103 protein-coding genes (2 of these 103 cut by a window edge) are annotated in these 115,343 nt (G+C 68.3%); 39 read left to right on the forward strand and 64 right to left on the reverse strand.

Annotated elements, in window-relative coordinates; translation table 11 throughout:
• The 3 genes from HII28_RS16370 to HII28_RS16380 form a co-directional block, all read right to left on the reverse strand.
• On the reverse strand, positions 1-636 hold the 5' portion of the coding sequence (locus HII28_RS16370; protein ID WP_170026934.1) for an AMP-binding protein. 588 nt of this gene lie to the left of the window's left edge; only the first 636 of its 1,224 coding nucleotides appear in the window; it begins with the start codon at positions 634-636; its stop codon lies off the left edge, out of view.
• A gap of 294 nt (positions 637-930) precedes the next feature.
• Positions 931-1,872: a 1,4-dihydroxy-2-naphthoyl-CoA synthase gene (locus HII28_RS16375; RefSeq protein ID WP_170026935.1), complete on the reverse strand. Its 942-nt coding sequence runs from the start codon at positions 1,870-1,872 to the stop codon at positions 931-933.
• A 19-nt stretch (positions 1,873-1,891) separates the two neighbouring features.
• On the reverse strand, positions 1,892-3,109 hold the full coding sequence (locus HII28_RS16380) for an amidohydrolase (RefSeq protein WP_170026936.1): 1,218 nt from the start codon (positions 3,107-3,109) through the stop codon (positions 1,892-1,894).
• Between the two features lie 91 nt (positions 3,110-3,200).
• Here HII28_RS16380 and HII28_RS16385 point away from each other — a divergent pair, with 91 nt between their 5' ends.
• Positions 3,201-4,226 carry an o-succinylbenzoate synthase gene (locus HII28_RS16385; RefSeq protein WP_170026937.1) on the forward strand — a complete coding sequence of 342 codons (1,026 nt, stop codon included), beginning with the start codon at positions 3,201-3,203 and terminating at the stop codon, positions 4,224-4,226.
• 209 nt (positions 4,227-4,435) lie between these two features.
• Positions 4,436-5,743 carry an MFS transporter gene (locus HII28_RS16390; RefSeq protein WP_170026938.1) on the forward strand — a complete coding sequence of 436 codons (1,308 nt, stop codon included), beginning with the start codon at positions 4,436-4,438 and terminating at the stop codon, positions 5,741-5,743.
• Positions 5,744-5,819: 76 nt separating this feature from the next.
• Here the strand turns inward: HII28_RS16390 and ccsB are convergent, their stop codons facing one another.
• From ccsB to HII28_RS19930, 5 genes are read right to left on the reverse strand one after another with little or no spacing between them, the layout of a single operon-like run.
• A complete protein-coding gene (gene ccsB, locus HII28_RS16395; RefSeq protein WP_170027222.1) occupies positions 5,820-6,911 on the reverse strand; it encodes a c-type cytochrome biogenesis protein CcsB in 1,092 nt (363 codons plus the stop codon).
• A gap of 52 nt (positions 6,912-6,963) precedes the next feature.
• The gene (locus tag HII28_RS16400) at positions 6,964-8,763 is read right to left on the reverse strand and encodes a cytochrome c biogenesis protein ResB (RefSeq protein WP_346769370.1); all 1,800 of its coding nucleotides are present in this window, start codon (positions 8,761-8,763) and stop codon (positions 6,964-6,966) included.
• Positions 8,747-9,550 (reverse strand): cytochrome c biogenesis protein CcdA, encoded by an 804-nt coding sequence (locus tag HII28_RS16405; protein ID WP_170026939.1) that lies wholly within the window; start codon positions 9,548-9,550, stop codon positions 8,747-8,749. Before HII28_RS16405 ends, HII28_RS16400 begins: the two co-directional genes overlap by 17 nt.
• Before the next feature lie 16 nt (positions 9,551-9,566).
• Complete coding sequence (locus HII28_RS19925) at positions 9,567-10,187, reverse strand: TlpA disulfide reductase family protein (RefSeq protein ID WP_346769371.1); 621 nt, start codon at positions 10,185-10,187, stop codon at positions 9,567-9,569.
• The gene (locus HII28_RS19930) at positions 10,184-10,864 is read right to left on the reverse strand and encodes a histidine phosphatase family protein (protein WP_346769372.1); all 681 of its coding nucleotides are present in this window, start codon (positions 10,862-10,864) and stop codon (positions 10,184-10,186) included. Before HII28_RS19930 ends, HII28_RS19925 begins: the two co-directional genes overlap by 4 nt.
• A gap of 368 nt (positions 10,865-11,232) precedes the next feature.
• Between HII28_RS19930 and aspS the strand changes: the two genes are divergently transcribed.
• The gene (aspS, locus tag HII28_RS16415; RefSeq protein ID WP_170026940.1) at positions 11,233-12,597 is read left to right on the forward strand and encodes an aspartate--tRNA(Asn) ligase; all 1,365 of its coding nucleotides are present in this window, start codon (positions 11,233-11,235) and stop codon (positions 12,595-12,597) included.
• A 15-nt stretch (positions 12,598-12,612) separates the two neighbouring features.
• Here the strand turns inward: aspS and HII28_RS16420 are convergent, their stop codons facing one another.
• Positions 12,613-14,697 carry a hypothetical protein gene (locus HII28_RS16420; RefSeq protein ID WP_170026941.1) on the reverse strand — a complete coding sequence of 695 codons (2,085 nt, stop codon included), beginning with the start codon at positions 14,695-14,697 and terminating at the stop codon, positions 12,613-12,615.
• Between the two features lie 196 nt (positions 14,698-14,893).
• On the opposite strand from HII28_RS16420, the gene HII28_RS20355 reads away from it, so the two are divergent.
• Positions 14,894-16,048, forward strand: a complete 1,155-nt coding sequence (locus tag HII28_RS20355) for a formylglycine-generating enzyme family protein (RefSeq protein WP_240978327.1) — start codon at positions 14,894-14,896, stop codon at positions 16,046-16,048.
• 40 nt (positions 16,049-16,088) lie between these two features.
• Here HII28_RS20355 and HII28_RS16435 read toward each other — a convergent pair whose 3' ends face one another.
• From HII28_RS16435 to HII28_RS16450, 4 genes are all read right to left on the reverse strand, one after another.
• Positions 16,089-16,391, reverse strand: coding sequence for a Dabb family protein (locus tag HII28_RS16435; RefSeq protein ID WP_170026942.1), 303 nt, complete (start codon positions 16,389-16,391; stop codon positions 16,089-16,091).
• Positions 16,388-16,657, reverse strand: a complete 270-nt coding sequence (locus HII28_RS16440; protein WP_346769373.1) for a glutaredoxin family protein — start codon at positions 16,655-16,657, stop codon at positions 16,388-16,390. The genes HII28_RS16435 and HII28_RS16440 overlap by 4 nt, the downstream gene beginning before the upstream one ends.
• A 221-nt stretch (positions 16,658-16,878) precedes the next feature.
• Entirely contained in the window at positions 16,879-16,977 is a 99-nt protein-coding gene (locus HII28_RS16445; protein ID WP_003792170.1) for an AURKAIP1/COX24 domain-containing protein, read from the reverse strand.
• A 117-nt stretch (positions 16,978-17,094) separates the two neighbouring features.
• Positions 17,095-17,526: a metalloregulator ArsR/SmtB family transcription factor gene (locus tag HII28_RS16450; RefSeq protein WP_170026944.1), complete on the reverse strand. Its 432-nt coding sequence runs from the start codon at positions 17,524-17,526 to the stop codon at positions 17,095-17,097.
• A 156-nt stretch (positions 17,527-17,682) separates the two neighbouring features.
• On the opposite strand from HII28_RS16450, the gene HII28_RS16455 reads away from it, so the two are divergent.
• Both HII28_RS16455 and HII28_RS16460 read left to right on the forward strand, forming a co-directional pair.
• A complete protein-coding gene (locus tag HII28_RS16455) occupies positions 17,683-19,131 on the forward strand; it encodes a potassium transporter TrkG (RefSeq protein WP_170026945.1) in 1,449 nt (482 codons plus the stop codon).
• A complete protein-coding gene (locus tag HII28_RS16460) occupies positions 19,124-19,792 on the forward strand; it encodes a TrkA family potassium uptake protein (protein WP_170026946.1) in 669 nt (222 codons plus the stop codon). Before HII28_RS16455 ends, HII28_RS16460 begins: the two co-directional genes overlap by 8 nt.
• Positions 19,793-19,909: 117 nt before the next feature.
• Here the strand turns inward: HII28_RS16460 and HII28_RS16465 are convergent, their stop codons facing one another.
• Entirely contained in the window at positions 19,910-20,857 is a 948-nt protein-coding gene (locus tag HII28_RS16465; protein WP_170026947.1) for a hypothetical protein, read from the reverse strand.
• Between the two features lie 172 nt (positions 20,858-21,029).
• On the reverse strand, positions 21,030-21,872 hold the full coding sequence (gene proC, locus HII28_RS16470; protein ID WP_170026948.1) for a pyrroline-5-carboxylate reductase: 843 nt from the start codon (positions 21,870-21,872) through the stop codon (positions 21,030-21,032).
• Positions 21,873-22,057: 185 nt separating this feature from the next.
• On the opposite strand from proC, the gene HII28_RS16475 reads away from it, so the two are divergent.
• Positions 22,058-23,044, forward strand: a complete 987-nt coding sequence (locus HII28_RS16475) for a cation diffusion facilitator family transporter (RefSeq protein WP_170026949.1) — start codon at positions 22,058-22,060, stop codon at positions 23,042-23,044.
• Between the two features lie 16 nt (positions 23,045-23,060).
• On the opposite strand, the gene HII28_RS16480 is transcribed toward HII28_RS16475, so the two are convergent.
• A complete protein-coding gene (locus HII28_RS16480) occupies positions 23,061-23,657 on the reverse strand; it encodes a TetR/AcrR family transcriptional regulator (protein ID WP_170026950.1) in 597 nt (198 codons plus the stop codon).
• A 188-nt stretch (positions 23,658-23,845) separates the two neighbouring features.
• Here HII28_RS16480 and HII28_RS16485 point away from each other — a divergent pair, with 188 nt between their 5' ends.
• Positions 23,846-24,511, forward strand: a complete 666-nt coding sequence (locus HII28_RS16485; protein WP_170026951.1) for an NAD(P)H-binding protein — start codon at positions 23,846-23,848, stop codon at positions 24,509-24,511.
• Between the two features lie 86 nt (positions 24,512-24,597).
• On the opposite strand, the gene tadA is transcribed toward HII28_RS16485, so the two are convergent.
• Positions 24,598-25,056: a tRNA adenosine(34) deaminase TadA gene (gene tadA / locus HII28_RS16490; protein WP_346769374.1), complete on the reverse strand. Its 459-nt coding sequence runs from the start codon at positions 25,054-25,056 to the stop codon at positions 24,598-24,600.
• Between the two features lie 95 nt (positions 25,057-25,151).
• Between tadA and upp the strand changes: the two genes are divergently transcribed.
• Positions 25,152-25,784: a uracil phosphoribosyltransferase gene (upp, locus tag HII28_RS16495; protein WP_170026952.1), complete on the forward strand. Its 633-nt coding sequence runs from the start codon at positions 25,152-25,154 to the stop codon at positions 25,782-25,784.
• 64 nt (positions 25,785-25,848) lie between these two features.
• Here the strand turns inward: upp and HII28_RS16500 are convergent, their stop codons facing one another.
• Complete coding sequence (locus HII28_RS16500) at positions 25,849-27,840, reverse strand: hypothetical protein (RefSeq protein ID WP_170026953.1); 1,992 nt, start codon at positions 27,838-27,840, stop codon at positions 25,849-25,851.
• Positions 27,841-28,681: 841 nt separating this feature from the next.
• Here HII28_RS16500 and HII28_RS16505 point away from each other — a divergent pair.
• Positions 28,682-29,539, forward strand: coding sequence for a winged helix-turn-helix domain-containing protein (locus HII28_RS16505; RefSeq protein WP_240978328.1), 858 nt, complete (start codon positions 28,682-28,684; stop codon positions 29,537-29,539).
• 366 nt (positions 29,540-29,905) lie between these two features.
• Here HII28_RS16505 and HII28_RS16510 read toward each other — a convergent pair whose 3' ends face one another.
• Both HII28_RS16510 and HII28_RS16515 read right to left on the reverse strand, forming a co-directional pair.
• Complete coding sequence (locus HII28_RS16510) at positions 29,906-30,268, reverse strand: SHOCT domain-containing protein (RefSeq protein WP_240978329.1); 363 nt, start codon at positions 30,266-30,268, stop codon at positions 29,906-29,908.
• 31 nt (positions 30,269-30,299) lie between these two features.
• Entirely contained in the window at positions 30,300-30,728 is a 429-nt protein-coding gene (locus HII28_RS16515; protein ID WP_170026954.1) for a DUF6325 family protein, read from the reverse strand.
• 223 nt (positions 30,729-30,951) lie between these two features.
• Here HII28_RS16515 and HII28_RS16520 point away from each other — a divergent pair, with 223 nt between their 5' ends.
• Entirely contained in the window at positions 30,952-32,049 is a 1,098-nt protein-coding gene (locus HII28_RS16520) for a hypothetical protein (protein WP_170026955.1), read from the forward strand.
• A gap of 54 nt (positions 32,050-32,103) precedes the next feature.
• Complete coding sequence (locus HII28_RS16525; RefSeq protein ID WP_170026956.1) at positions 32,104-32,664, forward strand: phospholipase D-like domain-containing protein; 561 nt, start codon at positions 32,104-32,106, stop codon at positions 32,662-32,664.
• A 109-nt stretch (positions 32,665-32,773) separates the two neighbouring features.
• Here the strand turns inward: HII28_RS16525 and HII28_RS16530 are convergent, their stop codons facing one another.
• From HII28_RS16530 to HII28_RS16550, 5 genes are all read right to left on the reverse strand, one after another.
• Positions 32,774-33,718, reverse strand: a complete 945-nt coding sequence (locus HII28_RS16530) for an NADP-dependent oxidoreductase (protein ID WP_170026957.1) — start codon at positions 33,716-33,718, stop codon at positions 32,774-32,776.
• 77 nt (positions 33,719-33,795) lie between these two features.
• Positions 33,796-34,398 (reverse strand): TetR family transcriptional regulator, encoded by a 603-nt coding sequence (locus HII28_RS16535; RefSeq protein WP_170026958.1) that lies wholly within the window; start codon positions 34,396-34,398, stop codon positions 33,796-33,798.
• Positions 34,395-36,338 carry an ATP-binding cassette domain-containing protein gene (locus tag HII28_RS20360; protein ID WP_170026959.1) on the reverse strand — a complete coding sequence of 648 codons (1,944 nt, stop codon included), beginning with the start codon at positions 36,336-36,338 and terminating at the stop codon, positions 34,395-34,397. The genes HII28_RS16535 and HII28_RS20360 overlap by 4 nt, the downstream gene beginning before the upstream one ends.
• Positions 36,338-37,612: an ABC transporter permease gene (locus tag HII28_RS16545; RefSeq protein ID WP_170026960.1), complete on the reverse strand. Its 1,275-nt coding sequence runs from the start codon at positions 37,610-37,612 to the stop codon at positions 36,338-36,340. Before HII28_RS16545 ends, HII28_RS20360 begins: the two co-directional genes overlap by 1 nt.
• A 105-nt stretch (positions 37,613-37,717) precedes the next feature.
• The gene (locus HII28_RS16550; protein WP_170026961.1) at positions 37,718-39,901 is read right to left on the reverse strand and encodes an alpha/beta fold hydrolase; all 2,184 of its coding nucleotides are present in this window, start codon (positions 39,899-39,901) and stop codon (positions 37,718-37,720) included.
• Positions 39,902-39,931: 30 nt separating this feature from the next.
• On the opposite strand from HII28_RS16550, the gene HII28_RS16555 reads away from it, so the two are divergent.
• Complete coding sequence (locus tag HII28_RS16555; RefSeq protein ID WP_170026962.1) at positions 39,932-40,237, forward strand: hypothetical protein; 306 nt, start codon at positions 39,932-39,934, stop codon at positions 40,235-40,237.
• Between the two features lie 252 nt (positions 40,238-40,489).
• Here the strand turns inward: HII28_RS16555 and HII28_RS20365 are convergent, their stop codons facing one another.
• Complete coding sequence (locus HII28_RS20365; protein ID WP_170026963.1) at positions 40,490-40,954, reverse strand: helix-turn-helix domain-containing protein; 465 nt, start codon at positions 40,952-40,954, stop codon at positions 40,490-40,492.
• 178 nt (positions 40,955-41,132) lie between these two features.
• Between HII28_RS20365 and HII28_RS16565 the strand changes: the two genes are divergently transcribed.
• Positions 41,133-41,492 carry a DoxX family protein gene (locus tag HII28_RS16565; protein WP_170026964.1) on the forward strand — a complete coding sequence of 120 codons (360 nt, stop codon included), beginning with the start codon at positions 41,133-41,135 and terminating at the stop codon, positions 41,490-41,492.
• A 547-nt stretch (positions 41,493-42,039) separates the two neighbouring features.
• Here HII28_RS16565 and HII28_RS20515 read toward each other — a convergent pair.
• Positions 42,040-42,168, reverse strand: coding sequence for a hypothetical protein (locus HII28_RS20515; protein ID WP_277348498.1), 129 nt, complete (start codon positions 42,166-42,168; stop codon positions 42,040-42,042).
• 189 nt (positions 42,169-42,357) lie between these two features.
• Between HII28_RS20515 and HII28_RS16570 the strand changes: the two genes are divergently transcribed.
• The 4 genes from HII28_RS16570 to HII28_RS16585 all read left to right on the forward strand — a co-directional run bounded on the left by HII28_RS16570 (position 42,358) and on the right by HII28_RS16585 (position 47,545).
• Positions 42,358-42,825: a MarR family winged helix-turn-helix transcriptional regulator gene (locus HII28_RS16570; protein WP_346769375.1), complete on the forward strand. Its 468-nt coding sequence runs from the start codon at positions 42,358-42,360 to the stop codon at positions 42,823-42,825.
• 80 nt (positions 42,826-42,905) lie between these two features.
• Positions 42,906-43,757 (forward strand): aldo/keto reductase, encoded by an 852-nt coding sequence (locus HII28_RS16575; protein ID WP_170026965.1) that lies wholly within the window; start codon positions 42,906-42,908, stop codon positions 43,755-43,757.
• Positions 43,758-43,930: 173 nt separating this feature from the next.
• Positions 43,931-45,112 (forward strand): AI-2E family transporter, encoded by a 1,182-nt coding sequence (locus HII28_RS16580; protein WP_170026966.1) that lies wholly within the window; start codon positions 43,931-43,933, stop codon positions 45,110-45,112.
• A gap of 75 nt (positions 45,113-45,187) precedes the next feature.
• Positions 45,188-47,545, forward strand: coding sequence for an FUSC family protein (locus HII28_RS16585; RefSeq protein WP_346769376.1), 2,358 nt, complete (start codon positions 45,188-45,190; stop codon positions 47,543-47,545).
• A gap of 85 nt (positions 47,546-47,630) precedes the next feature.
• Here HII28_RS16585 and HII28_RS16590 read toward each other — a convergent pair whose 3' ends face one another.
• Both HII28_RS16590 and HII28_RS16595 read right to left on the reverse strand, forming a co-directional pair.
• Complete coding sequence (locus HII28_RS16590) at positions 47,631-51,476, reverse strand: ABC transporter ATP-binding protein (protein ID WP_170026967.1); 3,846 nt, start codon at positions 51,474-51,476, stop codon at positions 47,631-47,633.
• Positions 51,473-52,015 carry a MarR family winged helix-turn-helix transcriptional regulator gene (locus HII28_RS16595; protein WP_205865023.1) on the reverse strand — a complete coding sequence of 181 codons (543 nt, stop codon included), beginning with the start codon at positions 52,013-52,015 and terminating at the stop codon, positions 51,473-51,475. The genes HII28_RS16590 and HII28_RS16595 overlap by 4 nt, the downstream gene beginning before the upstream one ends.
• Before the next feature lie 74 nt (positions 52,016-52,089).
• Here HII28_RS16595 and HII28_RS16600 point away from each other — a divergent pair, with 74 nt between their 5' ends.
• Entirely contained in the window at positions 52,090-52,665 is a 576-nt protein-coding gene (locus HII28_RS16600) for a hypothetical protein (RefSeq protein ID WP_170026968.1), read from the forward strand.
• Positions 52,666-52,847: 182 nt separating this feature from the next.
• Here the strand turns inward: HII28_RS16600 and HII28_RS16605 are convergent, their stop codons facing one another.
• From HII28_RS16605 to HII28_RS16625, 5 genes are all read right to left on the reverse strand, one after another.
• Complete coding sequence (locus HII28_RS16605) at positions 52,848-53,774, reverse strand: aldo/keto reductase (protein WP_170026969.1); 927 nt, start codon at positions 53,772-53,774, stop codon at positions 52,848-52,850.
• A gap of 120 nt (positions 53,775-53,894) precedes the next feature.
• On the reverse strand, positions 53,895-55,214 hold the full coding sequence (locus HII28_RS16610) for an alpha-L-fucosidase (RefSeq protein ID WP_170026970.1): 1,320 nt from the start codon (positions 55,212-55,214) through the stop codon (positions 53,895-53,897).
• Positions 55,211-55,588: a VOC family protein gene (locus HII28_RS16615; protein ID WP_170026971.1), complete on the reverse strand. Its 378-nt coding sequence runs from the start codon at positions 55,586-55,588 to the stop codon at positions 55,211-55,213. The genes HII28_RS16610 and HII28_RS16615 overlap by 4 nt, the downstream gene beginning before the upstream one ends.
• 104 nt (positions 55,589-55,692) lie before the next feature.
• A complete protein-coding gene (locus HII28_RS16620; protein WP_170026972.1) occupies positions 55,693-56,727 on the reverse strand; it encodes a Gfo/Idh/MocA family oxidoreductase in 1,035 nt (344 codons plus the stop codon).
• Positions 56,724-57,524: a ThuA domain-containing protein gene (locus tag HII28_RS16625; protein ID WP_170026973.1), complete on the reverse strand. Its 801-nt coding sequence runs from the start codon at positions 57,522-57,524 to the stop codon at positions 56,724-56,726. The genes HII28_RS16620 and HII28_RS16625 overlap by 4 nt, the downstream gene beginning before the upstream one ends.
• A gap of 667 nt (positions 57,525-58,191) precedes the next feature.
• Between HII28_RS16625 and lepB the strand changes: the two genes are divergently transcribed.
• A complete protein-coding gene (gene lepB, locus HII28_RS16630) occupies positions 58,192-58,863 on the forward strand; it encodes a signal peptidase I (protein WP_240978360.1) in 672 nt (223 codons plus the stop codon).
• Positions 58,864-59,256: 393 nt separating this feature from the next.
• Here lepB and HII28_RS16635 read toward each other — a convergent pair whose 3' ends face one another.
• The 5 genes from HII28_RS16635 to HII28_RS16655 form a co-directional block, all read right to left on the reverse strand.
• Complete coding sequence (locus HII28_RS16635; protein WP_240978330.1) at positions 59,257-61,128, reverse strand: alkaline phosphatase family protein; 1,872 nt, start codon at positions 61,126-61,128, stop codon at positions 59,257-59,259.
• A 12-nt stretch (positions 61,129-61,140) separates the two neighbouring features.
• Positions 61,141-62,394 carry an iron uptake transporter deferrochelatase/peroxidase subunit gene (gene efeB / locus HII28_RS16640; RefSeq protein WP_170026974.1) on the reverse strand — a complete coding sequence of 418 codons (1,254 nt, stop codon included), beginning with the start codon at positions 62,392-62,394 and terminating at the stop codon, positions 61,141-61,143.
• Positions 62,395-62,459: 65 nt separating this feature from the next.
• Positions 62,460-63,671 carry an EfeM/EfeO family lipoprotein gene (locus HII28_RS16645; protein ID WP_170026975.1) on the reverse strand — a complete coding sequence of 404 codons (1,212 nt, stop codon included), beginning with the start codon at positions 63,669-63,671 and terminating at the stop codon, positions 62,460-62,462.
• Positions 63,672-63,981: 310 nt separating this feature from the next.
• The gene (locus HII28_RS16650) at positions 63,982-64,761 is read right to left on the reverse strand and encodes a CPBP family intramembrane glutamic endopeptidase (protein WP_170026976.1); all 780 of its coding nucleotides are present in this window, start codon (positions 64,759-64,761) and stop codon (positions 63,982-63,984) included.
• 109 nt (positions 64,762-64,870) lie between these two features.
• Positions 64,871-65,557: a TetR/AcrR family transcriptional regulator gene (locus tag HII28_RS16655; protein ID WP_346769377.1), complete on the reverse strand. Its 687-nt coding sequence runs from the start codon at positions 65,555-65,557 to the stop codon at positions 64,871-64,873.
• 239 nt (positions 65,558-65,796) lie between these two features.
• On the opposite strand from HII28_RS16655, the gene HII28_RS16660 reads away from it, so the two are divergent.
• Positions 65,797-66,903, forward strand: a complete 1,107-nt coding sequence (locus tag HII28_RS16660) for a hypothetical protein (RefSeq protein ID WP_170026978.1) — start codon at positions 65,797-65,799, stop codon at positions 66,901-66,903.
• A gap of 14 nt (positions 66,904-66,917) precedes the next feature.
• On the opposite strand, the gene HII28_RS16665 is transcribed toward HII28_RS16660, so the two are convergent.
• Entirely contained in the window at positions 66,918-68,105 is a 1,188-nt protein-coding gene (locus HII28_RS16665) for a MarP family serine protease (RefSeq protein ID WP_170026979.1), read from the reverse strand.
• Positions 68,106-68,310: 205 nt separating this feature from the next.
• Here HII28_RS16665 and HII28_RS16670 point away from each other — a divergent pair, with 205 nt between their 5' ends.
• Positions 68,311-69,354, forward strand: coding sequence for a ribokinase (locus HII28_RS16670; RefSeq protein ID WP_346769378.1), 1,044 nt, complete (start codon positions 68,311-68,313; stop codon positions 69,352-69,354).
• A 179-nt stretch (positions 69,355-69,533) separates the two neighbouring features.
• Here HII28_RS16670 and HII28_RS16675 read toward each other — a convergent pair whose 3' ends face one another.
• From HII28_RS16675 to HII28_RS16685, 3 genes are all read right to left on the reverse strand, one after another.
• Positions 69,534-71,033: a glycosyltransferase family 39 protein gene (locus HII28_RS16675; protein ID WP_170026980.1), complete on the reverse strand. Its 1,500-nt coding sequence runs from the start codon at positions 71,031-71,033 to the stop codon at positions 69,534-69,536.
• Positions 71,034-71,141: 108 nt separating this feature from the next.
• Complete coding sequence (locus tag HII28_RS16680) at positions 71,142-71,831, reverse strand: hypothetical protein (RefSeq protein WP_170026981.1); 690 nt, start codon at positions 71,829-71,831, stop codon at positions 71,142-71,144.
• The gene (locus HII28_RS16685) at positions 71,828-72,526 is read right to left on the reverse strand and encodes a TetR family transcriptional regulator (RefSeq protein ID WP_346769379.1); all 699 of its coding nucleotides are present in this window, start codon (positions 72,524-72,526) and stop codon (positions 71,828-71,830) included. Before HII28_RS16685 ends, HII28_RS16680 begins: the two co-directional genes overlap by 4 nt.
• A 61-nt stretch (positions 72,527-72,587) precedes the next feature.
• On the opposite strand from HII28_RS16685, the gene HII28_RS16690 reads away from it, so the two are divergent.
• From HII28_RS16690 to HII28_RS16705, 4 genes are all read left to right on the forward strand, one after another.
• The gene (locus tag HII28_RS16690; RefSeq protein ID WP_346769380.1) at positions 72,588-73,661 is read left to right on the forward strand and encodes a DMT family transporter; all 1,074 of its coding nucleotides are present in this window, start codon (positions 72,588-72,590) and stop codon (positions 73,659-73,661) included.
• Between the two features lie 66 nt (positions 73,662-73,727).
• Complete coding sequence (locus HII28_RS16695; RefSeq protein WP_170026983.1) at positions 73,728-75,149, forward strand: aspartate aminotransferase family protein; 1,422 nt, start codon at positions 73,728-73,730, stop codon at positions 75,147-75,149.
• Between the two features lie 103 nt (positions 75,150-75,252).
• Positions 75,253-75,552, forward strand: a complete 300-nt coding sequence (locus HII28_RS16700; protein WP_170026984.1) for a DUF1905 domain-containing protein — start codon at positions 75,253-75,255, stop codon at positions 75,550-75,552.
• Between the two features lie 173 nt (positions 75,553-75,725).
• Positions 75,726-76,115 (forward strand): VOC family protein, encoded by a 390-nt coding sequence (locus tag HII28_RS16705; RefSeq protein WP_170026985.1) that lies wholly within the window; start codon positions 75,726-75,728, stop codon positions 76,113-76,115.
• Between the two features lie 148 nt (positions 76,116-76,263).
• Here HII28_RS16705 and HII28_RS16710 read toward each other — a convergent pair whose 3' ends face one another.
• Positions 76,264-76,632: a VOC family protein gene (locus tag HII28_RS16710; RefSeq protein WP_170026986.1), complete on the reverse strand. Its 369-nt coding sequence runs from the start codon at positions 76,630-76,632 to the stop codon at positions 76,264-76,266.
• Between the two features lie 91 nt (positions 76,633-76,723).
• On the reverse strand, positions 76,724-78,652 hold the full coding sequence (locus HII28_RS16715; RefSeq protein WP_170026987.1) for an ABC transporter ATP-binding protein: 1,929 nt from the start codon (positions 78,650-78,652) through the stop codon (positions 76,724-76,726).
• Positions 78,653-78,932: 280 nt separating this feature from the next.
• Here HII28_RS16715 and HII28_RS16720 point away from each other — a divergent pair, with 280 nt between their 5' ends.
• Positions 78,933-80,513, forward strand: coding sequence for an MFS transporter (locus HII28_RS16720; protein ID WP_346769381.1), 1,581 nt, complete (start codon positions 78,933-78,935; stop codon positions 80,511-80,513).
• Positions 80,514-80,606: 93 nt separating this feature from the next.
• Here HII28_RS16720 and HII28_RS16725 read toward each other — a convergent pair whose 3' ends face one another.
• The gene (locus tag HII28_RS16725; protein ID WP_170026988.1) at positions 80,607-81,827 is read right to left on the reverse strand and encodes an MFS transporter; all 1,221 of its coding nucleotides are present in this window, start codon (positions 81,825-81,827) and stop codon (positions 80,607-80,609) included.
• An 82-nt stretch (positions 81,828-81,909) separates the two neighbouring features.
• Here HII28_RS16725 and HII28_RS20370 point away from each other — a divergent pair, with 82 nt between their 5' ends.
• A complete protein-coding gene (locus tag HII28_RS20370; protein ID WP_346769382.1) occupies positions 81,910-82,284 on the forward strand; it encodes an ArsR family transcriptional regulator in 375 nt (124 codons plus the stop codon).
• A gap of 58 nt (positions 82,285-82,342) precedes the next feature.
• Here the strand turns inward: HII28_RS20370 and HII28_RS16735 are convergent, their stop codons facing one another.
• The 3 genes from HII28_RS16735 to HII28_RS16745 all read right to left on the reverse strand — a co-directional run bounded on the left by HII28_RS16735 (position 82,343) and on the right by HII28_RS16745 (position 86,487).
• Entirely contained in the window at positions 82,343-83,350 is a 1,008-nt protein-coding gene (locus HII28_RS16735) for an acetylxylan esterase (protein WP_170026989.1), read from the reverse strand.
• A gap of 73 nt (positions 83,351-83,423) precedes the next feature.
• Complete coding sequence (locus HII28_RS16740) at positions 83,424-84,368, reverse strand: amidohydrolase family protein (protein WP_170026990.1); 945 nt, start codon at positions 84,366-84,368, stop codon at positions 83,424-83,426.
• A gap of 64 nt (positions 84,369-84,432) precedes the next feature.
• The gene (locus HII28_RS16745; protein ID WP_240978332.1) at positions 84,433-86,487 is read right to left on the reverse strand and encodes a right-handed parallel beta-helix repeat-containing protein; all 2,055 of its coding nucleotides are present in this window, start codon (positions 86,485-86,487) and stop codon (positions 84,433-84,435) included.
• 100 nt (positions 86,488-86,587) lie between these two features.
• Between HII28_RS16745 and HII28_RS16750 the strand changes: the two genes are divergently transcribed.
• Entirely contained in the window at positions 86,588-87,337 is a 750-nt protein-coding gene (locus HII28_RS16750; protein WP_170026991.1) for a GntR family transcriptional regulator, read from the forward strand.
• Positions 87,338-87,869: 532 nt separating this feature from the next.
• Here the strand turns inward: HII28_RS16750 and HII28_RS16755 are convergent.
• On the reverse strand, positions 87,870-89,393 hold the full coding sequence (locus HII28_RS16755; RefSeq protein WP_346769383.1) for an alpha-L-arabinofuranosidase C-terminal domain-containing protein: 1,524 nt from the start codon (positions 89,391-89,393) through the stop codon (positions 87,870-87,872).
• Between the two features lie 442 nt (positions 89,394-89,835).
• Between HII28_RS16755 and HII28_RS16760 the strand changes: the two genes are divergently transcribed.
• From HII28_RS16760 to HII28_RS16770, 3 genes are read left to right on the forward strand one after another with little or no spacing between them, the layout of a single operon-like run.
• Positions 89,836-90,507: a dihydrofolate reductase family protein gene (locus HII28_RS16760; RefSeq protein ID WP_170026993.1), complete on the forward strand. Its 672-nt coding sequence runs from the start codon at positions 89,836-89,838 to the stop codon at positions 90,505-90,507.
• A gap of 23 nt (positions 90,508-90,530) precedes the next feature.
• Positions 90,531-90,860 carry a YciI family protein gene (locus HII28_RS16765; protein WP_170026994.1) on the forward strand — a complete coding sequence of 110 codons (330 nt, stop codon included), beginning with the start codon at positions 90,531-90,533 and terminating at the stop codon, positions 90,858-90,860.
• Positions 90,857-92,122: a DUF6596 domain-containing protein gene (locus HII28_RS16770; RefSeq protein ID WP_170026995.1), complete on the forward strand. Its 1,266-nt coding sequence runs from the start codon at positions 90,857-90,859 to the stop codon at positions 92,120-92,122. The genes HII28_RS16765 and HII28_RS16770 overlap by 4 nt, the downstream gene beginning before the upstream one ends.
• A 47-nt stretch (positions 92,123-92,169) precedes the next feature.
• Here HII28_RS16770 and HII28_RS16775 read toward each other — a convergent pair whose 3' ends face one another.
• The 5 genes from HII28_RS16775 to HII28_RS16795 all read right to left on the reverse strand — a co-directional run bounded on the left by HII28_RS16775 (position 92,170) and on the right by HII28_RS16795 (position 98,169).
• Positions 92,170-94,056: a hypothetical protein gene (locus tag HII28_RS16775; RefSeq protein ID WP_170026996.1), complete on the reverse strand. Its 1,887-nt coding sequence runs from the start codon at positions 94,054-94,056 to the stop codon at positions 92,170-92,172.
• A 3-nt stretch (positions 94,057-94,059) separates the two neighbouring features.
• Positions 94,060-94,986 carry a carbohydrate ABC transporter permease gene (locus HII28_RS16780; protein ID WP_170026997.1) on the reverse strand — a complete coding sequence of 309 codons (927 nt, stop codon included), beginning with the start codon at positions 94,984-94,986 and terminating at the stop codon, positions 94,060-94,062.
• Complete coding sequence (locus HII28_RS16785) at positions 94,983-95,924, reverse strand: sugar ABC transporter permease (protein ID WP_205865026.1); 942 nt, start codon at positions 95,922-95,924, stop codon at positions 94,983-94,985. Before HII28_RS16785 ends, HII28_RS16780 begins: the two co-directional genes overlap by 4 nt.
• On the reverse strand, positions 95,924-97,204 hold the full coding sequence (locus tag HII28_RS16790) for an extracellular solute-binding protein (RefSeq protein ID WP_170026998.1): 1,281 nt from the start codon (positions 97,202-97,204) through the stop codon (positions 95,924-95,926). The genes HII28_RS16785 and HII28_RS16790 overlap by 1 nt, the downstream gene beginning before the upstream one ends.
• Before the next feature lie 224 nt (positions 97,205-97,428).
• Positions 97,429-98,169, reverse strand: a complete 741-nt coding sequence (locus HII28_RS16795; protein ID WP_170026999.1) for an SDR family NAD(P)-dependent oxidoreductase — start codon at positions 98,167-98,169, stop codon at positions 97,429-97,431.
• 189 nt (positions 98,170-98,358) lie between these two features.
• On the opposite strand from HII28_RS16795, the gene HII28_RS16800 reads away from it, so the two are divergent.
• The 4 genes from HII28_RS16800 (at position 98,359) to HII28_RS16815 (ending at position 103,094) form a co-directional block, all read left to right on the forward strand.
• Complete coding sequence (locus tag HII28_RS16800) at positions 98,359-99,372, forward strand: acetylxylan esterase (RefSeq protein WP_170027000.1); 1,014 nt, start codon at positions 98,359-98,361, stop codon at positions 99,370-99,372.
• A 64-nt stretch (positions 99,373-99,436) separates the two neighbouring features.
• Positions 99,437-100,039 (forward strand): GNAT family N-acetyltransferase, encoded by a 603-nt coding sequence (locus tag HII28_RS16805; protein WP_170027001.1) that lies wholly within the window; start codon positions 99,437-99,439, stop codon positions 100,037-100,039.
• Positions 100,040-100,191: 152 nt separating this feature from the next.
• Positions 100,192-101,730 carry a basic amino acid/polyamine antiporter gene (locus HII28_RS16810; RefSeq protein WP_170027002.1) on the forward strand — a complete coding sequence of 513 codons (1,539 nt, stop codon included), beginning with the start codon at positions 100,192-100,194 and terminating at the stop codon, positions 101,728-101,730.
• 125 nt (positions 101,731-101,855) lie between these two features.
• The gene (locus HII28_RS16815) at positions 101,856-103,094 is read left to right on the forward strand and encodes an arginine deiminase (protein ID WP_170027003.1); all 1,239 of its coding nucleotides are present in this window, start codon (positions 101,856-101,858) and stop codon (positions 103,092-103,094) included.
• A 148-nt stretch (positions 103,095-103,242) separates the two neighbouring features.
• On the opposite strand, the gene HII28_RS16820 is transcribed toward HII28_RS16815, so the two are convergent.
• Together HII28_RS16820 and HII28_RS16825 are read right to left on the reverse strand one after the other, a co-directional pair.
• A complete protein-coding gene (locus HII28_RS16820; protein WP_170027004.1) occupies positions 103,243-104,205 on the reverse strand; it encodes a magnesium transporter CorA family protein in 963 nt (320 codons plus the stop codon).
• 122 nt (positions 104,206-104,327) lie between these two features.
• The gene (locus tag HII28_RS16825) at positions 104,328-105,452 is read right to left on the reverse strand and encodes an FAD-dependent oxidoreductase (protein ID WP_170027005.1); all 1,125 of its coding nucleotides are present in this window, start codon (positions 105,450-105,452) and stop codon (positions 104,328-104,330) included.
• A 92-nt stretch (positions 105,453-105,544) separates the two neighbouring features.
• Here HII28_RS16825 and HII28_RS16830 point away from each other — a divergent pair, with 92 nt between their 5' ends.
• Positions 105,545-106,165 carry a TetR/AcrR family transcriptional regulator gene (locus HII28_RS16830; protein WP_170027006.1) on the forward strand — a complete coding sequence of 207 codons (621 nt, stop codon included), beginning with the start codon at positions 105,545-105,547 and terminating at the stop codon, positions 106,163-106,165.
• Between the two features lie 5 nt (positions 106,166-106,170).
• Positions 106,171-107,328, forward strand: coding sequence for a dipeptide epimerase (locus HII28_RS16835; protein ID WP_170027007.1), 1,158 nt, complete (start codon positions 106,171-106,173; stop codon positions 107,326-107,328).
• Between the two features lie 143 nt (positions 107,329-107,471).
• Here HII28_RS16835 and HII28_RS16840 read toward each other — a convergent pair whose 3' ends face one another.
• The 5 genes from HII28_RS16840 to HII28_RS16860 form a co-directional block, all read right to left on the reverse strand.
• Positions 107,472-110,054 carry a PKD domain-containing protein gene (locus tag HII28_RS16840; protein WP_170027008.1) on the reverse strand — a complete coding sequence of 861 codons (2,583 nt, stop codon included), beginning with the start codon at positions 110,052-110,054 and terminating at the stop codon, positions 107,472-107,474.
• 137 nt (positions 110,055-110,191) lie between these two features.
• Positions 110,192-111,025, reverse strand: a complete 834-nt coding sequence (locus HII28_RS16845) for a serine hydrolase (RefSeq protein WP_170027009.1) — start codon at positions 111,023-111,025, stop codon at positions 110,192-110,194.
• Complete coding sequence (locus tag HII28_RS16850; protein WP_170027010.1) at positions 111,022-111,885, reverse strand: MurR/RpiR family transcriptional regulator; 864 nt, start codon at positions 111,883-111,885, stop codon at positions 111,022-111,024. The genes HII28_RS16845 and HII28_RS16850 overlap by 4 nt, the downstream gene beginning before the upstream one ends.
• A gap of 201 nt (positions 111,886-112,086) precedes the next feature.
• Entirely contained in the window at positions 112,087-112,518 is a 432-nt protein-coding gene (locus tag HII28_RS16855) for an SRPBCC domain-containing protein (protein WP_170027011.1), read from the reverse strand.
• Entirely contained in the window at positions 112,511-112,900 is a 390-nt protein-coding gene (locus tag HII28_RS16860) for a metalloregulator ArsR/SmtB family transcription factor (protein ID WP_346769384.1), read from the reverse strand. The genes HII28_RS16855 and HII28_RS16860 overlap by 8 nt, the downstream gene beginning before the upstream one ends.
• 82 nt (positions 112,901-112,982) lie before the next feature.
• On the opposite strand from HII28_RS16860, the gene HII28_RS16865 reads away from it, so the two are divergent.
• Positions 112,983-113,369 carry a nuclear transport factor 2 family protein gene (locus HII28_RS16865; RefSeq protein ID WP_170027013.1) on the forward strand — a complete coding sequence of 129 codons (387 nt, stop codon included), beginning with the start codon at positions 112,983-112,985 and terminating at the stop codon, positions 113,367-113,369.
• A 102-nt stretch (positions 113,370-113,471) separates the two neighbouring features.
• On the opposite strand, the gene HII28_RS16870 is transcribed toward HII28_RS16865, so the two are convergent.
• Both HII28_RS16870 and gabT read right to left on the reverse strand, forming a co-directional pair.
• Complete coding sequence (locus tag HII28_RS16870) at positions 113,472-114,953, reverse strand: NAD-dependent succinate-semialdehyde dehydrogenase (RefSeq protein ID WP_170027014.1); 1,482 nt, start codon at positions 114,951-114,953, stop codon at positions 113,472-113,474.
• A protein-coding gene (gene gabT, locus HII28_RS16875; protein WP_170027237.1) for a 4-aminobutyrate--2-oxoglutarate transaminase crosses the window boundary here: on the reverse strand, positions 114,946-115,343 show its 3' end. It continues 988 nt past the right edge of the window; 398 of the gene's 1,386 nt are visible here — the last part of the coding sequence; its start codon lies beyond the right edge, outside the window; the stop codon is at positions 114,946-114,948. The genes HII28_RS16870 and gabT overlap by 8 nt, the downstream gene beginning before the upstream one ends.

Raw genomic sequence — 115,343 nt, forward strand, 5'->3', positions numbered from 1 at the left:
TGCGCGCTCGCGAAGCGCCGGCTGCAGCGCCTGGCCGCCGATGAGGAGGGCGTCGAAGCGACGCAGAGTCGTGAACATGCTGTGGTCGCCGCGGGAGGCGGCATCCGTCGCGGCGTCGAGAAGACGTGCCAGTTGAACGGGAACCAGGGAGGTGAAGCGGTGGTCTGCGTCGAGAGCGGACGCCGCCGCGCAGAACGCGACGGGATCGAAGTGGCCAGGCGGCAGGATGATCGGCTCGGTGCCCGCGGCGATCGACCGAACCAGCACGTTCGCGCCGGCGATGTAGTGCGCAGGCAGGGCGAGCAGCCAGCGGGCGGTGCCCGGCTGCTGCCCGCCGATGGCGCCCGCGGATGCTGCTGCGCTCGCGAGCAGCGCGTCCGCGGACAGTGCGACGCGCTTCGGCGCCCCCGTGGAACCGGACGTCTCGACGACGAGCGCGACGTTGCGCGGCACGGATGCCGGGGCGCCGGTGGTGCCTTCGCCGGCAGAAGCACCATCGGTTGGGAAAACTGAGGCTCTACCATCCGCGTGCTGCCGAGGCAGCACGGCCGGGCCGTCGCCGCTCAGCGCATCGCGGAGCGCCAAGTACACCGCGTGCGCGTCGTCGGCATCGATCACGGAGAGGGCACGGGTCACGCTTCAACGGTAGTCCGGCTGTCGCTCGGCTCGCGCCGCGCCTGAGCCCGACGCCACCCCGGCACCGTCTGTGCCTGACGCCACTCCGGCACCGTCTGTGCCGAGAACAGCAGGTGTCGTCGGAAACAGCGGGAATCCTGCTGTTTCCGACGCGAGAGCGCGATCACTGCTGTTGCGAGGACGGCCTGGGGCCGTCGGCACGGTCCGGCTTCAGAACGGACCGGGAAAGAGCGCCCGGTCAGTACCGCGAGGGAAACGGCGCCCCGGTCAGTACTGCGAGGGAAGCAGCGCGGGTCAGTACTGCCAGGGAAACGGCGCCCAGTCGGGGTCGCGCTTCTGAAGGAAGGCGTCCCGGCCCTCGACTGCCTCGTCAGTGCCGTACGCCAGCCGGGTCGCCTCGCCAGCGAACACCTGCTGCCCGACCATGCCGTCGTCGACGGCATTGAACGCGAACTTGAGCATGCGGATGGCCGTCGGCGACTTGCCGAGGATGGTCCTGGCCCAGGCCAGCGCCGTGGACTCCAGCTCGTCGTGCGGCACGACGGCGTTGACCGCGCCCATCTCGTACGCCCGCTGCGCCGAGTACTCCTGCGCGAGGAAGAACACCTCGCGTGCGAACTTCTGCCCGATCTGCCGCGCGAAGTAGGCGCTGCCGTAACCGGCGTCGAAGGACCCGACGTCGGCATCCGTCTGCTTGAACTTGCCGTGCTCGGCGCTCGCGATCGTGAGGTCGCAGACCACGTGCAGCGAGTGGCCGCCACCCGCCGCCCAGCCCGGAACGACGGCGATGACGACCTTCGGCATGAACCGGATGAGCCGCTGCACTTCGAGGATGTGCAGGCGTCCGACCGCCGCATGACTTCCTGGCCGATCGGCCGTGCCGCCTGCACCGTCCACGATCGCGGTCTCCGAATCGGAGTACTTGTAGCCGTCACGGCCGCGGATGCGCTGGTCGCCTCCCGAGCAGAACGCCCACCCTCCGTCCTTCGGGCTCGGCCCGTTGCCCGTGAGCAGCACGACCCCGATCTGCGGATTCTGCCTCGCGTCGTCCAGCGCCGTGTACAGCTCGTCCACGGTGTGCGGACGGAACGCGTTGCGCACCTCGGGACGGTTGAAGGCGATGCGCGCGATGCGCCCGTCGTTGGACAGGTGGTACGTGACGTCGGTGAACGCGGATCCGACGGGCGCCTGCACCCATTCGTCCGCATCGAAGAGGTCGGAAACCTGCTGGGTCATGGGTTCAAGCCTAGAAGGGCTACGCCCCCAGCCACTCCCTCGCCGCCACGACCAGTGCCTGCACCCCGACCTCGAGCGTCGGATGCATCAGCGGGGCGAAGAACGGCGAGTGGTTCGACGGGATCTCGGCATCCGTCGTGCCATTGGCGAGCGCCTTCGTGAACAGCTGCGGATCCAGGCCGCCGAGCAGCCAGTAGACGATGGGCGCGCCTGCGGCCGTCGCCAGCGCGCCGACATCCTCGCTGCCGGTGACCGGCCCTGGAGCGATGACGCGCTCGGAGCCGAATGCCGCGCGGAACGCCCCGAGAACGCGCTCCGTCGCCGCCTCGTCGTTGTCCACGACGGGGAACGAGTCGAACGTCTCGATGTCGGGGTCCCTCCGGGCCCCGGACGCGGCGGCTTCGGCGCTCGCAATGCGCGTGATCGCCGAGATCACGCGGTCGCGCACGTCACTGTCGTACGTGCGGATGTTGATACCGAGCGTCGCATGCGGCGGGATGATGGTCGATTTCGTGCCTGCCCTCATGGTGCCGACCGTCACGACCGCCGTCTCGCCGCCCGCCACCTCGCGCGACACGATCGTCTGCAGCCGCATCACGGTGGCCGCCGCCATGACCACCGGATCCACCGTCGCCTCCGGCCGCGACCCGTGGCCGCCTTCTCCGTGCAGCGTGATCCTCACGTCGTCCGTCGCCGCGAAAGCGGGGCCGGCGTGCACGCCGACGACGCCGGCCGGCGCGGGAGCGACGTGCTGGCCGAGCACGATGTCGGGCTTCGGCACGCGATCGTAGAGACCATCCGCGATCATTTCGTTCGCACCCGTGCCGAACTCCTCCGCCGGCTGGAAAACGAAGACGACGGTGCCGCTCCACTCGGAACGCGAGCCGGCGAGCGCCTCCGCGGCGCCGAGCAGACAGGTGACGTGCACGTCGTGCCCGCACGCGTGCATCACCGGCACGTCGTGTCCGTCGCCGTCGGTTCCGCGTTCGGCGCTCGCGTACGGCAGCCCGGTCTCCTCGGCGACCGGCAGGGCATCCATGTCGGCGCGAAGCAGTACGACAGGACCGTCGCCGTTGACGAGCACGCCGGCGACACCGGTGCGCCCGATGCCCTCGATCGCGTCGATGCCGAGCGAGCGCAGGCCGTTGGCGACGATCTTCGCCGTTCGGTGCTCCTGATACGACAGCTCAGGATGCCTGTGCAGATCGGTGTAGAGCGATTCGAGATCCAGGGCCATCGGCTTCCTCCTCATCCGGCGACCGCCACACCCCGTGGCGCAGGTCTCCAGTCTCTCCCTGGTGGAGGCCACGCGGTGCAACACTGAGTGGATGCCAGCGCAACTCCCCGCAGCCGACCTCCCGCCGCTCGCCGATCTGCTCGCGGACGCGAGCGTCGTCGCGCTTCCGATGGTCACGAAGTTCCGGGGCATCACCGTACGCGAGGCGCTGCTGACCCGCGGGCCCCGCGGCTGGACGGAGTTCTCACCGTTCGTCGAGTACGACGACGAAGAGGCCGCGGCCTGGTTGGCCGCCGCGATCGACTTCGGCTGGGGCGAGGATCCGGAGGTGCTGCGCGAGAGCATCCCGGTCAACGCGACCGTTCCTTCCGTCGCGGCAGCGGATGTCGCATCCGTGCTGGCGCGCTACCCGGGCTGCCGGACCGCGAAGGTCAAGGTGGCCGAGCCGGGCCAGCAACTCGCGGATGACATCGCCCGCGTCGCCGCGGCGCGCGACGTGCTCGGACCCGAGGGGCGCATCCGGGTCGACGCGAACACCCTCTGGAATGTGGACGAGGCCGAGCACGCCATCCACGCGCTGGCACCGTACGACCTCGAATACGTCGAGCAGCCGTGCCCGACCGTTGAGGATCTCGCCGAGGTCCGCCGTCGCGTGAAGTACATGGGCATCCCGATCGCTGCCGACGAAAGCGTGCGCAAGGCGTCGGATCCGCTAGCCGTTGCGCGAGCCGGCGCCGCGGACGTGCTGATCGTGAAGGCGCAGCCGTTGGGCGGCATCCGGTCCGCTCTCGAGATCACCGCATTGGCCGGGTTGCCCGTTGTGGTGTCGAGCGCCATCGACACCTCGGTGGGGCTCGCCATGGGCGCCATGCTCGCGGCCTCCGTTCCGCGTCTCGACTACGACTGCGGGCTCGGCACCGCCGCACTCCTCGCTGCCGATGTCACGCGCGAGCCCCTGACACCGGTCGACGGCGCCATCCCGGTGCGCCGTGTCGAGGTGGACGCGAGCCTGCTCGCCGACCACGCGGCGGATGCCGACCGCCGCGACTGGTGGCTGGCCCGCGTGGAGCGCGCCTACCGCGTGCTCGAACAGCGAGGCGCCGCCGAGCGTCCTTGAGCCGCGCCCGCTTCGCCGCGGACGCGACCCGGATTCACGCGACCGCACCTGTGCATCCGCGGCGCTCTCGCACGTTCTGCAGAGGGATCGCATGGCGCAATCGCCGATCGCGGGAATGTCGGTGGTGCGAGGCAAGTTGTTGTGATCACGCGGCAACGGCGCCGGTCGATCACGACGGGGCGGGTCCCCGTCTTCGAAGGGACCAGCGCATGGCTGACGTCGACGCACCACCCCGCACCACCGGGCTCATTGTCGTGGAGAACCGCGGCAGGACCACCTTCGCCTTCTGGACGGCGGCCGCCGTCATCGTGACCGCTCTCTGGGCCAGCGGATCCCCCGCGATGGTCTATCCGCTGTACGAACGCGCGTGGCAGCTGTCCCCTGCGGTGACGACGTCGGTCTTCGCCGTGTATCCCATCGTGCTCATCGTCGTGCTGCTGCTCCTCGGCGATCTGTCTGACCACATCGGCCGCCGCACGTCGATCCTCATCGGACTCGCATCCATTGCGACGGGGGTTCTGGTGTTCGCGCTCGCGCCCAGCGTGGAGTGGCTGTTCGTCGGCCGCGTGTTCCAGGGGCTCGGCGTCGGGCTCTCGCTGAGCCCGGCGGGCGCCGCACTCGTGGAACTCGACCGCACGGGCAAGCGGGCCAGCAGCGTCAACACGGCAGCCATCGCGGTCGGCCTGACGCTGGCCACGGTCGTCGGCGGCCTGCTCGTGCAGTACGGCCCCGCTCCCCGCGCACTGACCTTCTGGGTGCTGCTCGGATTCATTGTGGTCGTCGCTGCGGCCGCCGTACTCCTCCCCCGTCACGTGCGGGACGAATCGCTGGCACCGTGGCGGCCTCGGCCCATCCACGTGCCCAAGGCGATCAGGGGCATCCTCGCCATCGCTGCCCTCGCGATCACGCTGAGCTTCGCAGTCGGTTCGGTCTTCATCTCGCTTGGCGCCCAGATCGTGAAGGACGTGCTGCACACCGACAACGCGTTCATCGCCGGTGCGGTACTCGCGATCGGTGCGGCGATCAGCGGCGTGGTGTCGATCGCGCTGCGCCGGATGCCGCCCCGCGCCGCCGCCGTCCTCGGCGGTGTCCTCGGGGCCCTGGCCGTCATCGCCCTGGTGGCGAGCGCCTACGAATCCTCGCTCCCGCTCTTCATCGCCGCGTCGCTGCTCTTCGGCGGCTCGAGCGGTGTGCTGTTCCTCGGCGGACTCGGACTCATCGCCGCGAATGCCGCACCTCGGCACCGCGCAGGCACGCTTTCGATGGTCTACCTGGTCGCGTACGTCGGTCAGGTGCTGACCTCGGTCGGACTCGGCGTTTTGGCAACGGGGCTCGGACTGCGCACCGGACTCGACATCGTCGGGCCGCTGCTCCTCCTGCTCGCTGTGGCGACGATCGTCGTCGCTGCCCTCGCCGGCCGGCGGACCTCGACCGATGCGGCCTCGAACGGGGGCGCGCCACGCCGTGACGGCGCGGAGAACCGACCGTGCCCAACGGCCGGCATCACGGTCGACTGAGGATCAGCGCTCCGCAGGGACGCACTCCGGGGCAGCGCCCGGTGAGGCCCGTCTCAGTGCCCGGGCGACCCGACGCCTACGACGTCAGGCCGCTGTACGAGTGCAGGCCGTGGAAGAAGACGTTCACCACGCCGAAGTTGAACATGACGGCGCTGAAGCCGATGAGCGCCAGCCACGCCGACCGGGTACCGCGCCAACCGCGGGTGGCGCGAGCGTGGATGTATCCGGCGTAGATGACCCAGATGATGAACGTCCAGACCTCTTTGGTGTCCCAGCCCCAGTAGCGGCCCCACGCCTTCTCCGCCCAGATGGCTCCGGCGATGAGCGTGAAGGTCCAGAAGATGAATCCGACGATGTTGATGCGGTATGCCAGGTTCTCCAGCGTGTCCGACTTGGGCAGCGTCGCCAGGAAGCGGAGCTGCGTCGGCTTGTCCTGGGCGACCTGGTGCTCGCGCCGCACCTGGAGAAGCTGCGCGGCCGAGAGCGCGAATCCGAGCGCGAAGAAGGCCGTCGCCAGCAGCGCCACCATGATGTGGATGACGAGCCAGTACGACTGCAGCGCCGGCGGCAGCGGCACGACGGGTACGTAGTACTTGGTCGTGGCGATCATCAGCAGGATGCAGACGAGGAAGAGCACGAACGTGCCGAGGTAGCGCACGTCGAACCGCAGGTTGGCGAGCAGGAAGATGCCGACGATGATGAGCGTGCCCGTCATCGAGAATTCCCACATGTTGGCCCATGGCACGCGCCCGGCCGCAAGCCCACGGAAGAGGTCCGCGAGGAGGTGGGTCGAGAATCCGACGATGGTGACGACCATCGCCACCCGCAGGCTCGTCGAAGTGACGCGGTCGCCGTGCACGTCGTCTTCGATCCGCGACGTCAGGCGGGCGATGGCGGCAGAGCCGGAACGGCCGCCCGAGCCGCCGGAGGCCGCGGCGCGGGTCGCGGTGACCGTCGCGGTCGCGGTGGTAGCGGCATCCGCTGCACCGGTTCGGCCGGATGCGGCACCCGCAGCACCGGCATCGCCCGCTTCGACGAAGAGCACGTCTTCGGTCGCAGCAGAACGACGTGAAACGGCGCTGGGCACGGATGCAGGGATCGTTGCTCGCGCACTTCGGCGCGCGAGGTCGAGTGCGAAGAAGACGAACGCCACGGCATAGAGGCCCATGGCCGCATAGATGAAGATCTGCGAGAGAGTGTCGAGCACGATGTCAAGAATCCTACGTCGTCTGATGCGTCCGCTGACCGGCCGGTTTGCCGGTCAACTGCGCGATGTGCTTGTCCGCGATGGATGTCACGGCGTCGTCGAGCCGCGGATCCTCACCGCGGGCGAGCCCCGCGTACTCCAGCCGCAGCGATCCGTCGCTCTGGCTGATGGCCTTCACCCACAGCCGTCGCCGCGGCACGAACAGCGAGGTGAGCAGGCCGCCGAGCACGAGCACGGCGAACAGCAGTACCCAGAGCTGCGTGGGGTCGTGATGGATGTCGAGGCTCGCGAACCGCTTCACGCCGTCGAAGGTGACGGAGCCGAGGCCGTTCGGGAGCTGCTGGGTCTCGCCAGGCTTGAGGTCCAGCGCCTTGGACGCAGTACCGGGACCGGCGATCTGCTTCATCTTGTCGATGTCGAGTGTGTAGACGGAGACCGGGACGCCCGTGTCGAGGCCGAGGTCGCCCTGGTAGATCGTGAGGCCGAGCATCGGATTCCTCGTATCGGGGAAGCTCGACGCGTACGCGCCCGTCGACAGCTTCGTCGCAGTCGGATAGAAGAATCCGATCATGCCGAGCTGCTGCTTGAGGCCGTCCGGCACCTTGATGACACCCTGCGATGTCATGTTCGCGTCCTGCGACGGGAACGGGATCGCGTCGTGGAAGACCTCTTTGCCGCTCGGGTCGCGCACGGTGATGACGGGGGCGTATCCGTTGCCGAGCAGGTACACGTTCGTGCCGCCGATGCCGAGAGGCTCGTTCACCTTGATCGTGCGGGTGCTGGCCGTGCCGTTCTCGGTCGTCGTGACGTGCGCCGTGTAATCGAGCGGTGAGCCGAGGGCGTTCTGGTTCGTCGTGTCGTACTTCACGTCGAGCCCGTCGAGCTTCAGCGAGTAGGGCGCGAGCGAGCTCGTGTCGACGAAACGACCGGGGTTGAAGGAGTCGTAGTTGACGAGCGTGTTGACGAAGCTCTGGCCGTCGACGACGATCCGCTGACCGGTGAATCCGAATCCACCGCCGACGCCGACCGCGAGCAGGATGCCGACGAGCGCCGCGTGGAACACGATGTTGCCGGTCTCGCGCAGGTATCCGCGCTCGGCCGACACCGAGGCGTCCTTCCCCGTCTCGACCACGACGGTGCGGTATCCGGATGCCTTGAGCAACTTCTGCGCCGAACTCACGGCGGCCTGCCGCGCGGCGAGCGCGTCCACAGGGCTCCCGTCGGATGCCACAGCGCCTCTGAGCACCCGCACCCGGTATCCGGCCATGCGCTGCAGCCGAGCTGGAGTGCGCGGCGGCTTCGCCTTGAGTGCCTCGAAGTGGTGCTTGATGCGCGGCACCACGCAGCCGACGAGGGAGATGAACAGCAGGAGGTAGATCGCCGAGAACCATACCGACGTGTACGTGTCGAAGACCTGGAGCTTGTCCATGATCGGATACAGCGTCGGGTGCTTCTGCTGCCACTCCACGACACCGTTCGGATCGGAAAGGTGCTGCGGCACGAGGGATCCCGGCACGGCTGCGACGGCCAGCAGAAGCAGCAGGAAGAGGGCCGTCCGCATACTGGTGAGCTGTCGCCAGAACCAGCGCATCCAGCCGACGAAGCCGAGCTTCGGCTGGGTCAGATCGTCGGCATCCGGGGTGTCGACATGGCCGGAGGGCCGGCTGTCTCTGCGGGCCTGGGCCCGCTTGGCCTTGGCGCGCTCCGCGCGGGCGGCGTTCTTGGCGGTTGCGGTGCCGGCGTTCGCCGCGTCGTCGGCGATTCCGTCGCGACCCGTGTCAGGCAGCGTCTCGGTGTCAGAGTGCTGTTCCAAAGCTCGGGATCACCCCCGCGAGCGCGATGATCCACTGGTTCCAGACTCCGGAGACCATCAGGATGCCGATGGCGATGAGCAGCGCACCGCCGACCACGTTGATGACGCGGATGTGCCGCCGCATGAAGGCGACCGCCCCGGACGCCCAGCCGAGGCCGAGCGCGATGAGCACGAACGGCACGCCGAGGCCGAGCGCGTAGAAGAGGGCAAGGACGGCGCCCTGCCACGCTGATCCGCTCGAATAGCTCATCGACTCGATCGCCACGAGGGTGGGCCCCGTGCACGGACTCCAGCCGATCGCGAAGATGATGCCGAGCAGCGGCGCCCCGGCCAGACCGGTGAGCGGACGCCACTGCGGCTTGAACGTGCGCTGCAGGAACGTGAACTGGCCGACGAACACGAGTCCGAGCAGGATCAGTACGACGCCGGCGATGCGGGTCAGCAGATCGCGCCACTCGATCATCCAGAAGCCGAGCGCCCCGAACACGAAACCGGTGAGCACGAAGACGGCCGCGAATCCGAGCACGAACAGGGCGACTCCGAGCACCAGCCGGTTGCGGCCCGTCCGGTCGACGGCCGTCTTGGTCGCCGTTCCCGTCGCGCCGCCCGAGACGCCGGCGACCGCTGCAGCGGATGCCGTCTCCCCGGTGAAACCGCCGATGTAGGCGAGGTAGCCGGGCACGAGCGGCAGGATGCACGGCGACGCGAACGAGATCAACCCGGCCAACAGCGCGACCGGCACGGTCAGCAGCAGGGGTGCGGACGCTACGAAGTTCCCGATGTCCATCAGGCGACCGCGCCCACTAGTTGCCCTCGGCGAGTGTTGAGTTGATCAGCGTCGTGAGCGTCGAGGGCTGCGCCGCGATGTCGCCAGCGATGCGAGCAGCGATCCGGCCCTCTTTGTCGATGACGAAGGTCGTCGGCGTGGCGTTGGGGCGCATCGATCCGCTGAACGCGAGCTGCACGGCACCGCCGTCCACATCGAGTATCGACGGGTAGTCCATCTTGAACTCGGCGTCGAACGACTGCGCGGTCGTCGCGGAGTCGCGAGTGTTGACCCCGATGAACTGCACGCCCTTCGCCTTGTACTGGGCCGCGATCTTCGTCAGGTCGGATGCCTCGGCGCGGCACGGCGGGCATCCCGCGTACCAGAAGTTGACGACCACGACGTCGCCGAGCGCCGACTTCGAGGAGAACGTGTCTCCGCTCTCGGTCTCGCCCGAGAAGTGCACGGGAGCAGCGCGGTCTGCGGGCTTCAGCTCTGTGACCCCGCTGCCTGCGATGTAGTTCTTGTCGTCTCCCGACGTGTACTGCTTGGCCAGGGCATCGTTGGTGCATCCGGTGAGCACCGCACCGACGGCGAGGAGCGCGGCGGCCACGGCGAGGATGCGGCGCCCCCTGGCACCGTTGGTTGCGACGCTCACACGGCCCCCACATCGGTCGACGCATCCGAAAGGGCGAACGCCGGATCGGCGTAGCCGACCTCGACGAGTTGTCCGCCGCGGCGCTCGAACGTGGTGATGCTGGAGAGCGAACACCGCCTGGTGCGTGGATCGTGCGCGAAACGCTCGCCCGCGACGGAGAGGTGGGCGATCCAGATGGGCAGTTGGTGGCTGACCAGCACGGCGTCCGCGCCGAGATCGGCGGCTGCACCAGACTCGCCGGACGAAACCGGGATGCGCTCGACGCGATCGAACGCGGCATGGATGGCCGCGAGCATCCGCTCCTCGATGGACCGATAGGCCTCGCCCCAGCTCGGCCGCAGCGGATTGACCAGCCACGGCCAGTTGAGCGGGTTGCGCAGGGCGTCGGACATGACCTTGCCCTCGAAGTGGTTCGCCGGCTCGATGAGACGCGCGTCCGTCTCGATTGGGCGGCCGTAGACCGTCGCGATCGGCGACGCGGACTCCTGCGTGCGCTGCAGCGGAGAAGCGATCACGGCCGCGACCGGACGGCGCCGAGCAACGAGATCGTCGGCCGCGGTCTGCGCCATGCTGCGTCCGAGCTCGGAGAGGTGGAAGCCGGGCATCCTGCCATAGAGGATGCCGTCGGGATTGTGCACCTCGCCGTGTCGGACGAGATGCACTTGGGAAGCTGCCACGGAACCCAAGTTTACGGATCCGGCGTCGGTGAATTCGCTGAAGGTGCGAGCAGAGCCACCGAGGAGCCGATGGGTTTCCGCCGGGGACGGTGATGCGGCGCTCCCCCTACACGCCTCTTTACGCGCATCCGATGCCACCGCGACGCGGATGCGACGAGCTGACGTACGCGGAGCCTCCCCCCTGGGCTCCGCGCCGTGATCGCGAATCTAGCGCGTCGGAGCATCGTCTGGGGATGGGGAGGTCTCCCCATTCCGGGTGATGAGGTGGGAGGCGCCGATCGCGGCGTTCGCCGCTCAGGTGCTCAATCGGCTCGGACGGACGAGCGAGCTCGCCCGTCCCTCACCTCAATCGCACCTAGAATCTTGTGGTGACTTCCCGCGTACTCGTCAAGAACCTCGCCGCCCTGCCGGACGGCCCCGTCACCGTCTCCGGATGGGTCGAGACCGTTCGGGATCAGAAGAAGGTGCAGTTCGTCATCCTGCGCGATGAGTCGGGCGATGTGCAGCTCGTGCACCCGCGAGCGGCGGCGCCCGCCGTCGAGGTGGTGGAGACGTCCGCAGACGAGCCCATCGGTGTGAGCGTGACGGATGACGTCGCCGAGACGATCTCGTCGCTGACACTCGGCTCGTTCGTCACCGTGACCGGCGAGCTGAAGCACGACGAGCGCGTGAAGCTCGGCGGCATCGAGGTGAAGATCCAGTCGCTCACCGTCGAGACCTCCGCGCACCCTGAGCTGCCGATCGCTGCCGACTCCGCGCTCGACAAGCGCCTGGACTACCGGTTCATCGACCTTCGTCAGCCGAAGAACAATCTCATCTTCCGCATTCAGACCACCCTCGAGCACGCCTGGCGCACCTGGTGGATCGACAACGGATTCGTCGAGGTGCACACTCCGACCTTCATGGCGACGCCATCGGAGTCCCGCGCCGAGCTGTTCCAGCTCGACTACTTCGACATGGGCACCGCCTACCTGGCGCAGAGCCCGCAGCACTTCAAGCAGATGGCGCAGGCCGCCGGTCTCGGCAAGGTGTTCGCGATCACGCCGGTGTTCCGCGCCGACCCGTCGTTCACCTCGCGCCACGCAACGGAGTTCACGAGCGTGGACGCCGAGATGAGCTGGATCGACTCGCACGAAGACGTCATGGCCATGCAGGAAGGGCTGCTTGTCGCCGGCTTGAGCGCGGTCAAGGAGAAGCACGGCGAGGAGATCCTCGCCGCGTTCGGCGTCGACGTCGTGGTGCCTGCGACGCCGTTCCCGCGCATCCCGCTCGCCGAGGCGCTCGAGATCGTCAAGCAGCGCGGCTACACGGTTCCCCGCGAAGACGGCGACATGGACCCGGAAGGCGAGCGCCAGATCTCCGCATACGTCAAGGAGACCTACGGCCACGACTTCGTGTTCCTCACGGACTACCCACTGTCGATCCGGCCCTTCTACCACATGGTCGACGAGGAGACCGGGCTCACGAAGAGCTACGACCTCATCTACAACGGCGTCGAGATCACGACCGGTGCCCAGCGCGAGCACCGCATCGACGTGCTCGAGAAGCAGGCCGTGAAGAAGGGCCTCGAGCTGGAAGGGCTGGAGTCCTACCTCGACTTCTTCCGTTACGGGATCCCGCCGCACGGCGGCTTCGGCATGGGCCTCGCCCGTGTGCTGATGCTGCTGCTCGGCGAGCAGTCGATCCGCGAAGTCACGTTCCTCTTCCGCGGACCGACGCGCCTCAAGCCGTAGGCACGGCGGGCGCGTTCAGGCGAAGGCGTCGGCGTCGTAGTACGTCACCTTCGACGCCCATCCGCCGGGGAGCAGCAGCGGTCCCCACTCGTCGCGCGCCTCATCCGAATCGAAGCTCACGTCGACGCGCTCGCGCCAGCGGCCGTCCGCCATCCGCTGCAGCGTGCCCTCCCACGTGACCCCGGGCGTGCGCTTGGCCTGCAGGCGCAGGTGCAGCCCGATCCCCCGCTCGCGTGCCAGCAGCGTGAGCAGCCCGCGATAGACGGATGCCCGCCCCACGTCCTGGAACCACGGCCGCAGGCTGCGCACGAGCACGTCGGCGCTCCACAGGATGGCGGTCGGAAATCCGGTGCGCGACTGGTAGATGTCCACGGCGATCACGCCCGGCACACGCCGCAGCGTGACGCGCAGCTCGTCCCGCGTCACGCCGTCGTCCACAGTCGAGTGGAAGTAGATGGGGACCGCGGGGCGTGGCACGTCGATTCCGACGCGGCGCGCTGCGAAGTCCGAGATCCGCTGGGCTCCGGCGAAGAACGGGCGGATGCCGTCCACATAGTCTGCGACGACCTGCGCTGGCGGCTCGGTCTCGATGGATCCCGCGGTCTCGGCGTAGCTCGGCGAATGGTGCGTCGCCGCGATGCGATAGCCCCGCGGCAGTGGCGGGCCGGCTTTCACGGTGATCCATTCACCGGCATCCGGTCCCGATCGGTGCACGACGACCCCGTCGTGCGGCACGACGATCGGATTCTCCCGCGCCTCGAGCCGCGGTACCGTATCGAGGATGTGCTCCAGCGACAGCACCCTGATGGTGCGCGGCAGCCGGTAGCGGCCGATCGGGGATCCGGCGGTCACCAGGTGGGTCACCGTGAAGTGCTCGCGCTCGGCCAGATCCGCGATCTGCGTGGCGACCATGCCACCGAGGCTGAATCCCGCGACGAGCACTGGCTCCCCTGAACGGATGCCGGCCTGCCGCATCGCCTGCACCGCAGCACGCGTGAGCGTGGTCTCGTGCATCGACAGCGCGACGAAGTCGGCCGTGAGGTCGTTCGGGGCTCGGCCGGCTCGCGGATGCCACGTCTGGGTGCTCGGCAACTGCACGATCCAGCGCACGCCGGCGCGCGTATCCGCTGCTCCCGGCGTCGGCGGAGCGCCGCCGGGCACGTCGGACGGCACCGCCTGGTCCTCACCGGCCGCGGGCTCACCGGGGGACGGGCTCTGCGAAGCATCCCCGCCGTCGGCGACGTCATCCACCCGCACGACGCGGATCACCGCGACGTCCGCGCGGTCGTCGAGGTCGGGATCGCCGAGGTCGTCGATCTCGCGCTGCGAGATGAACAGCTCGCGCAGCCCGCCGATCCGCGTGCGACGCATGGCCGTCAGCGCCAGACCCGGCAGTCCCAGAACATCCGGGAACGGACCGAGCGTGAGTCCGGAGAAGTGGCGAGGCGTGTTCCACTTGGCCTCCGCGGGACGGAACGGACCGGAATCGCTCTCGTCGCGCCACCACGTCAGGAAGTCGGCACGCTGAGGGAACGTGACGTGCAGGAACTCGTCGTACGGCATCACCGAGACGGCCCGGCCGTCGTCGAAGTACCCGAGGTTGCGGCCGAGGCCGATGAGCTTGGTCTCCAGCGACGGCACGTTGAACACCGCCACGTAGGGACGTGCACGCAGCCGAGGCAGCACGATCCCGACAAGGGAGGCCAGCAGGGCCAGCGGTGCGAAGAGGAAGCCGGCAGTCCGCGCGGCAAGCCCGATGAGCCTCGGAAGAGTGGACACCCACGCGTCGTTCACGGCTGTGGCACGCGCCGCACGGCCGAAGGGCGGACGCAATGCGAACGGATAGGGTCGCGCACGCAACCCGCGCAGCAGATACCACGCGAAGTCCGCGACCGTCATCACGATCCAGATGAGCCCGCGCACCGCCCACGCCACGACCGCCACGACCGCAGCCACCAGGCCCAGTGCGAGCATCACGATGGATGCCACGGCCACCATCACCGACAGCCCGACCCATCCGAGCGGTCTGCGCGGTCGCCGCAACCACGGCGGCAGCTGCGGTGCGGGAGTCTGTTCGACGTCAGGCTCTGGCGCGCTCATGCGGTGGTGCGCGTCGTGCGGACAGTCCCGGATCCGACGGCACGCGGCCTGCGGAAGGAACAACGGACGCCGCCGCTCGGCAGGCTGGGCGCAGCATCCGGGACCATGGCACCAGCATAGGGACGACCCTCGACCCGTCGAGGATGAGCGGATGCCGCGTCGCACCCCTTCGCGCAACACGGCCTAGCATCGACGCATGCCGACGCTGACCGACCTCGTGCTCATCCCCGCTGGCGACTACCTGATGGGCTCCGACCGCTTCTATGCGGACGAGGGTCCGGTGCACCAGGTGCACGTCGAGGAATTCGAGCTGGATCGTCATCCCGTGACCAACGCTCAGTTCGCTCAGTTCGTTGCGGACACCGGCTACGTCACCGTGGCCGAGCGTCCGCTGGATCCGGCCGACTTCCCCGGCGCGGATCCCGCAGACCTCATCCCTGGTGGCCTCGTCTTCACGCCGACCCGCGGTCCGGTGAACCTCGGCGACTGGCGGCAATGGTGGGCATGGGGTGCAGGAGCGAGTTGGCGGCATCCGTTCGGTGCGTCGTCGTCGATCGAGAGCCGGGAGGAACATCCTGTCGTGCAGGTCGCGTACGAGGACGCCCTCGCCTACGCCGCCTGGGCCGGCAAGCGTCTGCCGACGGAACAGGAGTGGGAGTTCGCCGCCCGCGGCGGCGCCCCCGACGGCCTGACCTACGCGTGGGGCGACGAGCCGCGGCTCGACGGGCGCCTCATGGCCAACAGCTGGCAGGGTCGCTTCCCGTACCTCAACACCGGGGCTGACGGTTGGGTCGGCACGTCGCCGGTCGGCACCTTCCCGGCCAACGGCTACGGACTCGTCGACATGATCGGGAACGTCTGGGAGTGGACCTCCACGTACTACTCGCCGCGGCACGACGTCGCGGCGTCACGATCCTTGGGACTCACGGACGTGAGTGTCGATCACGCCCACGGCGATGCCGGTCACGAAGCGCACCACGAGCACGGGCACGATGGCGTTGGTCACCCCGGTCATGGGCCCCACGACGGTCACGACCACAGCGGGCATGGCCACGACCATCCGGAGACGGGTACCGCACACGACGCCGAATGCGCGTGCGGGCCGAGCGGCTCGATGCGGCCGCAGGCAGCCGCGCAGCCGGAATCGACACGGCGACCGGTCGCATCCGCCGAGGAGGATGCCCGCAAGTCCGCCAGCGCCGAACCCGGGTCCGGCATCCCGCGCCGCACCCTCAAGGGTGGATCGCACCTCTGTGCGCCGGAGTACTGCCTGCGTTACCGGCCAGCCGCCCGCTCCCCCGAGACCGAGGACTCCTCGACGACGCACATCGGATTCCGCTGCGCCAGCTGATCCGGTGTCTCGCCGGCCAAGGCCGAGTGGACGCGACCGTTCAGAGGATGTAGTCGACTCCGGCGCGGCCGACTGTGTTCGCACGCACGAACGCGACCACTTCCTGGTGCACCGGATGCACGATGTACTGCTGCAACGCATCCTCGTCATCGAACTCGGAGACCAGCACGACGTCGAAGTTGTCGGCCGCGCCGGCATCGTTGAGCCCGACCTCGAACGACCGGATCACGTCGATCTGAGGCGGCAGCGACAGCAGCCGGTCTCGGAACTCGGATTTGATGGCGTCCCGTTCCTGCTCGGTGTCGCCTGCGACCTTCCAGGTCACCACGTGACGAAGGGTCATCGTTCCTCCAGGTTCTTCGTGAGGGCGGCGGTCAGCCGCTCCTTGTCCACACGCCAATAGGTGTGCTGGCGGCCGTCGATGAGTACGACCGGGATCTCGTCTGCGTAGCGATCGAACAGCTCGGGCTCGTCGAGGATTGATCGTTCCTCGATGCCGACGCGGGACGGATCCGGAAGCGTCTCGGTCACCTGACGGATCGCCTCCCGTGCGTCGTCGCAGAGGTGGCATCCTGGCTTGCCGATGAGGGTGAGTTGCACGTCGGGCACGGCGTCCAGCCTAGGGCGTGTGCCACTACGGTTCCGCGCCGCACCCGTGCACCGCACGGGAGGGCGTTCGAACGACGGAGAATGCGCATCGCGACGCCAGGCGTTGGACATTTCTGCCAGCGAGACGGAACCCGAAAGGCGCCGGCGCACGCAAAAGCGCCGGGTCGAAACCCGGCGCTGAGACGCGAAGAAACGTCGGGCGAACCCGACGCTCGTTCGTGCTACTTCTTGTTGCGACGCTGGTGGCGCGTCTTGCGAAGCAGCTTGCGGTGCTTCTTCTTCGCCATGCGCTTGCGACGCTTCTTGATAACCGAACCCACAAAGACCTCACAAAGTATTTCGGGATGCTGCGCGGCACACGGCAGCACGATCGCCCAGTCTACCATCCGCCGGGGCGCCGACGGGCCAGCGTGCGTCGGCTGTGGTATCGCGGCGGGCTAACGCTTGCGCTTCGGGCGCACGCGGTCGACGACATTGGAGACGCGATGGCTGGTGTCGGCGAACACCTTGCCCATCTGTTCCGCGAACTCCTTGGTCTCGTCCTTCAGCCCAGCCACGACAGCGCTCACGTCGATGTCGGAGATATCGAACTCACCGCTCACGAACGGCATGAGCCAGTCCTCGATCTCCTCGAGGGGCGTGACGTCGATGCGGTAATAGCGGTGCTGTCCCTCTTCACGCACGGCGACGAGCCCCGCCTCGCGCAGCACCTTGAGGTGCTTCGACACGGTGGGCTGACTGAGCTCCAGTTCCCCGACGATCTGGGAGACGCTGATCTCCCCGTCGTCCGTGTCCTCTGAGGCATCGAGGAGCACGCGCAGGATGTCGCGCCGTGTGGCATCCGCGACGATGTCAAAGATGTCCGGCATCTCCCCAGGCTACTGGTCGGATGCCGGTGGCACCATGCCCGTAGCGGCATCCGTCGCGCACATCCATGCCGCGAGCGGCACGCGGCGCGCAGCCCAGGCCGCCGCAATGGGGCGCGCTACCATCGACCGCGACGAGTTCGCGACGAGAGGCGGCCGATGCGCGCTACGGCACAGGCGTCGCGGCACCTCATGCCCGCCACCTGGTGGGGACGCGTGCAGCTGCGGGTGAACGAATTCTCCGGATCGAGTCCGTCCCGGTTCGCATTGATCGTGTTCACGACGTTGATCCTGCTGTTCACCCTGCTGCTCTCGCTGCCGTTCTCCGCCGCCGGGAGCACCGGCACGCCGCTCGCCGACGCGTTCTTCACAGCGGTGTCCGTCATCTGCGTGACGGGGCTGTCGACGGTCGACATGGCGGAGCACTGGTCTGCCTTCGGGCACGTGGTCGTCTACGTCGGCGTGCAGATCGGGGGCGTCGGCGTGCTGACCCTGGCATCCATCCTCGGCATGGTCATCTCGCGCAAGCTCGGGCTGCGCGCCAAGCTCATCGCCGCCAGCGACAGCAACCCGCTGCGCGCGCACGCCGGCCCGGTCGCCGAGGGTCAGGCGATCCGTCTCGGCGAGATAGGCAGCCTGCTGCGCACCGTGGCACTCAGTGCGGTCTTCATCGAGCTGGTGGTCGCCCTCGTCCTCTTCCCGCGGATGCTCGCCCACGGCTTCAGCCTGTACGACAGCTCGCTGAACTCCCTCTACTACTCGGCGATGGCGTTCACGAACACCGGATTCACGCCGAACGAATCAGGACTGACCCCATTCGCCACGGACTACGTGTTCCTCACCGCGCTGATGGTCGGCGTCATCGCCGGCGCCATCGGATTCCCGGTCATCTACGCGATCGCACAGAACCTGAGGCGCAACGTGCGGCGTCGCTTCTGGACCCTGCACGTGAAGCTGACGCTCGTCACCTTCGCCCTGCTCCTGGTGGCCGGCTGGGTGCTCTACTTCGCACTCGAAGTGGGGAATCCGCGAACGCTCAGCCCCGGCGGCGCCGGTGACGCCGCGTTCCAGTCCCTCTTCATGTCGGCGATGGCGCGGTCTGGCGGGTTCTCCGTGGTCGACATCGACCACCTCCACACCTCGTCTCTGATGGTCACCGACATGCTCATGTTCGTGGGCGGCGGATCCGCGTCGACCGCGGGCGGCATCAAGGTGACGACACTCGCCGTGCTGTTCCTCGCTGCCCTCGCCGAGGCGCGCGGCGTCGACTCGATGGAGGCGTTCCGGCGTCGCATCCCGACGGATGTGCTTCGCGTCGCCGTCAGCGTCGTGCTCTGGGGCGCGACGATCGTCGCCGTCTCGACCGTGACGGTCCTTGCGATCACGCGGGATTCGCTCGACCACGTGTTGTTCGACGTGATCAGCGCCTTCGCGACGTGCGGGCTGTCGACAGGGCTGACGCAGCATGCGCCTACGGCCGCCGTCTACGTACTCGCCATCACGATGTTCCTCGGTCGCGTGGGTACAGTGACCCTCGCCGCGGCGCTCGCGCAATCGCAGCGCGGGCAGTACTACCAGCATCCGGAAGAGAGGCCGATCGTTGGCTGATCGCATCAGACACGACGCACCCGTGCTCGTCATCGGCCTCGGTCGGTTCGGAGCCGCGACCGCCGGGCAACTCGACCGGCTCGACCGCGAGGTGCTCGCCGTCGACACCGACCAGAACCTCGTGCAGAAATGGTCGGAGCGCATCACGCACACGGTGCAGGCGGATGCTCGTTCCGTCGACGCCCTGCGCCAGATCGGGGCGCAGGACTTCTCGATAGCCGTTGTCGCCGTCGGGTCGTCGGTTGAGGCATCCGTGCTGATCACCGCGAACCTCGTGGATCTCGGCATCCCGCAGATCTGGACGAAGGCGATCTCCAAGTCGCACGGCACGATCCTTCAGCGCATCGGGGCGAACCACGTGATCTATCCGGAGGCCGAGGCGGGCGAGCGGATCGCGCACCTGCTCGCCGGACGGATGCTCGACTTCATCGAGTTCGACGACGACTTCGTGCTGGTGAAGATGTATCCGCCGAAGGTGATCAGGGGCATCTCGCTGACGGAATCCGAGGTGCGGCGCAAGTACGACATCACGGTCGTCGGCGTGAAGTCGCCGGGCAAACCCTTCACCTACGCCACGCCGGACACCGTGGTCAGCGACCACGATCTGATCATCGTGTCCGGTGCCAGCTCGGACGTGGAGCGATTCGCGGCATTGGACTGAGGCGGGCGAGCGGCCCGCCGGTAGAGCCGCGCCCCCGTCTCTTGAGCCACTGCCGCTGCTCGAGCCACTGCCCGCTGTCGAGCGTGCAGAAACCACCTCGTCCGGGTTCGGACGAGCTCAACCGTCGCTGGCCGTTTCACTCGCCGACTTCGCGGTCGAGGTTGCCGTGGACATCAGCGTGATCCGCTGCGCGAGTCGGACACCACCGGATGGGGCGCTCCCGACGACCACGATCCGCGTCCCTGGCACGAGCTGTGCCGCATCGAGCGGCGCCTTCGTCGTGCCCAACTGCGTCTGCGGCGTGATGCGCACGGTGACGGATCCGCCAGACTCGCGACGGATCCGGAGTGTGTCCGTCGTGCGGGACAGGATGACGCCGCGCATGACATGGTGGGCGGCCACCGCACCGCGGACCGCGGTGGCGACGGGCGTGTGCCCCACGACAGGAACGCCGCCTTCGGCGATCGGACTCGTGGTGGACATGGCGCCGCGGAGCATCCCGATACCGACGAACGACGCGACGACCACGATGGCGACCACGACGACGCCGACGATCGTCCACCAGAACCGTCGGCGCGTGAGCCCCCGGTACCTGCGCGCGATCGGATCGTCGGACACCGGCGCCGGTGCGCTGCCGACGACGTCCGCGAAGCCGACGCCACTGGCCAGCGGGCCGAACGACGCGGTCGGCGCCTCGCGCACCGACGCCTCGAGAACGGCCGTCGGAGCATCACCGAGCGCGGTCGTGCCGACGGCTTCCACCGACGAGCCGTAGGACGCCGAGCGGGTCGCCGAAATGGGGGCGAACGGGACGGTCGGGTCCATGCCTTGGGCATCCGCTTCGGGGGACGCGTCGAACGGGCTCGTCGGCCCTGTGCCGCCTCCGTGCGCCGCGACCGGTGTCGGGCCGCCATCGGCGGAGATCTCTGTGCGACGTCGTCCGAACGCCCACCATGCACGCGGTGATGGCGCGGTCGGCTCGTTGTCATCGAACAGCCAGGGAAGCGCCTGGTCGTCATCGTCGAACGGGAGGGTGGGCAACGGGCGGGTCTCGTCGTCGGTCACGTGTCGATCCCAGCAACCACCGGGCAACGTGCGGTCAGCGCCGTGTACGAGGAGTGTTCGAGAATGCTGTGTGCCGCCAGAGCCCGGGGCCGGGTCAGCAGGCGGCGAACTCCTTGGCCTTACCGACCGTCGAGACGGCCGCCGCCGGGGTCGCGGCGGGGCCGGACACGGCTTACGCTCCCAGTTCCACCGCGCGGGCGAGAGCTGCGTCCGTCGCGCGGTCGAAGACCGCCTTCAGGTCGGCGTCTTGCAGCACCGCGACAGCACGCTCCGTCGTGCCCTTCGGGCTGGTCACCTGGATGCGCAGCTCGGTAGGAGTCGCATCCGATGCCTCGAGCAGGTGGGCGGCACCGATGAACGTGCCGTTCACGAGTTCCGCCGCCTGCTCGGGCGAGAAGCCCTTGTCGATGGCCGTCGCGGTCAGCTGCTCGATCAGGAGGTACACGTAAGCCGGACCCGATCCGGAGATCGTGCTGAGCGCGTCGAGCTGAGACTCCGGCACCTCAACGACGGTGCCGACGGTCTCGAACAACGTGCGAACCAGGGCGAGCTGCTCGTCCGTCGCTCGGGTGCCCGCGCTCACACCCGTCACCGCCCTGCCGACGATGGCCGGTGTGTTGGGCATCGATCGCACCACTGCGACGGATGCCGGCAGGAGCGCCTCGAAGCGGGCGACGGTCACCCCGGCGGCCACGCTCACGACGATGGCCCCTGGTTCGACGGAGTCCGCGACCTCGGCGAGCAGATCGGGCACCATGGCGGGCTTGACCGCGACGAGCACGATCCCGGCACCGGCGACGGCGGTGCGGTTCGCCTCCGGATGCTCCTCGGTGGACAGCGCGACGACTCCGTCCGTGTGCTCGAGGGATGCGGCGCGTGTCGCGCTCCTGTTGGTCACCACGATCCCGCCGTCGACGTGAACACCCGGCTGCAGGAGGCCGCTCAGAATGGCGCGACCCATGGATCCGGCGCCGAGCACGGCGATCTTGGGCAGTTCGACGACCTTTTCGCTCATGGTCTCAAGCCTATGGTTCGCATACCGAACCGCTAGTCGCGCACCCCACCGGAACGGGGTTCGACACGCTCGACCGGCGGCCTGATCCGGCCATTCTCGGCAGCACACCTGCCTCGGCGCCGGCGTCGCGGTGGAGGCCCACCGGGCCTCCGCTCCCAGCTCGAGCCCGCCCTAGGATTGAGCGCATGACCGAGGCGGACCACCAGACGGCGGATCACGCCGAGGGCAGCACGAAGGCGATCCTCGCGGCCTTCGCGGCGAACCTCGGAATCGCACTGACGAAGTTCATCGCGTGGGCGTTCTCCGGGTCATCGTCCATGCTCGCGGAGGGCGTCCACTCCCTCGCCGACTCCTGCAACCAGGTGCTGCTGATGATCGGGGGACGGCGGGCGAAGCGGCGGCCGGACACCGAACATCCGTTCGGGTACGGCCGCGAGCGGTTCGTGTACGCGTTCGTGGTGTCGATCATCCTGTTCTCGGTCGGTGGCGTGTTCTCCATCTACGAGGGCATCGAGAAGATCGCGAACCCGCATCCGATCGAGGTCTGGTGGCTGCCGCTGCTGGTGCTGGTCATCTCGATCGGGCTGGAGAGCTTCTCGCTGCGCACGGCCATCCGCGAGTCGCGTCCGCACAAGACCACGCGGTCGTGGGTCGCATTCGTGCGCCGCGCCAAGGCACCCGAGTTGCCGATCGTGCTGCTCGAGGACGTCGCAGCGCTCACCGGCCTCACGTTCGCCTTCATCGGCGTCGGCCTGGCCATCTTGACCGGCAACGGCGTCTGGGACGGCATCGGCACCGTGTGCATCGGCGCCCTGCTCGTCGTCGTGGCCATCGTGCTCGGCATGGAGACCAAGAGCCTCCTGGTCGGCGAGGGTGCGAGCGACGCGGATGTCGCGGCCATCCAGAACGCGATCCTCTCGGGCGGTGAGACCGACCGGGTGATCCATCTGAAGACCCTCTACCTCGGGCCGGACGAGCTCATGGTCGCGGCCAAGATCGCACAGCCGGCGTCGCGTGCGCTCCGGGACGTCGCCACCTCGATCGACGCGATCGAAGCACGCATCCGCGACGCGGTACCGGTGGCCGGAGTGATCTACCTCGAGCCGGATGTCTTCCACGACGACCAGCCGGCTCCGCCGACGGAGACGATCGTCATCAAGGGCGAGGACTGAGGCCGGCGCTCCCCGGTCAGGCCACGTCGGCGGGCAGCACTGCCGCGACGAGTGCGCGCGCCGTCGCGCGAGGACGCACGACGGCATCACGTCCGTCGAACACGGTGAGGAACGCCGCGTGGAGGGCAGCACCTGTGAGGAGGGTGGCGACGGCATCGGCATCGAGGTCGGCCGGCAGACGTCCTGCGGTGCGCTGCCGTTCCAGGTAGGCCCGCACGGATCGTTGGGGCGCAGCCGGTCCGGTGCCGTTCGCGCTTGCCATCCGGCGTTGGGCGGCGAGCAGGTCGGGGGAGCTGAAGATGGAGACCGAGATCGGGAACGACGCGACGTAGAAGCGCATCAGGGTCTCGACCAGACGTTCCAGTGCACGACGCACGTTCGTCTCGTCGTCCTCGATCACCGCCCGGAACGACGGCAGCCGCTCCTCGAGCACCGCGACGAACAGCCGCGACTTGTCGTCGAAGTACTTGTAGAGCATTGCCTCCGAGTAGCCGGCAGCACGGGCGATCTCCTTCGTCGTGGCGGCGCCGATACCCTTCTCCGTGAGAACCGCAGTCGCTGCGTCGAGGATCCGCTCCCGCGGACCACGCGGCTTCGGCTCGCCCTCGGCCATATCCGCCCCTTTCCACCATGAAACCCTTGACAGGTGAGTGTTCACTCACCTTACACTCAGTACAGGTGAGTAAGCATTTACTCACCCGCGGTCGAATCGCGTGTCGCGGGAATCGAGACCAGCCCCATCGGCCGTAAGGATTTCGAACCAACTCGATCCGACCCCCATGAACTCGAAGGAGACCGCAGATGCGCATCGCCGTCATCGGAGCCAACGGCCGCACCGGCCGCCTCGTCGCCGAATCCGTACTGGCCAGAGGCCACGACGTGACAGCCATCGTGCGCTCCCCGGACAAACTGGGCGAGCTCGCCAGACGCGTCCGCGTTGTGACCGCATCCGCAGGTGACGTCGACGGCATCGCGACCGGGATCGCAGACGCGGGTGCCGTGATCAGCACCCTCGGCCACAGTCCGTCGAGCGGGGATGAGGTGCTCGCCGACGGCATCCGCACCGATCTCGCCGCGATGCAGCGCGCAGGGCACCGGCGCCTCGTGATGACCTCAGCCGCGGGGATCACCACGGATGGCGACGGCTGGTTCACACGCTCGATCCTGAAGCCGCTGCTCGGCCTGGTCCTGCGCAAGCCGTTCACGGACACCAGGAACGCCGAGGCCCTGCTGCGCGCATCCGACCTCGACTGGGTCATCGTGCGACCGCCCATGCTGCGCGACGGCGAGGCCAACGGATACGTGTCTCAGGAGCGGCTCAACGTGCGCGGCCTGTTCACGATGAACCGCGCCGATCTGGCGGAAGCGCTTGTCGACCTCACCCTCGACGCTTCGCCGCGAACCGTGTTCGCCGTCGCCAGCAAGAAGCCGGTACGGGCGGCGCAGCGGCAGAAGATCGACGCCTGAGGGGATCGGAGACGGGAGCTGCACATCGCCCGGTCGTCCGCGCTCAGCGACCTCGACAGACCGGCCGGCGAGGGAGTCGACTCGCCTCAGCGGCGCGACTCGAAGAATTCCTCGAGGAGGGCGGCGCAGGCATCCGCTTCCACCCCGCCGTACACCTCGACGCGATGGTTCAGCCTGCGGTCGCGCAGCACGTCGTAGACGCTGCCGGCTGCACCGGCCTTCTCGTCCCAGGCGCCGAAGACGACCGTGGGGACGCGTGCCGACAGGATCGCGCCTGCGCACATCACGCACGGCTCAAGCGTGACGACGAGCGTGACATCCGTCAGATGCCAGTCGCCGGTCGACTCGGATGCCGCCCGCAGCGCCAATATCTCGGCGTGAGCCGTCGGATCCTGCCGTGCCTCACGCTCGTTGCGGCCGGCGCCCACAACTCTTCCGTCGCGGTCGAGCACGATCGCAGCCACCGGCACATCGCCCGTGGCGAGGGCGAGACGTGCGTCGGCGATGGCGCGATGCATCCATCCCGACTGGTCGATGGTGGGCACGACTCCCCTTCGGTCCTGGCGCTGAGTCAACGCGCCGAGCGATCGGATCGCGACGGCCGTCGGCGATCCGCCCGGCACAGCCTAGGGTTGAGCCTATGCGAGTGCACGTTGCCGACCACCCCCTCGTCACCCACAAGCTGACGGTGCTCCGCAACCGCGAGACGCCGGCCGTCACCTTTCGCGCGCTGGTCGAGGAGCTCGTGACGCTGCTCGCCTACGAGGCGACCCGCTCGGTGCGCGTCGCACCCATTGACATCCAGACTCCGGTGGCGCCGACGACGGGCGTGACGCTGGCCGATCCGAAGCCCCTCGTCGTGCCCATCCTGCGGGCCGGACTCGGCATGCTCGAGGGCATGGTCAAGCTCGTCCCGTCGGCCGAGGTCGGCTTCCTCGGGATGGTCCGCAATGAGGAAACGCTGCAGCCGACGACCTACGCCGAACGTCTCCCTGAGGACCTCTCCAACCGTCAGTGCTTCGTGCTCGACCCGATGCTCGCCACCGGCGGATCGTTGAGCGCAGCGATCGAGTTCCTGTTCAAGCGCGGCGCCGTGGATGTCACGGCCATCTGCATCCTGGCCGCCCCCGAAGGCCTCGAGGCCGTCGAGCGTCTCACCGAGGGCCGCAATGTGACGCTCGTCGTCGGCGCAGTCGACGAACGACTCAACGAGCACGGATACATCATTCCCGGACTCGGCGACGCCGGCGATCGGCTCTACGGCCTGGTCTGAATCCACCGCGCGAAGGAGGGGCCCCGTCCACACGGACGGGGCCCTTCCTTGATCGCCGACGTGGCTACTGCTCGCCTGCCGAGCGGCGACGGCGGATCATCACGAAGGCGATCGCCGCACCGCCGAGCAGGATGATCGCACCTCCGGCCGCCAGCGGGAACACGAGGTTCGATCCGGTGTCGGCGAGTCCGCCCGACGCGTCAGTCGCAACAGCCGTGACGGCTGTCGGCTTGGAGTCGAACGTGAAGGTCTGGCACCCGACGGTGATCGAGACGATCTCGGCCGAACCCTTTTCTCCGGCGCCGAGCTGGAATCCGACGCTCACGATCGTCGCCTCGGGATTCTTCGCCAGGTAGTCCTGCAGCGTGCCGAGGCTTGCGAAACCGGAGCCCGCCGCGACGCCGAAGCCGTGGGCATCAGTCGCCCACTGACCGGCTCCCTGATAGACGAGGTCGCCATCGGAGCTGCCCTCGCCGTTCAAGTGGATGCCGAGCCTGAGACCGGGCGCTGCGCCGCTCGCATTCGTGAGGTCGATTGCCGGGGAACCGGCGTCCTGCAATGGGATGTCCACCGCGTGGACGCCCGCTACGAGGGCGTTGCCGGAGGCGTCATCCGTCCACACCTTCACGGTCGCCGGGGTGTAGTCGTAGTGGCCGGCGGAACGGACCGTGTAGTTCCAGCCGGCGTTGTCCAGATTCGATGCCAGGATCACCGGGAGCTGGGCGTCGCACGCCGTGATCGTCGGCGGAACGTAGCAGTCGGCCTGCGGATTCGTGCTCTGGTTCGTCTTGACCGGGCCGAACGTCACATCCTGCTCGAACGGCTGCGCCAACGAATATCCGGCCGCAGCAGAAGCGGTGATCACGTTGGGACCGCCGACGTTCATCGGATACGTGCCAGGAGCCTGGTCGGTCGCCGGGTTGTTCACGTGCCACACGACGCCTTCGACTGCGGGAAGGGTGAGCGTTGCATTCGACGTGCCGTTGCCGCAGACGTTGTCGGTCGACGTGACGTGCGGAACCACCACCTGCTTGCAGTCGGGGTTGATCACGAACTTCCATGCCGTATTGAGGCCGCCAGGGGCCAGGGACTCCGCCGGGTTGCCCGGCGACGTGAGGTTCGTGCCGTTCTTCACCGCAGCAAGCAGGGCCTGCGTCGTCGCGTTGTCGACATAGCTGTCCACCTGGTAGTACGTGCCGCAGGTGTCGGGCACGGCTACGTCGAGGGTCTCGGTCGTCTCGGGCGTGACGCTCACGAATGTCTGCGGCCAGGTCGCAGAATTGCTGTCCGCCGGCTTCGTCGGCATCTGCCAGACCACCGTCTGATAGCTGGTCGGCGTGCAGTCGCCACCCGTCAGCTCGTCCTGCACCTCGTACGTCACTGTCGTCGTGCTCTTCCCGTTCGAGAACAGGTGGCCACCGGCAGCGGTCGCGGAACGTGAGTGCTTTCCGACCTCCGTGGAATACGAGCTGGAGTCCCACGAAGCGTTCTCGATGGCGAACTGCACGGTCGAGGCGCTGGCGCACGTCGGCGGATTGACCGTTGCCTGGGCGATGGCATCGTGCGCGGGCGCTACAGCGCAATCGCCGCCGAGCTGCACCGTGCCGCCGCTGTCGGCACTCTTCCAGCCGCGCCAGTCCGTCTGCACTGCGACTTCTGCCGCCTTCGCGCTTCCCTTGATTTCCGACTGCGTGAACGATGCGGTCCAATTGCCCGTACGCGCTGGAATGCCGGACTGCCCGCCCGAATTCTGGTGCGATCGCCAGGCGTTCAGCCACAGTTGCCCGTCGACGGGGTGAGAAACGCCCACTGCCGAGGCGTACAGGGTGCTCGGCTCGGGTGAATGCGTAATCACCTTGACGTCGGCCTCGTCACCGTTCGGCGTCTGCGTCTGCGTGTACGTCCAGGTGACCGTGTATGTGCCATCCGTCTGGCACTGGGCGGTCCCTTTCACTGCGCCGGTGTGCGCGCTCGCGGGAGCGGCGATACCGACCACCGCTCCCGTCGCCAGTAATGCGGCCGCGCCGATCACCGCCCCGATTCTCTTCAGGTTCATTCGCTGTGACTCTCCAGATACAAGGGGGTACTCGCGCCTAAAGATGAGCTATACTCGACTTCTGCGACACAACCACATTGAAACCTCAACCGCCGGTCGAAAAACGGCGCGCAAAACCCTGAGGGTGCAGGGAGCGACGCGCGCCGAGGATGAGTCTCGACGAGCCGTTGGGGGTGTGAATCGAGTGGTGCGGGTCAAGCTCGGGTAGTGCAGGGGCGCTTCGCGCGACTAACGACAAGCCGCGCGGTTGCGCCAGTTTAGCGGCAGACGAACCCTGAAAATCAACAAATCTGCAGTGATGAACGGATCCCGTTGTCGCCATGCGCCGACGAGCAATTCGGACGCTCGTCACACCACCTCCGAGGTTCGATCTCCGGGTCTCCCGTCGAGCCGATGCGCGTCGCATCGCAAGGCTCACGTTGACAGAGCCCGGAGCATCCGCTTTACTGGCACACATGACTGCACCCTCGCGCACCCTGACCTCCTTCGAGGCCCTTGGGCACGCCGGCATGATGATGCCCGGCCGCGCTGCTGTCATGTGCTGTCGAATGTGTCGCTGACCTGACGACCATCCGCCGAGCCGTCATCAACTGAACCGCACGCAGATCGCGGAGACCACTTCGTGGATCGCGAAACTACCGGCCCAGTACGGACGGGATCTGCTTCGAGCAGATCCGATCCGACCGATGACACTCCCCTGAAGCCTCGCTCGCGATCCTCGCAGGCTTCTGCACCGGCCGACTCAACGGCCCGAAACAGTACCGAACCCGCTCAGCCGGATCCGCTCTCCCCGGCAGCAACGGCAGGTTCCCCGCATCATCATCTCGAGGACTCGACTCCCATGTCTCTTGCCACCGTCACCCCGCTGACCGACACAACCGCCATCGCCGCCCGCCCCGCAGCGGTGCGCACCACAGCTTCCGCCGTCGCACCCGTCGTGCACACGACCGTGGCGCCCACCCGCACGGCGCATCCGCGTCGCGTCGACCCCGCGAACCCGCAGCCCGTGCAGCCCCTGCCCGTGCAGCAGCGAGCCGCGCGCCCGGCGGAAGCCCCCGCGCAGGATGCACCGGCACCCGTGCGCATCCGCGCCGTTCCGAACGGCACCCGCGCCCGCGGATTCGCGCTCTACGTCGGCTTCGACGAGGACAAGGCCGGAGCGGCCGGAACGGATCTCGGACACGTGGTCGAAGCACTGAAGCGCCTCGCCGCCGAGATCGCTCCCGGATCCGAGACGTACGCCGCGGTCGCCCTCGCCCCGGAGGCCGCCGGAGGACGCGACATCGACGTGGTGCGTCTTGCGCTCCAGGATCCCGCCGCCATCGCCAAGAACCGCCAGACCACCGAGCCGTCCCCGGATCGTGCAACCGGCGTGGTCGTGGACATCTCGCGCAAGCGCCTCCTGCTCGACAACGAGAACATCGCGCTCACCTACAAGGAGTTCGAGCTGCTGCAGTACCTCGTGCTCCGCGAAGGGCGCACCATCGACCGCAGCGAGCTCATCGCCTCGCTGTGGGAGGCCGGCGACGACGAGGTGCCGAACGAGCGCACCATCGACGTGCACGTGCGCCGCCTGCGTTCCAAGCTCGGAACCTACGAAGACATCGTGCGAACGGTGCGCGGCGTCGGCTACCGGTTCGACCGCCACGCAGACGTCACCATCCGCCACGCTGGAGCACCGAGCCCGGACCTGTTCTGAGCTTCAGCGGCTACCGGCGTCCAACACGGCCGCCAGCACTGGGCCCCGCTCTCAGCTCCAGCTTCCGAGCGAGCCGACTCCTACGACGTCCGACAGCGCCCCGACGGCGAACACCGGACATCGGAGGCCTTGGGGACCCCCGGCGCCAACCTCACGAACGCGACCCGCTCCTCATTGCGGCGGTGTGCACGCCGCAGCAATCCCAGCCATTCGCACAACCCGACCGCGGCGCGACGGGCAGGGACCGGCGCCCATCTCAAGAACGCGACCCGCTCCGCGTTGCGGCGGCGTGTACGCCGCAACAACCCCAGCCATCCGCGCACGCCGACCGCGGCGCGACGGGCAGGGACCGGCGCGCAAATAAACTCAAATGCCGAGGAGCTTCTGTTTCGCTGCTGCGAACTCGTCGTCGGTGAGCACGCCCTGTTGGTGCAGGGTCGCGAGGCGCTGAATCTGGCTGGTGACATCTTCGCCTCCGGCCGGCGCGGCCGGCGCGGCGGGTGCCGCGGGCGCCGCCGCCTGCTGCTGCGCCACGGCCTGCTGGGCGGCCGCCTCCATCTGAGCCTGCTGCTGCTGGGCTTCGTACTGCTGCTGCTCGTACTCCGACTGAGCCCTGGCCTGCTGGTGCGCCCTCATGCCGCCGCTGACCGCTGTGGCGGTTCCTGCGACGACGGCCGTGCGGGCGGCGAGGCCGACAAGGCCTGGACGTCCCATTCTGCGTAGTGGCATTGCTACTCCGATCCTTCTGAGTGGGTCGTGATCACTCGGCCCGAGCCAGTGACACGACCTCGTTCACGATGGGCGCCGGGATGCGCTCGCTGGCCAGAACCGCACCGCCGGAGGCGGCGAGACGCGACGCGAGCTTCCTCGCCCAGAGGTGTTCGACAACCAGCAGTTCGGCGCTCGCCCCCGCTTCCAGCGCCTCGGCGAAGTACGCGACGTCCTCGTCAGCGGCCAGGCCGGAAAGGTCGAGATCCACATCCTCCAGGCCGTACGTATCCGATGCGTCCTCCACCTCGATCGTCTCGACGTCGCCCTCGACTGTCTTTGTCACGAGGATCGCGTCGATGACACGAACGGCGCCGTCCTTCGCGAGCTCGCGAACAGCTTCGACGACGCCCGGGTCGGGCGCCTCACCGGGGAATCCGACGAGCACGAACTCGACGGGTCCGTATTCCAAATCGCTCATGTCGATCCTTTCGCCTCTGCGATGACCTACCCAGCATGCGCTCTGCACCCCCGGATGCCGTCACCCCGGCCGGGTGAAGGCGCGGCCTCCGAGTCCCGCGCAGGCGGCTCGCCGTTCACCCGGATGACACAGGCCGGCGATACCGTGATGGCCACGTCGGCGGCTTCGGGCATTCAGCGGCAGAGGCTGATGCTCGACGACGCTGTCGACGACGGATGCCACAGTGGACGCGACGGAGGGCGTGATGGCGACGCAGCAGGACATTCAGCGGATCATCGACGAACGACTGAACACGTTCGCGGCACTGGGTGTGCTCAGCGTGCGCCCCGGGTTCGTGCTGCGCGACGGATGGATCACCGACGAGCGCGCGATCGTCGTCACGGTCGCCGCCGGGTCGGACACGGTCCTCCCGGCGGAGGTCGACGGCGTGGCAGTGGACGTGCGCGTCGCCTCGCCGGCCAAGGCCGCCCAACTGGCACAGCTCGCACGCCCGGACGGGATCCGCGCCTTGCTCGGCGCAGCGCCCGATTCCGGCGCCGTTCCCGTGTTCGCGGATGAGCGGATGATCACGCCAGAGCTGCGGGTCGCGGCGGGGACGTCATCCGGATCCGCGACGGATCACGCGCTGGTGCTGGGAGCGGCCATGCCGACCGGTGCCGGAGCGGCCACGGTGGCGACCCATCCGGATCAGGCAGCGGCGAAGCCGACCAAGCCGCAGGTGGCCTACACGTCACCTGCAGGCGTGAAGCTCGAGCCTGTCGCAGGAGTGATCGAGCTCGAGCTCAGCGCCAGCCCCGACGCCGGATGGCCCGTGTTGAAGAAGTTCCTGCACAGCACGACGAAGTCGCTCACGGTCGGCCTGTACGACTTCACGTCCGCCCACGTGCTGAGCGACTTCGAGAGTGCGGCCCGCGGCAAGACCGTGACGTTCGTGCTCGATCATCCCGCCAAGAACCCGACGGCGGACCAGACCGACGACCAGACGGTTTCGGCGCTGCAGAGCGCGCTCGGCGCGCGGTTCGACCAGGCATGGGCGCTCGAGCGCGCGGATCCGCACGCGGCGGCCTGGATCTTCCCTTCGGCGTACCACATCAAGGTCGCGGTGCGGGATTCGAGCGCCGTCTGGCTCTCCAGCGGCAACTGGAACAACTCGAACCAGCCCGACATCGACCCGGTGAACGATCCGTCGGATGCTGCTCAGGCCAGGTCGCGCGACCGCGACTGGCACGTGGTGATCCACCATGCCGGCCTCGCGAAGGTGTTCGAGGCCTACTTGAAGAACGACCACGATGTGGCGGAACAGCACCAGGCCGTCCCGTAAGGCAGCAGCGCAGCCACCGGCGGTGGTTCCGACGGGCTCGGTGCTGCCGACACGATGCTCCTGCTTCAGCCGCTCGCCGAGACACCTCCGTTCCTCACGTTCACGGCATCCGAGACTGTGCGCGAGCAGGTGTCCATCACGCCGGTGCTCACACCAGATCCCGGCGTGTACCCCGACGCCGTGCGCGAGCTCATCGCCTCGGCCACGACATCCCTCCACATGCAGTTTCAGTACATCGAGCCGCCCAGCACGGCCACGGATGCGAACGCGGCCTTCCGCGACCTCATCGCCGCCGTCGTCGATCGGCAGAAGGCGGGCGTCGACGTGCGGGTCATCATGAGCCAGTTCGAGACGGCGGGCTACCTCGAGCAGCTGCAGGAGCTCGGACTCGACGTGGTCGACAACGTGAAGCTGCAGAACAACGTGCACAACAAGGGGATCGTCGTCGACGCCGCCCGCACGCTCGTCAGCAGTCAGAACTGGTCGACGGCGGGCACGCTCCAGAACCGCGACGCCGGCGTGATCATCGACAGCACGCGCGTGGCAGCGTATTTCGACGCCATCTTCCAGCACGACTGGGAGAACCTCGCGGAACAGAAGGCGCACACGGACTAACACCCATCGCGCACGCTCATCCAGTCGCCACGAGTCGTACAACGACCCCGACGGCCGGTACGACGGCCCACGATCCCGACCGCCCTCGGGTGCGTCGGACCCGTGCTTTCTACGGCACCAGGATGATCTTGCCGCGCACGCTGCCGGCCTCGCCCACGCGATGCGCCTCGGCCGCCTGCGTCAGCGGATAGGTCGCGCCGATCTCGACCTGGAACGTGCCGTCTGCGAGGCCGGCGAGCGCCGCCTCGAGACCCTCGGCCCTCAGCGCTTCCTCCTCGGGCGTGAGGGGCACGGGACTTCCACCCGACCACGCCTTGATGCCCAGCTCCGCCGCCTTGAATCCGACGACGATGGTGCCGATGTGGGAGCGATCGGCGACCAGGTCGAAGGAGGCCTGCAGCGCGGCATCCGTTCCGGCCATGTCGAGCACGTAGTCGACTCCCTGCGGAACGGCCGCGCGAACACGATCGACGAGACCGTCGCCGTACTCGAGCGCTATCGCCCCGAGATCGCGCAGACGGTCCAGGTTGTTGGCACTCGCCGTGCCGACGACCGTGACGCCGCGGGCGCGGGCGAACTGCACGGCGGCTTGTCCGACGGCGCCTGACGCGCCGTGGATGAGCAGCACGTCGCCTTCGCCGGGTCCGAGCGACACCACCACCTGATACGCCGTGCCGGCGGGGACGCCGAGGGCAGCGGCATCCTCGAACGACACGTCGGCCGGCTTGCGCACGAGCTTGCCCTCGGATGCCACGACCTCGCTCGCGTACGCCCCCGACGCTCCGCGCACCACGACCTCATCCCCTACTGACCAGTCGGTCACGCCGGGTCCGAGCGCGGAGATCACACCCGAGACGTCGGATCCCAAGCGCCGCGGCGTCTCGATCGGCTCCGACGGACGGATGCCCCGCCGCAGCTTCCAGTCGATCGGATTCACCCCGATGGCCTTGGACGCGACCAGCACCTTCCCCTCACCCGGCACCGGATCGGGCTTCTCGGCCGCCTCGAGAACCTCTGGGCCGCCGAGTCGGGCGTACTGGATCACCGTCTGCATGGAAACTCCTCGCGTCGTCGCCTCTCACGATAGGCGAGGCGCCCGCACAGCATGTCGAGGGCGTGACACCCCGCAGCTCAACCGGCGCTCGCGGGGCCAGGCGGGAGCGGTCCAGTGAGGTAACGCTGCACGGTCGGGGCGATGTGGTCGACGACCCAGGCCGGATCCGCGGAGGCCAGAGGCTCCCAGCGCAGCACGTAACGGGTCAGGATGACACCGGTCAGTTGGCTGGCGAGCAGAGCCGAACGGGTGTCGACCTCTGCGTCATCCGGCGAGAACCGTGCGACAACGGGATGCACAGCCCGATCCAGGATGAAGGACCGCATCTGCGCCGCCATCGTCTTGTTGCGCGCTGCGCTGCGCAGCAGGGCGGAGACGACGGATGAGTGGGCATCCCACACCTGCAGGAGGCGCGAGACGAGCTGGCGTGCCGCCTCGTCCGCATCCACGTCAAGCACGGGCGCGATGACATCGCGCGGGTCGAGCTGCAGGGCGGTCACGGCGTCGAAGAGGCCGCCCTTCGATCCGAAGTAGTGGGCGATCATCGCCGGATCGACGCCAGCACGCTGGGCGATCTCGCGGGTTGTCGCACCGTCGACGCCTCGGTCGGCGAAGACCTCGCGCGCGGCATCCATCAGCTCCTGACGGGTGGTGGACGGCCCCCGACGCCGGCCACTCACGACTCCTTCCCGTCGTCATCCGTCTTCGCCGCGGAGTGCCGACCGTGGTGGCCGGCAGCGTCCGAGTGGTCTCGATCGAGCAGCACCATGGTCTCCTCGAGCGTCGCCGGCACCGGAACCACGTCGGCGCGGATGCCGCCCAGCGCCTCCGTCACCCGGGTCTGCAGCGTCTCCGCGCTGCCGCGTCCCGCCACGCGGATGCTCCGTCCGCTGAGCATGATCGGGAGCCCCGAGCGGTCCAAGACCTCGAACGCACGCTGCCAGTCCTCGCTCGTGACGAGCACCGCTGCGGCACCGCGCACGAGATCGGACACCGTCCCTGATCCGACCAGTCGACCCTGTGCGAGCAGCGCCAGGCGGGTGCACTGCTCGGCTTCCTGCAGGTAGTGGGTTGTCACGATGACGGCGCGGCCGGCATCCGCCTGCGCATGGATGACATCCCACAGCCGCGCGCGCCCGAGCGGATCGACCCCCGACGTCGGCTCGTCGAGCACGAGGAGTTCAGGGCCGTGGCTGAGCGCGAGCGCGAAGGCCAGCTGCCTCTGCCGGCCCAGCCCGATGTCGGAGACGGTGTCGCGGCTGACCTCACGCAACGCGTCGGGCAGCACCGGCTTCGGCACGCCGTACACGCGGGAGAGGAACGCGACATTTTCGCGCACACTCAGCGTCGTGTAGAGGCCGAGGCCCTGCGGCACGTACCCCAGGCGGCGTCGGGACGCGTTGCTCGGCGGTTCACCGAAGAGCGTCGCGTCGCCCTCGTCTGCGCGTTCGAGCCCGAGCAGGATGCGCAGCAGCGTCGTCTTGCCGGCCCCGTTCGCGCCAATCAGTCCTACCACCTCGCCCGGGCGCACCTCGAGGCTCACGTCGTCGACGGCCGTGGCATGGCCGAAGCGCTTCACGATCCGGCGGGCGCATGCCGTTGGGTCCTGCGACCGTTCGCCGAGCCTGTCGGAAGACCGCTGATGGAGCTCGGCCGGCGGCGCGACGGGCTCAACCGGCGGCGAGGACTGTGCGCCGGTTCCGACACGCTCAACCCGCGACAGCGACAGGGCGATGAGAGCGTCCTCGAAGTCGGGTGCTGCGATCCGCGATCCCGGAACGGTCTCCCCGGCCGGCGACCACAGATGGCATTCCGTTCCGCGGCGCCAGACGCGGGCGGCGAGCGCTGCCGGGGGTGCGGCATCCGGACCCTCCAGACGGGCGATCGCACCGGGGACCGACGCGACGATCTCGTCGGGCGTGCCGGAAGCGAGCATCCGGCCCGCGTCAAGGGCGATGACGGATGCGGCGCGCTGCGCCTCATCCAGGTACGTCGTCGCCATGATCACCGTCGTACCGCCGGATACCACGCCTCCGCCGGCGCCGGCCGGCCCGGCCGTGGCACTGATCAGGCGCCACAGCTCGACCCGGCTGACCGGGTCGACGCCCGTGCTCGGCTCGTCGAGCAGCACGAGCGTCGGCTCGTGCAGGATGGCGAGCACGAAGCCGAGCTTCTGCCGCATGCCACCGGACAAATCGTGCCCGAGACGCCGTCGGGCAGCGTCGAGCCCGGCGCGTTCGAGCAGTTCGGCGGAGCGCTCGCGGATGCGCGCAGCCGACATCCCGTACGACCTGCCGACGAACTCCACGTTCTCCTCGACGGTGAGGGTCGGCCACACACCAGAGGTGGCCGGCTGGTATCCGAGACGCTCGCGCTCGACGGTGCTGAGCTCGCCGGAGTCCGCTCGCACCCGGTGCGCGAGCACCCGCAGGAGTGTTGACTTGCCGGCGCCGTCGCCGCCGACGACGGCCGTGACCTGGCCGGGGCGGGCATCAAGGGTCACGTCGTCGAGCGCCGCGGTGCGTCCGAAGAGCACCGTGAGGCCCGCGACGCCGAACGACTCGCGCTCGACCGGCGTCGCCGTGGGCGCCTGGGATGCGGGCGAAGTCGAGGCGGGCATCACGCGACCTCTGTCGCGCGCTGCTGCACGGCATCCGTCTGCTCCGGCTGTCGCGGTTGTTTGACCGGCGAGATGCTGCGGCTGAGCCGCACCACCGCCAAGCCGAAGATGACGACGGCCATGATCGCGAGGATCACCAGCGGGAACCAGAGCGAGTCCCAGCCTGCGCCGCGGATCATGACGCCCTGCGAGATCATCGTGAACCACGTGAGCGGCAGGAGGTAGCCGATCCATCGCACGCCCGCTGCCATCGCGGACAGCGGGAAGATCATGCCGGAGAGCAGGATCTGCGGAAGCAGCACCATGAAGGCGAGCTGGATCGCCTGTCCCGTCGTGCGCGATACGGACGAGATCAGCACGCCGAGCCCGAGCACGACGAAGAGGAACAACGCTGCGCCGACGATGAAGATGAGCGGATTGCCGTTGAACGGCACGCCGAAGAGCAGCAGCCCGAGCACGGTGATCAGCGCCATGTCGAAGCAGGCGAGCAGGAAGTACGGCGTGATCTTGCCGAGCACCACGGCGCCGGCTCGCAGCGGCATCACCGCCAGCTGCTCCAGCGTTCCGGCCTCGCGTTCTCGTACCAGACCGATCGACGTGATGATCGTGCCGATGAAGGTGAGGATCAGGCCGATGATCGCCGGGATCATCACCCACGACGTCTTCAGGTCCGGGTTGAACAGGGTCGTCACGGTCAGCGTCGGCGGCTGCTGAGCGGATGCAGGTGCTTGGCTGGAACCGCTGCTCGACGTGCCGGTCCCTGATCCGCTCTCCCCCTGAGCCGCCTGCGCCTGCGCTTGAGCCGCAGCCTGGGCCGCCTGCTCTTGTGCCTGCGCAGCCTGCTGCGCTAGCTGCTGCTGCACCTGCGCGAAGATCGTCTTCGCGGACTGCGCGGCGAAGAGATTCGATCCGTCGATGAGGACCTCCGCCGTGAACGCCGGGCTCCCCTCCGGACCCGGTGTGTTCGACGAGGTCTCGGCGTAGATCGCCACGTCGGCGCGGTCGTCGCGCAGCTCGGTGGTCGCGTCATCCTTCGTGCCCTGCGCGTCGGTGACCACGACGTTCAGGTGGTCCTTCAGCTTCGAGTTGCCGTCGATGAGCTTGGTGACATCGTGCGCCGCCGATCCGTACACCGCGACGGTCAGGTGGTCGACGGTGAAGTTGGCCGCGTATCCGAAGATGATCAGCAACAGCAGCGGCATCACGATCAGCAGGGCGAGCGTGCGGCGGTCGCGCCGCAACTCCTGGAACTCCTTGAGCACGATCGCACGCATGGCGGGCCTCCCGGTCGGCGTCGTCCCGGCCGGATCTGCGGCCGTAGTTCCATAATTCATCGCTTGGTGAATTACGTCAACCGCCGACGCGTAGCGGAACGGGTGTCAGCCCAGGTTGGCGGGGCGCTTCCAGTCGTCGCCGAGCACGTGCTGGGCGAGGAACGCGAACACGGTCTCGTACCAGACGACCGCGTGCTGCGGCTTCAGCACCCAGTGGTTCTCGTCCGGGAAGTAGAGGAACCGGTGCTGCAGCGCGCCGTCGGGCGCAGCGAAGCGGGCGTTGAGTTCCGACCAGAGGCGCAGCCCCTCGCCGATCGGCACCCGATAGTCGTGGTCGCCGTGCACGACCAGCATCGGTGTGACGATGTTCTCGACGTGGCGGTGGGGCGAGTTCGCCTCCAGCCCTTCCGGCGTGAAGATGCTGGCCCAGTACGCCGAGTCATCGGTGGTCGGGATGAACTGGTCGAGCGCCCAGAGGCTGGCGTGGGTGACGATCGCCCGGAAGCGATCCGTGTGGCCGGCTACCCAATTGGCCATGTAGCCACCGAAGGACCCGCCCATGGCCGCCGTGCGCGTCTCGTCGATGTCGTCGCGGGCGACAACGGCGTCCGTGATGGACATGAGGTCGGTGAACGGCGCCTCGCCCCACGCGTTCCAGCCCCTGGCGATGAAGTCGAGGCCGTAGCCCGTGGAGAGAGCTGGATTCGGCAGCAGCACCGCATACCCGCGAGCGACCGCCAGCTGCGGGTTCCAGCGCCAGCTCCACGCGTTCCAGCTGTTCAGCGGACCGCCGTGGATCCAGAGCAGCAGCGGAGCCGGCGCGCCGGCCCGCGCCGTCGCCGTCAGCAGGAGCCAGCCGCGGACCCGAGTGCCGTCCGCTGCCGTGGTCTCGACCTCCTCCATGTGCCCCGGCACCTCGGGCGCACCACCCGGCACCGCCAGCAGTGTCACCGATCCGTCGCGCGCAATGCGGACCGGATGCGGCGCGGCCATCCATGAGGACCGCAGCGCCACGAGATCACCCGTGGTGCGGTCCAGATGCACGTCCGTGTACGTGAAATCGTCGTCGGTGAGCTGCTGCACCGATCCGTCGTCCAGTGGGATCCGGAACACCGGGCCCCTGCCGTCCTGGTCGGCCGTCACGATGAGCGATCGGTCGTCGACGTCGAACTGCAGGCTCGACGGCCAGCGATCCCAGTCGGTGGCGACGCGGCGCGGATCGATCAGTCTCACCTCTGCGCCGTCGGCCGTCTCGGTGCGCGCGACGCCCGCCACCCAGAGCTCTTGCTGCGTCGGTCCCTGCGGTGTTGCTCGCGCGGTGCGCACGTACGCGACGACCAATCCGTTGTGCGAAAGGCTGGGTGCCTCGAGGTCGACCCTTCGTTCGTCGAGCAGCACGCTGTGCCTGCCGGATTCGATGTCGATCGCGACGAGGCGATGATGCCGGTCATAGCCATCCGCTACCGGAAGCGAAGCGATCACCGCCGTGCCGTCCGGCGTGATCGCCACGCCTTCTGCTCCGCCGCGTCCGGGATGCGGCGTGAGGTCTCGCGGCCGTGGAAGCGACGCCGGATAGGGCTCGGACGCCTCGTCCGTTCCCGTGCGCGCGGGCTCCGAGTCGTATGACGTGTCGGAGCCGTCGACGGATGCCGCGCCGGAGACATTCGACTCGCCCCCTGCATCGGATGCCCGCTCGGCACCGACCTGGTCCACGAGATCACCGGTGTCGAGAGCGAGCAGATGTGGTTCGTCGGGACCGAGGTCGGCATCCCAGTACCGCACGGGATACCCCTCGTGCAGGATGGCAGAGATCTTCGACTTCTTCCGCGCCGCCCGCAGCCGTGCGTCGTCTTCGAGCGTGTCGGCACTCGGCAGCAGGTCGGCACCGAGCACGACGCGGTCCACACCCTCGGCCGACGCGGATATCCCGGAGACACCACCGGCGAGGCGGGTGAGCGGACGCGCTTCTCCACCCGTCGCGGGGAGCAGCCAGAGCTGGCCGGTCTCGTCGTCGTCCGCGTCGGCATCCGGACGCGCAGAGGTGAAGAGCACATCGCCGGATGCCGTGAACACCGGCGACGACTCTCCCTTCGCAGACCGTGTGAGCCGCCTCGCCCCTTCGGCACCGTCGGACGGGACGGACCACAATGCCCGCTCGTACTTGGTGCCGTCCTTCGACAGTGTCGCAACGGAGAGCACGACGCGCGTGCCGTCGGGAGACAGCGAGAGGGACTCGACGCGGGGCAGGGCGATGTAGTCCCCGAGGGACTCGAACGACGACTTCGGCATGCATCCAACGTACGCGGTACGGTCTCCTCCATGAGCGTGGTGCTGTGCGTGACCCTGTGGCCGAATCCGGGGTTCGAAGAGGAGATGGTCGCCTACGAGGACGGCGTACTGGCGTTGCTGCCCGAGCACGGATCGCGGGTGGTCGCACGCGTGCGAACCCTCTCCGATGCCGCGGCATCAGAAGGTGCTGAGCCGCCGTTCGAGACGCAGATCATCGAGCTGCCCGACGACTCGGCCCTGGATTCGTACATGCGGGATCCCCGACGTCTCGCCGGTGCCGATGTGCGAGACCGCGCCATCGCCCGCACCGAGATCCAGCGGGTCAGCCTGGCCTGAGCATCCCGACCCCAGGTCGCCACCGGTGCCGTCGCCGTTCGACACCCGGTCCGCCGACCTCGACACCAGGGTTCCGCGGCGCTCGATTACGCGGGTCTCGGTGCGACCTGAAGTAACGAAAACAGGACGGATCGCGCTCTCGCGCCGAAAACAGGCTGGATTGCCATGTTTTCGACCTGATGTCCTGTGTTCGTAGCGCGGGGCGACGCGCGGTCACCCATGCGGACCCGCAGTGATCCGCGGGCGCGGCGCCTACTCGGCGGCCCGCCGCTCGTCGTATGCCGCGCGCGACGCCTCGATCGCCGGATGATGCGCCGTCGCCCAGTCTCCGAGGGCGATCGCGAGCTCGACGAGCGTGCGTCCGAGTTCGGTGAGCTCGTACTCGACGCGAGGCGGGACCTCGGCGTAGACCGAACGCACCACGAGGCCGTCGCGCTCGAGCTGGCGGAGGGTGAGGGTGAGCATCCGATGCGAGATGCCGGGGATGTGACGCCGCAGTTCGGTGAACCGCAAGCGTCCGGCGCGCAGTGTGGCGATCACGAGCAGGGACCACTTGTCGCCGATGCGGTTGAGCACGCCGCGCACGGCGCGGCCGGTCGACTCGTCCCCGGCGCACGAGTGTTCGTACGAGCTGAGCTCGGTGTCGCGTGCTGACGACTCGAAAGCGGCAGCCGAAGACGGATGCGCGACATCCGTCTTCTCTCGCCCGCCTCTCACGCCGGTTACCTCCGTGTGCCTTTTGTACGTCACCAGTCAGTAACGCATCATGTCATTGATAACCGATCGTAACCGACCCAGCCGTGCGGCGCCGCAACCCGCCGCGTGGCCGGACGGAGCGCCGGATCCCGACCAGGCCCGCGGTTCCCGCCGCGAGCCATCCGAACGAAAGACCCCCATGACCATCGCACTCTGGATCGTCAACATCATCCTCGCCATCGCCTACCTCGCGGCGGGCGGCACGAAGCTGCTGCAGCCGAAGGCCAAGCTCGCCCCCATGATGGGCTGGGTCGAAGACTTCGCCACCCCATACGTCAAGCTGATCGCGGCGGCCGAAGTGGTCGGCGCGCTCGGGCTCGTGCTTCCGCTGCTGACCAGCATCGCGCCGATCCTGGCTCCGATCGCCGCGGTGTGCCTCGCGATCATCATGGCCGGAGCGGTCGTCGTGCACCTCCGCCGCAAGGAGCCGGTGCTCCCTGCGCTGGTGCTCGGCATCGTGTCGATCGTGAGTGCCGGGCTCGGGTTCGCGGTGGTCTGATCCACCGCGCGCTCGAATCAGACCCCAGAGGGACTGACGTCCCCATGAACAAAGTCACGTCCGAATTCGCGCAAAGCGGCCGCACAAACGCCGATCGAGCACTCACGCCAAAACTCACAAGAAAAATAACGAACAGGTAACTAGCGCCCCGTTACCTGTTCGTTATAGAGTTCAAGCGCACCGGTTGTTTGCTGTGGCGGCCGGTGCGGAATGTGATTGCAGGACACTCTTGGTGCAAGGGAGAGGGCCGGTCGTAAGCCTCTACGACCGGCCCTCAATTCTGTCTACGGAGCGGTGCAGACGGAGCAGTGCAGACGCACCACTTCGAGGTCCTGCAAGGCCTCTCCCATGTGAAGAGTGCCCCTAGGTTTCTCGGGACGAGCATCTTCGGCGCAGTGAAAGGGCTGCCGGGTCTGCAGGGGCCGTTCCGGGCCCTCGTCGATGCATCCGACCGGAGCGCCCTTCGGCTCACCGGCCCGCGACAGTCCGAGCGTCGTGCAGCGGCGATCGTTCGAGCTGGGACGCCGTCCCGCGGATACTGAGCGGCTCAGACTCCGCTGATGGCCACCGTGACGATGAATCCGATGACGCCGGCGACCGCGATGACGAACGCGATCCAGACGAGTACGCCTGCGGCACCGGTGCGGGCGGGGTATGTGGGGTGACGATCGTCCATTCCTCGATGCTATGCCCGAGGGCGGCGCCTCCATCGCGCACCGAGTCGTCCATCCGTCCGCCCGGAACGGCGCCCATCCCCGTACGCTTGAACGCGACGTTTCTTCACGTCGGATCGGTTGCGGTCCGGCAGTCATTCGTGTCGGGTCGTACGACGACCCGTGTCCGGCGCCCTGGGAGGAGTCGCAGCGTGGCCACGAAGTCCGCCATCAGCGCATGGGAATCGCTGTTCCGAGCCCAGGTGACCGTCATGCGCACGCTCACGGCTGAGTTTCCGCGCGACCCCGACCTCAGTCTCACCGAGTACGACGTGCTGTTCACCATCTCGAAGCAGGAGGGACGCAGCATCCGCATGCGCGATCTGCGCACCCAGGTGCTGCTGACCCAGCCGAGCGTGAGCAGGCTCGTCGACCGGCTGGTCGACCGAGGGCTCGTGTCGAAGTGTCCGGAGCCGGATGACGCGCGCGGCTCCCTCGTGCGCCTCACCGATGACGGCTACCGCTTGTACCGCACGTGCGCTGTGCAGCACGGCCGGTCGATCATCGACCACGTAGGCGGTGCGCTCTCGAGCGAGGAGCTCGCCCAGCTCGAGGCGCTCTGCGACAAGCTGCGGCGGAGCGTCGAGGGAGCCGAATCCGTCTCCGTCACGCCCGCATAGCGGCGCGACCGCCCTCACACCTGCCCGCGTCGGGTTCGCCCGCACGGACGTTGTCCCACCGTCACGAGAAGGAAGCCACCATGCAGCAACGACCCATCGGCAACCGCACCGTCAGCGCGATCGGACTCGGCGGCATGCCGATGTCCATCGAGGGGCGCCCGGACGAGAAGCGTTCGATCGCCGCGATCCACGCCGCTCTCGACGCAGGCGTCACGCTCATCGACACGGCGAACGCCTACCACATCCATGCCGACGAAGTCGGTCACAACGAGGCACTGATCGCCAAGGCGCTGCGCGAGTACGACGGCGACGCATCCGATGTGCTCGTCGCAACGAAGGGCGGGCATCTCCGCCCCGGCGACGGAAGCTGGACGGTCAACGGCAACCCGGACTACATTCGCGGTGCCGCAGAGGAATCGCGCCGCCGCCTCGGCGTCGAGCGGATCGGTTTGTACCAGTTCCACAGGCCGGACCCGGCCGTTCCGTACGCCGATTCCGTCACAGCCCTGCGCGACCTGCTCAACGACGGCGTCATCGAGATGGCCGGCATCTCGAACGCGAGCGTCGAGCAGATCGACATCGCGCAGGATGTGCTCGGCGGCCGCCTGGTCTCGGTGCAGAACCAGTACTCGCCGCGTTTCCGGTCTAGCCAGCCGGAGCTCGACTACTGCACCGAACTCGGCATCGCGTTCCTGCCGTGGAGCCCGCTCGGGGGCATCGGACGCAGCGGCGCGGGCGCCGGATTCGAGGCGTTCCAGGACATCGCGGATGCCCGCGGCGTGAGCCCGCAGGTCATCACGCTCGCGTGGGAACTCGCGAAGGGGCCGGGCGTGATCCCCATCCCTGGATCGTCGCGTCCGGAGAGCATCCTCGATTCGATCACGGCCGTCGACATACGGCTGACCGAGGACGAGCTCGACCGGCTCGGATAGCCGAGCGGTCGCGGCGACGGGAACCGCGGCATCCGCAGTCCCGCTTCGCGAACTGCAGGCGAACGCGCCTCGGACTCGCGCCTCGTGACGGCGGGGCCGAGGTGCCGCACGGGCTCCGCTCCGCACGCCGCGCCGCCGACGGTCCAGCACCGCCGCGCTCTAGTGTGTGAGCCATGACGGACGCCTCGGTCCCGGTCGGACCCGAATCGAACCCTGAAGCTCCCGACCCAGACGCCTCGCAGGCGGACGCCTCGCAGGCGGACGCGGTCGCGAAGCGCACCCACGAGGCGGTCCCGTCGAGGACGTTCTGGGCCAACCTGAACCAGCCCTTCACCCTCGGCTTTCTGATCACGCTGGGCGGCCTCGCGGCACTGGTCATCGGGCTGGCCGTCTCGAGCCTCTCCACGATCCTGATCTACATCGGGTTCGCACTGTTCGCCGCGCTCGGCCTCGACCCCGTCGTGCGCAACCTCGAACGGCACAAGGTGGCCAGGCCGTGGGGCATCGTGATCGTCTACGGCGCGTTCGCCGTCGTGCTGGTCGGCGTGCTGTGGCTGATCGTGCCGACGGCGGTGAGCCAGATCACGCAGTTCGTGACCAACATCCCTGCGACGATCACGTCATTCCAGCACTCGGATCTCTACGACTGGCTGCAGTCGAACTTCGGCGACCAGGTCGCCTCCATAACGGACCAGATCAAGAGTTTCCTCGCCAACCCGGCGAACATCGCCGCCATCGGCGGCGGCGTCGTGAAGGTGGGAGTGACCATCGGTTCCGTCATCTCCGGAATCATCATCGTGCTCGTGCTGAGCCTCTACTTCCTGGCCTCCCTGCCCACGATCAAGACGGCGTTCGCCCGGCTCGCGCCCGCACGCAACCGACCCACCGTGTCGTCGATGATCGAGCAGATCTCCGGCGGCATCGGCGGCTATCTCGGCGGGATGGTCGTGCTCGCGTTCTTCAACTCGATCGTCGCCGGCCTGCTGTACCTGTTCCTCGGACTGCCGTTCCCCTTGCTGATGGCGGTCGTGGCGTTCTGCATCACGCTGATCCCGCTCGTCGGATCCGTGCTGTTCTGGTTCGCCGGCACGATAGTGGCACTCTTCAGCAGCCCGATCGCAGCGCTGGTGTTCGCGATCATCTATCTCGTCTATATGCAGATCGAGGCATACGTGCTCACGCCCCGGGTGATGAACCGAGCCATCTCCGTGCCCGGATCGCTGGTGATCATCGGAGCGCTCGTGGGAGGGACCCTGCTCGGTCTGCTCGGCGCGCTCGTCGCGATTCCGGTGACGGCGAGCATCCTGCTGATCATCAAGCAGATCTTCATCCCGCGCCAGGACGCCAAGGTCTGAGCGCAGCCTTCTCTGGACAGCGCGGACGCCCGCGGCGAGGCTTGTGCACATGTCCTCTTCTCGGAAGGCGGTCGGGTGACGACCGGTGGCACAGCGCCGATGCATCGGCGGCGGGTGTCCGACTGGCTGAACAGGCACGACCCTGATCTCGCCGCCCTGCGGCGAGCGGGACGCACCGCCATCGTCATGCCGCTGCTCTTCGCGTTCGGCTATTACGTCGTGGGCAACGCCGACTACGCCACCTTCTGCGCCTTCGGCTCCTTCGCCATGCTGCTGCTGGTCGGTTTCGGCGGCACGATCCGCGAGCGGCTGCAGGCGCAGCTCGCCCTGGCCGTGACGGGTGGCGTGCTCGTGGTGCTCGGCACGCTGACGGCGACACCGGTCTGGCTGGGCGCGCTGTCCATGGCCGTCGTCGCGTTCGCCGTGCTCTTCGTGGGCACCGTCAGCTCCGTGCTGGCGTCGGCGAGCACGTCGTTGCTCATCGCCTTCATCCTCCCTGTCACTCTGCCCGGCGGCTTGGCATCCGTACTGCCGCGGCTGGCCGGGTGGGGCACGGCATCGGTGGTGGGACTCGCGGCCATCGCGTTGCTCTGGCCGGCGCCCGTGCGGCTGCCGCTGCGCACGAGCGCCGCGCACGCCTGCTTGGCACTCGCCACCCGGTTGCGCGCCGACGCAGCCTTCGTGCTGAGCGGTCGCGAGCCCTCGGCGGAGGCCGCGCGGGACGCCGCAGCAGCCCAGGCGAACGACGCCGTCGCCGCGCTTCGCGCACTCTTCCTCGCCACGCCGTACCGTCCCACAGGTCTCAGCACCCCCGATCGAACGGTCGTGCGGCTCGTGGACGAGATCAGCTGGCTCCAGGTCATCGCAGCGCAGTCGGCCTTCATCAGGCGCCCCGTCTATCCGGCATCCGATTCCGTCTACCGGGAGGCCTGCGATGCGAAGATCGCGGGCGCCGACGCGCTCGAGCGTGGTGCTGACATCCTGATGGCCGACGGCGCGCAGACCACCGAGCTCGAGGCGGCGATAGGGCGGCTGGCGCGGGCGCGTTCCACCCTGGCATCCCGCACCATGACGCATCTGCCGAACGCGGCCGACCGCACATCGGCAGAGACCAAGCGTCCTTCGGTCGACGCCTTCGTCTCTGCACTCGATCCCGCGTTCCGCGCCCAGGAGCTGAGCTACGCCGTCTCGCAGGTCGCCGGCAACATCGTGTTGACGGCAGAAGCCGAGAGACGTTCGTGGTGGGACAAGGCGCTGGGGCGACAGCCGGGTGATCTGCGAGGAGCCTTCGGCGCCGGTCTGGAGCGAGCAGGCGCCCAATTCCGCTGGCGGTCGGTGTGGCTGCACAACAGCCTGCGCGGCGCCGCTGCGCTGGGCGTCGCCGTGCTGCTCGCCGATCTCACGGGCGTGCAGCACTCGTTCTGGGTCGTGCTCGGCACGCTCTCGGTGCTGCGATCGAACGCGCTGAGCACGGGGCAGAACGTGTTGAGAGGTGTCATCGGCACCTCCGTCGGCGTGATCGCCGGCGCCCTGCTGCTCGCGCTGATCGGCGACGACACCGTCGCCCTGTGGATTCTGCTGCCGATCGCGATCCTCGTCGCGGGATTCGCTCCCACCGCGATCTCGTTCGCTGCGGGACAGGCCGGGTTCACGATCATCCTGGTGCTGCTCTTCAACATCATCGAGCCGACCGGATGGACCGTCGGGCTCGTGCGCATCGAGGACGTCGCCCTCGGTTGCCTGGTGAGCCTGGCGGTGGGTCTGCTGTTCTGGCCGCGGGGAGCCGCGGCAGCGCTGCGGGCGGCGCTGGCGGACGCGTACAGCGCGCTGGCCGACTACCTCGCGGCCGCCGTGGCGTTCGGAGTCGACCGGTGCGACGCGACAACGTCGTCGCGTCAGGAGCCGACTGCGGAATCCCGCCGCGCGGCCGCTGCGTCACGGAGGCTGGACGACACCTTCCGCACGTACCTCACCGAGCATTCGCCGCGCCGCGTGCCGCTGTCCGTTGCAGCATCGTCGGTGGCTGGAGTGGCGGGCATCCGTCTGATCAGCGATGCCATCGTGGACATGTGGCGGGACGAGCGCGGCGAGACGCAGGGCGATCGGGCACGCGCCCGCCGGGCGCTTCAGTCGTCGGTCGACCTGCTGTGCGACTGGTGCGTGCGCTTCGGGATGCAACTCGTCGATCGTGCTGAGCTTCCGCAACCGCTGCCGCGCGATCCCCGGCTGGCGGCAGAGCTGCTGGATGCCGTGCGGCTCGACCTCATCGACGAAACGGGTATGAGCACTCCGACGGCCGTTCGACTGGTGTGGACGGGCGACTACCTTGACGCGGTCCGCCGCCTTCAAGCGCAGGTCGTGGGATCGTCGGAGCCCACGCGGGCGGGCGCCGGCGTGGGCGTTCCGACGGACGGCCGACCCGAGCCGGGATGAGCGCGAACCCCGGATACTCCGCCGCGACCCGCCGAATCCACCACCCCTGCACGCTCGGCAGGAGGGTCACGTCACGGCAGGAGGGTCACGCCGTCGCCAGCTCGAAGGCCCGCCACATCGCCGCGTAGGCGCCGTCCTGCTCCAGCAGCTCGTCGTGCGAGCCCACCTCGATGACGCGTCCGTGGTCGAGCATGACGATGCGGTGGGCACCCATAGCGGTCTGCAGCCGGTGCGCGATGAGCACGGTCGTGCGGTCGCGGGCGAGGCGGTGCATGGCATCCGTCACGCGGGATTCCGTCGCCAGGTCGAGGTTCGAGGTGGCCTCGTCGAGCAGCAGAATGGACGGCTGCACGAGTTCGGCACGTGCGAGGGCGATGAGCTGACGCTGCCCGGCGCTGAGCGACTTGCCGCGTTCCGCGATCTCCGTGTCGTAGCCCAGCGGCAAGGACTCGATCATCTCGTGGGCGCCGACGGCACGCGCCGCCGACTCGATGGCGGAGGAACTCGCATCCGGGCGACCGTACGCGATGTTGTCGGCGACGGTCCCCGTGAAGAGGAACGACTCCTGCGGCACATAGCCCAGGTTGCGACGGAAACCGCCGAGGTCGAGGCGACGCAGGTCGGTGCCGTCGGCCAGCACGGCTCCCCGGTCCGGGTCGTAGAACCGGGCCAGCAGCTTCATCACGGTCGATTTCCCCGCACCCGTCTCGCCGACCAGCGCGACAGTCTCACCCGGACGGATGCCGAGCACGATCCCGGACAGCGCCTCCTGCTTGCGGGGCGCCGACGCGTCGCGCGAGCGCGGGTCGCGCGCATCGTGCGGGCCGCGCAGCTGAACACTCGACACCGGCGCCGTCGGATACGCGAAGTGCACGTCGTCGAGCGCCACATCGCCGCTCAGCTCGCCGACGACGACCGGGTGCTCAGGCTGCGGCGTCAGGGTTTCCAGCCGCATCAGTTCCGAGATGCGCGACACGGAGACCCTGGTCTGCTGCCATGCGTCGAACACCTGCGACAGCTGCTGGATCGGCGAGAAGAACATGTCGATGTAGAGCAGGAACGCGATGAGCGCGCCCGCCGTCAGCTGACCCTGCGCGATCAGAACGGCACCGAGCCCGAGCACGATCACGTCAGCGATGGACGACAGGAACTGCACGAACGGGAAGTAGACGGCGACGAGTCGCTGAGCGGCCACGCGCGATCGCAGGTAGGCGCTGCCGTGTCCGTGGAACCGGCGCATCGTCGCCTGCTCGTGCGTGAACGCCTGCGACTCGCGGACTCCGGAGAGGCTCTCCTGGAACGCCGCGTTGACGATGGCGATCCGCTCGCGCGACAGATCGTACAGCTTCGACGACCGCCGCCGGAACCACAACGTCGCCAGCGCGAGCGGGATCACGATGGTCAGCACGGCCAGGCCGAGCGGGGCATCCACGATGACGAGCGCGATACCGACACCGACGAACGTGACGAACGCGACGAGTGCACCGAGCAGGCCGTTCTGAAGCAGAGACTCGAACTGGTCGATGTCGGTGGTCATGCGCGTCATGATGCGACCGGCCATCTCGCGCTCGTAGTAGTCGAGCGACAGCTGCTGCAGCTGGGCGAAAACGCGGATGCGCAGCGAGAGCATGATGCGCTGCGCGGCACGACCCGTGACGAACGACTCGGCCATGCCGTTGAACATGTCGGCGATCGTGATCACCAGATAGATCCCCGATGCCGCGAACAGCACGGATGCCACACCCGTGGTCACGCCCTGGTCGATGCCCGTCTTCACGACGGCCGGGCCGAGGAGTCCCACCACCGCGTCGATCACCACGAAGACGAGCGCCAACAGCAACGGACGACGGAACTCGCGCAGCACCTTGCCGAGCGAGAAGTCCGGGTCGTGACGGGATTCGGTGTCGAGGTCGATCTCGGGAAAGTCCTTCACCGGCGGCAGGGCGGCCACCCTGGCGAGGAGATCCGGCGTGGGAGCGAGCCCTGCGCTCATGCCGCGCATTCCGCCGCCTCCGCCGCCGAGGCCCATGCCGATACCGGTGGGGCCGGCCGCTCCCCGACGAACGCCTGTCTTGGGGGCCGTGCGTGGTCGTCCGGCCGCCGCCGATGACGGGGGTTCGTCGCTCTGCGTGACCACGCCGGCCTCCGCCGCCGGCGCCAGGGCGTCGATGTCACCGCGGCGGGCGGCATCCGTCGCCCCGAACAGCGCCTGGTACGTCTCGCTGCGGTCGATGAGCTCGTCGTGCGTGCCCTGGTCGACGATGCGCCCGTGCTCGAGCACGACGATGCGGTCGGCGAGGTGCAGCGTCGAGTGCCGATGAGCGACGAGCAGCACCGTGCGGTTCTCCATGACGCTGCGCAGCGCGTCGTGGATGCTCTGCTCCGTGCGAGCGTCGATGGCGCTGGTGGCGTCGTCGAGCACGAGGATGGCCGGATCCCGCAGAATGGCCCTCGCCAGAGCGACGCGCTGCCGTTGTCCGCCCGACAGGCTGAGTCCGCGTTCGCCGACGACCGTGTCGTACCCGCGAGGCAGCTCCATGATGAAGTCGTGCGCCTGGGCGGCGCGGGCCGCAGCCTCGATCTGGTCGTCCGTGGCATCCGGCGCGCCGTAGGCGATGTTGTCGTGCACCGATTCGGAGAACAGGAACGCGTCCTCGAACGCCATGCCGATGGTCGTGCGCAGGGATCCGAGTCGCACGTCGCGCACGCTCGTCCCGCCGATCGTGACGTCGCCGGAGTCGGGGTCGTAGTAGCGCACGAGCAGGCGCCCGACCGTGGACTTGCCGCTTCCGCTCGCACCGACCAGGGCCACCCGCTCCCCCGGCTGCACCGTCAGCGAGAAGTCGTCGAGGACCGTGGCGTTCTCGCCGTACCCGAACGTCACGTCGCGGAATTCGATCGCGCCCGGGTCTGCCGGCAGGTCGACGGCGTCCGCCACGTCGCGGATGGCGGGAGTCATGTCGAGCAGCTGGAAGATGCGCTCCAGCCCGGCGCGCGCCTGCTGACCGATGGTGAGGATGCCGGCGAGCTGCCTCGCCGGCGCCATGAGCTGGGCGATGTACGTGGAGAAGGCGAGGAAGGTGCCGAGCGTGATGTTGCCGCTGAGTGCGAGCCATCCGCCGAGCGCCAGGATGCCGACCTGCCCGAGCACCGGCACCGCCTCGAGCAGCGGCTGGTACTTGGACTGGATGCGCACGGCGCGCATCTGTGATCCATAGAGGTTCGACGCGGTGCCCGTCAGGCGCTCCAGCTCGCGACGCTCCTGGCCGAATGCCTTGACGACGCGCACGCCGCCGACGTCTTCGTCGACGATCTCCGCGAGATCGCCTTCCTTCTGCTGGCCGTCCCACGTGGCCGGGAAGACGCGGCGGCGCATGCGGTAGCTGATGATGAGCAGCGCCGGAACGACGGCCAGGCTGACGAGCGCGAGCAGCGGCGAGAGGATGAACATGACGACGAGCGAGAGCACCATCATCAGCACGTTGCCCGTGACCAGCGGCAGGAAGTTCAGTAGGCCCTGCACGAGCGCCGAGTCGGAGTTCGCGCGGGCCACGAGCTGGCCGGCCGGCATGGTGTCGAGCGTGGCGGCATCCAGTCGCTGCAGCTGGTCGTGCATCTCGTTGCGCAGGTCGTTCTGCACGTCGAGGGCGACGCGGCCTCCCCGGTAGCGCCTGAGGTAGGCGAAGCCGAAGGCGATGAGCGCCAGAACGATCAGCAGCGTCAGCCAGGGCAGGAGCGGCGCGGACTTCGTCACGATGACGCCATCGACGATCTGGCGGGCGATCAGCGGGGTGGCCACCTGGCACGCGGATCCCAGGATGGCGGCGACCACAGAGATGGTGACGTTCGATCGATGGCGCCACAGGTAGCCGCCGAGCCTGCGGAACCAGCCCTGCGTTCGCGTCGCCTTCACCGACGTGGACCCACTCACCGGCGGCCTGCTTCCTGCGCGACCCGCGCGTCCGGTGAGGGCGAGGGTACCGCGGTCGCCCTGTAGCCGGCCGCGACGGATGCCTGGCGCATCTCGATCGCCGAACCAAGATTTGCGAGCGCCGCGAGCGTGGCATCCGGATCATCCGTGCCGCTCGCGAGTTCGACGACGACGGCGGCAAGTGCCGACTCCGCGTCCGCCCGCGCCGACTCGCCCTCCTCGGTCAGCACGAGGTCGATGGCGCGCTGGTCGGAACCGTGCGCCTCGCGACGCAGCATTCCGCGGCGCACGAGGGACTCGACGGTGGAGCTGATCGCCGGCTTGCCGAGCGCGAGACGCTGAGCGAGGCGCGATGCACGGGCCTCGCCTTCGGCGACCGCGGAGAGAACGCGGAAGTCCGCGAGACTCAGCTGCGGCAGCGACCGCTCGAGGATTCGGGACGCCCTGGTCAGCGCGTGGACGGCGGCGCGGGCATCCGCCGCAGCGGCGTTCGTTGAGCGAGGTGTCGCCACAGCGGCTCCGTCAGATAGTTCGACCACCGAACCATACTGTCATGGACACCGCCCGCCCGACACCCTGGCGGGCAGGCACAGGCGACTCTAAGATTGTGAACATGTCTCACGAAACCCCGCAGTCAGTCGGGGGAGTCTTGGACACCCACAAGGTCGACTTCTCGACCTTCGCGAACGACATCTCTCCCGACGAATGGTCGAAGATCGTCTCGGTACGTCCGCCGATCTTCTTCCCGTCTCCCATCGACACGCTGTCGGTGACGCACCCGGTCGGCCTCGGCCGCACCAACACGACGCTCATCCAGGCCACGATCGTGCAGACGGATGCGGCGACCGCCTACGCGAGCTTCGATCGCACGGCGAATCCGTCGCGCAACCCCGTCGCCCAGATCCACTTCGAACCGGACGCCTACGGCATCACGGCCACGCGCGACTACGTCGTGACGTTCTTCCTGGACGCCGCGGCCACGACGACATTCGCCGTCTCCCAGTTCGGCGCATCGAGCGCGAGCGGCACGGGCAACCGCACGATCACCGGCCAGCAGGTCATCACGGTCGGGTTGAATGCGCTGCCGGCCGCGCAGCCCTGCTATGTGGCGATCGAGGAGATCTCCGGGCAGTCGTGGAGCTGGTACAAAACGGTGATCGCGCCGCCGCCACTCGTGTTCCAGCTCTGAGCGTTCTCCGGCTCCGCTTTCCGGCTCGGCCTTCGCGGCTCCGCGCATCGGCGCGCCCATCCTCCTGGATTCCGCCTGGTCGACCGCGTCCGAAGCGCACGCATCGCCCGATCCCTCCGCGCACCCGAACGACGCCTGCCGGCAGGCAGGCGTCGTTCGGGAGCATGGTTCGGGCCGTGCGGTTACGGGAGGGTGTGCCCCGCCGCAGTGAACAGGCGGTACCACTCCGGGCGGGTGAGGGGCAGGTCGGAGCCGGCCGCTGAATCCGCGACCCGCTGCGGGTTGGTCGTGCCGAGCACGACCTGCATGTTCGCCGGATGCCGGGTGATCCACGCAACGGCGATGGCCGTCGGCGTCACGCCGTACGATGCGGCGATCTCGTCGATGGCGTCGTTGAGCTCCGCGTAGTCCTCGCGGTCGCCGAGGAAGACGCCGTCGAAGAACCCCTTCTGGAACGGCGACCACGCCTGCAGCGTGATGTCGTTCAGGCGGGAATAGTCCAGGATGCCGTTGTCGCGGTCGATCGACTGGTCGAGGCCGTTCATGTTGGCGGCGATGCCCTGCGCGAACAGGTTCGCGTGCGTGATGCTGAGCTGAACCTGGTTGGCGACGATCGGCTGGTTCAACGAGCGGCGCAGGAGTTCCGTCTGACCGGGTGTCTGGTTCGAGACGCCGAAGTTGCGCACCTTTCCGGAGGCGTTGAGTGTGTCGAAGGCATCCGCGATCTCGTCCGGCTCCATGAGGGTGTCGGGGCGGTGCAGCAGCAGCACGTCGAGGTAGTCGGTGCGGAGCGCCTTCAGCGACTCGTCAACGGACTCGAGGATGTGCTCCTTCGAGAAGTCCCAGAAGCCCTGGCGGATGCCCACCTTCGACTGGAGGTAGACCTGCTCGCGCTCCGACGGGCTGAACTGCACCGCGTCGCCGAAGCGGCGCTCGCATCCGTGGTCGCCCCCGTAGACGTCGGCGTGATCGAAGAAGTTGATGCCCGCGTCGCGCGCGGTGCCGACGAGGGTGCGGATCTGCTCGTCGCTGAGCTCGAGGATGCGCATCAGGCCGAGGATGACGTTGCTCGCGTCCATCGACGTGTGCGGGAGGGTGATTCGTTTCATGTCTCCATCATGGAACCCGCGCGCTGGAGCTGAAAGCGGAGGCCATTTCTGGCCTCCGCCGCGACGCCAGCGCCGACCGCAGTCCCGGCGGTCGGTTCACGTTGAAGCCTTCCAGCGCCCTCAGCCCGCTGCCTTCAGCGCCGCGAGCTCGTCGGGTGTGAGCGTCGGGGCTTCGTAGCCCTCCGGCAGGTCGGGGACGGTCATCGTTCGGTCGCCGGTGTGCACGGCCACGGATTCGAGCTCGCCGTCGTCGAGCCAGATGTCGATGGCATCCGTCTCGACCAGGTCGACGAGGTGGATGCGTCGCGCGCCCACCGATGATCCGCTCGCCACGACGCGTCCGTCGACGCGCACCTCGTGACGCCCGATCCGCTGTCCGTCGTCGAGTCGCTCCACAAGGTCGACGTGGCGAACAGCGACCGGATGCGGCAGCGCGACGTGCACGACACCCGGCTCGAAGCCGCCGGACAAAGTGCCGACGACCGGAGCGCCGAACCGCCGCTCGCGCTCAGCGGCGAAGGCACCGAGCGCGGCCACGTCGGCAGCATCCAGTCCGCCGGATGGCGTCGGCGGCACGTTCAGCAGCAGGTTCGCGCCGCGACCGACCGATCGGTACCAGATCGCGAGGAGGTGCTCAGGGGTCTTGGGCTCGTCGCTCGGGCTGTGGAACCATCCGCGGCGGATCGACACGTCGCACTCGGGCGGCAGGTAGACCTGCGCGGCGAGCGCGGTCGACGACTCCGTGTACTGGCTGTCGGCCGTGCTGTCGACCGCGTAGCGCACAGGCTCGTCGACGATCCCGTCCTCGTTGCCCGCCCAGCGGATGCTCGGCCTGCCCATGTTGAACACCATCGCGTTCGGCTGCAGTTCGTCGATGACCGCCATGTAGCGGTCCCAGTCGTACACGCGGCCCTTCGAGCCGGCACCGTCGAGCCAGATCTCGGCGAGGTCGCCGTAGCCGCTGCACAGCTCGGTGAGCTGCCGCACGTAGAAGTCGTCGTAGGCGGCCGGGTCCGCGTACGACCTCTCGTGACGGTCCCACGGCGACAGGTAGACCCCGAAGCCGATGCCCTCCGCCGCGGCCGCGTCGGCGACTTCGCGCACGAGGTCGCCGCGTCCGTCACGCCACGGAGACGATGCCACGGAGTAGTCGGTCGTCGCCGTCGGCCAGAGGCAGAATCCGTCGTGGTGCTTCGCGGTGAGGACGACGTAGCGAGCGCCCGCCGCTGCCGCATCGCGGAGCCACACACGGGCATCCAGGTCGGCGGGATCGAAGCTGCTTGCCGCAAGTGTGCCGTCGCTCCACTCCACGTCGGCGAAGGTGTTGACCCCGACGTGGAGGAAGACGCCAAGGCCCCAGCGCTGCCACTCGCGCTGCGCCGTGGTGGGCTGCGGGCGGGCGGGCGCCTCAGCGTGCGCCGATGTCGTGTTCGGGGTCACGCGGTCACCCTCCTCTGCTCCACCAGGCCGACCAGGTTGCCCTCCGGATCTCGCACGAACGCCTGCCACTCCTCTGTGCCCGCGGGGCCGAGGGTATCGTCGGCGTGCGTGAAGACGGGGCTCGGCTCCGACTCGACGCTGGCACCGGCGGCGACCAGCCGCCGGAGATCCTCGTGCAGGTCGGACGACGGGAAGTACAGCAGCGCGGACGGCGCTGCCCTGTCGATCAGCAGGCGCGTGCCGGCGATGTCGAAGAAGAGCAGTCCGGGCGGATCGAAGCGAGCGACCGCGTCCGTCCCGAGCAAGACGGCGTAGAACGCTGCCGCGCGGTCGAGGTCGTCGGCATGCTGCGCGATTTGAGTGAGCCGGGTCATGGATCAACGTTAGGGCCGGCAGGGCGGGTGGCCTGCGGACCCTCAACGCACGAGACGCGCACGCACGCCCGGAGAACGGATGCGTCACCGGGCGTGCGACGCGGTCAAGCCAGGGCCACCTCGTGGCCGGACTCCGCCGACCGGTAGCAGGCGTCGATGACCTCCGCGCGCTTGAGACCGAGGGATCCGTCGTGCTTCGCCCACTCGGACGCGCCGGCGGCGATCGCCTCGACGAACTCGCGGACGACACGGTCGTGTCCGCCGTTCTCGCCTGGCGTCGCCGTGTAGTCGGCGTTGGCGCCGTCCTCGTTGCGGAACACCGTGAACTCGCTGGTCTCGTAGTCGGTGACCCGCAGCTCTGCGCCGCCGTCGGTGCCGTACACGGTCATCCAGTACAGATTGTTGTCCGCTCGGTACGCGTCCCAGCTGGCCTCGAGCGTGACCGTCGCACCGTTCGTCAGCCGCACGAACGCGATGGCGATGTCTTCGACGTCGAATCCCTCCACGGCCTTCGCGCCGAGCTCCGCGTACGTCGACGCGGACACCGTCGCCACCTCGGGCTCGCCGAGCAGGTGCAGCACGTAGTCGACGACGTGCACGCCGAGATCCAGCAGCGGACCGCCGCCCGAGAGCTGCTTCTGCGCGAACCAGCTGGAGCCGGGGATGCCGGCGCGCCGCAGCCATCCGGCCTTCGCGATGTACGGCGTGCCCAGCTGGCCGGAGTCGATGATGCGTCCCAGCTCGGCGATGTCCCCGCGCAGCCGGTGATTGAACACGACCTGGAGCACGCGACCGGATGTCCGTGCCGCCTCGACCATGCGACGTGCGTCCTCGATATCCGCAGCGATCGGCTTCTCGGTGAGCACGTGGATGCCGCGCTCGAGTGCGGCGATCGCGATCGGCGCGTGCAGGAATGTCGGGGTCGCGATGCTGATCGCGTCCAGCTCGAGGGAGTCCAGCATGTCCTCCCAGCGCTCGAACGTCGCGGGGATCCCGTACTCGCCCTGCAACTGCGCGACCAGCTCGGTCTCCATGCCCGCGAGGCCGGCGATCTCGACGTCGTCGAGCGCGTCGTATCCCTTGAGGTGCTGCTGACCGGCCCATCCGGCTCCGACGACTCCGACCTTGATGCCGCTCATGCCCGTGCACCTTCGGCGCCGGATGCCTGTGCCGACGCGGTCGCGAGCGCCGCCTCGGACTCCGCGCTCGATGACTCCGCGAACCAATCGCGGCCGGGGTTGGAGACCTCGGGGATCCGTCCGTATCCGCGAACGGGTGCCGCCCAGCGCACGGCGTTGGCCAGCACGGCCCGCACGTCGTCGTGATAGAAGACCGGATACTCCTGGTCGCCTGGGCTGAAGTAGAACACCTTGCCGTGCCCGCGACGATAGGTCATGCCGGAGCGGAACACCTCGCCGCCGGAGAACGAGCTGACGAAGACGAGCTCGTCGGGAGTCGGCACGTCGAAGAACTCGCCGTACATCTCCTGCTGGCCGATGACGAGCGGCGACGGGATGCCCTCGGCGATCGGATGCGTCGGGTTCACCGTCCACACCAGCTCGCGCTCGGCCTCGTTGCGCCACTTCAGCGAGCACGTCGTGCCCATGAGCCGCTTGAAGATCTTCGAGAAGTGGCCGGAGTGCAGCACGATCAGGCCCATTCCGGCGAGCACGCGCTCGTGCACCCGTTCGACCACCTCGTCAGACACCTCGTCATGCTTCATGTGCCCCCACCAGAGCAGCACGTCTGTCGCGTCGAGCGTCTCCGCGTCGAGTCCGTGGTGCGGCTGGTCGAGCGTGGCGGTGCGGATGTCCGCCTCCGGCAGCCGGGACGCCAGCCCCTCTGCGATGGCGCCGTGGATGCCGTTCGGGTAGATCGCCGTGATGTCGCTCTGGTGGGTCTCGTGGAAGTTCTCGTTCCACACGGTGATGCGCATGGGTCTCCTCGTGTGACGGTCGTGTGTGGGAGGTGCGATGGTTCGAATCGATTCGAGAGCCTTCGATACGCTACGCGTCGCGGTCGGGGTGTGCAAGGGAGTGGTTGCGCCCCCTGCTCTACCGCTCTACCGCTCTGCCGTGCCGCCGCACTGTCCCGAGTGCCCACCGGCCGCGGCGCCCCATGCCACCGCCAGCCGCCCCGTCCCCCGTGCCCAGCACCCGCCTCGTCCCACACCACCCACGTGCCGTCCAGCCGCACCACCCCGCGCCCACCAACCGCCCCGCCCCTGCCCACCAGCCGCACCACCCCAGGGCCACCAGCCGCACCCCACCCTGCCTCCCGTTTTCAGGACATGCCGCGAGACGTCGACGTAGTCGGCCCGTCTCGCCGCATGTCCTGAATACGGTCGGTGCGAGCAGGGAGGGCGAGGCCGGTTTCCGGCGAGAAGCGGCGGGTTTCCCGCGAGAAGCGACGGGTTTCCCGCGAGAGGCGACGGGTTTCCCGCGAGAGGCGACTCGGATTCGTGCGAGACGCAAACTGGTTTCGCGCGAGACGCGACTCGGTTTTCCGGGTGTGGTTGACTCGCGTTCGTGACGAGCGCGGCGCCGGGGCAGCATCCATCCGACACTGACGGGCGGAGGGGCGGTTCGCGTCACCGGTCACGACTGTTGTTCCTGCGCGACCTGGCCATCATCGTCGTGGTCGCGCTGCTGGCGTCGTTCCTGATCAAGACCTTCCTGGTGCGATCGTTCTACATCCCGTCCGGGTCGATGGAGAACACTCTCCAGATCAACGACCTGATCCTCGTCAACGAGCTCGAACCGGGTCTGGTTCCTATCCACCGCGGCGATGTCGTCGTGTTCACCGATCCCGGCGGCTGGCTGCCCGCCTCGCAGGAGAAGCCGAACACGAATCCCATCGAGTGGGCGCTCTCCTTGATCGGGCTGGCCGCACCCGATAGCGACGACCACCTCGTCAAGCGTGTCATCGGGCTTCCCGGCGACCGCGTGACGTGCTGCAACGCTCTCGGACAACTGACCGTGAACGGATCGCCGCTGGTCGAGCCGTATGCCGTCATCCCGGCAGGCGACACGGATGCGGGCGCCGTGCACTTCGACGTCACGGTCCCCAAGGGCGAGCTGTGGGTGATGGGCGACAACCGTTACGACTCTCAGGACTCCTCCCTGAACCAGAACCTGCCAGGCCACGGTTTCGTCCCGGAGTCCGACGTCGTCGGCAGGGCCATCATCGTCAGCTGGCCCGTCAGCCACTGGAGCTGGCTCTCCGACTACCCGAATACCTTCCGCGCCGTGTCGGCACCCGCCTCCTCGGGGTGAGCACTGTGGCGCTCGCGAATCGCCGTCGCGCGCCTTCCCGTCATCCCGCCGTTTTCAGGACGTTCGGCGAGATGTGCGCACAGTCGGGACGTCTCGCCACATGTCCTGAAAACGGCTCATGGTGAGCGGCTGAGTGAGTCTGCTGGCGGCTGGGCAGCCGGCTCATGGTTGGTGAGGTTGCCGGCTGGGGCTGGGCAGCTGGCTCGTGTGGGCGAGTGATCCGGTGACGGCCGGGCAGACGGCTCATGGTGAATGAGTGAGCTGGCCGACGGTCGGGCAGACGGCTCATGGTGAGTGAGTGAGTGGGCTGGCGGCTGGGCAGACGAAAGCGAGCCGAAGTGCGACATGACGCACTTCGGCTCGCTTCGCTCAGTGAGTGAGCTGGGGTGAAGGTCAGAACAGTCGGCTCAGCCAGCTGCCGACCTGCTGGATGATCCACTTGACGGCGTCGATGATCGAGACGCCGGGATGCCCCGAGCCACCGCCCTGGTTTCCGTTCCCGTTTCCGTTCCCGTTTCCGTTTCCGTTTCCGTTTCCGTTCCCGTTTCCGTTTCCGTTCCCGTTGCCGTTCCCGTTGTCATCTCCGCCAGTGACGTGCACCGGCACGATCTTCGCGACGGATCCGTCCGACCCGAGGAGCACGGCCCGCTGCTGCGGGTGGGCGAAGTCGAAGAACCCGTCCAGCGATCCGGCACGGGCATCGAACGACGAGTCGCCGATCTGGCCGGTCGACCAGTTCTGCTCGATGAACTTCGTGATCGACGTCTGCTCGGTCGCGGTGTGGTCGATGTAGTTCTGCTTCGAGAAGGGCGAGATCACCAGCATCGGAAGGCGCTGGCTGGGTCCGCAACGGTCCGCATAGCCGCCGGCCGCGGAAGCCGTGGCGGTGGTGCAGATGGCGGAGTCGTTCGCGGCATCCTTCGATCCGTTCAGGATCGTCGGGGCAACGTGGTCGTACCATCCGTCGGAGTCGTCGTAGTTGATGACGATGGCCGTGCTCTTCCACGACGGCGACTTCTGGATGGCGTTGATCTCGTTCACGAGGAACTTCTGCTCATCCAGCGGGTCGGAGTACGCAGCGTGGCCGTCCTGAGCCTCCGGCGCCTTGAGGAACGACACCGCAGGCAGGTTGTTCTGCTTGAGGGCCGTGTCGAAGGACGTCAGGTCGTACTGGTGGTTGGCCTGGTCGGTGTGCCCGATCATCTTGTCGCTCGACGGCGCGAGGTGGTGCGGGTTCGACGTCGACTTGTAGTACGCGAACGGGTTGTGGTGCGGCGAGTAGTCCACGGATGACGCACCGGCGACGTTCGTCGACGTCGCACCGCACACGGCGTAGGAGCCCGACTGTCCGTTCCACGTGGTGGTCGGCGTGAATCCGCCCTGGAACCAGCCCCACGTCACGTTCTTCGCGTTCAGCAGGTCGCCGATGTTCTTACCCGACATGGATCCCAGCGCGTTGGTCGACGTGTGGTTGTTGTCCGCACAGTCGTCGTAGGCCGGGTCGGGGTCGTTGATCACCGTGCCGACCCCGTTCGCATCGGGCGACGCGACGGTGTAGGCATCAGGAGTCGCCGTCTTCTGACCCGTCTTCGAGTCGATCGACGTGACGCCGTGCGTCTGACCCGAGATCAGGTTCAGGGCGCCGGGCGTCGAGGGGCCGAACACGGTGTCCCAGGAGTTGTCGCTCATGGCGTAGTTCTGGGCGTAGTTCCACAGACCGGTGACGGTGTTGCCGTCGTAGTAGTCCATGGCGAGGCCGGGGCTGCCGTACATGCCGGTGCAGGTGTCCTTGCTCGTGTTCTGCACGAACTGGTCCATCGCACCGTTGTTCTCGGCCTTCTGCTCAGGGCCGTAACCGTGGTTCTGGTCGCACGTGACCGCCTCGTCGGGCGTGAGACGCTGCGGCGTGTACGCGTTCGGGTTCGACGCGATGAGGCCGGCCTTCTGCATGGTGTTGGCGGAAGGCGTGTTCGCGGCGGCCGTGAACGGGGTGCCGTCGGTGTTCGCCGCGTTCGGGTAGGTGCCGAAGTAGTGGTCGAACGAGATGTTCTCGTCGAACAGCACGACGAGGTGCTTGATCGGCGTCTTCGTGTTTCCGGACTGGTCCGGCTGATTGGCGGACGCCGGAGCCGCAAGGGCTACCGTCGTCGCGATCGCGGCGAGCGCGACCGGGATGGCAGCGAAGCGCACAGCGCGTCGCCCGAACACCGTCGGCATTCGTGATCCTTTCGTCGGGAAGGTGTGCTGCTGTCGGTCGAAAGGCATGCCGGGCATCCTTCAGGCCAACAGCCCGCTGGCGAACCAGTCGGCTTGGTGACGCACGCCCGGCAGCGCGAAGAAGTAGCCGCCGCCGGTCGGCGAGATGTAATCGACGAGCGGCTCGTCGACGAGCCGCTTCTGCACAGTCACGAACTGGCGCTCGAGATCCTGGTTGAAGCAGTTGAAGATCAGGCCGTTGTCGAGGTTGCCGTTCACGTCGACCCCGGAGTCGTAGTTGTATCCGCGGCGCAGCATCTGCTGCTTCTTCTGCTCGGGCGAGCGGTTGTTCGCCAGGCGGATGTGCGCATCCATCTGGATGACGTCTCCCGTCGGGTCCGTCTCGTAGCGCGGGTCGTCGAACTCGTGGCTGCCGGTGAGCGGCGCTCCGGAGTCCCTGCGGCGGCCGATCATGTTCTCCTGCTCGTGCAGCGAGACGCGATCCCAGAACTCCACGAGCATGCGGATGATCCGCACCACCTGATACGAACCACCCTCGACCCAGCTCGGTTCCTTCGCACCGGCGTGCGTCCACACCAGTTCGTCTGGCGCCTTGGAGCTGTCGAGCGCCGGATGCGCCGTGCCGTCCTTGAACCCGAGCAGGTTGCGCTGGGTGCCCGACGGCCGCGGCGGGGAGACGAACCCGTCCTTGCGCCAGCGCACCTGCATGGCGCCGCGCGTGGCGCGAGCGATGTCGCGGAGCGCGTGCGTCACGGTGTCCGGATTGTGCGCGCAGAGCTGCAGCAGCAGGTCGCCGTCGCAGGTCGCCCGGTCGAGGTCGTCGTTCGGGAAGTCCTCCATGGTGCGCAGGCGGTACGGCTTGTGCGCAGCGAGCCCGAATCTGTCGTCGAACAGGGACGCGCCGATGGATGCCGTCACCGTGAGGCCATCCGATGGGACCTCGGGACCGAGCACACCCGAGTCCGACGGCGGTGCCGAGATCCCCACATCCTGCGGCGTGCCGCCCCCGGTGAGGAAGCGCACGCGATCTGTGAGCTCTCGCATCATCGCGGTGAGCTCGGAACGGTCGGCGGCGGTCACGTCGAAGGAGACGAAGGCGGCGTTGCGCTGGCTCGGCGTGAGGATCCCCGCCTGGTGGGCGCCGTGGAACGCGTAGGACGCGGTCGAGGACGATCCGCTCGAGGTCGCAGCCGCCGCGGCGGCCGGTGCGGCAGCGACGGCGGCCAGCGGAGCCGCGATGCCCGCCCCGACCAGTCCGTGCAGGAACCCGCGGCGGGTGGCACCGCTGCTCGCTCCTGTCGCGCCGGAGTCCACTCGCTCAGGGGACGCAGAAGCATCAGGCAGCTCGGGCGCTCCCTGCGCGTGGAACGGGCAACCGGTCACGACGCCGACCTCCGCACGTCGCAGATCGCGGCGATCGGGGCGAGGAGCTCGATGGTCTTGTCGATCTGGGCATCCACGTCTTCGCGCTGGGTGGTGCTCAGGCTCTGCAACGGCATCCACGATCCGTCGGGAGCACGGAACGACTCGACGAGCTTCTTGGATGCGGCGATCGCAGCATCCGTCTCGGCCAGGTCCGGATAGCGTGACTTCAGGATGCCGCGCAACGGCTCGAGCGCCTGCACCGTCCCGGTGAGATTGGCGTCGACCGTCGCGAGGTTGGTGTGGCTGCCGGCATCGGTCTTGCCGGTGAGTTCGAACTGCAGGGCGTTCTCCAAGATCTCATGGGCCCGCAACCCGATGTCGAGCGGCTCGATCCGCGCGTGCGGGAAGTCGGTGCGCAAGTGGTCGATGTCCGCGACGAGCTGCGTGGCGAGTGGTGCGATCTCCGGTGCGGGGGCACCCGAGTAGAGCAGGGCCTCGATCTTGTGGAACCCGGTCAGGTCGGGATCCCCGAGCGCGGTGCGCCCTGAGGCGGGCATTCCGTTGATCGCGGTGTCCGCGTCGCCGAATGCGCCGTACGCGGCGCCCAGCGACTCGTACTCGAGGTGCGCGGTCAGCCAGTCGGCACGCGCCTTGCCGAGGTCGCCGGCAGCCACATCACTGCTGAGCGCCTGGGCGTCGGCCTCGAGCGTTGGGAGACGGCTCTCGATCCAAGCGCCGTACTGCTTCGAGGCTGGGATGAGATCGTTCTGGGTCACCGGCACGATGCCGGGCGTGGCGTTCGCCACGTGCACATCGCCGGTCACCGAGACGACGGGTCCGGCGATCGGATCCTCGTCGGCCGGAAGACAGATGAACCGGTACTCGCCCGCGCCGATGGTGACGTTGGCGCGGGTCGTGGTCCCTGCGCCGAGCGCTTCCAGGTCGAGGTAGACGGACTTGCTGGAGGCCGCCTGCAGGTAGACCTCCATGCCCGCGATCGAGGTGTTCTTCACGTCGAACGTCTGCGTGCCGGCCTTCGCGTCCGACCAGCCCGTTCCGCAGCCCGAGATGGCCGCAGTGACCGTGTAGGCCTTTGGATGCTCGCCGGCGCCCGACCCGCTCCTGGTGGCCACCGTCACGATGACGCCCGCGGCGATGACCACAGCAAGCGCACCCGCCAGCACCCCGTACTTCGCTGCTGCCCGCACCACTCGCCTCGTCGTCACACGTTCTCGACGCGCCGACGGCCGGTGATCGCCACCCGTACCGCGACAGCGGACGGGCGGATCGGAGTCAACGCGCGCCGGGGCGATCCCGGCCCCGAACGGATGCCAGCCTGGCACCGGATTCGGGCCCGTTCACCGGCCGTTCACCGAGTTCACGCACTGTTCAGCCAGTGCTCGCCCGAATGCCCACGGTCGCGGGTAGACCGATTGGTTCGCCTCGGCGCACGAAGGCTCAGCCGCTCGAATCGGGGGGCCGGCGCTTCGACTCGCGGGCTCGCTCAGCGCCCTCGCTGACCCGAGTGATGCGTCCTCAGCGAGCGGCGCTTGCTGTCTCGGGGACGGGAGGAATGGCATCCGCGGTGCTGCGGAAGGTGAAGAACACGAAGACCAGTGCGAGCACCTCGGCCGCGATGCCGATGAACGAGCCGAAGACGAAGACTCCCGGCGCGTGGCCGGTGGCGAAGGTCGCAAAGTCCCACAGGCCGTGCAGCGCCATCGCCCAGATCAGGCTGCCTGTCACACGGCGCACGATGTAGAACGCCGTGCCGCCCAGGAACGCGAGCCCGACCTGTTGCATCGTGCCGCCAACGGGCGCTCCGAACAGCACGTTGCCGGCGTGCATCATCCCGAACAGTGCGCTCGTGATGAACCACACCCACGGCTCACGCAGACTCGCCCGCAGACCGACGAGCAGAAGGCCGCGCGTCACGAACTCCTCGTTGAAGCCCACCATGATGCCGAGGAGGAGGAGTGGGAAGAAGTAGGCGAAGTCGATCCGGCTCCAGTCGACGCCGACGGCGAGTGTGAGCAGTGCCGAGAACGCCATCAGGGCCGGAGCGATGATGGGCCACTTGTGCCTCGAGGTGGACTTCTCGAACAACGCAGGACGCCACCAGCCCAGGACACTCGCGATGACGACCAGCAGCACGGCTCCGCAGACGAGGAAGAGGTCCGCGCCCCGCCAGATGGTGGATGGATTGTCCGCGATCGACGTGTACGGCACGCCTGAGATCTCCCCGACCACGAGGATCACGACCACGTAGGCGAGCCAGCTGAGCACCCCGATCCACCAGCGAGCAGCAACGCGCATGCCTGTTCCTCTCCCCCGAAAGACGACAGTCGAGTCATTCTGACAGATCGTCACGACTGGCTGCGCCGCGCGCGGCGCCGAGGGATCGTGTCGGATCGGCGGTCGAGCTTCAGGCCTCGTCGAACAGCGGACGCGCAAGTGCGAAGTATCCGGGTCGGTCGAATCCGTCGATCAGCGTGCCCTGCACGACCGCGCCCTGTAGGAGTCCGATCAGCAACGGGGCGAGTTCGGTTGCGCGGGTCGCGGCAGCGGCGTCCGACATGCCGCGCACCTCGCGCAGCCACAGCGCGTACTGCTCCGCGATGGCAGACATCAGCTGGGGGAAGACCCTCTGGAACGACTGCCGCAGCTCGGGATCGACGGCCGCCTGGCCCCACACCTGCAGTGGCATCGTCGTGCCACCGACTTGCTCCACGATCGCATCGAGCAGGCCGTTCAACGCATCGAGCGGATGCAACGGCACACCGTGCGGGTCGCGCGCGTTCCGCAGAGCCTCCGGCCCTGCCTCGAGCACTCTGTCGGTGACGGCGGCGACGATCTCGCCCTTGCCGGAGAAGTGGCCGTAGATCGCACCGGCGGAGAGCCCCGACTCGGCGATGATGTCGCTCATCGAGCTCTCCTTGAAGCCCCGTCGGAGGAAGCTCCGCACTGCGGCATCGAGAATCTGCTGACGGCGCGCCTCACGGTGCTCATCGCTCACCTTCGGCATCGATCGCCCCTCACTCGCCCGTCCATCCGTCGCTCGCCCGTCCGTCGCTCGCCCGTCCGTCGGGGTCGCCCTTGTTCGTCGTCCCATTCTCTTCGCGGTTCGTCCTGCCACCGTTCGCGAAGTGTCTCCGGCCGCGATTGTGCCCGGTGTTGACAAGAGGATACGGTCGATTCAGAATAAAGAACGAACATTCGTTTTGTATACGGCTCACCGCTCCGCTCCCCGACGAGGCGTTCGGCAACTGCGGAGCCGAACCTGGAAGCCGACACGAGCAGCCTTCTGATCGCCTCCGCAGCATCCCCTCCCACTCCCGATTGGAGTCCGTCATGACCGAACGCATCGCCCACACCACGTGGTCGCGCACCCTGCTCATCGGAGTCGGCGCCGCGATCGCGATCGGCGTCGTCGTGCTGGCCTTCCTCTGGCCGACCGTCACGTCCTCTCCGAAGGACCTCCCGCTCGCCGTGACCGGCCCGAGCGCACAGGTCGAGGCCGTCGAAGCGGCGTTGCACAAGGCGCAGCCCGAGCTCTTCGACGTCACCACCGTCGAGGGCCGCGACGAGATCGTATCCGGCTTGAAGGACCGCACCTACTTCGGAGGGATCGTCGTGGGTGACGCACCCGAGGTGCTCACGGCATCCGCAGAGGGTCCCGTCGCAAACCAGGTGATGACGCAGGTGCAGGGCATCCTCCAGGCACAGGCGAGCGCTGCCGTCCAGCGGGCCGTTCAGCAGGGGGCAGCGGCGGCGGCCGCGAAGGGCGCGTCCGCCGCGCAGGTGCTGCAGGCGATCGGCTCGGCGCCGAAAGTGGCCGTCAAGCTTACGGACGTCGTGCCGCTCGCGAGCACCGATTCGCGCGGATCCGGCATCACCGCGGCGGCCTTCCCGCTGGCACTCGGAGGGATGATCGGCGGCGTGATCATCTCGCTCCTCGTCTCAGGCGTGTGGCGGCGACTGACGGCATCCGTGCTCTACGCGGTTGCGGCCGGCTTCGTCGCGGTGAGCATCATGCAACCCTGGTTCGGCGTGCTACAGGGGTCGTACCTGCTCAACGTGGGAGCCATGGCGCTGTCGGTGTTCGCGACGGCATCCTTCATCATCGGGATGTCATCGCTCATCGGACCGGCAGGCATCGCGGTAGGCGCCGTCGTCACCATCCTGATCGGCAACCCGCTCGCAGGGGCGGCGCAGCCGTCGCAGTTCCTTCCGGGATCGTGGGGCGAGGTCGGCCAGTGGTTCGTTCCCGGCGCGGCGAACACGCTGCTCCGTCAACTCTCGTACTTCCCTGACGCCTCCTACTCGTTCCCGCTGCTCGTGCTGGTCGGCTGGTCGGCCATCGGGATCGTGGCCCAGTTCGCCGGCCACTTCCGATCGCGCGAGGTCGTGCACGTGCCGGGAGCCGACGTGGAGGATGCGGTCGCCGTGGCTGCGTAGGCGGCCGCGAACGCTCACTCCGTCGCGCAGACTCCGGTCGCGACGGGCGTGCTGCCTGCACTGGCCACAACAGGCTCGAGCTCGCTGAGGGTGAGAGCGTAGCCGGTGTCGGCATCCGTGGTCGATCGCGCGAACACCATGCCGACGACCTCGCCCCGGTCGTCGAAGAGAGGACCGCCCGAGTTGCCGGGGCGCACCGTCCCGCGCAGCGAGTAAACGTCGCGCACGACGGCGTCGTGCTGGTAGATGTCCGTTCCGGCGGCACTGAGCTCACCGCGGATGCGGGCGGACCCGAGCGTGTACGGTCCGCCGCCGGGGAAGCCGGCCACCACAGCCGAGTCGCCTGCTGCCAGGCCTCCGCCCGTGCGGAGGGCAGGGGATGTCAGGTCCGGAACGCGCAGCACGGCGACATCGCGCTGCGGATCGAACGCGACCACCGTCGCCTCGTAGTCGCGACCGTCCTGGGCCATCACCTCGACGGAGGACGCACCGGCCACGACGTGCGCGTTCGTCACGATCACGCCCGGCGCTTCCACCCACCCGCTTCCGGTGGACTCCATGGAGCAGCTGGCCTGGACGGCATCCACCTTCACCACGCTCGCCGACTCGGCCTGCACGGCCGCCGGGATGCTCGGGTCGGGCGCAGCGACGCCGGGGATCGTCTCCCCGCCCGAGAACACCTCGGGAAGTCCGGCGCCGGCGAGTGCGTCGTCCAGGGCGCCCAACGCCGTCGAAGGCGGCACCGGTGCGATGTCGTCGAGCACGCTGACGATGCGCGATGCGGATGCCAGTTGCGACGCCGGGTAGATGGACGACGACTGCGCGAACCCGGCCAGCAGCCAGACGACTGCGGCCCAGGCGACGACGCCGATCACGGCCCCGCCCGCCGAGTCGACGTTGTTGAGAGGACCGCGGTGACCGATCCGGCCGCGGAGCATGACGCCGACGGAGGATGCGACGCCGTACAGCACGGATCCGCAGACCAGCACGACCGCCGCCGCGAGGATCGTGCGCGCGATGGTGCTGCCGTGTCCCTGCGGCATCACCCAGCCGACGACCGGGGCGGCCAGCAGCAAGCCGATCCACAGCCCGACGACGAGCCCCACCATGGACAGAGCCGTCACGAGCGCGCCGCGCCGCCATCCGACGACTATCGCGGCGACCGCTGCGAGAGCGAGCACGATATCGACGGGGAACTCCACCCGACTACTTTCGCGGGTGTTTCTGAGCGGGCGCTGGAGCGGCGGTGCAGGATGCCTGCGGTGATCCGCAGAGTCCGCTGATGGTGCGCGGCGGCGCCAGACCCCGAGGACGGCGGCGGCCTTCGCCGCGTCCCGGCGCCGGTGAGCTGCTCTGACTCCGGGCGACTTCGGCACGTCGGGACGATCCCGGCCATAAGGTCGACGGGTGGCATACGGAGGATCCGGCATCGGAACGAAGGCGAACGACTCGGAGGCGCCGCGCGTCGTCGTCGTCGGGTCGATCAACACCGATCTGGTGGTCACCGCCGAGCGCATCGTCGCTCCTGGCGAGACGATCGCGGGCACCGGATTCGAGACCGGGCAGGGTGGCAAGGGAGCGAATCAGGCATCCGCTGCTGCCGCCGCCGGTGCTGCGGCCGGCACTCGAGTGGCGATGGTGGGATGCGTCGGCGACGATGCGAATGGTCGCTACGCTGTCGCCACCCTGCGTGCCGGTGGCGTTGACGTGTCGCATATCGGGACAGCGGATGCTCCGACCGGCGTCGCCCTCATCCAGGTCGCCTCCGACGGCGAGAACGCCATCACCGTGGTGGCCGGCGCGAATGCGCGCCTCTCGGCGGAGGCCGTGGACGCCGCGTTCGCCGACATCGATGCTTCGCTCCGACCGGCAGCGGGCGTGCCGGACGACGGTCGCATGGACAGTGAACGTGACGTAGACGCGAGTCCTGATGCCGGTCGTCACGATGCAGCAGGCGCTCCGGTCCTCGTGCTCTGCCTCGAGATACCCGTCGAGACCGTGACGTACGCCGCGGTGTCCGCACGTGCGCGGGGCTGGACGGTCGTGCTGAATCCGGCGCCGGCGCCGCAGGAACCGCTTCCGCGCGCGCTTCTCGACGCGCTCGACGTGCTCGTTCCGAACGAACAGGAGGCCGCAGCGTTGGGCCGCAGCGGGGCGATGTCCGTTCCGGCGGGGTGCGCCGTGGTCGTGACACGAGGCGCGGCGGGCGCTGTTCTGTTCCGACAGCGCGACGACCTCGTGGTGCCTGCTCCCTCGGTGCATGCAGCGGACACCACGGGCGCGGGGGACGCGTTCATCGGGGTACTGGCGGTATCCCTCGCCGAAGGCCGGGACCTCGCCGAAGCGGTGCGAAGGGCCGTTGCCGGCGGGGCGATCGCGACGCTGAAGGCGGGCGCGCGCGGGTCGCTGCCCACGGCATCCGCGATCGACGAGGTGCTGCAGCGCCGCTGAACGTCGCACCGCACCGAACCCTTTCCTGGCGCAGTGCGTTCCGTGTTGCGGTGCGCTTCAGCGGCATTCCGGGGCGCTCCGTCGTCGAGCGCATGCAACGCGCCGCGATGAGGCTCAGAGTTCCGTCTGAGCGCGTCGCCGCCACCGACACCGCTGCGGCGCTTCTGCTCACGGGTCGCTCAGCCGAGGTGGGCGAGCTTCGACATGAGCTCACGCATGCTCACGGTCGGCCCCGTGCAGACGGCGATGGGTTGACCTTGTTCTTCGTTGTCCATGCCCACGAGGTCGTCCAGGTGGCCGGCGACCGCGCAGTGGTCGAAATACTGCTCCGCGCGCGGATACTCCGCACCGACGAACACCACCCGATCCGTCGAATCGGGTGGCGGCGCGAGCGTGGCGAGGGCGTTGTGTCCGCTGTAGACGCCTGGCGACCCGGCGGGGAGGTACCGCTCCAGGGCGCCCGCCTCGCCGTAGTTCGAGGTGATGATGGCGGTACGGCCGTCGGATGCGAGCCCGTGCACGACGCGATCCACCTCGTCGGCGTACTGCGGCCATCCGACCTGGTCCCGGATCGCCTGGTCGATCGCGCCGATCGGCGTCTTCGCCTCGACCTGGACCGGCAGGATCGGAAGCGACAACAGGATGCTCCCCAACGAGCTGACGACGATGCCCGCGATCACCAGCGCGAGCCGGCCGCCATGCCCGCGCGCCCAGTCGGCGGTGGGGACGCATCCGATCGCGAACACGGTCGCGAGGAGTCCGTAGCCGTAGTAGACCTGCGATCCAGCGAGGAAGACCAGCGCCAAGACCACCAGGAGAACGATCGGGATCCAGCGCAGCAGCCGCCACTCCTTTCGGCGGAGGAGCGCGACGATGCCGGCGATCCAGATCGGCACCAGGAACGGTCCCAGCTCGATGAGGATGAACGGCACCAGCAGCGGGCGCACGTCACCGCTCTTCTCCGCGGCGAGCGCCGCGCCCATTTGGAGCTGCGGCCATCCGTGCAGCACCTGGTAGACGAGGTTGGGTGCGCCAACCACGAGCGCGACGCCGAGGCCGGCGTACGGCCACCAGGACGCCAGCGCTTTGCGGGGGCCGAGCACGAGCATCCCGATCGCAATGCCGACGAGCAGCATGGCGATCAGCAGCTTGTTGTACATGCTGAGGCCGACGACGAGCCCGGCGAAGACCCACCACCACGGCTGTTCGCGAGTGAAGACCCGGATGACAAACAGCATCACGAGCGGCCAGACGATGAGATCGAGGGATGCCGTGAACAGCGCGTGACCCATGATCAGGGTCACCGCGCCGAACGCGTACCCCCACGCGGCGAGCCCCTGCGCGAGCAGGCCACCGCCCACTTCGCGCGCGATGAGCGCCACGATCAGGACGGATGCCACGGCGAACAGGATCGCCGGCACATGCATCGACCACGGCTGGTCGCCCAGCACAAGGGTGGCGTGCGCGATCAATGGCGTGAGCGGCGGCTGGTCGACGTATCCCCACGCGGGCGGCAGCATGCGGAAGTACAGCTCGTCGCGGTGGAAGCCGTACACGTCGGCGGGAGCGCCGAGCAAGAGCAGCAGCGTGCCCATCGCGGTGAACACGGGCAGCCAGGCGAACCGCGGCAGCGTGCGATCGCCGTGCCGGAAGGATGGTGCGGCGAGCGTCGCCGTCATGGGTTCAGGGTAGCGGGAGGCGGAGCATGCTCCGGGCCACTGACTGACGGGAGATCGGCGAGTCCGCAGGGGTCCGTTCGCCGCCGGCCGGCCTGGATCTCCGTGCGACTATGCGGACCCGTCGCCGCGGAAGGGACCGCTCACGAACGAGACAGCCGCCCACGCCGCACGTTCCTCGTCCGCCCGCAGCGCCAGACGTGATGCTCCCCACCAGCCGAGCGGGACGGTGACGGCGCTCGCGGGTGCGTACGCACACACGTACAGGGACAGTCCGAAGGTCGAGGACCACGACGTCACGCCGGTGACGAGACTCCAGCCGAGACCGAAGAGCACCGCCGTGATCACGCCGACAACCAGACCGAGGAGCGTGAATGCGATCACGTGCGCGCGGTCACGACCGACATGCTCCAGACGTCTGCCGAGACGATAGGCGAACGGCGAGAAGACGACCCCTGCGGCGACGGAGACCGGTATGCCACAGAGGGCACTGAGTATGAGAAGCATCGGAATCGTCGCGAACTGCGCATGGTCGAACGCCCCAACTACGAGTCCGATGACCAACGACGTCACGGCGCCTAACGGCTGAAACCAGAACACGGCTCGTGCCGCGCCGCCTACGAACTCCTGCAGAGTGAACGCGCGCGGCAGCTGCGGCGTGCGGGGGGATCCGTAGCGGGGGGCGCCGTATCCGGACCGACCGTCGCCCTGCCTGTCCGCGCCGATCGCCGGATCGGAGTCTCCTCCGATCCGCTCGTGCGCAGGATTCGGATCGCCCGCGCCCTCATCCGTCTCGCTCACGCCCCCGCCTCCGCTACCAGGTCGAAGAGTGAGCGCAGCGGCAACCGGAGCACCGGCATCCGCGTCAGGGGAAGCGCCAGGCGCAGCAACCCGAGCCCCTGGTCGAGGAGGCGCTGGGTTCGACGCTGGCCATCCGAGCGGTCGTAAGTCCAATAAAGCGCCAGTAACAGGTAGGCGAGCCAGAGGGTGGTGGGCATCCGCGGCAGGAACTCTGCGGGCAGGGACTTCTTCGCGCCGGCCAGGGCGTCGCGGAAGATGCCGATCGTGATGTCCCTGGCGGGCGCCGAATCCGGCGACAGGGGATTCAGCGGCGAATCCGGCGACACCATCGCCGCCAGAAATCCGGGCGCGAATGCGTGGAACGGCGCCAGCACCGCCAGTCCGGTGCGGAAGACGATGCCCACCCTCTCGACGAGATCGTCGGCGGATGCCAGCAGCGGCCCCGCTGCCTCCCGATGCGCTTCCTGCACCTCGAGATACAGCTCCTGCACCAGATGGTTCTTCGTCGGGAAGTAGTAGTACGCGTTCCCGAGCGAAACGCCCGCCTCGTCGGCGATGGACCGCATGGTCGTCGCGTCGAATCCGTTCTCGCGGAACGACCGCAGCGCCACCTCGCGGATGGATGCGCGCGTGCGCTCCGCCTTGGACCCCGCCATGGCCGACGTCGCCACCTCATCGCCTTTATTTTTGAACACGTTCAGAATCTAGGACGACCCGCGAGGAATGTCCACCCCGCCGTTCAGGTTGGACTCGTTCGTGCGCGCGGATGAAACCAACCCGACCGAACGGGCGACGACGGAACGAGGTCTCGAGCGAAGCCTCGAGGCCGACGCGCGCGAGGTCGAGGCCGAGTTCGCGCATCCTGCTCCGACACGGACCCCCCGTCTCGTCACCGTCGTCACCGCGGTCGTAGTGGCCGCCCTCGGCGGCGGACTGATCACGATCCAGGCGCGAGTGAACGGCGAGCTCGCGCTCGAGCTCGGCGACGGGTACACCGCAGCGCTCATCTCGTTCTTCGTCGGGCTGGTCGTCATCGCCGTCACGACGGCGGTGTCGGCGAAGGCGAGGCGCGGCATCCGCATGATCCCGTCGGCCGTGCGCAGCGGTCAGCTTCCCTGGTGGATGCTGCTCGGCGGCCTCGCCGGGGCGCTTCTGGTGCTGTCGCAGGGGCTCGCGGTGGCGATCATCGGCGTCGCGCTCTTCACGGTCGCCGTCGTCGCCGGCCAGACCATCGGCAGTCTCGTCATCGACGCGCGCGGCATGGGTCGAGTCCCGCCAAAGCCCGTCACGCTCACCCGCGTGGTGGGCACGATCGTCGTGATCGGATCCGTCGCACTGTCGGTGTCCCCGCAGATCAACGCCAGCGCTCCGTTCCTCGTGCTCCTCCTGCCGCTCATCGCCGGATGCCTCACCGGCTGGCAGCAGGCCGTCAACGGGCAGGTGCGCACCACCGTCGGATCCCCGGTCGCGGCCACCTTCGTGAACTTCATCGGCGGAACGCTCCTGCTCGGCATCGTCGCCATCGTGCACGTGTCGATCGCCGGGCTTCCGGCATCGTTGCCGAGCAATCCGCTGCTGTACCTCGGCGGAGTGTTCGGCGTGATCTTCATCACGATCGCCGCGATCACCGTTCCCCTGGTCGGCGTGCTGCTGCAGGGTCTCGCCGCCGTGACCGGTCAGCTCGTCGCCGCGCTCGTGATCGAGGCCTTGTTCCCGGCGCCCGGCACGACGTTGCAGGTCGTCACGGTCCTCGGAACGTTGCTCACCATCGTCGGACTGGTCATCAGCGTGATCCCGAAGCGGAAGCGAGTCGCACCGGCCGCCTCCTGATCGCGCCGCCTCGTTGATGCACAAGTGCGCAGGGTGCACAGTGGAAGGGAGCGGAGGACGAACGTCATGGCGGACATCGAGCAGGGCACCGACAGCGCACGCACCGGATACGCGGACCGCACCGGCGCATTCCATCCGTTCGGCGACACCGCCGAAGAGGAGCGGGTGCGCAGGGATGATCGGCGCCACGTCTTCCACTCGTGGAGCGCGCAGGCGCAGATCCACCCCACGCCGGTCGCCGCGGGAGAAGGCGCCACGTTCTGGGACTACGAGGGCAGCGCGTACCTCGACTTCAGCTCGCAGCTGGTGAACCTGAATCTGGGGCACCAGCATCCCGATCTCGTTCACGCCATCCAGGAGCAGGCCGGCCGGCTGACCACGATCCAGCCTGCGATGGCGAACGACGTGCGCGGCGAGCTCGCCCGCCGGGTCGCCGAGGTGGCCCCTGGCGATCTGAACAGCGTGTTCTTCACCAACGGCGGAGCGGATGCCGTCGAGAACGCCGTGCGCATCGCCCGCCGCATCACGGGGCGCCGCAAGGTGCTGTCGATGTACCGCTCGTACCACGGCAACACGTCCACCGCGATCGCGCTCACCGGCGAACCGCGCCGCTGGGCGAACGAGCCGGCTGACGGATCCGTCGCCCACTTCTTCGGGCCGTACCCGTACCGGTCGGCGTTCCACGCGGCATCCGTCGAGGAGGAAGGGTTTCGTGCCCTCGAACACCTCGAGAGCGTCGTCGCGCTGGAGGGACCGGAGACGATAGCGGCCATCCTGATCGAGACGGTCGTCGGCACCAACGGCGTGCTCGTCCCCCCGCCCGGCTACCTGCAGGGCGTGCGCGAGCTGTGCGACAGGCACGGCATCGTGTACATCGCCGACGAGGTGATGGTGGGCTTCGGCCGCGTCGGCGAGTGGTTCGCTGTCGACGCCTACGACGTCGTGCCCGACCTCATCACGTTCGCGAAGGGCATCAACTCCGGCTACGTACCGCTCGGCGGCGTGATCATCTCGGATGCCATCGCGCACTACTTCGACGACATCCCGTTCAACGGCGGGCTGACGTACTCCGGGCATCCGCTGGCCTGCGCGGCGGGAGTCGCGACGTTCGAGGTGTTCGAGAGGGACGGCATCCTGGAGCGCGTGCGCGACCTCGGGTCCCGCGTCGTCGAGCCGACGATCACGGCGTGGATGGACACGCATCCGGCACTCGGCGAGGTGCGAGGTCGCGGCCTGTTCTGGGCGCTCGAGCTGGTGCGCGACCGCGAAACCCGCGAGCCGCTCGTGCCCTTCAACGCGTCTGGAGCGGATGCCGCCCCGATGAACGAGGTCGCCGCAGCCTGCAAGGCGGCCGGCGTCTGGCCGTTCACCCACTTCAACCGGATGCACATCGCCCCACCCCTCATCATCGACGAGGCGGATGTGCGGCGCGGTCTCGACGTGATCGACTCCGCCCTCTCCGTCGCCGACAAGTACTACGCGGCGTAGGACGCTCCGCCCGACCGGCCGGTCGGGCGTGTCCACCCGGCCGGGACCATGGCCCACCGCTACGAAGGCGACACCGTCTGCGGTCGCCGTTAGCGTTGATCGCATGGCGGGAATGCGGTACGAGTTCGAGTCGGTGCTCGTCCCCTGGGACGCGCGGCGCGAGCTGTGGGTGTTCGCCCACGTGCCGGTCGAGATCGCCGAGGAACTGGACGACGCTCCCCTGCCCCGCGGCGGATTCAACTCCATCAAGGTGACCGCCACCCTCGGCTCGTCCAGGTGGTCGACGTCGATCTTCCCCGAGAACAACGGCACATACGCGCTCGCGATCAAGAAGGCCATCCGCACGCACGAGGGCGTCGACCTCGGCGACACCGTGCGGATCGGCATCGAGACCGAGCTCTGACGGCGGAGCGACGACCGACGGGACTCCCACGGCCGGGACGCCGACGGTCGGAGCCCTGCCGGGCACGCCGGATCCGTGTCAGGCTGTCGATCGGAACGACTGCCGCTCGTCATGGTGTCGAGGGCGCACCGAGCGGCTCGCTCACCGCGCCACGTCACGCAAGGAGGAGCACCATGTCCGAGTCCATCGTCACGGGCATCCTGACCGTCGCCATCCCGACGGCGGATGCCGACACCGCACTCCGCTTCTACACCGACGTTCTCGGCCTGACGCTGGAGCGAGACCTGCCGGCCAGTTCCACCGGACCGCGCTGGGTCACCCTCGGCACGGGAGGGCCGGTCAGCGTCTCGCTGTGGGAACCGCCGGCCGGAGCGGACTCGGTTCCGCGGCCGACGGGCATCCGTTTCGTGACGCCGGACGCCGCCGACGCCCGTCAGCGCATCGCCGCCTCCGGAGCCGAGGTCGGCGAACTGCTGCAATGGCCGGGCGTCCCTGCGATGTTCGATGCCCGCGACCTCGAGGGCAACGAGTTCGTCGTCATGGAAGCCCTGCCGCGGGGATGAGGGCGCTGCCTTGCTGCACAGGTGACAGCACGGGTGCCCGCTTGGGGGTGCGCCCGGAGGCTAGGTCTGAAGCCAGGTCTGACGCCGCGCGGAGCAGCCCGTCGACCCGCTGCGCCGACTCAAGGGGCTCGGCTCGAGTCGGGCTCCGTCAGTCGTTCGGCTTGATCAGGCAGAACGGATGCCCGGCCGGATCCAGGTACACCCGGAACGTCTCGTGATCCGAGCCGGTCTTGGTGGCTCCGAGCGCGAGGACCTGCTGCTCCGCGACATCCATGTCGTCGACGCGCACGTCGATGTGCATCTGCTGAGGCACATCCTGTCCCGGCCACTGCGGTTGCCCGTAGTCGCCCTCGACCTGCTGGAACGCGAGCAGCGGACGCGAATCCGGTCCGGAGGCGAGCATCACCCACCCGGGCTCCTCTTCGACGATCTGCATCGGCAGCAGTTCCTCGTAGAACCGCGCCAACGACAGGGCGTCGGGACAATCGACGATGAGTACATCCCAGGTTCCGATCATGCGCGCGACGCTACGCCCGACCGCCGACACGAGCAGCCGAGCTCTCGAGTACCGACGTCGGGGCAGCGGGTGGGGCGGCGCTGCGGCGGCGCTACGCCGCGGCCGTCACTTGCGCCTGCTCGTCGTAGAGACGGGCGTACTGCCCGCCGAGCCCGAGGAGCTCCGCGTGGGTGCCCTGCTCGACGACGCGTCCGTGATCGATGACGAAGATGACGTCGGCACCGACGATCGTCGAGAGGCGGTGTGCGATCGCGAGAGTCGTGCGACCGGTGGATGCCGAATCCAGTGCCTGCTGCACGACGCGCTCCGAGATGGTGTCGAGAGCACTCGTCGCCTCGTCGAGGATCAGCACTTCCGGATCCTTCAGCAACACCCGCGCGATCGCGATGCGCTGCTTCTCGCCGCCGGAGAGGCGGTATCCGCGTTCGCCGACGATCGTGTCGTAGCCGTCGGGGAATCCGGAGATCGTGTCGTGGATGTTCGCGGCGCGGGCGGCCGCCTCGAGTTGCTGCTGCGTGGCATCCGGTGCCGCATACCGCAGGTTCTCGGCGATGGACGCGTGGAACAGGTAGGTCTCCTGACTGACGATGCCGATGTGGTCGATGAGCGATTCGTGCTGGAGGTCGCGCACGTCCGTTCCGGCGAAGCGCACCGATCCGCCTGTCGCCTCGTACAGCCTCGGCAGGAGGTACGACACTGTCGTCTTGCCCGCGCCGCTCGGTCCGACGAAAGCCGCGAACTGGCCGGGCTCGATCGTGAACGACACGTCGTCGAGGGTCGGGCGTTCGCCATCGCGGGCATCCGGATACCGGAAGGTCACGTCGCGGAACTCGATCCGGCCGGCTCCGTCGCCCCGCGCGACGGAAACGGCGTCCGCACGGTCGGCGATCGCGGGCTCGAGGTCGAGGTATTCGAAGATGCGGGCGAACAGCGCACCCGACGTCTGCAGGTTGAGCGCGGTCTGCATGATGCCCATCAGCGGGAACAGCAGGCGCGCCTGCACCGTCGTGAACGCCACGATCGTGCCGGCCGTGATGTCGACAGCGCCACGACCGAGCAGCCACGCGGAGACGAGGTAGACGATCGCAGGGATCGAGGACAGGAAGATGTGCACCATCGCGAAGAACCACTGGCCGCTCATGGTCTCCTTCACCTGAAGGGCGACCTGGGTCTCGTTCTCATCCGAGTACCGGGCTGTCTCGAAGCGCTGCCGGTTGAAGCTCTTGGAGAGCAGGATGCCCGACACGCTCAGCGTCTCCTGCGTGATCGCAGTCATGTCGGAGAGCGACTCCTGGGTGGCCGTCGCGATGCGCGCACGCACCTGCCCGACCCGTCGCTGGGCGATCACGAGGAACGGCATCAGCACGACGGCGATGAGCGTGAGCTGCCAGTTGAGCAGGAGCATCGCGACGAAGGCGGCGATCACCGTGACGATGTTGCCGAGCACGCTGGAGACCGTGTTCGACAGCACGCCGGCGACACCGCCGACGTCGTTCTGCAGTCGGGACTGGATGACGCCGGTCTTCGTCCGCGTGAAGAAGTTGAGTTCCATGGACTGCAGGTGGCGGAAGAGCTTCACCCGGAGCCCGCCCATCACCTTGTTGCCGACGGTGGCGGTGAGGTAGGTCTGCCACACGCCGAGTCCGCTCGTGGCGAGGTAGACCACGATGATGGCGACGACGAGCGAGACGGTCACGGCCATGTTCGGAGCTCCCGACTTGGGGAACAATCCGTCGTCGAACACCTGCTGCGTGAGCAGCGGCGGCACGACGGACAGCGCCGCCGACACGAGGACGAGCACCACCGTCACCGACAGCGCCACCTTGTGCGGCGCGAACAGCTGTGCCACCCTGCGCATCAGGTGCGGAATCTTCGGTGCCTGGGCGTTCCTGGCCTTCTGCGCGGCGATGTCACCCCGCACGACGCCTGCGCCGCCGTGACCCCCGCCACCGTGGCCTCCAGTGCGGCCACCGCGTGGACCACCGGCGCTCGGACCGCGTCTGGGTCCCATTCCACTCATGCGTGACTCCTCGGTTGAACGAATGTCTGCGGCACGGCTGATTCCGTCAGGTCGCCGACCCAGTCATCCGCACAAGAGACTATCAACGATATATCGCTTGTGGATATTCCGGATGCTGTACACCCTGCTCCGCCATCGTCGCCACAGGCACCGACATCCGCCGCTCGGGTCGCACTCTGTTCTCACACGGGCGGATCGAGAAAGGAGGTGCGACCTGAACAGGGCGGAGCAAGTCAGCACCGAGGGTGCGCTCGCGCGATCGACGTGATCCACTTGTCGAGTGACGGACAACTCGCCTCAGGCGCCCGCCGGCCGTGCCGGCTCGTTCTCCCTCTCACCCGATCCGACAGGGACAACGGTGAGCAAGCGTGCCTGGTGGGCACTCGTCGTGCTGCTGGCCGGCATGGCTATGGCGTTGCTCGACACCAGCATCGTGAACGTCGCGCTGCAGACGATCCGCACGAGCCTGGACGCGGACGAAGCGACGCTGTCCTGGGTCATCTCCGGATACGCGCTCGCGTTCGGTCTCCTGCTCATCCCCGCCGGACGCTTCGGCGACCGCTTCGGACACAAATGGATCTTCATCGTCGGCGTCGCGATGTTCACGCTCGCCAGCGTGTGGTGCGGTTTCGCGCAGTCGAGCACCGAGCTCGTCGTCGCACGCGTGGTGCAGGGCATCGGCGGCGGCATCTATGTGCCTGCCGTCGCATCCCTCATCCAGCTGATGTTCCCGGCGCGAATCCGCGGCCGGGCGTTCGGCGTGATGGGTGCCGTGATCGGCATCTCGACGGCGCTCGGTCCGCTCATCGGCGGGTTGCTCATCCAGGCATTCGGTGAGACGGAGGGATGGCGTTCCATCTTCTTCGTGAACGCGCCGATCGGCGTGCTCACCGTGATCGCCGCCTTCCTCCTGGTGCCGGGCGGCGCGGAGGGCAAGCGCCTGTCGACGGATGCCGTCGGCCTCCTCCTCGCGATCGCCGGCCTCGTCGCGCTGCTCGTGCCGCTCATCGAGGGCGAGGACCAGGGCTGGCCGCTCTGGACCTGGCTCAGCCTGATCGGCGGCGCCGTGCTGCTGGTGCTCTTCGCGTTCTGGGAGCGGCACGTCGCCACCACGAAGGCAGAGCCGCTGGTTCCGCCGCACCTGTTCTCGCATCCGCAGTTCACCGGCGGCGTGCTCCTCGCGTTCGTGTACTTCGCGGCCTTCACCGGCATCTTCTTCACCATCTCGCTGCTCTGGCAGGCGGGTCTGCAGCACACGGCGCTCGAGTCGGGCCTCGTCTCGCTGCCGTTCTCGATCGGCAGCATCGTGGGAGCTGCGCTGAGCGATCCGCTGGCGCAGCGGCTGGGACGCAACGTGCTCAGCCTCGGCACCGGGCTTGTCGCGCTCGGCCTCATCACGCTGTGGCTGATCTTCTGGCTGGCGCCGACGGAGGACCTCGTCAGCTGGGATCTGCTGCTGCCGCTCCTCGTCGCCGGCTTCGGCAGCGGACTCTTCATCGCTCCGAACGCCCGCTTCATCGTCGCCACAGTGGACAACTCAGAGGCCGGTGCCGCGAGCGGCGTCATCCAGACCATGCAGCGCATCGGGGCGGCCGTCGGCATCGCCATTACGGGCAGCGTGCTCTTCGCCCAGCTGCCTTCATCGTTCGCGCCGAGCACGGCAAAAGCCGCCGAGATCGCCCAGCAGCACGCGGCGGGCGGTGCCGAGGCGATCAAGCAGGCGATCCAGCAGTATGTCGACCACGCGCTCGCCGTCGCGTTCGGCGACGGGGCGGCGCTCGCCATGCTGACGAGTGCGACCTTCGCCGTCGCGGCCTTCCTGCTCGTGTTCGCGCTGCCGAAGAAGGTGAGCCTGCAGTAGTCCGCGCCCAGACCGGATCCCGTGACGCCCGGCCCGGGCAAGGCGGTCCGTCGGAGACGGCGGGAACGTCAGGCTCGCGGGACGGCGGGAACGTCAGGCTCGCGGAACGGCGAGGTCGCGGGTGTCGGGGGCCGAGACGACGGGCATCCGCCGCTTCAGGAATCCGAGGAGGAACAGCGCCAAGGCGATCAGGCTGACCACGGCGCCGGTGATCGGCACCAGCAAAGGGCCGGCCACGCCGAGCGATGCGTTCCCGAGCGGTGGCGCGATGGCGATGCCGAGGTACATCGCCGTCGAGTACCAGGCCATCGTCTGCTGAGCGCTCTGCGGATCGATGGAGACCAGACGGTGCTGCACCGGGATCGTGAGCCCGGCCACGACCACACCCCACACGGCGAACACCGCGACGGATGCCGCGAAGGACCACTCGAAGCACGCCAGCGCCACCAGCGCGATCGTCTGCACGATCAGCGCGATCGTGGCCGTGACGCCACTGCCGTATCGGTCTGTCACGCGACCGGCGAACGCGTTGCCGATGACACCCGCGACGCCGTAGACGAGCAGCAGCACGGCGAGCAGGGCCCCTGATCCGGCGGTCGCGTCGCGGACCACCTCGGCGGAGAAGATGTACACGACGTTGAAGCTCGCCGTCGCGAAGAGCGCCGCACCGAGCGCGGCGAGAACGCGAACGTCGGCCAGCACCCGCAGCCGCCGCGCAAGGCTGATCGACGCAGCCCGCTGCACCCCGCGGAACAGCGGAAGGATCAGCACTGTGGTCACCGCCCCTATGACGGCCAGGGCCCACATCGGGGCACGCCAACCGGCAGCGCTGCCCAGCGCCGTTCCGAACGGCGAGCCGATCGCGACGGCCAGCGTGAAGCCTGCGCCGACCATGGCGAGCGCCCGCCCCCTGCGCTCGGGCGGAACGATCGTGGCCGCGACCGCACTGGCCGTCGGCACCAGCGCCGCCCCGCCGACGGCGGCGATCACGCGCGCGATGACGAAGTCGGTCAACGAGGTGCTGAGGGCTGCAATGACGACACCGGCAGTGAAGAGCAGGGCTCCGGAGGCCATCAGCAGCCCTCGCGGCACCCGCGACAACGCGAACGCGACGACCGGCGAGGCGACGGCGACGATGAGCGCGTAAACGGTGATCGAGTAGCTGACGGATGCCTGGCTCGCGCCGAGACCAGCGGCGATCTGCGGCAGCAATCCGGCGATGACGAACGCATTCGTCCCGACGGCGAAGAGACCGAGCATGAGGACGAGGAGTCGGATGGTCGAACCGCGATAGGATTGTTCGATGACGGTCATACTGTCACGATAGACCAACTGTTCGATGATTGTCGAACTATTTGAGGATTCGACGATCGCACCCCTGTATTTGGAGGGCATCGTGCCCGCACGCGAACCCGACGGATCCGGCAAGTCCGTGCAGACATCCGACACCTCGCACCTCGACCAGCCGATCGAGAACTATCCGGTCCCCGACCTGGCCGACGTGCAGCTGGTGGAGGTGCTGCGCGCGCTGGGCGATCCGATCCGGCTGGAGATGGTCCGCCGTCTGGCCGACGGCGCGCCGCGCCCCAAGTCGGAGCTGGTCGGCGAATTCACCGTGCAGAAGTCCACGCTCTCCCACCACTTCAAGACGCTGCGCGAGTGCGGCCTCACGAGATGGACGGTCAACGGGCGCACGCACGCGATCGAGCTCCGCCGAGCCGAGCTCGATGCACGGTTCCCCGGCCTGATCGAGTCGCTGCTCACGGACTGAGCCACCGGCGAGCCGTCCGGCGGGCTTTCGCCGGTCCCGGCGGCGCTCGTCGACGCCGTCAGACCCGCGCGAAGTCCGCGAGGAACCCGGCGACCGCGTCTTCGCGGCCGGAGGCGTCGCATCCGTCGCCGCCCGCGCAGTGGCCGTGCGGCAGCACGTGCACCCAGGTCGGCCCGCCGAGCGCGTTGGCCACGGCGAATTGCCCCTGGGGAGGAACACTCGGATCCGCCAATGCCGGCAGCACCAGCACGGGCGCGCTCACCCGCAGGGCGGCGGTGGCGGCATCCGCATAGCGCAGCGTCTCCATGGCCTCCGGATGCTCCACGAGGTACTCGCGCACCACCCCCGCCGACCCCGTGCTCCGCACGGCGACCCGCAGCGGATGGTTCCCGAAGCTCGGCACCTCGAGCACGCCGGCAGAGAACCGATCCCCGAACGCCAGGGCGAGCGTGCCGATGCCGCCGCCGAAGCTCCCCCCGATGTAGACCGGAGCGCCGAGGCCCGGGAAGAGCATCCGCAGCACGCGGGCACTGATCCAGGTGTCGACGACCGACCCGATGTGGCTGTACTCGCGCGGCGAGCGGATGCCCCACAGCACGTGATGCAGGCCCGTCTCGCCGCCGACACCCTCGACCTCGCTCCTGGTCGGAAGTCCGCGCGCGACGGGGAACACCGCCACCGCATCCGCAGGGATGTCGGACACGTCGGGAGCATCCCGGCCACCGTATCCGTGTCCGACGACGAACCCCCGGGCGGGCGCAGCCCCGCCGCGCGGACGGGTCACCCAGCCGCCGATCCAGAGCCCGTCGAGGCTGCGGAACTGCAGGTCGGCGACCTCGACCCCCGGCGCATCAGGGAGCGGCGACCACGCACCCACGCCGATCGCCAGCTCGATGGCATCCGCCTCAGCTGCGATGCCGGCCCAGAACGCGTCGAAGTCGCGCGGCTCCTCCGGCGTTCCCACCTCGAGCAGGCCGCCGAGCGTGTAGCCGTGCGTCGGATCGAATCCGAACCGCTCGGCCATGGGCGGCGCGACCGTCGCACCGGTTCGTCGTCTGTCGTTCACGTGTCGTGCCTCCCGTTCCGGACGGCGTCCCGTGCCGTCGACTGCCGCGCGGCCGGTCGTCCGACCCGCCACCCTAGCCGCCGAGCCGGTACCAGTCGGCGGCCGTGCCTCCGCGCGTCCGATCCGCGATGGCTGCCGAACGTTCCCGGGCTGACGATCCCCGACGGTCACCATGCCGGTCCAGCGCCCATCCCCCGCCATCGCCACGCTCCTCCGGCGCGGATGCGGTCGCGGCCCAGCCTGCGACGAGCCGGTCCATCGATCCCATCGCCGTGGCGTATCCGCCGACCGGCTCGCAGAGCGGCCAGTCCGAGCCGATCATCACGCGGTCCGGCCCGAAGTCCTCGAGCACGGCTTCGACGTATGGGGCGAGTGCGTCGATGCCCTGGCGATCCGCGTCGAGCTGCGTGAGAAGCCCGGACAGCTTGACGGCCACCGTGTCGTGGCGAGCAAGCGCGGCCATGTGCGCGCACCAGGTCTCGAGGTCGTGCTGGGCGACATCCGGTTTCGCGAGATGGTCGACCACGAATCGCAGACCGGGCGCCGACTCGACGAGCGTGAGGGCGTCTGCCAGTCGTTCGGGCGTGAGGAGCAGGTCGAGCGCCAGGTCGCGTTCGGCGAGCGCGCGCATCCCGTCCAATAGAGGTGTGGCTGCGATCTCGTCGACCGTGTGCCCCTTGCCCAAGACCGGAACCATCGAGCGGATGCCCACCAGCTTCTCGCCCCCGGCCGAAGCGAGCATGCCATCGAGGCTGTCCGGGACATCCGGCGCAGCGAGATCGACCCAGCCCACCACGCCTGCCACGAGCGAGTCGGCGTCGGCCAGCGCAAGGAGTTCATCGGTCTCGGCCTGGCTGCCGATGGTCTGCACGAGCACCACGCGGTGCACGCCGGCCCGCGCGGCGAACGGCCTGAGCCGGTCGAGCGTGTCCCTCGGCTCGACGGAACGCACGCCGACGCGCCGGCCGGTGTCGGCCAGCGCGTCGGTCCACACGTGCACGTGCGCGTCTGTTCTCATCGCTTCTTTCGTGTCGTCCGCTCGAGGTGCCGTGATCGGACCCGAGCGGACTCGGCGGTGCCGATCAGCCGAGCGTCGCGCCGGCCGTCCACCTCGGGGCGCCGTACTGGTACGCGCCCAGGCTGGGCGTCGCATCGCTCGATCCGTCGTTGACGCCGGGGATCGGGATGGCGGCGTTCCGAGCGGGCGAACCCGCCTGCAACGTGTAGTCGTCGTTCGCCGGATCGGTGAACAACGGGTCCACCGTCGAGTCCAGGTTGTTCGTGAGGATCATGCCTCCCTGCGTGGCATCCGTCGTTCCGACCATGGCCCCGATGTTGTTCTCCACCACGGTTCCGGTCGACTGGTTAGCGCCCTTCACGTACATCATGTAGACGCCGCCGGTGTTGTTGGCGACGAGGTTGTTGAACGAGCCGGAGCCGAGCCCGTTCAGCATGACGGTCTGCGTCGGGTTGTTCCAGCCCACGTTGTTCACGACCCGCACGTCACTCTGCCCGTTGTCGAGGTAGACGCCTGCCATGGCGAACTTCTCGGTCGTGCCGATGGCGGGTGTGGCGTCGTGCAGCAGGTTGTGGTCGATCGACGTTCCCTGCATCGACCCGCCGCAGCAGCCGTAGATCGCCGCGGTGTCGAGGTTGAGGTTGCCGTACTCCGAGATGTCGTTGTACGCGATGCGATCCGGTGCCTCGATGCCGCTGGCCGGCTGGATCCACTGCAGGTTGATTCCGCTGCGACCCACGCGCGAGATCGTGTTGTGCGTCACCGTCTCACCGGATCCCTGCACGGCGATGCCGGCAGCGTAGGTGCCCGCGTAGTCGACGTCGGTGATCACGTTCTGCGTCGCCGTGTTGCCGTTTCCGAGCAGCGCGATTCCGTTGCCTGCGCTCAACGACAGCGTGCTGTTGCGCACCACGTTGCCGGTGCCCTTGATGACGATGCCGCTGTCGACGATGCCCCTGTTGACCGTGGTGCCGCAGTTCGTGGCGCCCTGCGTGATATCCGTGTAGTGCGAGAGGTACTTGCCGTCGATGCCGTCGAGCGTGATGCCCGTGCTGTTGTCACCGGTGGCGATCGACGTGCCGAAGAGGTGGATGCCCTGCACGGTGGTGTTGCTCGCACTCGTGAGGTCGAATCCGAGCTGCCGCTGCTTCGTCTCGATGCGATGGGTCGACGGCGGCTCCTGGCTCACCAGGTAGAGCTGCTTCGCAGACGCGTCGTAGAACCACTCCCCGTTGTGCGAGAGCTCGGCGATCTGGCCGGCGAGCGTATAGCGGGTCTGGCCGGGCGTGATCGTGTGAACGCAGGCGGGTGCGACGTCGAGCGTGACGGATCCGGCCGCCGAGTCGACGATGGTCCCGGTCTCGGTGGCGTACCAGTAGCTGGTGAGCACGCGGGCGCCGTTCCAGTAGCCGGCCGGCTGTGTGAGAGCGGGATCCACGAGCGTCGCTCCCGTGCTGCCCGCTTCCGCGCGCTCGACGGTGAGCGGATGGATCGGGTCGCTGCCCGGGTAGGGCCACTGCGCCTCGACATCCATCGATCCATCGGTGAAGACCTGAACGGGGCTGACGTCGTCGCCCAGGTCGATCGGCACCTTGTAGACGTCACCCGTGTCGACGGCCGCACTGAAAGCGGACCCGACGACGAACGGATCGGATGCCGCGAGCGCCGCGACATCTCTGGCCTTGACGTGCTGCCAGTTGCGCACCGGATCCGCGCCGGAGACCGTCACCGTCGCTCCGGGGGCCGCACGGTAGGTGATGCGTGCATCGGCCGTACCGGATGCCTTCGGCGTGACGGTCTCGCGATATGTTCCGCCCGCGATCTCGCAGGTGTCGCCCGCGACCATGACGTCGGCGCAGTGCTGAATGGTCGCGAACGCGTGATTCTGCTTCAGACCGTCTTTCGCGTCGTTGCCATGCGTCGAGACGTAGTACGTGGTGCCGGTCGCCGGAGCGGCGGCGGCTGCGGTGGGGATCGCCAGCGCGACCACTGCGGCTGCGGCGGCGGCGAGCGCGGCGACCCGCCTGCCCTTGGGCGTCGACTCTGCGGATCGTCGGTCCGGATCCGTGCCACCCGCAGGGCGCCGCGCGGGCAATCGATGGTTGTTGACAGCAAGCATCCTCGCTCCTATCGATAAGGTATAATCGATGAAACTAGCGGGATCATCCGACGCCCGTCAACGCCGATCTGCAGGATTATCGATAGATAGACTCATGCCCGTGTCGAACACTTCGGCTTCCCATTCCGAGACGAACGCCCTCTCCGGCGCCTCGGATGCCGCAACGATGAACTCCGAGACCGGGTCGCGCGACGCCCTGCGCCGCAGCCTGGAGGCCGAGCGGAGCAACTTCGGCCGCGACCTGCTCTCCGACCAGGTGTACGACCTCGTGCGCCGTCTCGTCATGGAGCAGGCACTGAAGCCCGGAGACCGTGTCGTGGAACTGGAACTGTCGCAGCGGCTCGGCATCAGCCAGGCGCCGGTGCGCGATGCCGTGAAGCGTCTCGCCTACGAGGGCGTGCTCACCCACGTTCCGCGCCGCGGTCACTTCGTGACCGTCGCCAAGGAAGACGACCTCGAGCACGCCATCGTCGCCCGCACCATGATCGAGCGCACGTCGGCCAGGCTGGCCGCCGAGGCGATGTCCGACGACGCGAAGGCTGTGCTCGAGTCGGTCGTCGAGCGGATGCGCGAAGCCGCCGCCATCGAAGACGTCGCCGCCTTCCGCGTGCTCGACTTCCAGTTCCATCGCGAGGTGTGCACCGCGGGCGGCAACCCTCTCGTCGTCAAGTGCTGGGACGTCATCGAGCCGGCGATGCGGTCGTCCCGTGCCGTCGGCGATCCGCTGTTCAAGGGCGACTGGGCGAAGATCGCCGACGAGCACGCCAAGCTGCTGAAGCTGCTGCGCCCCGACAAGGCGGATGCCGCTGCCGACGCCTTCGCGCGCCACGCGTCCCTGCAGAGCCCGTAGCTCCAGCGCCCCCACTCTCGACCTTTCCGCGAGGGTGCCCGTTCCGCCGCCCGAACGTGCCGGTCTCACCGCCCGAAGGTGCGCGTTTCACCGCGCGAGAGTGCCCGTTTCACCGCCCGAACGTGCCCGTCTCTCCGCGCGAGAGTGCCCCTTTCACCGCCCGAACGTGCCCGTTTCGCCGCCCCGAGAGTGGCCGTTTCGCCGCCCCGAACGTCCGCGTTCCGCCGCCCGAAAGGGCCCGTTACACCGCGCGAGAGTGCCCGTTTCACCGCCTGAATGTGCCCGATTCACCGCCCCAGAGTGCTCGATTCACCGCGCGAACGTCCGTGTTCTGTCGCCCGAATAGCGTCCACCAGCGGACACGTGCACCCTCGCGCGATGAGATTCGCGCCCTCTCCACCGGAGAAACAGGCACTCTCGAGCGGAGAAACGAGCACTCTCGCGAGGGGATATGCGCACTCTCAGCCGGAAAAACGAGCACTTTCGGGCGGAGGTATGCGCACTCTCGGGCGGAGGAACGAGCACCCTCGGCTTAGAGGACGTCGAGCTCCACCGTCGCGAACGTGTGAGGCGGCAGCTCGACGACGAGCGTCGATCCGGTCAGCTCCACCGTCAACTCCACGGGCGAGACCGCGTCCGGGTTCTCCGACGTGTTGTGCGCGGTCGCCGTGCCGGCCGTCAGCATGCGTCCGTATGCCGCGGTCGCGGATCCGCCGCGGAGTTCGACGGCGATGCGCGCCGGCTGGTCGGCGTCCAGGTTGCTGAGCGACAGGAGTGCCGTGCCGTCCGTGCGGCTCGCGGATGCCGACACCAGCGGAACGGTGCGTCCGTCGGCCTCGACCGTCGGCACGTCGGTCAGCCGGAGGCGCAGGGAATCCGCATCCTGGTGTCCCTTGTTCATCTCGAACACCCAGTACGTCGGCGTGCGGATGAGCGTCTCGCCGTCCGTGAGCAGCATCGCCTGCAGCACGTTGACCGTCTGGGCGATGTTCGCCATGACGAGACGGCCGGCGTGGCGGTGGAATTCGTCCAGATGCACGGATGCCACGAGCGCGTCGCGCACGCTGTTCTGCTGGTACAGGAATCCGGGATTGGTGCCGGGCTCCGTGTCGAGCCAGATGCCCCATTCGTCGAGCACGAGGCCGACGGTGCGATCGGGATCGTAGGCATCCATGATGGCGGCGTGCCGCTGCAGCTGTTCGACGACCTGGCCTGCGCGGGCCAGGGTGCGGTAGTACTCGTCGGTGCCGAACTCCGTCGCGCTGCCCTTCTCGCCCCACGTTCCGGGGATCGTGTACGAGTGGAACGAGATCGCCTGGTACGCGCCGACGCCCTCGCCCTCGGGCTTCGGGTGGCCGAGCCGGAATCCGAGGGTGCGCATGAGCGTCTCGGTCCACCCGTACGCGTCGGCGTTGGCTCCTGCGGCGATCCGGTAGAGCTTGTTGCCGCCATGGTCACGACTGTAGGTGCCGAAAGTGCGCGCCGTGAGGGCGTAGGCCTTGGCATCCATGCGGCCGCCGCATCCCCACGGCTCGTTTCCGAGGCCCCAGAAGCGCACGTTCCACGGCTGGTCGCGGCCGTTCTCGCGGCGCAGACCCGACATCGGGCTGTCGTCACCGCGGGTGAGGTACTCGACCCACTCGGCCGCCTCGCGGACCGTTCCGCTGCCGACGTTGGCCGAGATGTACGGCTCTGTGCCCAGCAGCTCGCACAGCGCGAGGAACTCGTGCGTTCCGAAGGAGTTGTCCTCGACAACGTCACCCCAGTGCGAGTTCACCATGCGCGGTCGCGTGGCCTGGGCGCCGATGCCGTCACGCCAGTGGTACTCATCGGCGAAGCATCCGCCCGGCCAACGCAGGTTCGGGATGCGGATGGCGCGCAGCGCCTCGATCACGTCGAGCCGCAGCCCACCCACGTTCGGGATGTCGGAGTCGGGCCCGACCCAGAATCCGCCGTAGATGCCGTGGCCGAGGTGCTCGGCGAACTGGCCGTAGAGGTGGCGACTGATCACCGGCCCGCGGTCATCGAGGTCGACGATCGCACGCACGTCGCTCACGCGGTCCACCGCCCCATGCTTACAACGTGAGAATGCAACGACGAATCGTGAAATGGAGGCATGGGACATGAGCCTAGAGGCAACAAGGAGACGATTGTGACCGTTCTCATGCCGGGCGGGATCGACACACTCCTAGTCGTCTTCATGGCGACGTGAAGGAGGAGCGTCATCGGGTTTCGCCGCAGGATCCGGCTGCACGCAGCATCCCGTGATGTCGGCCGGCGACGGGATCCCGGATCGCGCCCCGCGCCGACGCACGCCATGAGCACCGGGAAGCACGGTACCGTCCGTGCACTTGAGCATCCCTGGAGTCACGGCCGCCGGCACCGGCCGAACCCTGGCTTCCGACGATTCTGCGAAGGTGTCGTATTGTCCGGGTGCCGTTCGTAGTGCTTGTGAGATGGCGCCCATTCGGGTCGCCTGGATGACAGGAGCGGTGACAATGCGATTGACGACGATGACGCAGGTGACGGTCGATGGCGTGATGCAAGGCAATGGCGGGTCGAGCGCGGAGGATCGTGCCAGTGGCCTCCAGCGCGGCGGATGGGCCCGCGGGAGGGGTGACGAGCAGACGCAGTCGTTCATTCGGGACCTTTACGGGCGCGCGGATGCGTTCCTCTTCGGCCGACGCACCTACGAGGTGTTCGCCGGCTCGTGGGGTTCGCTGTCGGAACGGGATGTCCCTGGGTGGGAACCGGTTCTGAGGGCGTTGAACGCGAAGCCCAAGTACGTCGTCTCGACCACGCTCACCCACGCGTCCTGGTCGGGGACCAGCGTTCTCTCCGGAGATGTCCTGGCCGATGTTCGCGAGTTGAAGGCGATGGCGGGAGGTGAAGTGCAGGTGCACGGCAGCGGCGTCCTGGTCAGGAGCTTGTTGGCGCATGGCCTGGTGGACGAGTTGACCTTGATCACGATTCCGGTGATCCTCGGGCAAGGCGCGCGTTTGTTTCCGCAGAGCGGTCCCGACATAGCGCTGGACCTTCTGGAGTCGCATGTCGACACCAAGGGAGTGACGACGCAGGTCTTCCGACCGGCAGGGCGTCCGGTGTACCCGACGACCGATGAACAGGGCCGGGTGCAACAGACCGGCGACGCTCAAGTCGCGGATTCCTGAGATGAGAGTGAAGTGAGGTTCGCATGCAGTACCTGGTGTTCGTGATCGCTGATGAGCATGACTCGACGAGCGTGGACAGACGGCCGGCGATCAGCGAGTTCAACAGGCGCCTGATGTCGGAGGGCTATTGGGTTTTCGCGGGCGGACTTGCGAGTGCAGAGACATCGACCGTCGTGGACAACCGCGATGGGCAGCCCGTTCTGACCGATGGTCCCTTCGTCGAGTCGAAGGAGTACCTCGACGGCATCTGGATCTGGAACGCGCCCGACCTGGACGTCGCCTTGCGGCTGGCGGCCGAAGCGTCGCAGATCTGCGATCGGCAAATCGAAGTGCGACCCTTCGCCACCCCGTGACCGAGGTCGGCATCGAGGAAGCCGTGGACCGCGCCCACCGTGACGAGTGGGCGCGGATCGTGGCATCCCTCGTGCGCAGGTTCGGGGACTTGGACCTCGCTGAAGAGGCGGCGGCGGAAGCGTTCGCGACCGCTGTCGAGCGTTGGCCGGACGACGGCATCCCACCGAACCCGGGTGCGTGGCTGACGACGACGGCCACACGCAAAGCGATAGACCGCATACGGCGGGAGACCAAACGCTACGACAAGCATCGGGAGGCTCGGCTGGTGTACGGAACCGTCGACGCGGCTCCTGTCGGCGTCATCGAGGACGACAGACTGCGGCTGATCTTCATCTGCTGTCATCCGGCACTTCGCATGGAAGCCCGCGTCGCACTCACGTTGCGCATGGTCGGCGGCCTGACCATGCCGGAGATCGCGCGAGCCTTTCTCGTGCCGGACGCCACCATGGGACAGCGAATCACCAGGGCGAAAGCCAAGATCGCTGCCGCACGCATCCCGTATCGGATGCCCGAAGCCGAGGACCTGCCCGCTCGCATCTCCGGTGTGCTCACAGTCCTCTACCTGATCTTCAACGAGGGCTATCTGGCGACCGGCACCGCGACCGCGCCCGTGCGTGCGGAACTCACCACCGAGGCGATTCGGCTCACCCGGATGCTGCACGCACTCGTGCCCGAGGACGGCGAGGCGACCGGCCTGCTCGCCCTGATGCTGCTCATCGACGCGCGGCGGCCCGCCCGGCTATCGGCTGCAGGCGAATTGGTCGCTCTCGACGCGCAAGACCGCCGTCTCTGGAATGACGCCCTCATCGCCGAGGGCCAGGACCTGGTCCGCGAGCGGCTCGCTGCCGTTGCAGCGGGGGCGCGTCCCGGCCGATATCAGATCCTCGCCGCGATCAACGCCGTGCACACCTCGGCACACACGTTCCGCGCTACCGACTGGTCGCAGATCCTCGCCCTCTACGACCAACTCGCCCGTATCGACCGATCGCCGATCGTCGCTCTCAACCGCGCCATCGCGTCCGCCGAGGTCGACGGTGCCGCGGCCGGCCTGGCCGAGCTCGAGCGACTCGCCTCGACATTGGATGGCTACCACGCGTTCCACGCGGCGCGCGCCGAACTGCTGCGAAGGCTCGGCCGCACCGAACAGGCACGCACCGCGTACGACCGCGCCATCCAGCTCACGGAGAACCCCGCCGAGGCAGCGGCACTCTCCGGCCGCCGCGACCGACTGATCGGGCCACCTGAAGGAGAAGATCGGTAGGCGGGTTCTGCCTGTCGGATGTCTGCACCCAAACCGCGACTCCGATGTCAGCGCAGGCTCGCCGCTCCGGCATGCAGGTCAAGGGCGAGCGTCACCCGAACCCGTGCCCGGGGCGCCAAGCGCACGGCGATCCGCGAGGGGCCAAGGGTCATCGCCTCAGACTCCTCATCAGTGTCGAGCTCGCGGACGACGGCACGGCGGATGACATGCTCGCCGAATCCGCCGGCCTGAAGCACCAGCTCAGCAGGCTCGTCGCCGAGGTTGACGAGCTGCACGACAGACCGCTCAGGATCGATCGACTCCACGAGTGCCGCCACCTTCGGCGGCAGACCGGGTCGTCCGGTGACCGGATCCAGATACCGCGCGAACGCGTGCTGCAGCCCACCGTTGTACAGCGACTGGGGGGCTCCGAACGCCGTCATCACGAGCGCCTCGGTCACCACAGGGTTCACGCGCTGCCAGCGATCCTGGTCGAATCCGGAAGCCACGTCATCCGCTCGCAACGCTTCCAGGCGCTCGTCCACCTGTCGATGCGCGACGGCGAGGAACGAGGCCGCGAACCGCTCGACGTCGCCGTCTTCGAGGGCGGCGAACCAGGCATCCTCGTGTCCGGCTTCCTCCTTGTCGCGGAACTGCCGCACGCGCGTCCAGCCCCAGCCGCCGCCGGCGCGGAGCGCGTCGAGCCGTTCCTGATCCGCGTTCCGTCTCGAGTGCCACCACAGCCACACCGGGAAGGAGACCTGCGGCGGCTGAAAGTCGAACCAGCCGTCGGCGTCGAGGCGCGTCGGCCACAACTCCAGCTCGTGCTCGTAGTCCTCGCCGAAGTGCGTGGCCCAGCGGCGTTTCAGCGTCAGCGCCCGGTCGGCGGTGAGATCGTGAACCGCTTGGGATGCGACGGCGTCCAGGATGCCACGCGCCAGTTCGAACCCCGCCTCGCCGCCTCCGACGGTGCGGAGCCCGGCTGCCGCGTTGAGCGCGGCGGGCAGCAGGCTGTGGGTGCCGTGCGGCCAGGTCCATCCGTAGAGGCCGCCGAGCCAGGATCCGACCGGGTCGCCCCGGCCGCCACCGGATCCGTCGCCCACGAGGCCGTCCGCGCCGACGTTGTCCGGCATCAGGCCGTCGTTCTGCGCTGCGCGATGGATCCATCCGGCGACGTAGCGTTCCACCCAGTCGCGCCAGCGCTGTTCGCCGGTGAGGAGCCACGCCAGCGAGACCAGCGAGACCACGTTGAGGTTCACGGCGACATCGCCTGAGCCGAACCGCCGCTGCATGGCAGCGGCCATCCGCTCGGGGTTGCCAGGCTCTGCGAGGTCGTCCCATGAGTCGATGCCCGGCAGCCCGCGCACCGGTAGCCCGTACGTGCGCATCTCGACGCGCTCGGGACCGAACCGCGGGAGCTCGTCTTCCAGGCCCGCTCGCGGTCCCGCCGCGCCGTTGTGCGGTGCGCGGATGATGTTCAGCTCGCCGTCGTAGTTGCCGGCAGGCGAGTCGGGCAGGTAGAGACCGGCGAATCGGGTGACGGCATCCACGAGCTCGGGATTCCTCGGGTCGGCGAGGCACAGGCCGTAGAAGAGCTCGAGGCCCTCACCGACGTGGAACCAGTCGTAGCCGACCTCGAATCCGTCGCGGAACAGTCCGATCTCCTCCAGCTGTTCGCCGACCCCGCGCCACACTCGGAGGCTGCACTCCAGCAGCTCGTCGCTCCCGCCGACGGCGTAGAGCGTCGGCCAGTTGAAGATCGCCTCGAGGAAGTCGTCGGCACCGTCGCGTCCGACCGGCCGGCCCCCTGGGAGGAGCCGGCCGTCGGCGTCGACGTACTTGGCGGCGAACTCGCGCCACGCCTCTTCGAGGCGTTCGCGCAGGCTCACCTGCAGCGACGCCCACTCCGGAACGGCCTGCGTGAGGAACGGAGCGTCATCGTGTCTGTCTGGCACGCCCTATCCCTTCGTGGCGCCGACCGTGAGACCGCTGATGATGTGCCGCTGCATGTAGATGAAGAAGACGATCACCGGCGCGATCGCCAGCAGCAGGTTCGGGAAGACCTTTGTGAGATCCGTCGTGTATTGGCTGATGCCCGTGTAGATCGCCGTCGTCACTGTGTACTGCTCCGATGACGGACCGAGCAGGATCTGCGGGCTGACGAAGTCGTTCCACAGGCCGATCGAGTTGAGGATCAGGATCGTCACCACCGCGGGGCGCAGCAACGGGAAGATGATCGTCCAGAACGTGCGCAGACGCCCGGCGCCGTCGATGGATGCGGCCTGGTCGATGTCCTTCGGCACCGTCGAGATATAGCCGACCATGAGGAAGATGCTCACCGGCAGGGTCGTCGCCGAGTCGTAGAGCACGAGCCCCGCGAAGCTGTTGACCAGCCCGAGCGTGCGGAGCACGTAGATGGCAGGGATGACCATGGCCGCACCGGGGATGAACGTGCCGGCCAGGAAGTACAGCATGAGCAGCCGGGTCTTGCGGTTGGTGCTGCGCGCGATGACGTAGGCGGCGGGCCCGGCCAGTGCGATGCAGATGATGTCGACGACGATCACGATCGACGCGGTGAAGCCGTAGGAGGCCACCACGTTGTACTCCGGAGACGTGATCGCGGCCAGCAGCGGCTCCAGCGTGAGCCTGCCGAACGGGATCCCGAACGGCTGCGTCTGGATGTCCTGCTGCGTTTTGAAGGCGTTGACCAGCAGGATGTACGCCGGTCCGCCCATGAGCGGCACGAGGAGCGCGAGCATGACGATGCGCACCACGTTGGGACGTTCCTTCGTTCGCCTCGGCCGGCGCGACGGCTTCTTCGCGACGGCACTCGTGGTCACGGCCTCGGCCGTCGCGGCCTGGACGAGTATCGTTTCCGCGCTCATGCGTCACCTCCGGCAGCCCTGTCGCTGCGGTTGCGCAGCGCCGTCACGAGCAGCGCGAGCGCTGCGGACACGATCATGAGGAACACCGCCTGCGCGTTGGCGTAGCCGATCTTCGTGCTGCCGAAGGACTGCGCGAGGATCACGTACGCGTAGGTCGATGTGGCGCCTGCCGGCCCGCCTCCCGTGAGGCTGACGACGATGTCGTAGGCGCGCAGCAGACCTATCAAGTTGAGTATCAGAGCCACAGTGACCACCGGCGCGATCATCGGGATCACGATGTGCCTGTTGATCTTCCAGCGGCTGGCACCGTCGATCTCGGCCGCTTCGATGAGCTCGAGCGGAACCGTCTGCAGCGCCGCGACGAACAGCACGACATTGAAGCCGAATCCTGCCCAGACGATGACGGCGATGAGCGAGATGAGGGCCAGATTCTGCTCGAAGAGGAACCCGACGGGACCGACTCCGAACGCCGCGAGCAGCGTGTTCAGGGCGCCCTTGGTGCCCAGGATGGCGTTCCACAGGAATCCTAGGATCAGCGCGCTGATCACATGCGGGTAGTAGGTCAGGGCCCTGAACACCGAGTTGGTGCGTGACTTCTGACGCAGCGCCAGTGCATAGGCGAGACCGAGTCCGATCTCGAAGGCCGATCCGAAGATCACGATCAGCACCGTGACCCACATGGAGTGCGTGGTGTTCGGATCGGTGAACAGGTGCGTGTAGTTCTGGATCCCGAGGAAGTCCGCCTCGGAGAATCCGTCCCAGTCGGTGAAGCTCAGGTAGATCGCGACGATCACCGGAACCACCATGAGCACCGAATAGAGCAGCACGGCCGGGCCGGCCATGCCCAGCGAGATCGCCGAGTCCTTGAGTCGTCTGTTGCGTTTGCGCGCCGCAGCGCTCTCCCCGGACCGAGTCCGGGAAGAGCGTGCGTCGGGCATCACTGCGCCTGCGAGTCCCACCACGTGTCCAAGTTCTGCGCCACCTGCTGCGGGGTCGATCCCGAGAACAGCGCCTGGATCTGGCTGTTGAGCTGGGTCGAGTACCCGGGCACCGGCTGCTCGTCAGCGGCCTCGACGAATCCGCCTGGCGACGCGTCGATGATCTTCTGCACGCCCTCGCCGAGGCTGGACATCTTGTACGTGTAGCCCTTGCGGAAGTTGCCATCGGCCGCCAGCTCGCTGGCGACGGCCTTCTTGTCCGTTGTCAGCCACTTCACGAGGTCGATCGCTGCCTGCTGGTTCTTCGACTGCTTCACCACGACGTACGGGTCGGCGATGTTGCTGTACTGCTTCGTCGGGTATGTGCCCGTCGTCGGCATCGAGAACACGCCGATCTCGTCGCTCTTGCTCGCCTGGTCGGCGGCCGGCACGAAGAACGACCCCATCATGTACATGGCCGACTTGCCCTCGAGGAAGTTGGTCTGGCCGTCGGCGTACGCCAGGCCGAGATCGCTCTTCTCCAGGTAGCCCTTGTCGACCCACGACTTGTAGGACTTCAGCGAGTTCACGTAGTCCTTGTCGCCCGCGAAGCTGACATCGCCCGCCCTGCGCTGCTTGATCCAGTCCGGCGTCTTCGTCATGGTTGTCGAGTCGTTGAACATGGTGAACTGCCCGCCCGTGACCCACTGGCCTGCGGTCTGCAGCGGCTGGTAGCCGGCATCCTTCAGCTTGCCCATCGCCGAGGTGAACTGGGCGACGGTCTTGATCGTGGATGCGTCGAGCCCGGCCTTCTCGAACGCCGCCTTGTTGTAGAAGACGAGCGACTGCACCTGCTGGCCGGCGCCGACGAGGTACGTCTTGCCGTTGATCTTGTAGTTGTCGACGAGCGGAGTGTCCTTGGTCCAGGACTGCTTCGACAGATCGGTGAAGAGCTTCGCCGTGTCGGCCGTCGGCGTGACCTGCTGCACGATGTCGGGCGGGTCGCCTGCCGCGAGATCCTGGTTCAGCTTGTCGCTGGCCGAGATCGTGCCCGTGCGCTCGAGGCTCACGGTGACGCCCGGGTTCGCCTTCTCGTACGTGTCGAACAGCTTCGTCCAGTACGCGACGGTGAGGTTGGGCGAGATGTTGACGATGATGCGCAGGTGCGCGGGCGCGGCCGTCGCCGCGCCGGTCGTCGATCCCGATGCGCCGTTCCCAGAACAGCCTGCAAGCACCATTGACGCTGCGCCGGCGACCACTGCAACGGCGCCTATGCGCCGCCAGATCCCCTTGCCTTTCATTCCGACTCCACTCTGATGTCCGGGGGTTGAGGCGGGGGAAGCGTCCCGAGCCTCGTTGCTGGATCGATGGTCGGCTCCGCAGTCCGATGCTGGCGACCAGGTCGGGTGCGCCCGGTCGATCGGACTGCTCCGGTCCTCGTCGAGCCCTTGGAGCGACTATCGATAGTCGAAAGAATTACATGGACCTACCGCGGGCGTCAAGCCGGAACCCGGCAACGCAGCCTTCACAGGCTGTCACCCCCATCGACGGGAAGCGAAACGCCGGTGATCATCGCCGCCTGCGACGACGCGAGGAAGACCGCCGCATTCGCGACATCGGATGCCGTGACCCAGCGCCCGAGCGGCTTGCGCGCTGCCTGCTCGGCGAGCTTCGCCTCGATCTCCTGCTCCGTACCGCGCATCGTCGCCCGCAGCATCGGAGTGTCCACGCCGCTCGGGCACACCGCGTTCACCCGGATGCCCTTGCGCGCCAGGTCAACGGCGAGCGTGCGCGTCATCCCGACCAGACCCGCCTTCGCGGCGGCGTACCAGGGCGCCCCAGGGTGCGCCTTCAACCCGGACGTCGACCCGGTGAACGTGATGCTCGCGGCGTCCGATGCCTCCAGGCCCGGCAGCATCGCCGCGACGACGTTCGCCGGGCCCTGCAGGTACAGCTCGAGCATGGGGCCGAGGTCCGCCTCGACCCGGCCGGCGCTGAGGAAGACGGCGTCCACCCCGCCGAACGCCTCGAGGGTGCGCCGAGCGAGTTCGGCGAGTTCGGAGGGCACGCGGATGTCCGCCCTGGTGAAGATCGCCTCCGATCCGCGCCCGCGCAGCTCGTCGACCACCGCGGCTCCGCGTTCCGCGTCGAGGTCCGACACGCTCACCTTCGCGCCGCGCGCCGCAAACAGCTCGGCCGTCGCTCTTCCCATGCCGGATGCGCCGCCGATCACCACGGCGACCCGTCCCTCGAAATCCGCCACCATGTGCATCCTCCTCGATTTCGTGAATACTATCGTTCATCGATAGTCGTTACGGATGGTCGCAAGACTGCGTCCGCCCCGAAGCGACTCGTCAAGCGTGCCGGATGCCTGGCCGCACCGTCGACGTGCCTCCCGCCCGCCGACGTCACGACCTCGGCCCGCACGCCGCAACCGGAAAGGACACGTGAGCTCATGCCCGTGCTCGATCTGCCGCTCGATCAGCTGCGCGACTACCGTCCAGCGACGACCGCCCGCGAAGACTTCGACGCCTTCTGGGCCGCGACCCTTGCCGAACACGCCGGATCCGAGACCGTGGTGGACTTCGACGGGATCGACACCCCGCTGGCCACCATCGAGACCTTCGACGTGACGTTCGCCGGCTTCGACGACCAGCCGGTCAAGGCGTGGCTGCATCTGCCGAGGCACCGCAACGGATCCCTCCCCTGCGTCGTGCAGTACATGGGATACGGCACGGGCCGCGGAACCCCCGTCACGCTCACGAACCTGCTCTACAGCGCCGCCGGATACGCCAACCTCATCGTCGACAACCGCGGACAGGTCGGCAGCGACACCGCCGACGGCGACGCGGAGCAGCGGGCACAGGCGTCCGGATTCCTCACGCAGGGCATCCTCGATCCGGAGACCTACTACTACCGACGACTCATCGTCGATGCCGTGCGGGCGATCGGTGCTGCGGCGGCGCATCCGGAGATCGACGCGGAACGTCTCGCTGTCGCCGGCGGAAGCCAGGGTGCGGCGCTCGCACTGGCGGCGGCGGCGCTCGACGGCACCCCCGTCGCGGTGCTCGCCGACCTGCCGTTCCTCAGCCACCTGAGACGGGCCGCTGACGTCGCATCCGCCGGCCCCTACCTCGAACTCACGAAGTTCGGACGTGCGAGGCCCGAGCTCGTCGAGCGCGCCTTCACCACGTTGACGTACTTCGACGCCGTGAACTTCGCGCCGCGATCGACGGCATCCGCGCGATTCTCGGCCGCCCTGATGGACGATGTCGCTCCGGCCTCCACGGTGTTCGCCGCCTACAACAACTACGCAGGACCCAAGACGATCGACGTGTACCCGTTCAACGGACACGAGGGCGGTGGCCAGCTTGCAGCGGAGCGTCGCCTGGCGTTCCTGAGCGAGGTCTTCGGCACGACGGATGCCGCGGCATCCGCTCAGCGGACCGCCCTGCACTCGCTCGCCTAGCGCGGCCGCCGCCGGTCGGGCTCGACCGACGGGCGATGTCGCACCCCGGGCCTACGCTGGCCGCATGACCAAGCGCATCCCGCTGGAGGGCGCCGACATCGAGGTCGTGCCCGCCTTCGGCCACTGGGACGGCTTCTACGACGTCGTCGGGGTGAAGAAGCCGGGCGGCGGCGGATGCTGGTGCATGTCGTACCGCGACGCCACGCTGCACAACGACGAGCGCGCCGCCTACATGAAGAACGAGTGCGAGCACGCACCGGGTCCAGGCGTGCTGGCCTACGTCGACCGGGATCCCGCAGGATGGTGCTCCATCGCACCGCGCTCCACGTACCGCCGGCTGATGAACTCCCGCACCATCCCGTTCGTCGACGACCAGGATGCGTGGTCCATCGTCTGCTTCGTCGTGAAGCCCACCTACCGAAGGCAGGGGCTGCTGCACACCCTCCTCGACGGGGCGGTGCGGCACGCGAGAGAGAACGGCGCTGCGGTGGTGGAGGGGTATCCGGTGGAGCTCTCCGGCGAGGCCGGCCAGGGCCGGGTCGACATGATTTCGGGATACGTCGGCAGCACCGCCCTGTTCGAGTCCGCCGGCTTCGAGCGGGCGACGCTGACGTCGTCCCGCATCGGCGACCGCGACCGCTGGGTGATGCGCAAGCGACTCGACTGAGCGCGTCCGCGGGGCGTGTGCGCGTCATCCGCTCCGTCCAAGCCTCCCGCACGCTCGCACAGGCGCTCCAGTTCACCCGGTCTGGGGCAGCCGTGCCCTTTCGGCTGCGCACACCATGGGGACTGCGATCAGTCCATCGCTGAGGGGTCCCCATGACCAGCATCGACACCGAGGCCACAACACTCCAGCAGAAGTCCAGCAAGCTCAGTCTTCCCGCACTCACGGCGATGGTCGTCGGGTCGATGGTGGGCGCAGGCGTCTTCCAGCTCCCTGCCCGCTTCGCCTCGCAGACCGGCGTCTACGGGGCGCTCATCTCGTGGGCGATCGCCGGCCTCGGGATGCTCACCCTCGCGCTGGTCTTCCAGACGCTCGCGAACCGCAAACCCAAGCTCGACAACGGGGTGTACGTCTACGCCCGCGAGGGGTTCGGCGTCTATCCAGGATTCCTCTCGGCCGTCGGATACTGGGCGTCGGCGTGCGCGGGCAACGCGTTCTACTGGATCCTCATCATGACCACGGTCAGCCAGCTCTTCCCCGAGTTGAAGCCGGTGCTCGGTGAGGGCGACACGTGGGTGGCGTTCATCATCTCCGCCGTCGCGGTCTGGGGATTCTTCTTCCTCATCCGCCAGGGTGTCAAGGAGGCCGCAGCCATCAACGCGATCGTCACCGTCGCGAAGCTGGTGCCGCTCGCCCTGTTCCTCGTGCTGGTCATCTTCTACTTCAAGTGGGACGTCTTCGTCGGCAACCTCTCGGGCGGCTACGACGTGCCGGGCGGCGATTCCCTGTTCCTCCAGGTGCAGGGCACCATGCTCGTCACCGTTTTCGTGTTTCTCGGCATCGAGGGCGCGAGCGTGTATTCACGGCACGCGAAGAAGCGGTCGGATGTCGGCAAGGCGACCGTCGTGGGCTTCCTGTCCGTGCTCGCGCTGTTCGCGTGCGTGTCGATCCTGTCGTACGGGATCCTGCCGAAGGCCGAGATCGCAAAGCTCCCGCAGCCATCCGTCGGGAGCGTGCTCGAGGCGGCGGTCGGACCGTGGGGCGGGGCCTTCATCCGCGTCGGCCTCATCATCTCCGTGCTCGGCGCATACCTCGCGTGGCAGCTCCTGGCGGCGGACGTGGTGTTCGCGGCGGCCACCGACAAGGACATGCCGAAGTACTTCGGCAGGCTCAACAAGCACGACGCACCCGTGAACGCCGTGCTGTGGACGTCGATTTTCGTCACGGTCATCCTGTTCGCCGTGCAGTTCCTGCACAACGCGCTGGACTTCACGCTCGATCTCACCGCTGCACTGTCGTTGGTCCCCTACGCGCTGGCCAGCGGATATGCGGTGAAGATCGCCGTCACCCGCGACGGGTACGACCTCGCTAAACCGAGAAGCGACCATCGCACGCGCGACCTCGTGGTCGCGATCGTCTCCACCGTCTACACGCTCTTCCTCATCTGGGCCGCCGGCTACGTGTTCATGTTCCTCGCCGGCATCCTGCTCGCCCCGGCGACCCTCCTCTACTACTTCGCACGACGAGAACAGCGAGCGGTCGCCGCACCCGGTGTCCGCGTTCCCGTCTTCAGCAGGCCGGGCTGGATCGTGTTCATCGTTCTCGTCGTCTTCGCGATCGTCGGCATCGTGCTGCTGGCGACCGGCGTCGTCGAGATCGCGCCGCCGCCGCCCGAGGAGTACTTCAACCACTGACCGGCGCGCGCCGGGCCGTCGACCGAGATCGCCGAGCAGGCGAAGCGAGTCGAAGCGCAGAACCGCACGGCGCAGCAGAACAGCATCCCAGACAACCGAACACATGCGAGAAACAAGGAGTCCCGATGTCGAACCAGCCGTACGGCGTGCATTCCGAGGTGGGCAAGCTCAACAAGGTGCTGGTCTGCAGGCCCGGGCTCGCCCACGAACGCCTCACGCCGAGCAACAACGACGACCTCCTGTTCGACGACGTGCTCTGGGTGCACAATGCCAAACGCGATCACCACGACTTCGTGCTCAAGCTGGAGTCGCGCGGCGTCGAGGTGGTGGAGCTGCACGACCTGCTCGCACAGACCCTTGCCGTGCCCGGCGCCAAGGAGTGGCTGCTCGGCCACAAGATCACAGCGAACGAGGTGGGTGTCGGCCTCGTCGAGGACACCAGGGCGTTCCTGGAGTCGCTGGATGCCGCCACCCTCGCCGAGTACCTGATCGGCGGGCTCTCCACCCGCGACCTCCCCGCGGAGTTCCGACCCGCCTATCTGGCGCTCGCCAGGGAGTCGACCGGCGTCAACGAATACCTGATGCCGCCGCTGCCGAACACGATCTACACCCGCGACACCACGTGCTGGATCTACGGCGGGCTCACCCTCAACCCGCTGTTCTGGCCGGCCCGCCACGACGAGACCCTCCTGATGAAGGCCATTTACCAGTTCCACCCGGACTTCACCGGCAACACCGTGTGGTGGGGGGATCCGGAACTCGAGTGGGGTCAGGCCACCCTCGAGGGCGGCGACGTGATGCCCATCGGCAACGGCGCAGTGCTCATCGGCATGAGCGAGCGCACGTCGCGCCAGGCCATCACGCAGGTGGCGGCGAAGCTGTTCGAAGCGGATGCCGCATCCCGCGTGGTCGTCGCCGGCATGCCGAAACTACGCGCCGCCATGCACCTCGACACCGTGTTCACGTTCGCCGACCGGGACCTGGTGACGTACTACCCCGACATCGTCGACGGCATCCAGGCGTTCTCGCTGCGCCCCTCAGACAACGGCCCCGTCGAAGTGACCGAGGAGAAGGATCCGTTCGTCGACGTGGTGGCGGATGCGCTCGGCCTCGCGAAACTGCGCACCGTCGAGCCCGGCGGCGGCTGGTATGCCGGCGAGCGCCAGCAGTGGGACAGCGGAAACAACGCCGTCGCCGTCGAGCCGGGAGTGGTCTTCACGTACGATCGCAACACCCACGTCAACACACTGCTGCGCAAGGCGGGCGTCGAGGTGATCACGATCGTCGGCGCAGAACTGGGCCGCGGTCGCGGCGGCGGCCACTGCATGACTTGCCCGATCTCCCGCGACCCCGTGGAGTTCTGACCACCCCACCCCACCCCACCCCACCCCACCCCACCCCACCCCGAGGGTGCCCGTTCCGCCGCCCGAGGGTGCCCCTTCGTCCGCCCGAGGGTGCCCGTTCGTCCGCGCGAGGGTGCCCGTTCGTCCCCCGAGGGTTCCCGTGGAACGGTCAGCCGTCGTTGCCGGTCCAGCCCTTGCGGTGGAACCACCACCACATGAGGCCGGCGGAGACCGCCATGGTGCCGATCCCGAGGAAGAAGAACGCCCAGGGGCCGATGAGTACGTGACCCACTTCCCAGCTGAAGTTCATGCCGAAGAATCCGGTCAAGAAGCTCAAGGGCAAGAAGATCGAGGCGATGATGGCCAGCTGCTTCGACGTCTCACCCTGCTTGTTCGCGACGGTGGAGAGGTAGAGATCGGTGCAGCTGGCGACCATCTCGTGGTACGAGTCCAGCTCATCGGTGATGCGGATGAGGTGGTCGTACACATCACGGAAGTAGTCGTGGCTGTCCGCCTCGAGCCCGGCCAGGTCCGCGATCACCTCGATCTCGCGCGCGAACACGTCGCGCATCGGAACGACCGCCTTGCGCAGTTGCAGCAACAGCCGCTTGAGGCGGAACGTCTCCTCGAGTTCGCGGCGACCGGCACCGGAGACGATGGCATCCTCGAGGTCGTTGATCTCCTCGTCGAGGTCGGCCAGCATCGGGAAGAAGCTGTCCACCACCACGTCGACGACCTTGTACAGGTAGTACCGCTCCGTCTTCGTGGGGGACGTGTGCGAGAACTGCGCCTTGAGCTCGTCGAGTTCGGCGTACGGGTTCTGGTGCAGCGTCACGATGTAGTCCCCGCTGAGGTGGCAGTGCACCTCCTCGAGCGGATGCGGGTTGCGATCCTCCGGCTGCGACCCGACCCCGCCCTCCAGCACGAGCAATGCGGTGTCGCCGTACGTGTCGAGCTTCGGCCGCTGCCCGAACCGCACACTGTCGTCGACGGCGAGCGGATGCAGCCCGAGCAGCGACCCGAGCTGCTCGACCTGCTCCCTGGTCGGCGCGCTCAGGTCGAGCCAGAAGAAGTCCTGCTTCTGCCGCAACTCCTGGATCAGCGCGTCGTCGATGGTGTCGAGGATTCGCATGGGGGGCTCCGTTGCTCAGGGGGGTGGGCCATCCGTCAGCGTATCCGCGGTCGCTGATGCTGCAGCGGATGCTGCTGCCTCCTTCCTGAGACCCGTCCCATCCTGGCCGCGGCGAGGCGGCCTCAGCCTGCCGCTGGGCGCAGAGCCGCGAACGCCTGGATGCCACGCAATGCCAGATTCCGCACGCCGAGCCCGAGCGCCGTGCGCGGAACCAACAGGGTCGAGACGGATCTCACAGCCCGCTGCTTCGGCATGACCAGTGCACGATGCCTCGCCTCGTACCGGGCGAAAGCCGCGGCCGGATCCAACGGATGCTCCGCGATCGCATCCGCGAGCGTTCGCGCACCGAGCAGGGCCAGGGTGGAGCCGTCGCCGAAGAGCGACACGGATGACGCAGCATCCCCGAGCAGGGCCACTCTCCCCTGCGACCACGAATCGAGAGAGATCTTGGTGACGGCGTCGAAGTAGACATCGGGGGCCGTCATGAAGCGCTCGACGAACTCCGGCACCCGCCATGCCAGTCCCGAATACGCATCGGCGACGACGGACCTGTCCCACTCCCGCCGGTCTGCTTCGAGCGCCGCTGGACTGTGGAAGATGAACGCCGCGCCGGGACGCCCGCTCGACGGGTGGAGGGTGAACGAACGCCCGGGAACGTTCAGCATGGTCACCTCCTCCGGATCGAGCCGCTCCTCTGGCGACTCGACGGTGGCCACGAACATGCCCAGCCTGCGAGCGAAGGATCGTTCGGGGCCGAAAGCCAGCGCCCGCACCCGCGAGTGCTGACCATCGGCACCGATCACCAGCTCGAACTCGTCTGAGGCCCCCGATTCGAACTCGACCGAGACACGGTCGGCGTGCGGCCGAATGCCGGAGATCGACTCGTCCATCACGATCCGAACCCGCTGCGATGCCGCCTCGGCCAGGATCTTCACCAGCTCGGCACGCGGCACCTCGATGCTCTCGACCCCGCGCGCCGCCGTGGACGCAGGAAGCTTCGCGATACGACGTCCTCGGCGGTCGACGGCGACGAGCCAGCGCACGCGCGTGGCCGCGGCGCGCAACCGGTCCCCGCCTCCCATGGCGTCCACGAGTCCGAGGGCTTCTCCCCGCACGTCCACCGGATTGCCGCTGGATCGCTGCCCAGCCGACTTCTCCACGACCGTCACGTCGACGCCACGCCCTGCGAGCTGCCAGGCAAGGGCAGCGCCGGCGATGCCGGCGCCGGATATCAGCGCTCGAACCATTACTTCGCTCCCGTCTCCGCATTCCATCCGACTCGCACTCATTGCAAGTTCGCATCGAGTGCAATTTAGCAGTCGTTGCTAGGATGTCAACCGTGAGTACGTCCGAATCCCCGGTCGCGGCACCGACGCTGCGCGAACGCAAACGCGCTCAGACCCGCGAACGCATCATCTCGGCAGGCATCGAACTCTTCGGTTCGAACGGCTACGACGCGACCACGGTGGCCGACATCGCGGCTGCCGCCGACATCGGCACCCGCACGTTCTTCGGATACTTCGAAAGCAAGGACGCACTGCTCTTCGGCGCCGGATCCGATCGCACCGACATAGCGGTCGCCACGATCGCCGCCGCATCCCCGGACGAGGATCCGGCACGCGTGCTGCTGCGCGGACTGGATGCGGCATCCGAGGCCACGGAGCGGGATTTCCTCAGCGACCAGGCGCAGCTACGGCTCCAACTCGTCGACTCCGTGCCTGCGGTGCGGGCCCGCGGCGCGTTGGAGCAGATCGCTGCCATCCGTGCCATCGCCGACGCCCTCGGCTCGAGGTTCGCCACGCTCGACGCGGCCCACGCCGCTGCGCTGGCGGGCGCATTCGTCGGTGCGAGTTCCGCTGCGGTGCAGACCGTGCTGCAGGAGGACCGCAACGCGTCCCCGGTTCGGCGCGCACGTCGAATCCGCACGGCTGCCGCGTTCGCGCTGGGGGTGCAGGAGTGACACACATGAACACCATCACCGAGGTCCGCCTCCACAGCAGGCCGGTGGCCCTCGTGCGTCCATTCGTCACTGCCGTGCGCACCGCCACGGCGATCGACGCCCTCATCGTCGAGGTCGTCGACTCCGACGGCCGCAGCGGATGGGGCGAGGCGCCGACCAGCTGGCGCGTCACAGGTGAGAGCCCGGCGAGCGTGACGGCAGCGGTCGAGGGGCCGCTACGCGAAGCCGTGGTCGGGATGCCCGTCGATCCGTCGGGAGCAACGGAGTCCGCGGCCGGGACGGCTGCACTGGCATCCGCATCCGAAGCGAGCGCAGCGCTCGAGGCCGCCGTGGTGCGCAACTCGGCGGCCCGCATGGCTGTCGACTGCGCGATCTACGACCTGGCGGCGCAGGCGGCGGGAGTTCCGCTGTACGAACTGCTGGGGGCATCCGCTTACGCGGGCTCGACCGGCGTGCGCACCGACATGACGCTGTCGGCCGTCGTCGACGCCGCTGGCATCGCCGGGCTCGTCGAGGCGGCAATCGAGCATCGGGATGCCGGCTTCCGCACCATCAAGGTCAAGGTCGGCGCGGGCGGCGACGACATCGCTGCGATGCGCGCCGTGCGGGATGCCGTCGGTACGGCGGTGACGCTGCGCGCCGACGCCAACCAGGGCTGGACGCCCGAGCGGGCGGTCGACGTCATCCGAGGGTGGGAGGACGCCGGGCTCGGCGTCGAGCTCGTCGAACAGCCCGTGCACCGCGACGACCTCGACGGCCTCGCGTTCGTGACCGCGCACGTCGGAACGCCGTTGCTCGCCGACGAGAGCGTATGGACGACGCGCGATGCCCGCGAGGTGATCGCCAGGCGCGCTGCCGACATGGTGAACATCAAGCTGGCGAAGACCGGGGGCATCCGGGAGGCGATCGCACTGCGCGACCTCGCGAGGGCCGCGGGCGTCTCTGTGATCGTCGGCTGCATGATGGAGAGCCACGTCGGCATCGCCGCCGCGAGTGCTGTTGCGGCATCCGTGAACGCGCAGTCCGGTGCCCCGACGGCGCACGATCTCGACGCGGGACTCTGGCTCAGTGCGTCACCGGTGCGCGGAGGCATCCGCTACGACCGTGACACCGTGCGGATACCCGACGCACCTGGCCTGGGGATCGACGGCCTCGTGGTCTGACCCGAGCAGGTTGGCGTACCGCTGGTCGAGGCGCGCCACTGCCGGTCGAGCCGCTCCCCACCGCTGGTCGAGCTCGTCGAAACCGGCTCGACCAGCGTATGGAGAACCGGTTTCGACGAGCTCAGCCAGCGGCAGGGGCAGCCTCAGCTCGCCGAGCCCAGGCAGGTGCGCGCCGACGGAGCTGCCGCTGGTAGCGCCGTCTGACCGGCGGGCAACGCCCCGTTCACCGCGTAGTACGCCAGGTCGGTCGCGCGCTGCTGCGTGTTCGCCGCCACCGATGCCGCGCCGTTCATGAACAGATCCGCTCCCGGCAGCACGTTCAGCGCGCGGGTCACATAGTCGAACGGCGTGCTGCCCGGGTCGACGGCGGAGGGGTTCGCCCATCCGCACGTGTTGTACTCGAGCGCGTTCAAGGCCGCCTGACCGACCGCGATCACGAAGTGGTCGCCCGACAGCGTCGCCGCCCACGCCACCTGGTACGACGTCGTCACCTGACTCGACGACAGCCCGGCAGATGCTGCGGCCGCCTGCGCAGCCGGCAGGTCGCCCGCTCCGGCCGAGTACAGCAGCACCCGGTCGGCGAACGCGGCTGGACTCGACGGCAACGCCTGGGTCGCCCAAGGTCCGCTCGGCGCCGCCGTGTCACCTGTGGTGTCCATCGCGGGCCCGGATGCCGTGTCCAGGTACACCTGCAGCGGCTGGTGGGCGATCGGCTCGGCCGCGATGCCGGTCACCGCTGTCGCCGTGCCGGGCAACGCGGCGGTCTGCCACCCGGACCCGTCGTTGTACGCCACGGCCGGGGATCCGTTCGCGCTCAGGTACGCGACGACGGATCCGAGCCGGTGCGCCGGACCATCCTGGAGCGTTCCTGGCGGGTTCGGGAAGTCACCGAGCGGGCCGGACACCGCGCTCGGCAGCTCGTACGTCGACGCGGCGATGGCGCCGGCCGCAGGGCTTCCGGGCAGGGTGGTCGTGGTCCAGGCACCGCGCGACTTCCGGGTGAGCTGCACGAGCGCCGGATCGCCAGAGCGGCCCGCACCCACGGCACCGTTGACGACCACGCTGGCGACGCCGTCGGGTGTGGTGAGCGCCGAGAGTGTTGCCTGCTTCGACACGCGCGCCGGCGAAGGAACGGCCGCCCAGTCGTGGCTTGCCTGCGAGATGGTCGTCAGCTTGCCGTTGTGCCCGATCGCGTACACGATCGGTCCGTCTGCCGTCTCGCTCAGCGCCAGGGGTGCCGGCTGCACGGCGAAGTCCGTCAACGTCCTGGTCGACCAGGTGCCGGAGGATTCGCTCGTCTCATTCAGCAGACCGTTCGCGTCCACGAAGAACACGGCGGGGCCGGATGCCGTGTATGCCGCCACGACGTCGGCTCCCGTCGCGGGCGTGCCCGGCAGATCGTTGCTCACCCATCCGCTCGAGCCGAGGTAGCTCTCTGCGAGAGAACCATCCGATGCGCGGAAGTACGCGTGCGGCGTCGTCGCAGAATTCACCTCGGGGTCGATGTACGCGAGCGCGGCGATCGCACCGCTGGGTGCCGGCGTGCCCGCCGCCGCCAGCTGGAGCCAGCTGGCGCCGTCCCACACGTCGGCTGCGAGGCTTCCGGATCCGCTCGCCCGCACGAAGCGGTAGTACGACACCGGATAGCTCGAGTACCACGTCTCCGTCGACGGCACAGCCGCGACGGAAGCGGATGCGCCAACGACGTTCACATTCTTGGTGACGGTCGTGATGGTCCCGAAGCTCGAGGTCGCCGTCACCGTGACGGTGTGCAGGCCGGGCGTCGCGAAGGTATGGGTCACATCCGCTCCGTTGCTGTTGGTCGCGCGGCCGTCGCCGAACGTCCAGTAGTACCCGGTCATCGAGCCGCCGTTCTCACTGCCCGCCGCGTGGTACACGGCTTCGGTGCCCGTCACCGCGGTGTCGGGACCGGAGATGGATGCCTTCGGGTTCGGGTGCTGCGCGGCCGTCGGCGGCGACACCAGCGCCCACACCTCTCCGGCGCTCCACGTGTTGTGTGCGAACGTCGTCAGGTCGAGGTTCACATCGTGCTCGACCTTCACGTTCGTCGACGATGAGAAGTCGCCGTTGACCATGTCGACCGTTCCGTCGTCGTGCACCGCCACGATGATGCCGACGTGATCCGCGTATCGTGCAGCACTGATCGCACCGGCGTGGAAGAACACGACGGCATCGCCCACGACCGGGGTGCCGGAGTCCGCAACGGGCGTCTGCCCGTCATCCACGGCCCACTGCACGAAGCTCGATGCCGCTGCGTTGATCGTGTTCATGTCTTGCGTGATGCCGGCCTGCTGCCACACCCACTTCACGAAGTCGGCGCACCAGTTCTCGTTCGAGTTCCGCACGTTGAACGTGGAGTCGTAGCCGCAGCCGTCGGAGTTCGCGGAGAATCCCGCGACCTCGGTCGTGTACGGGTTGCAGTTGAGACCGCCGAAGCCCGTCACGACAGGGTTGTCGCCATTGCCCACCTGACTGAGCGCGATCTTCGCGATCGAAGCTCCGAGTGCGTTGACGCCTGCGGTGCTCGCGGAGTCGCTGGACGTCTTCGCCTGATCCGTCGGTGCCGGCGCCGCGGTCCCCGGTGCGCTGGTGGGAGCAGCAGCGCTCGTGGAGGTTCCGGACGCATCCGGCGATCCCGCTTCCGCGAACGCCGGCTGGGCGAGCGCGAACGTGGCGATCAATGCAGCAGGCAATGCCAGGGCCACCCATCTCCGCCTGGTCGGCGGCGGCGCATCATCTGATCGAGCTTTCGAGTATGGGCGACGTGATCGTGCCATCTGATTTATCTCCTTTGATGTGTCCGGTCGGTATGGGACCGGAACGACAGCGTTTGGCCGCTTCCTCATCCACCGAGAAGCGCAGCAGCCACTCCTCTGATGGCTTCGCGTCCCTGCTCGGGCTTGAAACCGCGGGTGCAGACGGCGAGGTAACGACGCGATGCGGGTTGCCCGACGAACGCGACATCGTGTTCGATGCCCGGAACGTCACCCGACTTCGACCCCCACGGCGTCCCTGATACCACGACGGAACCGATCCGCGGATGCTCCTGCGCCTCCAGCACGTCGCGCATCCACGCAGAGTTCGTCCTCGTGGTCAGTGCGCCGCTCAGTATGCCGCGCATCACGGCGACCAGGTCTGCCGCGGTGGTCTCGTTGGTCAGTCCGGCACGTACCGCGCACGGATCTCCGATCCGGCGTTCCATGCGTGTGTTCGGAGCACGGCAGAGGCGGAATGCCTCTGCGATCGGGGCCGGGCCCAGGCGATCGAACAAGACGTTCGTCGCCTCGTTGGACGATCGGTCGATCATCATCGCCACGAGTTCGCGAATGGTCGCGGACGAACCATCGGCGGGGAACTGCGGATCCGTGTCATCGGGATCCAGCCGGAACTCCTCGATGGTTCCTTCTGCACTTTCACACTCGAAGACTCGCCTGCATTGCAGCGCATCGTCGAGGCGCAGCGCGCCGCGCTCAGCGAAAATGGCTGCGGCGAGCATCACGCCGAGCTTGACGGTGGATGCCGCGTAGAAGACGGTGTGCGCGTGACGGGATACCAGCATCCTCCCGCGCTCGTCGCACATCGCGTACGCGATCAAGGGCGCGCTCGCGCTCGCCGTCGAGACGATCGGATCGCCGGAGTGCAGGTGCTCACCTGCCCGGCCCGCGCCCGCCGTCACCTCTCCCCGCGCAGCCGCGCCAAGCTTTCGCGGCTGGTTCGGAGCGCTTCGACGCTCGATTCATAGCTGGTGCGCGCGACCCCCACGAACACGTAGTCGACGATAGTCAGCTGGGCGATCCTGCTGGCCATCGCGCCGGAACGGAACGTCGTCTCGCGCACGGATGTGAGCAACGTCAGATCGGCATCGCGAGTCACCGGCGACTCGGGTGCATTCGTGATCGCGACGGTGACCGCCCCTCCCGCACGTGCGACCCGAAGAAGCTCGCACACCTCTCGGGTCTGGCCGCTGTGCGAGAAGCCGATCACGACATCGTCTGCTCCGAGGAGTGACGCAGAGCTGATCGCGTCGTGGGCGTCGGTGAACCCCAGAGCCACGCGACCCACGCGCAGCAACTTCTCTCGCAGGTCTCGCGCACCCATGTTGCTGGCCGCCACCCCGAATGCCAACGTCCGTTGTGCGCCGGCAACGGCGTCGATGACACGTTGAAGCGTGTCGAGGTCGAGGCTGGCCGCCGTTTCGCGGATGCCGAACAACTCGGATCCGCTGATCTTGGCTACGGTCTCGGCGAGGCTATCCGTCGGGGCGATGTCGGATCCGTAACTGCTGTCGGCCCCGAGCTGAGCGGTCTCCGCCGCGAGTTCGGCCGCCATCTGCAGCTTGAGCGCCGCATAGCCGGCGAATCCCAGAGTCCTCGCGAACCGCACGATCGTGGCCTCGGACGTCTGGCACAGCTTCGCCAATTCGGTGATGGTCAGCTCGAGCACGACTTGCGGCCTGGCGACCACGATCTCCGAAATCCGCTTCATCGACGGGGGATACCGTTCGGTGAGTGCTTGCATGCTCGACTGGATGCTCACGCGAGAGTCCGTCCCGGGACGGACGAGGGCTCACCGGCGAGCCCCACGCGAATGGCAATGGTTTTCAGAAATCGCCTCATTGGTGGAGATGCTATACATCCACGGCGCCGGAGTCGACCCTCTCCATACCGGATTTCAGTCGCCGTTGGAGCGCCAAGGCTCGGCGGCATTGGGCGGTCGCGGGCTGCGATCAGAGTCGAGTCACGACAGCGGGCGCCAGTCGTCCGGCCCGAGCGCATGCCCCGCCCCCGCACCCTTCAGCCGCGGCAGGAAGTGCGCCCAGCCGGCGCGATGTCCCGGGACCCTGGCATCCGGAAGTCCGGTGTGCGTGAGATCGACACGGGTGCCGCCCGAGACGGCCGTGAGCTCGAAGCTCACCAGGGATGCTCCGGGCGGCAGATCCTCGCTGCCCGCTATCCCCCACGACACGACAACGCGGTTGGGGCGGTCCACCTCGAGGTACTCGCCGCGGATCGGGAAGCCGGCGATGTCGACGCGGAAGCGCCCTCCGCGATGCGGCTCCAGCGTCGCGAACTCGCCCATCCAGGCGGTCATGCCGTCGGCGGTCACGAGGTAGTCGAACACGGTGTCCGGCTCGGCCTCGATGTCGATGGAGGCGTGGAAGTCAGGCATTCGAATGCCTGCCCGAGTTCGAGTCGCCCTCGGGCATCTCGACGGCGACCGTGCCGCGCGCACCGGCCTCGACGGCGGCCTTCAGGCGTCCGAGCTGCGACGGCCAGAATCCGTCGAGGTACTCCCGAACCGCGGCCAGGCCGTCGGTGCGAACGGCGAACAGGTGCCGCGTGCCGTCGCGTGTCTCGTCGACGAGTTCAGCCTCGCGCAGCACGCGCAGATGGTGCGAGATCACCTGCTGCGAGAGTGAGAGCGCTCCGGCGATGTCGCCTACGGCGCGCGGCTCATCCCGAACCGCGGTCAGGATGGCGCGGCGGTTGCCGTCAGCGAGGGCGCGAAGCCCGCGGTCGATCGCCGCAGCGCTCGATGTGCCCTCACTCACGTGCGCTCCCTCGGTCGTGGACGACTCTATCATCCACAATTGCACCCTTGTACTCATGGACATTTGTATTTAGAGTGCGGATATGGACACCACATCCCCCGCGGGCGTCGCCCGCGCCTACATCGAAGCGGTCGGAGCCCACGACCTCGACGCCGTCGAGGCGCTGCTCGCCGAATCCCTCGAGGCGAGGGTCGGAACCGGTTCGTCGGACAAGGCGCAGTGGCTGGCCGCGCTCGGTCGCCTGCTGCCCGCACTGGAACGCAACGACATCCGCGACGTCTACGAGAACGGCGACCACGCCTGCGTCGTCTACGACTTCGTCACCAGCACTCCGGCCGGCGCAGTCGTCTGCGTCGAGAACCTGCGCATCGCCGACGGACGGATCACCGACATCGAGCTCATCTTCGACAAGGTCGCCTTCGCGCCCGTGAACGAGGCGCTGCGCGCCGGGATCGCCGCATCCGCCTGAGTCGTCGGTGCCCGCCGGTCGGGCACCGACCGGCGGGCGAGCTCACCGAGACCGGCTCCGCCGCCGACCGGCGAGAGCCCACGCACGGCGACGGTGCGTCGGCTACGCGAACGGATCCGGCGTCAGCGTGTACTTCGTGGAGAGGTACTCGTGGATCCCCTCGAATCCGCCCTCGCGCCCCAGGCCTGACTGCTTCACGCCGCCGAACGGTGCCGCGGCGTTCGACACGACGCCAACGTTGAGGCCCATCATGCCGGTCTGCAGGGACTCGATCATCCGCTGGCCGCGGGCGAGATCCTTCGTGAACACGTAGCTCACGAGGCCGTACTCGGTGTCGTTGGCGATGCGCACGGCATCCGCTTCGTCGTGGAACGGCACGATGGCCACGACCGGGCCGAAGATCTCCTCGCGGAGAATGTCGCTGCCTGCCACGACATCCGTCACGACCGTCGGCTCGAAGAACGTGCCGACGCCGTCGATTGCCGAGCCGCCGACGCGCAGCGTCGCGCCGCGTCCCACGGCGTCCGTCACCAGAGCGGATGCCTTCGCCACGGCCCTGTCGTCGATGAGCGGTCCGATCGTGACGCCGTCGTCGGTGCCGCGGCCCACCTTCAGCCCCCGCACGCGCTCCGTCACCTTCGCGGCGAACTCCTCGGCGACCGCCTCGTGCACGATGAACCGGTTGGCCGCCGTGCACGCTTCGCCGATGTTGCGGAACTTGGCGAGCATCGCGCCGTCGACCGCCTTGTCGAGGTCGGCGTCGTCGAAGACGACGAACGGAGCGTTGCCGCCGAGCTCCATCGAGGTGCGCAACACACCCTGCGATGCCTGCTGCAGAAGCTTCTGCCCGACCGGGGTCGACCCGGTGAACGAGAGCTTGCGGAGCCGCGGATCCGCGATGATCGGCTCGGACACCGCGCCCGACGTGGTGGTCGTGATCACGTTGAGCACACCGCCGGGGAGGCCTGCATCCGTCATGAGTTTCGCGAAGTACAGAGTGGTCAACGGCGTGAGCTCGGCCGGCTTGACGACGACGGTGCATCCGGCGGCGAGCGCAGGCGCGATCTTGCGGGTCGCCATCGCCAGAGGGAAGTTCCACGGCGTGATCAGGTAGCAGGGCCCGACGGGGTGTTGCGTGACGATCATGCGCCCCGTGCCTTCGGGGTTGACGCCGTAGCGTCCGGTGATGCGCACGGCCTCCTCGCTGAACCAGCGCAGGAACTCGCCGCCGTACGTCACCTCACCGCGCGCTTCGGCAACGGGCTTGCCCATCTCCAGCGTCATCAGCAGCGCGAAGTCGTCGGCGCGCTCCTGCAGCAGATCGAACGCACGGCGCAGGATCTCACCGCGCTTTCGCGGAGCGGTGGCCGCCCACGAATCCGCAGCGTCGACGGCGGCATCGAGTGCGCGGATACCGTCGGCCGGCGACGCATCCGCGATGGTCTTCAGCACCCTCCCTGTCGATGGGTCGAGCACGTCGAGCGCACTCGGGCGTTCCCCTGGCGCCCACTCACCGCCGATGTACAGCCCGTCGGGTACGTCGGCCAGCAGTTCCGCCTCGGTCAGCTTTCTGTTCTCAGGCATCGGTCAGCGCCTTTCCCACGATGTCCAGTCCTTCGATCAACAGCTCATCCGAGATCGCCAGCGGCGGCAGGAAGCGGATGACGTTCCCCCACGTTCCGCACGTGAGCAGCACGACGCCCTGCGCCACCGACGCGGCCAGCACGCGGGAAGCGAGCGCGGCATCCGGTCGCCCTGCCCCTCCGTCGCCGGACGGATCGACGAGCTCCATGGCCATCATGGCCCCGCGACCGCGAACATCGCCGACCCGTGGATCGGATGCCTCGAGCGCGTTCAGTTTCTCCCGGATGATGTCGCCTAGCTGCTTCGCCCGCTCGGCGAGGTGCTCCTCCTCGTACGTCTGGATGGTCGCGAGCGCAGCCGCGCACGCGATCGGGTTGCCGCCATAGGTTC

It is taken from the genome of Planctomonas sp. JC2975, from assembly GCF_012985205.1.
In the GTDB taxonomy this organism is placed as follows: Bacteria; Actinomycetota; Actinomycetes; order Actinomycetales; family Microbacteriaceae; genus Humibacter.

Coding starts and splice junctions, on each gene's coding strand:
- HII28_RS16375 (WP_170026935.1), bottom strand. CDS start 1,872: ATGACCCAGCAGGTTTCCGACCTCTTCGATGCGGACGAATGGGTGCAG.
- HII28_RS16380 (WP_170026936.1), bottom strand. CDS start 3,109: ATGGCCCTGGATCTCGAATCGCTCTACACCGATCTGCACAGGCATCCT.
- HII28_RS16385 (WP_170026937.1), top strand. CDS start 3,201: ATGCCAGCGCAACTCCCCGCAGCCGACCTCCCGCCGCTCGCCGATCTG.
- HII28_RS16390 (WP_170026938.1), top strand. CDS start 4,436: ATGGCTGACGTCGACGCACCACCCCGCACCACCGGGCTCATTGTCGTG.
- ccsB (WP_170027222.1), bottom strand. CDS start 6,911: ATGGGCCTCTATGCCGTGGCGTTCGTCTTCTTCGCACTCGACCTCGCG.
- HII28_RS16405 (WP_170026939.1), bottom strand. CDS start 9,550: ATGGACATCGGGAACTTCGTAGCGTCCGCACCCCTGCTGCTGACCGTG.
- HII28_RS16420 (WP_170026941.1), bottom strand. CDS start 14,697: ATGAGCGCGCCAGAGCCTGACGTCGAACAGACTCCCGCACCGCAGCTG.
- HII28_RS20355 (WP_240978327.1), top strand. CDS start 14,894: ATGCCGACGCTGACCGACCTCGTGCTCATCCCCGCTGGCGACTACCTG.
- HII28_RS16435 (WP_170026942.1), bottom strand. CDS start 16,391: ATGACCCTTCGTCACGTGGTGACCTGGAAGGTCGCAGGCGACACCGAG.
- HII28_RS16450 (WP_170026944.1), bottom strand. CDS start 17,526: ATGCCGGACATCTTTGACATCGTCGCGGATGCCACACGGCGCGACATC.
- HII28_RS16455 (WP_170026945.1), top strand. CDS start 17,683: ATGCGCGCTACGGCACAGGCGTCGCGGCACCTCATGCCCGCCACCTGG.
- proC (WP_170026948.1), bottom strand. CDS start 21,872: ATGAGCGAAAAGGTCGTCGAACTGCCCAAGATCGCCGTGCTCGGCGCC.
- HII28_RS16475 (WP_170026949.1), top strand. CDS start 22,058: ATGACCGAGGCGGACCACCAGACGGCGGATCACGCCGAGGGCAGCACG.
- HII28_RS16480 (WP_170026950.1), bottom strand. CDS start 23,657: ATGGCCGAGGGCGAGCCGAAGCCGCGTGGTCCGCGGGAGCGGATCCTC.
- HII28_RS16485 (WP_170026951.1), top strand. CDS start 23,846: ATGCGCATCGCCGTCATCGGAGCCAACGGCCGCACCGGCCGCCTCGTC.
- upp (WP_170026952.1), top strand. CDS start 25,152: ATGCGAGTGCACGTTGCCGACCACCCCCTCGTCACCCACAAGCTGACG.
- HII28_RS16500 (WP_170026953.1), bottom strand. CDS start 27,840: ATGAACCTGAAGAGAATCGGGGCGGTGATCGGCGCGGCCGCATTACTG.
- HII28_RS16505 (WP_240978328.1), top strand. CDS start 28,682: ATGTCTCTTGCCACCGTCACCCCGCTGACCGACACAACCGCCATCGCC.
- HII28_RS16510 (WP_240978329.1), bottom strand. CDS start 30,268: ATGCCACTACGCAGAATGGGACGTCCAGGCCTTGTCGGCCTCGCCGCC.
- HII28_RS16515 (WP_170026954.1), bottom strand. CDS start 30,728: ATGAGCGATTTGGAATACGGACCCGTCGAGTTCGTGCTCGTCGGATTC.
- HII28_RS16525 (WP_170026956.1), top strand. CDS start 32,104: ATGCTCCTGCTTCAGCCGCTCGCCGAGACACCTCCGTTCCTCACGTTC.
- HII28_RS16530 (WP_170026957.1), bottom strand. CDS start 33,718: ATGCAGACGGTGATCCAGTACGCCCGACTCGGCGGCCCAGAGGTTCTC.
- HII28_RS20360 (WP_170026959.1), bottom strand. CDS start 36,338: ATGCCCGCCTCGACTTCGCCCGCATCCCAGGCGCCCACGGCGACGCCG.
- HII28_RS16545 (WP_170026960.1), bottom strand. CDS start 37,612: ATGCGTGCGATCGTGCTCAAGGAGTTCCAGGAGTTGCGGCGCGACCGC.
- HII28_RS16550 (WP_170026961.1), bottom strand. CDS start 39,901: ATGCCGAAGTCGTCGTTCGAGTCCCTCGGGGACTACATCGCCCTGCCC.
- HII28_RS16555 (WP_170026962.1), top strand. CDS start 39,932: ATGAGCGTGGTGCTGTGCGTGACCCTGTGGCCGAATCCGGGGTTCGAA.
- HII28_RS16565 (WP_170026964.1), top strand. CDS start 41,133: ATGACCATCGCACTCTGGATCGTCAACATCATCCTCGCCATCGCCTAC.
- HII28_RS20515 (WP_277348498.1), bottom strand. CDS start 42,168: ATGGACGATCGTCACCCCACATACCCCGCCCGCACCGGTGCCGCAGGC.
- HII28_RS16575 (WP_170026965.1), top strand. CDS start 42,906: ATGCAGCAACGACCCATCGGCAACCGCACCGTCAGCGCGATCGGACTC.
- HII28_RS16580 (WP_170026966.1), top strand. CDS start 43,931: ATGACGGACGCCTCGGTCCCGGTCGGACCCGAATCGAACCCTGAAGCT.
- HII28_RS16600 (WP_170026968.1), top strand. CDS start 52,090: ATGTCTCACGAAACCCCGCAGTCAGTCGGGGGAGTCTTGGACACCCAC.
- HII28_RS16605 (WP_170026969.1), bottom strand. CDS start 53,774: ATGAAACGAATCACCCTCCCGCACACGTCGATGGACGCGAGCAACGTC.
- HII28_RS16615 (WP_170026971.1), bottom strand. CDS start 55,588: ATGACCCGGCTCACTCAAATCGCGCAGCATGCCGACGACCTCGACCGC.
- HII28_RS16620 (WP_170026972.1), bottom strand. CDS start 56,727: ATGAGCGGCATCAAGGTCGGAGTCGTCGGAGCCGGATGGGCCGGTCAG.
- HII28_RS16625 (WP_170026973.1), bottom strand. CDS start 57,524: ATGCGCATCACCGTGTGGAACGAGAACTTCCACGAGACCCACCAGAGC.
- HII28_RS16635 (WP_240978330.1), bottom strand. CDS start 61,128: ATGCCTTTCGACCGACAGCAGCACACCTTCCCGACGAAAGGATCACGA.
- HII28_RS16650 (WP_170026976.1), bottom strand. CDS start 64,761: ATGCGCGTTGCTGCTCGCTGGTGGATCGGGGTGCTCAGCTGGCTCGCC.
- HII28_RS16655 (WP_346769377.1), bottom strand. CDS start 65,557: ATGGGACGACGAACAAGGGCGACCCCGACGGACGGGCGAGCGACGGAC.
- HII28_RS16660 (WP_170026978.1), top strand. CDS start 65,797: ATGACCGAACGCATCGCCCACACCACGTGGTCGCGCACCCTGCTCATC.
- HII28_RS16675 (WP_170026980.1), bottom strand. CDS start 71,033: ATGACGGCGACGCTCGCCGCACCATCCTTCCGGCACGGCGATCGCACG.
- HII28_RS16695 (WP_170026983.1), top strand. CDS start 73,728: ATGGCGGACATCGAGCAGGGCACCGACAGCGCACGCACCGGATACGCG.
- HII28_RS16700 (WP_170026984.1), top strand. CDS start 75,253: ATGGCGGGAATGCGGTACGAGTTCGAGTCGGTGCTCGTCCCCTGGGAC.
- HII28_RS16705 (WP_170026985.1), top strand. CDS start 75,726: ATGTCCGAGTCCATCGTCACGGGCATCCTGACCGTCGCCATCCCGACG.
- HII28_RS16710 (WP_170026986.1), bottom strand. CDS start 76,632: ATGATCGGAACCTGGGATGTACTCATCGTCGATTGTCCCGACGCCCTG.
- HII28_RS16715 (WP_170026987.1), bottom strand. CDS start 78,652: ATGAGTGGAATGGGACCCAGACGCGGTCCGAGCGCCGGTGGTCCACGC.
- HII28_RS16725 (WP_170026988.1), bottom strand. CDS start 81,827: ATGACCGTCATCGAACAATCCTATCGCGGTTCGACCATCCGACTCCTC.
- HII28_RS16740 (WP_170026990.1), bottom strand. CDS start 84,368: ATGAGAACAGACGCGCACGTGCACGTGTGGACCGACGCGCTGGCCGAC.
- HII28_RS16745 (WP_240978332.1), bottom strand. CDS start 86,487: ATGCTTGCTGTCAACAACCATCGATTGCCCGCGCGGCGCCCTGCGGGT.
- HII28_RS16760 (WP_170026993.1), top strand. CDS start 89,836: ATGCGATTGACGACGATGACGCAGGTGACGGTCGATGGCGTGATGCAA.
- HII28_RS16765 (WP_170026994.1), top strand. CDS start 90,531: ATGCAGTACCTGGTGTTCGTGATCGCTGATGAGCATGACTCGACGAGC.
- HII28_RS16780 (WP_170026997.1), bottom strand. CDS start 94,986: ATGAGCGCGGAAACGATACTCGTCCAGGCCGCGACGGCCGAGGCCGTG.
- HII28_RS16785 (WP_205865026.1), bottom strand. CDS start 95,924: ATGCCCGACGCACGCTCTTCCCGGACTCGGTCCGGGGAGAGCGCTGCG.
- HII28_RS16790 (WP_170026998.1), bottom strand. CDS start 97,204: ATGAAAGGCAAGGGGATCTGGCGGCGCATAGGCGCCGTTGCAGTGGTC.
- HII28_RS16795 (WP_170026999.1), bottom strand. CDS start 98,169: ATGGTGGCGGATTTCGAGGGACGGGTCGCCGTGGTGATCGGCGGCGCA.
- HII28_RS16800 (WP_170027000.1), top strand. CDS start 98,359: ATGCCCGTGCTCGATCTGCCGCTCGATCAGCTGCGCGACTACCGTCCA.
- HII28_RS16805 (WP_170027001.1), top strand. CDS start 99,437: ATGACCAAGCGCATCCCGCTGGAGGGCGCCGACATCGAGGTCGTGCCC.
- HII28_RS16810 (WP_170027002.1), top strand. CDS start 100,192: ATGACCAGCATCGACACCGAGGCCACAACACTCCAGCAGAAGTCCAGC.
- HII28_RS16815 (WP_170027003.1), top strand. CDS start 101,856: ATGTCGAACCAGCCGTACGGCGTGCATTCCGAGGTGGGCAAGCTCAAC.
- HII28_RS16820 (WP_170027004.1), bottom strand. CDS start 104,205: ATGCGAATCCTCGACACCATCGACGACGCGCTGATCCAGGAGTTGCGG.
- HII28_RS16825 (WP_170027005.1), bottom strand. CDS start 105,452: ATGGTTCGAGCGCTGATATCCGGCGCCGGCATCGCCGGCGCTGCCCTT.
- HII28_RS16835 (WP_170027007.1), top strand. CDS start 106,171: ATGAACACCATCACCGAGGTCCGCCTCCACAGCAGGCCGGTGGCCCTC.
- HII28_RS16855 (WP_170027011.1), bottom strand. CDS start 112,518: ATGCCTGACTTCCACGCCTCCATCGACATCGAGGCCGAGCCGGACACC.
- HII28_RS16865 (WP_170027013.1), top strand. CDS start 112,983: ATGGACACCACATCCCCCGCGGGCGTCGCCCGCGCCTACATCGAAGCG.
- HII28_RS16870 (WP_170027014.1), bottom strand. CDS start 114,953: ATGCCTGAGAACAGAAAGCTGACCGAGGCGGAACTGCTGGCCGACGTA.